103 protein-coding genes (1 of these 103 cut by a window edge) are annotated in these 113,229 nt (G+C 66.3%); 54 read left to right on the top strand and 49 right to left on the bottom strand.

Annotated elements, in window-relative coordinates; genetic code table 11:
- Positions 1–129 precede the first annotated feature (129 nt).
- Both BCEP18194_RS37265 and BCEP18194_RS37260 read left to right on the top strand, forming a co-directional pair.
- Positions 130–429 carry an ArsR/SmtB family transcription factor gene (locus BCEP18194_RS37265; RefSeq protein ID WP_011356502.1) on the top strand — a complete coding sequence of 100 codons (300 nt, stop codon included), beginning with the start codon at positions 130–132 and terminating at the stop codon, positions 427–429.
- A gap of 20 nt (positions 430–449) precedes the next feature.
- Positions 450–1,802: a pyridoxal phosphate-dependent decarboxylase family protein gene (locus tag BCEP18194_RS37260; protein WP_011356501.1), complete on the top strand. Its 1,353-nt coding sequence runs from the start codon at positions 450–452 to the stop codon at positions 1,800–1,802.
- A gap of 57 nt (positions 1,803–1,859) precedes the next feature.
- Here the strand turns inward: BCEP18194_RS37260 and BCEP18194_RS37255 are convergent, their stop codons facing one another.
- Positions 1,860–2,789, bottom strand: a complete 930-nt coding sequence (locus BCEP18194_RS37255) for a LysR family transcriptional regulator (RefSeq protein ID WP_011356500.1) — start codon at positions 2,787–2,789, stop codon at positions 1,860–1,862.
- A 144-nt stretch (positions 2,790–2,933) separates the two neighbouring features.
- Here BCEP18194_RS37255 and BCEP18194_RS37250 point away from each other — a divergent pair, with 144 nt between their 5' ends.
- From BCEP18194_RS37250 to BCEP18194_RS37235, 4 genes are all read left to right on the top strand, one after another.
- Positions 2,934–4,157, top strand: coding sequence for a Zn-dependent hydrolase (locus BCEP18194_RS37250; RefSeq protein ID WP_011356499.1), 1,224 nt, complete (start codon positions 2,934–2,936; stop codon positions 4,155–4,157).
- 119 nt (positions 4,158–4,276) lie between these two features.
- A complete protein-coding gene (locus BCEP18194_RS37245) occupies positions 4,277–4,744 on the top strand; it encodes a cupin domain-containing protein (RefSeq protein ID WP_011356498.1) in 468 nt (155 codons plus the stop codon).
- 327 nt (positions 4,745–5,071) lie between these two features.
- Positions 5,072–7,543: a GH92 family glycosyl hydrolase gene (locus BCEP18194_RS37240; protein ID WP_011356497.1), complete on the top strand. Its 2,472-nt coding sequence runs from the start codon at positions 5,072–5,074 to the stop codon at positions 7,541–7,543.
- Between the two features lie 67 nt (positions 7,544–7,610).
- Complete coding sequence (locus BCEP18194_RS37235; RefSeq protein WP_011356496.1) at positions 7,611–10,277, top strand: GH92 family glycosyl hydrolase; 2,667 nt, start codon at positions 7,611–7,613, stop codon at positions 10,275–10,277.
- 41 nt (positions 10,278–10,318) lie between these two features.
- Here BCEP18194_RS37235 and BCEP18194_RS37230 read toward each other — a convergent pair whose 3' ends face one another.
- Positions 10,319–10,993, bottom strand: coding sequence for an ArsR/SmtB family transcription factor (locus BCEP18194_RS37230; RefSeq protein ID WP_011356495.1), 675 nt, complete (start codon positions 10,991–10,993; stop codon positions 10,319–10,321).
- A gap of 72 nt (positions 10,994–11,065) precedes the next feature.
- Between BCEP18194_RS37230 and BCEP18194_RS42340 the strand changes: the two genes are divergently transcribed.
- Genes BCEP18194_RS42340 through BCEP18194_RS37220 form a run of 3 tightly spaced genes read left to right on the top strand, consistent with a single transcriptional unit; the run spans position 11,066 to position 13,282 of the window.
- Positions 11,066–11,200, top strand: coding sequence for a hypothetical protein (locus BCEP18194_RS42340; RefSeq protein WP_279626947.1), 135 nt, complete (start codon positions 11,066–11,068; stop codon positions 11,198–11,200).
- A gap of 19 nt (positions 11,201–11,219) precedes the next feature.
- Entirely contained in the window at positions 11,220–12,446 is a 1,227-nt protein-coding gene (locus tag BCEP18194_RS37225; RefSeq protein ID WP_085964664.1) for an MFS transporter, read from the top strand.
- 14 nt (positions 12,447–12,460) lie between these two features.
- The gene (locus tag BCEP18194_RS37220) at positions 12,461–13,282 is read left to right on the top strand and encodes an SDR family NAD(P)-dependent oxidoreductase (protein ID WP_011356493.1); all 822 of its coding nucleotides are present in this window, start codon (positions 12,461–12,463) and stop codon (positions 13,280–13,282) included.
- Between the two features lie 318 nt (positions 13,283–13,600).
- Here the strand turns inward: BCEP18194_RS37220 and surE are convergent, their stop codons facing one another.
- From surE to BCEP18194_RS37205, 3 genes are all read right to left on the bottom strand, one after another.
- Positions 13,601–14,380 (bottom strand): 5'/3'-nucleotidase SurE, encoded by a 780-nt coding sequence (gene surE / locus BCEP18194_RS37215; protein WP_011356492.1) that lies wholly within the window; start codon positions 14,378–14,380, stop codon positions 13,601–13,603.
- A 180-nt stretch (positions 14,381–14,560) separates the two neighbouring features.
- A complete protein-coding gene (locus BCEP18194_RS37210) occupies positions 14,561–14,869 on the bottom strand; it encodes an AzlD family protein (RefSeq protein WP_011356491.1) in 309 nt (102 codons plus the stop codon).
- Positions 14,862–15,596, bottom strand: coding sequence for an AzlC family ABC transporter permease (locus BCEP18194_RS37205; protein WP_011356490.1), 735 nt, complete (start codon positions 15,594–15,596; stop codon positions 14,862–14,864). The genes BCEP18194_RS37210 and BCEP18194_RS37205 overlap by 8 nt, the downstream gene beginning before the upstream one ends.
- A gap of 124 nt (positions 15,597–15,720) precedes the next feature.
- Here BCEP18194_RS37205 and BCEP18194_RS37200 point away from each other — a divergent pair, with 124 nt between their 5' ends.
- From BCEP18194_RS37200 to BCEP18194_RS37190, 3 genes are all read left to right on the top strand, one after another.
- On the top strand, positions 15,721–16,179 hold the full coding sequence (locus BCEP18194_RS37200) for an Lrp/AsnC family transcriptional regulator (protein WP_006486309.1): 459 nt from the start codon (positions 15,721–15,723) through the stop codon (positions 16,177–16,179).
- 229 nt (positions 16,180–16,408) lie between these two features.
- Positions 16,409–16,978, top strand: coding sequence for a hypothetical protein (locus BCEP18194_RS37195; protein ID WP_041493684.1), 570 nt, complete (start codon positions 16,409–16,411; stop codon positions 16,976–16,978).
- Positions 16,979–17,122: 144 nt separating this feature from the next.
- Complete coding sequence (locus BCEP18194_RS37190) at positions 17,123–17,824, top strand: YebB family permuted papain-like enzyme (RefSeq protein ID WP_011356487.1); 702 nt, start codon at positions 17,123–17,125, stop codon at positions 17,822–17,824.
- A gap of 349 nt (positions 17,825–18,173) precedes the next feature.
- Here BCEP18194_RS37190 and BCEP18194_RS37185 read toward each other — a convergent pair whose 3' ends face one another.
- The 5 genes from BCEP18194_RS37185 to BCEP18194_RS37165 all read right to left on the bottom strand — a co-directional run bounded on the left by BCEP18194_RS37185 (position 18,174) and on the right by BCEP18194_RS37165 (position 22,613).
- Entirely contained in the window at positions 18,174–18,806 is a 633-nt protein-coding gene (locus BCEP18194_RS37185) for a LysE family translocator (RefSeq protein ID WP_011356485.1), read from the bottom strand.
- 210 nt (positions 18,807–19,016) lie between these two features.
- Positions 19,017–19,886 (bottom strand): hypothetical protein, encoded by an 870-nt coding sequence (locus tag BCEP18194_RS37180; protein WP_011356484.1) that lies wholly within the window; start codon positions 19,884–19,886, stop codon positions 19,017–19,019.
- Between the two features lie 106 nt (positions 19,887–19,992).
- On the bottom strand, positions 19,993–20,325 hold the full coding sequence (locus BCEP18194_RS37175) for a DUF2322 family protein (protein WP_041493406.1): 333 nt from the start codon (positions 20,323–20,325) through the stop codon (positions 19,993–19,995).
- Between the two features lie 53 nt (positions 20,326–20,378).
- Positions 20,379–21,812 carry an MFS transporter gene (locus BCEP18194_RS37170; RefSeq protein WP_011356482.1) on the bottom strand — a complete coding sequence of 478 codons (1,434 nt, stop codon included), beginning with the start codon at positions 21,810–21,812 and terminating at the stop codon, positions 20,379–20,381.
- A 99-nt stretch (positions 21,813–21,911) separates the two neighbouring features.
- Positions 21,912–22,613 carry a flavin reductase family protein gene (locus BCEP18194_RS37165; protein ID WP_041493405.1) on the bottom strand — a complete coding sequence of 234 codons (702 nt, stop codon included), beginning with the start codon at positions 22,611–22,613 and terminating at the stop codon, positions 21,912–21,914.
- A 227-nt stretch (positions 22,614–22,840) separates the two neighbouring features.
- Here BCEP18194_RS37165 and BCEP18194_RS37160 point away from each other — a divergent pair, with 227 nt between their 5' ends.
- Together BCEP18194_RS37160 and BCEP18194_RS37155 are read left to right on the top strand one after the other, a co-directional pair.
- Positions 22,841–23,167 (top strand): thioredoxin family protein, encoded by a 327-nt coding sequence (locus BCEP18194_RS37160; RefSeq protein ID WP_021160574.1) that lies wholly within the window; start codon positions 22,841–22,843, stop codon positions 23,165–23,167.
- 10 nt (positions 23,168–23,177) lie between these two features.
- Entirely contained in the window at positions 23,178–23,597 is a 420-nt protein-coding gene (locus BCEP18194_RS37155) for a secondary thiamine-phosphate synthase enzyme YjbQ (protein ID WP_011356479.1), read from the top strand.
- A gap of 74 nt (positions 23,598–23,671) precedes the next feature.
- On the opposite strand, the gene atsR is transcribed toward BCEP18194_RS37155, so the two are convergent.
- The 3 genes from atsR to BCEP18194_RS37140 are packed head-to-tail and all read right to left on the bottom strand — an operon-like array spanning position 23,672 to position 26,907.
- Entirely contained in the window at positions 23,672–25,492 is a 1,821-nt protein-coding gene (gene atsR / locus BCEP18194_RS37150) for a hybrid sensor histidine kinase/response regulator AtsR (RefSeq protein WP_011356478.1), read from the bottom strand.
- Entirely contained in the window at positions 25,489–25,992 is a 504-nt protein-coding gene (locus tag BCEP18194_RS37145; RefSeq protein ID WP_011356477.1) for a molybdopterin-dependent oxidoreductase, read from the bottom strand. The genes atsR and BCEP18194_RS37145 overlap by 4 nt, the downstream gene beginning before the upstream one ends.
- A 42-nt stretch (positions 25,993–26,034) precedes the next feature.
- Positions 26,035–26,907, bottom strand: coding sequence for a response regulator (locus BCEP18194_RS37140; RefSeq protein WP_011356476.1), 873 nt, complete (start codon positions 26,905–26,907; stop codon positions 26,035–26,037).
- Between the two features lie 360 nt (positions 26,908–27,267).
- On the opposite strand from BCEP18194_RS37140, the gene BCEP18194_RS37135 reads away from it, so the two are divergent.
- The 14 genes from BCEP18194_RS37135 (at position 27,268) to BCEP18194_RS37070 (ending at position 45,157) form a co-directional block, all read left to right on the top strand.
- Positions 27,268–27,855, top strand: coding sequence for a tetratricopeptide repeat protein (locus BCEP18194_RS37135; protein ID WP_011356475.1), 588 nt, complete (start codon positions 27,268–27,270; stop codon positions 27,853–27,855).
- A 120-nt stretch (positions 27,856–27,975) separates the two neighbouring features.
- Entirely contained in the window at positions 27,976–28,803 is an 828-nt protein-coding gene (locus tag BCEP18194_RS37130; RefSeq protein WP_011356474.1) for a hypothetical protein, read from the top strand.
- Between the two features lie 117 nt (positions 28,804–28,920).
- Positions 28,921–29,949 (top strand): hypothetical protein, encoded by a 1,029-nt coding sequence (locus BCEP18194_RS37125; RefSeq protein ID WP_011356473.1) that lies wholly within the window; start codon positions 28,921–28,923, stop codon positions 29,947–29,949.
- A 338-nt stretch (positions 29,950–30,287) separates the two neighbouring features.
- Complete coding sequence (locus tag BCEP18194_RS37120; RefSeq protein WP_041493683.1) at positions 30,288–33,344, top strand: ATP-binding protein; 3,057 nt, start codon at positions 30,288–30,290, stop codon at positions 33,342–33,344.
- A gap of 118 nt (positions 33,345–33,462) precedes the next feature.
- Complete coding sequence (locus BCEP18194_RS37115; RefSeq protein ID WP_241025001.1) at positions 33,463–33,648, top strand: hypothetical protein; 186 nt, start codon at positions 33,463–33,465, stop codon at positions 33,646–33,648.
- Positions 33,649–34,107: 459 nt separating this feature from the next.
- Entirely contained in the window at positions 34,108–34,782 is a 675-nt protein-coding gene (locus BCEP18194_RS37110) for a response regulator (RefSeq protein WP_011356470.1), read from the top strand.
- 135 nt (positions 34,783–34,917) lie between these two features.
- Entirely contained in the window at positions 34,918–37,929 is a 3,012-nt protein-coding gene (locus BCEP18194_RS37105; RefSeq protein WP_011356469.1) for a hybrid sensor histidine kinase/response regulator, read from the top strand.
- A gap of 482 nt (positions 37,930–38,411) precedes the next feature.
- On the top strand, positions 38,412–38,975 hold the full coding sequence (locus tag BCEP18194_RS37100) for a CS1 type fimbrial major subunit (protein ID WP_011356468.1): 564 nt from the start codon (positions 38,412–38,414) through the stop codon (positions 38,973–38,975).
- A 103-nt stretch (positions 38,976–39,078) separates the two neighbouring features.
- The gene (locus BCEP18194_RS37095; protein ID WP_011356467.1) at positions 39,079–41,334 is read left to right on the top strand and encodes a TcfC E-set like domain-containing protein; all 2,256 of its coding nucleotides are present in this window, start codon (positions 39,079–39,081) and stop codon (positions 41,332–41,334) included.
- A 33-nt stretch (positions 41,335–41,367) separates the two neighbouring features.
- Positions 41,368–42,054 (top strand): pilus assembly protein, encoded by a 687-nt coding sequence (locus BCEP18194_RS37090; protein ID WP_011356466.1) that lies wholly within the window; start codon positions 41,368–41,370, stop codon positions 42,052–42,054.
- Positions 42,054–42,530: a hypothetical protein gene (locus BCEP18194_RS37085; RefSeq protein WP_011356465.1), complete on the top strand. Its 477-nt coding sequence runs from the start codon at positions 42,054–42,056 to the stop codon at positions 42,528–42,530. The genes BCEP18194_RS37090 and BCEP18194_RS37085 overlap by 1 nt, the downstream gene beginning before the upstream one ends.
- Before the next feature lie 150 nt (positions 42,531–42,680).
- Entirely contained in the window at positions 42,681–43,700 is a 1,020-nt protein-coding gene (locus BCEP18194_RS37080; protein ID WP_157687419.1) for a hypothetical protein, read from the top strand.
- A gap of 8 nt (positions 43,701–43,708) precedes the next feature.
- Positions 43,709–44,272, top strand: coding sequence for a hypothetical protein (locus BCEP18194_RS37075; protein WP_011356463.1), 564 nt, complete (start codon positions 43,709–43,711; stop codon positions 44,270–44,272).
- 186 nt (positions 44,273–44,458) lie between these two features.
- The gene (locus BCEP18194_RS37070) at positions 44,459–45,157 is read left to right on the top strand and encodes a hypothetical protein (RefSeq protein WP_011356462.1); all 699 of its coding nucleotides are present in this window, start codon (positions 44,459–44,461) and stop codon (positions 45,155–45,157) included.
- Positions 45,158–45,441: 284 nt separating this feature from the next.
- On the opposite strand, the gene BCEP18194_RS37065 is transcribed toward BCEP18194_RS37070, so the two are convergent.
- The 12 genes from BCEP18194_RS37065 to BCEP18194_RS37010 form a co-directional block, all read right to left on the bottom strand.
- Positions 45,442–46,623, bottom strand: coding sequence for an acyltransferase family protein (locus BCEP18194_RS37065; protein WP_244273038.1), 1,182 nt, complete (start codon positions 46,621–46,623; stop codon positions 45,442–45,444).
- Positions 46,505–47,632: a hypothetical protein gene (locus tag BCEP18194_RS37060; protein WP_011356460.1), complete on the bottom strand. Its 1,128-nt coding sequence runs from the start codon at positions 47,630–47,632 to the stop codon at positions 46,505–46,507. Before BCEP18194_RS37060 ends, BCEP18194_RS37065 begins: the two co-directional genes overlap by 119 nt.
- Positions 47,622–48,914: a hypothetical protein gene (locus tag BCEP18194_RS37055; RefSeq protein WP_011356459.1), complete on the bottom strand. Its 1,293-nt coding sequence runs from the start codon at positions 48,912–48,914 to the stop codon at positions 47,622–47,624. Before BCEP18194_RS37055 ends, BCEP18194_RS37060 begins: the two co-directional genes overlap by 11 nt.
- Positions 48,908–50,140: a polysaccharide pyruvyl transferase family protein gene (locus tag BCEP18194_RS37050; protein WP_011356458.1), complete on the bottom strand. Its 1,233-nt coding sequence runs from the start codon at positions 50,138–50,140 to the stop codon at positions 48,908–48,910. Before BCEP18194_RS37050 ends, BCEP18194_RS37055 begins: the two co-directional genes overlap by 7 nt.
- Positions 50,137–51,384, bottom strand: a complete 1,248-nt coding sequence (locus BCEP18194_RS37045) for a glycosyltransferase family 4 protein (protein ID WP_011356457.1) — start codon at positions 51,382–51,384, stop codon at positions 50,137–50,139. Before BCEP18194_RS37045 ends, BCEP18194_RS37050 begins: the two co-directional genes overlap by 4 nt.
- A complete protein-coding gene (locus BCEP18194_RS37040; RefSeq protein ID WP_011356456.1) occupies positions 51,381–53,675 on the bottom strand; it encodes a polysaccharide biosynthesis tyrosine autokinase in 2,295 nt (764 codons plus the stop codon). The genes BCEP18194_RS37045 and BCEP18194_RS37040 overlap by 4 nt, the downstream gene beginning before the upstream one ends.
- Positions 53,672–54,151, bottom strand: a complete 480-nt coding sequence (locus tag BCEP18194_RS37035) for a low molecular weight protein-tyrosine-phosphatase (protein WP_011356455.1) — start codon at positions 54,149–54,151, stop codon at positions 53,672–53,674. The genes BCEP18194_RS37040 and BCEP18194_RS37035 overlap by 4 nt, the downstream gene beginning before the upstream one ends.
- Positions 54,148–55,317: a polysaccharide biosynthesis/export family protein gene (locus tag BCEP18194_RS37030; protein ID WP_011356454.1), complete on the bottom strand. Its 1,170-nt coding sequence runs from the start codon at positions 55,315–55,317 to the stop codon at positions 54,148–54,150. The genes BCEP18194_RS37035 and BCEP18194_RS37030 overlap by 4 nt, the downstream gene beginning before the upstream one ends.
- Before the next feature lie 52 nt (positions 55,318–55,369).
- Positions 55,370–56,782 (bottom strand): undecaprenyl-phosphate glucose phosphotransferase, encoded by a 1,413-nt coding sequence (locus BCEP18194_RS37025; RefSeq protein ID WP_011356453.1) that lies wholly within the window; start codon positions 56,780–56,782, stop codon positions 55,370–55,372.
- Positions 56,783–57,746: 964 nt separating this feature from the next.
- Positions 57,747–60,758 carry a GLUG motif-containing protein gene (locus BCEP18194_RS37020; RefSeq protein ID WP_011356452.1) on the bottom strand — a complete coding sequence of 1,004 codons (3,012 nt, stop codon included), beginning with the start codon at positions 60,756–60,758 and terminating at the stop codon, positions 57,747–57,749.
- Between the two features lie 170 nt (positions 60,759–60,928).
- Entirely contained in the window at positions 60,929–62,752 is a 1,824-nt protein-coding gene (locus tag BCEP18194_RS37015; RefSeq protein WP_011356451.1) for a ShlB/FhaC/HecB family hemolysin secretion/activation protein, read from the bottom strand.
- Positions 62,753–63,049: 297 nt separating this feature from the next.
- Positions 63,050–64,066 carry a 1-aminocyclopropane-1-carboxylate deaminase gene (locus tag BCEP18194_RS37010; protein WP_011356450.1) on the bottom strand — a complete coding sequence of 339 codons (1,017 nt, stop codon included), beginning with the start codon at positions 64,064–64,066 and terminating at the stop codon, positions 63,050–63,052.
- A gap of 197 nt (positions 64,067–64,263) precedes the next feature.
- On the opposite strand from BCEP18194_RS37010, the gene BCEP18194_RS37005 reads away from it, so the two are divergent.
- The 3 genes from BCEP18194_RS37005 to BCEP18194_RS36995 all read left to right on the top strand — a co-directional run bounded on the left by BCEP18194_RS37005 (position 64,264) and on the right by BCEP18194_RS36995 (position 67,275).
- Positions 64,264–64,764, top strand: a complete 501-nt coding sequence (locus BCEP18194_RS37005; protein ID WP_011356449.1) for an Lrp/AsnC family transcriptional regulator — start codon at positions 64,264–64,266, stop codon at positions 64,762–64,764.
- A 243-nt stretch (positions 64,765–65,007) separates the two neighbouring features.
- Complete coding sequence (gene poxB / locus BCEP18194_RS37000) at positions 65,008–66,729, top strand: ubiquinone-dependent pyruvate dehydrogenase (RefSeq protein ID WP_011356448.1); 1,722 nt, start codon at positions 65,008–65,010, stop codon at positions 66,727–66,729.
- A gap of 105 nt (positions 66,730–66,834) precedes the next feature.
- On the top strand, positions 66,835–67,275 hold the full coding sequence (locus tag BCEP18194_RS36995) for a GNAT family N-acetyltransferase (RefSeq protein WP_011356447.1): 441 nt from the start codon (positions 66,835–66,837) through the stop codon (positions 67,273–67,275).
- A gap of 84 nt (positions 67,276–67,359) precedes the next feature.
- Here the strand turns inward: BCEP18194_RS36995 and BCEP18194_RS36990 are convergent, their stop codons facing one another.
- Positions 67,360–68,277 (bottom strand): LysR family transcriptional regulator, encoded by a 918-nt coding sequence (locus BCEP18194_RS36990; RefSeq protein ID WP_011356446.1) that lies wholly within the window; start codon positions 68,275–68,277, stop codon positions 67,360–67,362.
- A gap of 119 nt (positions 68,278–68,396) precedes the next feature.
- On the opposite strand from BCEP18194_RS36990, the gene BCEP18194_RS36985 reads away from it, so the two are divergent.
- The 5 genes from BCEP18194_RS36985 to BCEP18194_RS36965 all read left to right on the top strand — a co-directional run bounded on the left by BCEP18194_RS36985 (position 68,397) and on the right by BCEP18194_RS36965 (position 73,981).
- Positions 68,397–69,380 carry an aldo/keto reductase gene (locus BCEP18194_RS36985; RefSeq protein ID WP_011356445.1) on the top strand — a complete coding sequence of 328 codons (984 nt, stop codon included), beginning with the start codon at positions 68,397–68,399 and terminating at the stop codon, positions 69,378–69,380.
- Between the two features lie 227 nt (positions 69,381–69,607).
- Positions 69,608–70,198, top strand: coding sequence for a class I SAM-dependent methyltransferase (locus BCEP18194_RS36980; protein ID WP_011356444.1), 591 nt, complete (start codon positions 69,608–69,610; stop codon positions 70,196–70,198).
- Between the two features lie 154 nt (positions 70,199–70,352).
- Complete coding sequence (locus BCEP18194_RS36975) at positions 70,353–71,789, top strand: alkaline phosphatase (RefSeq protein ID WP_011356443.1); 1,437 nt, start codon at positions 70,353–70,355, stop codon at positions 71,787–71,789.
- 32 nt (positions 71,790–71,821) lie between these two features.
- Positions 71,822–73,213, top strand: coding sequence for an alkaline phosphatase (locus BCEP18194_RS36970; RefSeq protein ID WP_011356442.1), 1,392 nt, complete (start codon positions 71,822–71,824; stop codon positions 73,211–73,213).
- Between the two features lie 33 nt (positions 73,214–73,246).
- Positions 73,247–73,981, top strand: a complete 735-nt coding sequence (locus BCEP18194_RS36965; protein ID WP_011356441.1) for a hypothetical protein — start codon at positions 73,247–73,249, stop codon at positions 73,979–73,981.
- 120 nt (positions 73,982–74,101) lie between these two features.
- Here BCEP18194_RS36965 and BCEP18194_RS36960 read toward each other — a convergent pair whose 3' ends face one another.
- From BCEP18194_RS36960 to BCEP18194_RS36940, 5 genes are all read right to left on the bottom strand, one after another.
- Positions 74,102–75,241, bottom strand: coding sequence for an acyltransferase family protein (locus BCEP18194_RS36960; protein WP_011356440.1), 1,140 nt, complete (start codon positions 75,239–75,241; stop codon positions 74,102–74,104).
- Entirely contained in the window at positions 75,238–76,047 is an 810-nt protein-coding gene (gene blaOXA, locus BCEP18194_RS36955; RefSeq protein ID WP_011356439.1) for an OXA-1043 family class D beta-lactamase, read from the bottom strand. The genes BCEP18194_RS36960 and blaOXA overlap by 4 nt, the downstream gene beginning before the upstream one ends.
- Positions 76,048–76,210: 163 nt before the next feature.
- Positions 76,211–76,423 carry a hypothetical protein gene (locus tag BCEP18194_RS36950; RefSeq protein WP_011356438.1) on the bottom strand — a complete coding sequence of 71 codons (213 nt, stop codon included), beginning with the start codon at positions 76,421–76,423 and terminating at the stop codon, positions 76,211–76,213.
- Positions 76,424–76,433: 10 nt separating this feature from the next.
- A complete protein-coding gene (locus BCEP18194_RS36945; RefSeq protein ID WP_011356437.1) occupies positions 76,434–77,423 on the bottom strand; it encodes an RDD family protein in 990 nt (329 codons plus the stop codon).
- Between the two features lie 503 nt (positions 77,424–77,926).
- Positions 77,927–79,078: a porin gene (locus BCEP18194_RS36940; RefSeq protein WP_011356436.1), complete on the bottom strand. Its 1,152-nt coding sequence runs from the start codon at positions 79,076–79,078 to the stop codon at positions 77,927–77,929.
- 571 nt (positions 79,079–79,649) lie between these two features.
- Between BCEP18194_RS36940 and BCEP18194_RS36935 the strand changes: the two genes are divergently transcribed.
- From BCEP18194_RS36935 to BCEP18194_RS36925, 3 genes are all read left to right on the top strand, one after another.
- Complete coding sequence (locus BCEP18194_RS36935; RefSeq protein ID WP_011356435.1) at positions 79,650–80,687, top strand: ABC transporter substrate-binding protein; 1,038 nt, start codon at positions 79,650–79,652, stop codon at positions 80,685–80,687.
- A gap of 70 nt (positions 80,688–80,757) precedes the next feature.
- Positions 80,758–81,723, top strand: a complete 966-nt coding sequence (locus tag BCEP18194_RS36930) for an ABC transporter permease (protein ID WP_011356434.1) — start codon at positions 80,758–80,760, stop codon at positions 81,721–81,723.
- Positions 81,724–81,737: 14 nt separating this feature from the next.
- The gene (locus BCEP18194_RS36925; protein ID WP_011356433.1) at positions 81,738–82,559 is read left to right on the top strand and encodes a quaternary amine ABC transporter ATP-binding protein; all 822 of its coding nucleotides are present in this window, start codon (positions 81,738–81,740) and stop codon (positions 82,557–82,559) included.
- A 179-nt stretch (positions 82,560–82,738) separates the two neighbouring features.
- Here BCEP18194_RS36925 and BCEP18194_RS36920 read toward each other — a convergent pair whose 3' ends face one another.
- Positions 82,739–83,671 carry an MBL fold metallo-hydrolase gene (locus BCEP18194_RS36920; RefSeq protein ID WP_041493676.1) on the bottom strand — a complete coding sequence of 311 codons (933 nt, stop codon included), beginning with the start codon at positions 83,669–83,671 and terminating at the stop codon, positions 82,739–82,741.
- 455 nt (positions 83,672–84,126) lie between these two features.
- Positions 84,127–84,804: a hypothetical protein gene (locus tag BCEP18194_RS36915; protein WP_157687417.1), complete on the bottom strand. Its 678-nt coding sequence runs from the start codon at positions 84,802–84,804 to the stop codon at positions 84,127–84,129.
- Positions 84,805–84,943: 139 nt separating this feature from the next.
- Between BCEP18194_RS36915 and BCEP18194_RS36910 the strand changes: the two genes are divergently transcribed.
- Positions 84,944–85,846, top strand: coding sequence for a LysR substrate-binding domain-containing protein (locus BCEP18194_RS36910; RefSeq protein ID WP_011356429.1), 903 nt, complete (start codon positions 84,944–84,946; stop codon positions 85,844–85,846).
- A gap of 39 nt (positions 85,847–85,885) precedes the next feature.
- Here BCEP18194_RS36910 and BCEP18194_RS36905 read toward each other — a convergent pair whose 3' ends face one another.
- The 5 genes from BCEP18194_RS36905 to BCEP18194_RS36885 form a co-directional block, all read right to left on the bottom strand.
- A complete protein-coding gene (locus tag BCEP18194_RS36905; RefSeq protein WP_011356428.1) occupies positions 85,886–87,553 on the bottom strand; it encodes a GMC family oxidoreductase in 1,668 nt (555 codons plus the stop codon).
- A 15-nt stretch (positions 87,554–87,568) separates the two neighbouring features.
- Positions 87,569–88,786, bottom strand: a complete 1,218-nt coding sequence (locus BCEP18194_RS36900) for a mandelate racemase/muconate lactonizing enzyme family protein (protein WP_011356427.1) — start codon at positions 88,784–88,786, stop codon at positions 87,569–87,571.
- Positions 88,783–90,114 (bottom strand): MFS transporter, encoded by a 1,332-nt coding sequence (locus BCEP18194_RS36895; RefSeq protein ID WP_041493675.1) that lies wholly within the window; start codon positions 90,112–90,114, stop codon positions 88,783–88,785. The genes BCEP18194_RS36900 and BCEP18194_RS36895 overlap by 4 nt, the downstream gene beginning before the upstream one ends.
- A 132-nt stretch (positions 90,115–90,246) precedes the next feature.
- Positions 90,247–91,671: an aldehyde dehydrogenase gene (gene aldA / locus BCEP18194_RS36890; protein WP_011356425.1), complete on the bottom strand. Its 1,425-nt coding sequence runs from the start codon at positions 91,669–91,671 to the stop codon at positions 90,247–90,249.
- Positions 91,672–91,986: 315 nt separating this feature from the next.
- Positions 91,987–92,925 (bottom strand): LysR substrate-binding domain-containing protein, encoded by a 939-nt coding sequence (locus BCEP18194_RS36885; protein WP_011356424.1) that lies wholly within the window; start codon positions 92,923–92,925, stop codon positions 91,987–91,989.
- A gap of 231 nt (positions 92,926–93,156) precedes the next feature.
- Here BCEP18194_RS36885 and BCEP18194_RS36880 point away from each other — a divergent pair, with 231 nt between their 5' ends.
- The gene (locus BCEP18194_RS36880; RefSeq protein ID WP_011356423.1) at positions 93,157–94,032 is read left to right on the top strand and encodes a LysR family transcriptional regulator; all 876 of its coding nucleotides are present in this window, start codon (positions 93,157–93,159) and stop codon (positions 94,030–94,032) included.
- A 175-nt stretch (positions 94,033–94,207) separates the two neighbouring features.
- On the opposite strand, the gene BCEP18194_RS41535 is transcribed toward BCEP18194_RS36880, so the two are convergent.
- Genes BCEP18194_RS41535 through BCEP18194_RS36865 form a run of 3 tightly spaced genes read right to left on the bottom strand, consistent with a single transcriptional unit; the run spans position 94,208 to position 96,104 of the window.
- Complete coding sequence (locus BCEP18194_RS41535; protein WP_157687414.1) at positions 94,208–94,549, bottom strand: hypothetical protein; 342 nt, start codon at positions 94,547–94,549, stop codon at positions 94,208–94,210.
- Complete coding sequence (locus BCEP18194_RS36870) at positions 94,546–95,337, bottom strand: hypothetical protein (RefSeq protein WP_244273033.1); 792 nt, start codon at positions 95,335–95,337, stop codon at positions 94,546–94,548. Before BCEP18194_RS36870 ends, BCEP18194_RS41535 begins: the two co-directional genes overlap by 4 nt.
- A gap of 47 nt (positions 95,338–95,384) precedes the next feature.
- On the bottom strand, positions 95,385–96,104 hold the full coding sequence (locus tag BCEP18194_RS36865; protein WP_011356421.1) for a hypothetical protein: 720 nt from the start codon (positions 96,102–96,104) through the stop codon (positions 95,385–95,387).
- A 228-nt stretch (positions 96,105–96,332) separates the two neighbouring features.
- On the opposite strand from BCEP18194_RS36865, the gene BCEP18194_RS36860 reads away from it, so the two are divergent.
- Both BCEP18194_RS36860 and BCEP18194_RS36855 read left to right on the top strand, forming a co-directional pair.
- Positions 96,333–96,590, top strand: a complete 258-nt coding sequence (locus tag BCEP18194_RS36860) for a type II toxin-antitoxin system ParD family antitoxin (RefSeq protein ID WP_011356420.1) — start codon at positions 96,333–96,335, stop codon at positions 96,588–96,590.
- 2 nt (positions 96,591–96,592) lie between these two features.
- Positions 96,593–96,886, top strand: coding sequence for a type II toxin-antitoxin system RelE/ParE family toxin (locus BCEP18194_RS36855; protein WP_011356419.1), 294 nt, complete (start codon positions 96,593–96,595; stop codon positions 96,884–96,886).
- Between the two features lie 161 nt (positions 96,887–97,047).
- Here BCEP18194_RS36855 and BCEP18194_RS36850 read toward each other — a convergent pair whose 3' ends face one another.
- The 4 genes from BCEP18194_RS36850 to fae all read right to left on the bottom strand — a co-directional run bounded on the left by BCEP18194_RS36850 (position 97,048) and on the right by fae (position 101,644).
- Positions 97,048–98,382 (bottom strand): MFS transporter, encoded by a 1,335-nt coding sequence (locus BCEP18194_RS36850; protein ID WP_085964662.1) that lies wholly within the window; start codon positions 98,380–98,382, stop codon positions 97,048–97,050.
- 167 nt (positions 98,383–98,549) lie between these two features.
- Entirely contained in the window at positions 98,550–100,001 is a 1,452-nt protein-coding gene (locus BCEP18194_RS36845; protein WP_011356417.1) for an NAD-dependent succinate-semialdehyde dehydrogenase, read from the bottom strand.
- 54 nt (positions 100,002–100,055) lie between these two features.
- Entirely contained in the window at positions 100,056–101,078 is a 1,023-nt protein-coding gene (locus BCEP18194_RS36840; protein ID WP_011356416.1) for an aldo/keto reductase, read from the bottom strand.
- Between the two features lie 41 nt (positions 101,079–101,119).
- Positions 101,120–101,644: a formaldehyde-activating enzyme gene (gene fae, locus BCEP18194_RS36835; RefSeq protein WP_011356415.1), complete on the bottom strand. Its 525-nt coding sequence runs from the start codon at positions 101,642–101,644 to the stop codon at positions 101,120–101,122.
- Positions 101,645–101,968: 324 nt separating this feature from the next.
- Between fae and BCEP18194_RS36830 the strand changes: the two genes are divergently transcribed.
- The 3 genes from BCEP18194_RS36830 to BCEP18194_RS36820 all read left to right on the top strand — a co-directional run bounded on the left by BCEP18194_RS36830 (position 101,969) and on the right by BCEP18194_RS36820 (position 104,561).
- Positions 101,969–102,889 carry a LysR family transcriptional regulator gene (locus BCEP18194_RS36830; RefSeq protein ID WP_011356414.1) on the top strand — a complete coding sequence of 307 codons (921 nt, stop codon included), beginning with the start codon at positions 101,969–101,971 and terminating at the stop codon, positions 102,887–102,889.
- Between the two features lie 619 nt (positions 102,890–103,508).
- The gene (locus BCEP18194_RS36825; protein ID WP_011356413.1) at positions 103,509–103,859 is read left to right on the top strand and encodes a hypothetical protein; all 351 of its coding nucleotides are present in this window, start codon (positions 103,509–103,511) and stop codon (positions 103,857–103,859) included.
- 141 nt (positions 103,860–104,000) lie between these two features.
- On the top strand, positions 104,001–104,561 hold the full coding sequence (locus BCEP18194_RS36820) for a hypothetical protein (RefSeq protein ID WP_011356412.1): 561 nt from the start codon (positions 104,001–104,003) through the stop codon (positions 104,559–104,561).
- On the opposite strand, the gene BCEP18194_RS36815 is transcribed toward BCEP18194_RS36820, so the two are convergent.
- Complete coding sequence (locus BCEP18194_RS36815; protein WP_011356411.1) at positions 104,562–105,437, bottom strand: LysR family transcriptional regulator; 876 nt, start codon at positions 105,435–105,437, stop codon at positions 104,562–104,564.
- 161 nt (positions 105,438–105,598) lie between these two features.
- Here BCEP18194_RS36815 and BCEP18194_RS36810 point away from each other — a divergent pair, with 161 nt between their 5' ends.
- Both BCEP18194_RS36810 and BCEP18194_RS36805 read left to right on the top strand, forming a co-directional pair.
- Positions 105,599–106,918, top strand: a complete 1,320-nt coding sequence (locus BCEP18194_RS36810; RefSeq protein ID WP_011356410.1) for a DUF3422 family protein — start codon at positions 105,599–105,601, stop codon at positions 106,916–106,918.
- Between the two features lie 34 nt (positions 106,919–106,952).
- Complete coding sequence (locus tag BCEP18194_RS36805) at positions 106,953–107,156, top strand: hypothetical protein (RefSeq protein ID WP_011356409.1); 204 nt, start codon at positions 106,953–106,955, stop codon at positions 107,154–107,156.
- Between the two features lie 61 nt (positions 107,157–107,217).
- On the opposite strand, the gene BCEP18194_RS36800 is transcribed toward BCEP18194_RS36805, so the two are convergent.
- Together BCEP18194_RS36800 and cynR are read right to left on the bottom strand one after the other, a co-directional pair.
- Positions 107,218–107,673, bottom strand: a complete 456-nt coding sequence (locus BCEP18194_RS36800) for a DUF3304 domain-containing protein (protein WP_011356408.1) — start codon at positions 107,671–107,673, stop codon at positions 107,218–107,220.
- Between the two features lie 85 nt (positions 107,674–107,758).
- The gene (gene cynR, locus BCEP18194_RS36795; RefSeq protein ID WP_011356407.1) at positions 107,759–108,655 is read right to left on the bottom strand and encodes a transcriptional regulator CynR; all 897 of its coding nucleotides are present in this window, start codon (positions 108,653–108,655) and stop codon (positions 107,759–107,761) included.
- Between the two features lie 113 nt (positions 108,656–108,768).
- Between cynR and BCEP18194_RS36790 the strand changes: the two genes are divergently transcribed.
- From BCEP18194_RS36790 to BCEP18194_RS36780, 3 genes are all read left to right on the top strand, one after another.
- Positions 108,769–109,428 carry a carbonic anhydrase gene (locus BCEP18194_RS36790; protein WP_011356406.1) on the top strand — a complete coding sequence of 220 codons (660 nt, stop codon included), beginning with the start codon at positions 108,769–108,771 and terminating at the stop codon, positions 109,426–109,428.
- A gap of 30 nt (positions 109,429–109,458) precedes the next feature.
- Entirely contained in the window at positions 109,459–109,929 is a 471-nt protein-coding gene (gene cynS / locus BCEP18194_RS36785; protein WP_011356405.1) for a cyanase, read from the top strand.
- A gap of 107 nt (positions 109,930–110,036) precedes the next feature.
- Complete coding sequence (locus BCEP18194_RS36780; protein ID WP_011356404.1) at positions 110,037–110,504, top strand: nucleoside deaminase; 468 nt, start codon at positions 110,037–110,039, stop codon at positions 110,502–110,504.
- Positions 110,505–110,665: 161 nt separating this feature from the next.
- On the opposite strand, the gene BCEP18194_RS41820 is transcribed toward BCEP18194_RS36780, so the two are convergent.
- Complete coding sequence (locus BCEP18194_RS41820; protein ID WP_167316031.1) at positions 110,666–111,058, bottom strand: hypothetical protein; 393 nt, start codon at positions 111,056–111,058, stop codon at positions 110,666–110,668.
- On the opposite strand from BCEP18194_RS41820, the gene BCEP18194_RS36775 reads away from it, so the two are divergent.
- The 3 genes in view from BCEP18194_RS36775 to BCEP18194_RS36765 are tightly spaced (at most 10 nt apart) and all read left to right on the top strand, a layout consistent with a single transcriptional unit that may run on beyond the window.
- Positions 111,006–112,127 carry an ABC transporter ATP-binding protein gene (locus BCEP18194_RS36775; RefSeq protein ID WP_041493402.1) on the top strand — a complete coding sequence of 374 codons (1,122 nt, stop codon included), beginning with the start codon at positions 111,006–111,008 and terminating at the stop codon, positions 112,125–112,127. The genes BCEP18194_RS41820 and BCEP18194_RS36775 overlap by 53 nt on opposite strands.
- A gap of 10 nt (positions 112,128–112,137) precedes the next feature.
- The gene (locus BCEP18194_RS36770; protein WP_011356402.1) at positions 112,138–113,124 is read left to right on the top strand and encodes an ABC transporter permease subunit; all 987 of its coding nucleotides are present in this window, start codon (positions 112,138–112,140) and stop codon (positions 113,122–113,124) included.
- Positions 113,121–113,229 carry the beginning of an ABC transporter permease subunit gene (locus BCEP18194_RS36765; RefSeq protein ID WP_011353448.1) on the top strand. Its footprint extends 731 nt past the window's final position, so only the first 109 of its 840 coding nucleotides appear in the window; the start codon lies at positions 113,121–113,123; the stop codon falls past the right edge of the window. The genes BCEP18194_RS36770 and BCEP18194_RS36765 overlap by 4 nt, the downstream gene beginning before the upstream one ends.

Here is a 113,229-nt window from a genome sequence, read left to right as displayed (position 1 = left end):
GTGATCGCATCGAAGGCAGGCGTGACGATTGCGAGTACGACAGTCGCAGGCTGAAACCGGCGCTCGATCGATTGCACACATTTCGTCATTTAGCTAATATTCGAAACGTTAATCGAACTCCGCATTCCCATGGACGACGTCACCCGCATCAGCGCACTGGCCAACGAAAGCCGCCTGGCCGTGATGCGCTGGCTCAAGCAGCCGCGCAAGCATTTCCCGCCGCAGCCGCACGGCGATTTCGACGAACTCGGCGTGTGCTGCACGTACATCACCGAGAAGCTCGGCATCGCGCCGGCCACGACCACGCGCCACATGCGCATCCTCGCGGATGCCGGGCTCGTGCAGGCGACCCGCGCCGGCAAGTTCACGTACTACAAGCGGATCGATGGCGCGCTTGAGCAGCTCGGCCGCGATCTTTTGCAACTCTGACTCCCACTGAGGCAACCGACATGGACGAACTTGCATTGCTGGCCGACGCCGACCGGCGCGCGCACGCGTATCTGGCCGCGACGAACGAGCGGCGTGCGTTTCCCGACGCGGCCGCACTGGCCGGCCTTGCGGCGTTCGACGAGCCGCTGCCCGACACGGGCCGCCCGGCCGACGACGTGCTGCGCCTGCTCGACGAGCACGGCACGCCCGCGACCGTCGCGTCGAACGGACCGAACTACTTCGGCTTCGTGATCGGCGCCGCGTTGCCGGCGGCGGCGGCGGCCGAGCGGCTGATGCTCGCGTGGGACCAGTGCGCGTCGTCGTATGCGAATTCACCGGTGGCCGCGACGATCGAGCGCCAGGCCGCGCGCTGGGTCGTCGACGTGCTCGGGTTGCCTGAAGGCAGCGCGGTCGGTTTCGGCACGAGCGCGACGGCCTGCACGCTCGTCGCGCTGGTGGCCGCGCGGCGCGCGCTGCTCGCCCGCAAGGGCTGGGACGTCGACGCGGACGGCCTGATCGGCGCACCTGAAGTGAAGGTCGTGATCTCCGAGCTTGCGCACATCACGGTGAAGAAGGCGCTGCGCGTGCTCGGTTTCGGGATGAAGCGCCTCATCATCGCGCCGGTCGACACGCACGGCCGCATCGACCCGGCGCAATTGCCGCCGCTCGACGACATGACGATCCTTTGCGTGCAGGCGGGCGAAGTGAACACCGGCGAGTTCGATCCGTTCGCGGCGCTGATTCCGCCCGCGAAGGCGGCCGGTGCGTGGGTGCACGTCGACGGCGCGTTCGGCCTGTGGGCCCGCGCGTCGTCGAAGCGCGTGCTGACGGACGGCATCGACGGCGCAGACAGCTGGACGACCGACGGCCACAAGTGGCTCAACACGCCGTACGACGGCGCGATGGTGATCTGCCGCGACGCGGCCGCGCTCGCGACCGCGATGAACAGCGATGCCGTCTACCTGAGCGGCGCACAGGACGCGCAGAAGAACCTGAACCTCGAGTTCTCGCGGCGCGCGCGCGGCATCCCCGTGTGGGCCGCGCTGCGTTCGCTCGGCCGCGCCGGCGTCGCCACGATGGTCGAGCAGCATTGCGCGCAGGCGGCGCGAGTCGCGGACGGGCTGCGTGCCGCCGGCTACGACGTGCTGAACCGCGTCGTGCTGAACCAGGTGCTCGTGCGCGCCGGCACCGACGATGAAACGGCGGCGATCCTCGCGGCCGCGCAGGCGTCGGGCGACGTGTGGTTCGGCGCGACGGTGTGGCAAGGGCGGCCGGCGTTCCGGATCAGCGTGTCGTCGTGGCGCACCGAAGACGCGCACATCGATCGTCTCGTGGCCTTGCTGACGAAACTGCGCGGCGTGCACGTGCGTTGAGTGGCGGCAGCGCGCGCGGAGGTTCACACAATCACGCGCACCGCATACCCCGAATCGTCAGCCCACCGAGTCGGGAAACGCGTTCCCCGCAACCGCCTCGGCCGCAACCTTCAGGCACTCGATGAAATGCAGCGCGGCCGGCGTCAGCAACGCATGCCGCCGCATCACGATCGCGACCGTCAACGCGGGCATCGGCTCGGCGAGATCCAGCACGACGATGCCGCGTGACTTGCGTTCGACGTCGGCGAGCGGCCGCGCGAACACACCGAGCGCGTCCGTTTGCGACACGAGCCCGAGCGTCGCGGCAAACGACGGGCAATGGACCACCCGCTTCGGCACATCGATGCCGAACGGCATGAAGATCGAGCGCACCAGATCGTCTCCCCCGTCGCCGTAGCGCGGCACGCACCATTGCGCATCGACGAGCTCGCGCAGCGAGCGGGCGCGCGCGAGCCGATGCCGGTTTCGCGCGACGACCGCGAACGCCGTCCGGAACAACGGAATGCTCGCGAATTCGTCGGGGTCCGGCATCGCGTTCGACAACTGATGCGTGACGATGAAGTCGAGCGAGCCGTCGCGCAGCCGCGCGAGATCCGTCGCGGTCAGCGCATCGTCGACGTTCAGCGTTGCGCCGGGCAGGTCGCGAGAGAACGCGGCGAACGCGCGCGGCAGGAGCGTCAGCGCGACCGTTGGGCTGACCGCGATCGATACCGAGCCGGTCGTGCCCAGCCGCAACTGCTCGATTTCGTCGCGCGTGCGCTGGATCTCCTCGACGATCAGCCGCGCGCGAATCGCAAACGCGCTGCCATAGTCGGTCAGCGCAATCCCCTTCACGCTGCGCACGACGAGCGGTACGCCGAGTTCCTGTTCGAGCTCGCGCACGATGCTGCTGATCGCCGGTTGCGTGACGCCGAGCGCGCGTGCCGCGCCGCGGATAGTGCGATGCTCGGCGACCGCGAGAAACGCATCGAGCTGCTTGAGCTTCATGAATGATCGGTCCGAATGCGAAGCATGCGCGGGGTTCCGGGCGGAACGCCGGGTGACAAGAAAAAGTTATCGTCCACAACGAAATCTTGGATTTTTCTTATTGGGTCGAGTGTATATGCTCGGTGCTTTTCAGGAGCGGTCACGATGATTCTCGTTAACCAGCAACGGCTGTGGGATTCGCTGATGGAGATGGCGACGATCGGCGCGACCGCGCACGGCGGCAGTTGCCGGCTCGCACTGAGCGACGACGAAGCGCTCGGCCGGCGCCGCTTCATCGCGTGGTGCGAAGCAGCCGGTTGCAAGATCCGCATCGATCCGATCGGCAACGTGTTCGCGCGCCGGCCGGGCACGGAACCCGGCTTGCCGGCCGTGACGTGCGGCAGCCATCTCGACACGCAGCCGCTCGGCGGGCGTTTCGACGGCGTCTATGGCGTGCTCGCGGGCCTCGAAGCGATTCGTACGCTGAACGAGCACGGCATCGCGACGCGGCATCCGATCGACGTCGTCGCGTGGACCAATGAAGAGGGTTCGCGCTTCACGCCCGGCATGATGGGCTCGGCCGTCTATGCCGGCGCGCTGGATCTCGACTACGCACTGGATCGCCCGTGCATGCAGACAGGCGCGCTGCTGCGCGACGAACTCGAACGCACGGGCTTCGCCGGTCCCGCGCGCGAGCGGCAGATGCCGAAAGCGTATTTCGAAGCGCATATCGAGCAAGGGCCGGTGCTGGAGCAGGCCGGTTTGCCGATCGGCGTCGTGACGGGCGTGCAGGGTATCTACGAACTCGACGTCACGGTGACCGGCTTCGAGTCGCATGCGGGCACGACGCCGATGAGCGTGCGCCGCGACGCGATGGGCGTGGCGGCCGCGATGATCGCGGCGATCGTCGAGCACGGCCACGCGTTCGACGACGATGCGCGCGTGACGGTCGGCCATGTCGCGTGCCAGCCGAACTCACCGAGCACGATTCCGGGCAAGGTTCGCTTCAGCGTCGACGTGCGCCACCCGTCGCGGCCGGCGTTGCAGCAACTGGTCGCCGACATCGAAGCGATCTGCGTTGAGCGCACCGCGCTGCGCGGCACCAGCGTGCAGGTGCAGACGATCGCCGAATACGAGCCGGTGGTGTTCGATGCGGAATGCGTCGAGCGCGTGCGGCAGGCAACGGCTGCCGCCGGCTATCCGTACAAGGAGATGTGCAGCGGCGCGGGACACGACGCGGTGAACCTGTCGTACGTCGCGCCTTCCGCGATGGTGTTCGTGCCGTGCAAGGCCGGCTTGAGCCACAACGAAGCGGAAGATGCCGATCCGGTGCACCTCGCGCAAGGCGCGTCGGTACTGGCGAACCTGCTGGCCGATTGCGCGCGCTAGCCACGCGCGATGGCGCGGTTCGCGACATCTCTGCAAGCGTGAAAATGTCGGACAATGGCCGCTGAGCGCGCCACGCGGGCGCAGCGTTCAACCGAACCATTCACGCTTGTGAGATCCCCATGTCGACTCCCTTTCCCCGGGAACTGCTGAAGGCCGCCGATATCGCGAAGATGGAACCGGCGCGTGCGGTGCATTCGCTGAATCCCAATGCCGTTCGTCTCAAACGACAACTCAGCGACCTGACCGGCCTGACGCAATTCGGTATTCACCTGCTCACGCTGATGCCCGGTCACGAATCGGCCGAGTATCACCGTCACCTGTACGAAGAAGAGTTCGTGTACGTGCTGTCCGGTACGGGCGCGGTCACGATCGGCGAGCGCACCGAGGCAATCGGGCCCGGCGATTTTCTGGGCTTTCCGCGCGGCGGTGAAGCGCATACGGTGCAGAACACCGGCGATACGCCGCTGGAGTTGCTCGTCGGCGGGCAACGGCTCGAACACGATGTCTGCGAATACCCGCGAGTCGGCAAGCGGCTTTATATCGCGGGCGAACTCGAAGACTATGTCGATCTGCCGAAGCAGCCTTGATCGCCAATCGTGCATTCAAACCCCCATTCCGCATAAAAACTGAATCAATTGCCGCTCGTTTAGATAAACAAAATAAAAATTCGTAAAAACACGGGGTAGAGAAAACACGTTTATTTGGGCACGCTTGTGCCCATTGTCCGTTCCTGGGCGCCGGCATTTCGACATGCCGGCGCATTGTTTTCCAGGTGTGCGAATTCGGAAATAACGACACGCACCCGGGATTTTCGACCGATCGGCCGGGCAAGCGGAATTCATCAAAAGCATCCTGATTCAAAGCTCAGTAGTTCGAATCAACATCCTGATTCAAGAACGATACGGAGACAGGCGATGTCGAGGAACTGGGGGTGGGGAACGGCGCTGTTGGCGCTGTGTGTTGCGTTGGCTTCTTGCGGCGGCGATGGCGATTCGCCGTCGGTGGCGGCTGCAAACATGTCGGCTGCCGCGCAATCGCAAGGCAATGAAAACGGCAACGGCGGCAACGACAACAGCAACGAAAACGACAACAGCAACGGCAACGAAGCGTCGGAGAAAAACGCCGACCTCCGCGTCGCGCAGTACGTCAATCCGCTGATCGGCACCGACTACGCAACCGACCAGCCGGCCGACCCGGTTGGCTCGGGCCTCGGCGGCGGCACGTTCCCCGGGCCCACCGTCCCGTTCGGGATGATGCAATGGAGCCCGATGACGCCGACTGCCCAATACGACAGCAGCAAGGGCGACGGCTCCGGCTTTTCCGGTGGCTACTGGTACGGCGATACGTCGATCAATGCGTTCAGCATCCTGCATCTGAGCGGCACCGGCTGCTGGGCCAACGGCGGCTACCTGAACGTGATGCCGCAACTCGCGCCCGGCGACGCCGGCACGCCGGCCAGCTTCACTCACGCGAACGAAACCGCGCAGGCCGGCTACTACGGCGTCACGCTCGGCAACCGCATCAAGGCCGAGCTGACGACGACGGTGCGCACCGGCTTCGCGCGCTTCACGTATCCAGCGCTCGCGCAGGGCCAGCAAGCGACGATCGCGATCGATCCGACAGTGCTGAACAATCGCGCGCAAGGCACGACGCGCGACACGATCAGCCAGGTCGGCGACCGCGCGCTGTCGGGCACGATCGCGGGCGGCGGATTCTGCTGGGCCGGACATGCGGTGCCTGTCTACTACTACGCGGAATTCAGCCAGCCGTTCGCGGCGAAGCCGGCGCTGTCGAACAACAGCCCCGTGACCGTCACCTTCAATGTCGACCGCAAGCATCCCGACGTGATGATGAAGCTCGGCGTCTCGTTCGTCAGCGAAGCGAACGCGAAGGCGAACCTGCGCGCGGAGAATCCGGAAACGGATGCGCAAGGCAGCCGGAACTGGCGCTTCGACAAAGTGCGCAGCGCGGCAAGCGCCGCTTGGAATGCGCGCCTGAACGCGATCCAGGTCACGGGCGGCAGCGACGCCGACAAGACGAAGTTCTACACCGCGCTGTATCACGCGTCGCTGCACCCGAACGTGTTCAACGACGTGAACGGCCAGTATCCGGATTTCTACGCGTCGAACAGTGCGTCGACCGCACCGACGCGTCAGGTGGAGAAAGGCCGCACGATGTACGCGAACTTCTCCGGCTGGGACATCGACCGCTCGTTCATCCAGTTGCAGGCGCTGCTTGACCCGGTGCGGACCAGCGACATCGTGCAGTCGCTCGTGCTCGATGCGAAGGCGTGCGGCGCGTTCCCGCGCTGGGCGTACTTCAATACCGAGACGGCCGTGATGCCGGGCGACGCGGGTTCGATCATCGTCGCGAACGCGCATGCGTTCGGCGCGACGAACTTCGACACGCAGGCCGCGCTGTCGATCATGAAGAGCAGCACCGCGCCGGGCGCCGCGTGCGCCGGTACGCCGGTGATGGGCAGCCGCGCGGACTACGACCGGCTCGGCTACGTGCCGTCGTCGGGCTCGGGCGACAACCAGACCGCATCGAACACGCTCGAATATGCGGTGCGCGATTTCGCGGTGTCGCGCTTCGCGACGGCGCTTGGCGATACGGCGACGGCCGGCACGCTGCTGAAGTCGAGCGGCAACTGGCAAAACCTGGTCGATCAGGGTGCGATCCAGCCGAAGACGTCGGCCGGCGCGTGGGTCACCGACGGCACGGGCTTCATGGAAGGCAATTCCGAGCAGTACACGTGGTACGTGCCGCACGATCTCGCCGGCGTGGTCGCGCGGGCTGGCGGTGCCGCACCGGTCGTCAAGCGGCTCGACACGTTCTTCACGCACCTGAACATCGGCACCGTGCAGCCGTATTTCTACGTCGGCAACGAAGTGACGATGGCCGTGCCGTGGGTCTACGCGTGGGCCGGTGCGCCGTCGCATACGCAGCGCGTGCTGCACGCGTCGCTCGCGAACGAGTTCGGCACCGGTGCGGCCGGGCTGCCGGGCAACGACGATCTCGGCGCGATCTCGGGCTGGTACGTGTGGGCCGCGCTCGGTCTCTACCCGGTCGTGCCGGGCGTGAGCGGCGTCGCCGTGTCGAGCCCGCAGTTCGAGAAGATCACGGTGCGCGTCGGGCAGAAGGACGGCAGCTACCGCCTGCTGCACATCGTCGCGCCGGGAGCGGGCTCCAGCGATAGCGCGTCGTTCTATGTGAAGTCGCTGAAGCTGAACGGTGCGCCTTACTCGACCGCGTGGCTGCCGTTCGAGCAGATCGCGAAGGGCGGGAAGCTGTCGTATTCGATGACGGCCGATGCGAGCGCCACGACCTGGGGCACCGACGCATCGGCGATGCCGTCGTTCCCGCAGGCGGCGAGCGCGCCGTAACGGTCGTGGAGATCAACGAGCGGTTCTGGCCAACAGGATCGACGCAGAGAGAGGGAGGGACGAACGGATGAAGCTACGTCATGTGGTGGGTATCGGGTGCCTTGCCGTACTGTCGGGGTGCGGGGGCGATCAGTCGCCGACGGATGCGAGCGTGCTCGCGCAGATGTCGAACGCGCAGGGCAATCAGAACGATCAAGGCAACCAGAACGACCAGGGCGATCAGAACGATCAAGGCGAAAACAGTGGCGCGGCCAAGCGATCGGTGCTGCACAGCGTCGACCCGATGATCGGCACCGCGAATCTCGACATCAACGCGGACTGGAGCAGCGGCGTGCGCGGTCACGGCCACGTGTACCCGGGCGCGACTGTGCCGTTCGGGATGGTGCAGCTCGGGCCGGACACGACCGGCGGCGCACACACGTTGCCGTGGAACTGGGATCGCACGTCGGGCTACCAGTACGACGATCCGCTCATCACCGGCTTCACGCATACGCACCTGTCGGGTACCGGCATCGGCTCGGGCGGCGAAGTGCGGTTCCTGCCGACGCTGGCGCCGGTCGACACCGCGACGCTGGCGAAAGTCGCTGCCGATTCATCGATCACCTACAACGCGTCGTTCAGCCACGACGACGAAACCGCGAGCCCCGGCTACTACCGCGTGAAGATGGCGCCGGTCGGCAGCGGCAACACGCCGTGGAACGTGCAGGGCGCGAAGATCCTCGCGGAGATGACGGCCACCTCGCATGCGGGCGTGCATCGCTACACGTATTTCCCGAGCGCGGCCGCGCAGAAGCGCAGCATGATCGTCAGCATCGACAACCCGATCGGCGGCTCGACCGCGAGCGGCAAGATCCAGGTCATCGACGCGCAGACGATCGCCGGCTGGGAGATCACGAACAACTGGGCGAACAACAAGCCGACGTACTTCGTCGCGCGTTTCTCGAAGCCGTTCGATACGAAGAACGTCGCGTTCAGCGCCGACGGCTTCAAGGCCTACCTGACGTTCGCCGACGGCAACGACAGCAGCGGCGCGGTCACGGTGAAGGTGGGCATCTCGCCGTCGAGCATCGCGGATGCGCAGGCCAATCTCGCAGCGGAAGTCGGCGCGAAGTCGTTCGATCAGGTGCGCGGCGCGGCCGAACGCGTGTGGAGCGCCGCGCTCGACCGGATCCGGATCAAGGGCGGCAGCGCCGACCAGCGCACGATGTTCTACACGTCGCTGTACCGCACGATGCTTGCGCCGACCGTCTACAACAACGCGGACGGCAGCTACGTCGGCACCGATTCGACCAACGACGGCACGACGACACCGCCGACCACGAGCAAGCATGCGAATCCGGGATTCGACTATTCGTCGACGTTCTCGCTGTGGGACACCTTCCGCGCCGAGTCGCCGCTGATGACGCTGGTGCAGCCCGAACGCGTCGACGGCTGGGTGAAGTCGCTGCTCACGCAATTCAAGCAGAACGGCAAGGGCGAATTGCCGGTGTGGCCGCTCGCGCAGACGGAAACCTTCACGATGGCCGGCCACCCGTCGATCCCGCTGATCGCGGATGCGTACCTGAAGCACCTGACGAGCGCGGGCATCGACGACATCTGGACCGCGCTGACGACCACGCAGAGCGCAAGCGCGCACGGCTTCGACCAGTACCGCCAGAGCGGTTACGTGTACGCGGGCGACAACGCGTCGGTGTCGACGACGCAGGATTACTCGTTCGACGACTGGGCGACGGCCGCGGTCGGCAAGGCGGCGGGCAAGAGCACGGCCGACTACCGGCCCTATCTGCAACGCAGCCAGAACTACCGGAACGTGTTCAACCCGGTGCTGAACAACGGCTGGAAGTTCTCGCAGCCGAAGGATTCGCAAGGCAACTGGGTGGCGGGCTTCGACCCGACGGCGGCGGAGAAGACGGACTTCTCCGAATCGAATTCGTGGGTCGATACGTGGAACATCTTCCACGACTTCCCGGGCCTTGTTGCGCTGCTCGGCGGCAAGAGCCAGTTCATCGCGCAGCTCGATCGTACGTTCGATCCGGCCAACCCGCTGACCTTCCTCTACAACCAGGGCTTTCCGGACCTGACCGGCCGCAGCGGCCAGTTCTTCGCGGGCAACGAGCCGGCGAACCACCTGCCGTACCTGTACGACGTCGCGGGCGTGCCGTCGAAGACGCAGGATCGCGTGCGCACGGTGATGGACGACATGTACTCGCTGACGCTGACGGCCGGCGATCGCGCGCTGTTGAGCGGCGACAGCCTGAAGGCCGCGCTGGCCGATCCGCGCCGCGTGCGCGATTCGGCGATTCCCGGCAACGACGATTGCGGGCAGCTGTCCGCGTGGTACGTGCTGTCCGCGCTCGGCATCTATTCGCTGAATCCGGTGGGCGGCGTGTTCTACCTCGGCACGCCGCTGTTCGAGGAAGCGACGATCGACATTCCGGTTGCATCGGGAGGCGGGGACGGCAAGGGCCTGAAGTTCGGCGCGACGCGGCGCTTCAAGGTGACCGCGCATACGGCCGGCGGCGGCGCACCGTCATCGGTGAATCGCTACGTCCAGTCGGTGCGCCTGAACGGCACGCCGCTGCATCGGCCGTACATCACGTACGACGAGATGAAGGCCGGCGGCACGCTCGACTTCGTGATGGGTTCGACGCCGAACGACGCCTGGGTCAGCACCTGGAACGGGCAGGATCCGAACAGCGCGCTCGCGCCGTCGCTGGCACTGGCCGGCAAGTAAGCGATCGGCAAACGGCCCGCTTCGACGCGGGCTGTGTTCCTTCATCCAGCGGCGCCGGTCTCGACCGCGAAGCCGGCCGCCTTCCACTCCGGAAAACCGTCTTCCAGCCGTGCGGCCTTGAAGCCGCGCGCGCGCAATGCGGCGACGGCTTCGACCGCAAACACACAGTACGGGCCGCGGCAGTAGGCGACGATCTCCGTCCCGGCCGGCAATTCGCTCACGCGTGCATCGAGCTCGGACAGCGGAATGTTCAACGCGCCCGGCAGGTGGCCCTCCGTGAATTCGTCGCGCGGACGTACGTCCAGCAGCGTGACGAGGCCGTCCGCGAGCCGTGCGGTCAGTTCGTCGCGCGACACGGGCTCCAGCGCATCGCGCGCGTGGAAGTAGTCGCCCATCACCTTGTTGACCTCGGCGACATTGCGCTCGCCCACGCGGCCGAGCGCCTTCATCAGCACGACAACCTCGCTGTCGCCGGCGAGGCGATACACGATGTGCTTGCCGCGCCGCTCGGTATCGACGAGGCGCGCGCGCCGCAGGATCTGCAGGTGCCGGGATGTGTTCGCGAACGTCATCCCCGACAGCGCCGTCAGTGCCTCGACCGACCGCTCGCGCTGCGCGAGGTGCTCCAGCAGTTCGAGCCGGTTCGGATGGCCGATTGCCTGCGCGACCTCGGCGAGGCTTGCATAAATCGCTTGCTTGGGTCCCGTGCTTGACACGTGGCCTCCCCTCGATTAATCATTCATCAAATTGATTGAATGTTACCGCGTTCGCGGGATGGAGGCAATCCGATGATTCTCAGACTCTTCCTGCATCCCGATACGGGAGGCATTTCATCCCTGTTCGGTTGCGGCGGCAAGGCGACCGGCGCGGTGGTCGGTCCGGTCGCCGATCGGGCGGCTTGCCCGCGCGTCGCGGCGGGCTAGCGCGATGGCAAACGTAGCGATGACGCGCGGCGGACGCGCAGTGGCGCTCGGCCTGCGCGAGAACTGGCGGCAATTCGCGTTGCTCGTGCTGGTCAACGCGTTCGTCGGCGGGATGGTCGGCATCGAGCGCACCGTCGTGCCGCTGATCGGCGCCGAGCAGTTTCATCTCGAGTCGACTGCGCTGATCACGTCGTTCATCGTCAGCTTCGGGCTGGTCAAGGCGTTCGCGAACCTGGTGTCGGGCCAGCTCGCCGATACGTGGGGGCGCAAGCGCGTGCTGATCGCCGGCTGGCTGCTCGGGCTGCCGGTGCCGTTCATGATCATCGCGGCGCCGAACTGGGAATGGGTGATCGCCGCGAACGTGCTGCTCGGGCTGAGCCAAGGGTTCGCGTGGTCGATGACGGTGATCATGAAGGTCGACCTCGTCGGCCCGAAGAGCCGTGGCCTCGCGGTCGGCCTGAACGAATTCGCCGGCTATTTCGCGGTGGGCGCGACTGCGTTCGCGACCGGCTATCTCGCGAGCCGCTACGGGCTGCGGCCGACGCCGATCTATCTCGGCGTGTTCTATGCGATCGCGGGCCTGCTGCTGTCGATCCTCGTCGTGCGCGACACGCGTGACCATGTGCGGCTGGAAAGCGGCCAGCCGGCCGGCGCGCCAGCGCTGTCGTTCCGCGAAGTCTTCATGCTGACGTCGTTCCGCAACCGCAACCTGTTCGCGGCGTCGCAGGCCGGCATGATCAACAACCTCAACGACGGGATGAGCTGGGGCATCTTCCCGCTGTTCTTCACGACGCTCGGGCTCGGCATCGAGCGGATCGGCATCCTGAAGGCCGTCTATCCGGTCGTGTGGGGCAGTTGCCAGATCGTCACCGGGCCGCTGAGCGACCGGTGGGGGCGCAAGGGGCTGATCGTCGCCGGGATGTGGGTGCAGGCGGGCGGGCTCGCGCTGACCGCCCTGACGGGGCAGTTCCGCTGGTGGCTCGTCGCGAGCGTGCTGCTCGGCCTCGGCACCGCGATGGTCTATCCGAGCCTGATCGCGGCCGTGTCCGATGCGTCCGAGCCCGGCTGGCGGGCGCGCTCGCTGAGCGTGTACCGGTTCTGGCGCGATCTCGGCTATGCGATCGGCGCGCTGTCGGCCGGCCTGATGGCCGACCGCTTCGGCTTCGCCGCCGCGATCCTCGTGGTGGCGGCGGTGACGTTCGCGTCAGGGGGCGTCGTCGCGATTATGATGCGGGAACGCCACTGACAGGGTTCCCCGATATGGACGCGCCGCTTCCGCCGATCTCCGCTCCGATTCCCGAAACGGAACCTGAAACCGAAACCGTCGCCGAGCCGCGCGCGTCGCGCCTGCATCGGCCGGTTGCGCTCGTCACCGGTTCGACGTCGGGGATCGGCGCGGCGATCGCGCGCCGCCTGGCGGCGGACGGCTATGCGGTCATCCTGCATTCGCGCAGCTCGGCCGACGTGGGGCGAGCGATGGCGCGCGAACTCGGTGCGGCCTACGTGCAGGCCGACCTCGCCGACGATGCCGAACGCGTGCGGCTGATCCGCGAAGCCGTTGCCGTGCACGGGCGGCTCGACGTGCTCGTCAACAATGCGGGCGTCAGTCGCGTGATTCCGCACGACGATCTTGCTGCGGCGACGCCCGAGGTGTGGCGCGAGATGCATGAGATCAACGTGATCGCACCGTTCCGGCTCGTCGCCGAGGCGGAAGCCGCATTGCGCGAGGCGGCGTCGCATGGGCGGGCCGGGTGCGTGGTGAACGTCAGTTCGCATGCGGGCGTGCGGCCGAAAGGCGCGTCGATTCCGTATGCGGCGGCGAAGGCCGCGCTCAATCACACGACGCGGCTGCTCGCGCGCACGCTTGCACCGGCGATTCGCGTCAATGCGGTCGCGCCGGGGCTCGTCGATACGCCGCTGACTGCCGACTGGACGGACGCGCAGCAGCTCTGGCGCGAGCGCGCGCCGATGCGCCGCGCGGCGACGCCGGACGACATCGCGCAGACGGTCGCGATGCTCGTCGCGTCCGACTACGTGACGGGCGAGATCGTGATGCTCGACGGGGGAATGAACCTGACGTGACGCGGTGGCTCGGTCGTTCGGTGAAGTGGTGAAGTGGTGAAGTGGTGAAGTGGTGAAGCGGTAAGGCGGTAAGGCGGTAAGGCGGTAAGGCGGTAAGGCGGTAAAGCGGTAAAGCGGTAAAGCGGTAAAGCGGTAAAGCGGTAAAGCGGTAAAGCGGTAAAGCGGTAAAGCGGTAAAGCGGTAAGACGGTAAGACGGTAAGACGGTAAGACGGTAAGACGGTAAGGCAGTGATGCGGTAAGGCCGTGATGCAGCCGGGCAACCGCGCGCAGGTACCACGCGCAATCGCCGCGACCGCTGCCTCGCCGACCCGCGCGGATCAGCCGAGGCTCGTCCGCAACCGTGCAAGCGCCTGATCGTGCGTGCGCTCGAACTTCAGCGGCGTGACGGCGACATACCCTTCACCCAACGCAACCGTTTCCGAATCCGCATCGTCGTCGCGCGGCGCGCGGGCGAGCTTCAGCCAGTGATACTCGATGTCGCGCGGGTCGCGCCCCGACACGATCTCGACACCCTGCAGCGTACCGGCGCCCTGGTTCGTTACCTTGAGGCCACGCACGTCCTGCGCGGGCCGCGGCGGGAAATTCACGTTCAGGCACGCGTCGCTGTCCCAGCCGGCCGCAACGAGCCGGCGAATCACGTCCGGCGCGAGCGCGAGCGCCGTGTCCCACGGCACCGCGTTGCGATCGGTGAACGCCTGGCTCAGCGCGATGGCCGGCACGCCGACCAGCATGCTCGTCATCGCGGCACCGACCGTGCCGGAAAACACCGTTTCGGTACCGAGGTTCCCGCCGCGATTCACGCCGGACAGCACGATGTCGGGCCGTGCATCCTTCATCAGGTGGCTGATCGCGATCGCGACGCAATCGCCGGGCGTGCCGCGCACCGCGAAACGGCGGTCGCCCTTGCGATGCACGCGCAGCGGTTCGTGCAGGCTCAGCGAATGCGACGTGCCGCTCTGGTCTTCCGCCGGCGCGACGATCCACACTTCGCGCGCCAGTTGCGTGGCGACCTGTTCGAGCACGTCAAGGCCGGGGGCGTCGATTCCGTCGTCGTTGGTGAGCAGGACACGATCGAACAGCGGGCGGGTTTCTTGCATCGGGACGATCCTCGCGGAGATGGGGATTGAGAGGGAAGTGCAGCGTGGCGCAAGCCACAAGGCTAGCATTCCCGCGTGAGAATCGTCGTGTCGCGCGGTGGGCGCGGATGTGAAAACGGGCGCATCGCGCGCCCGTTGGTCGGTGTTCGTGCCGCGACGTGCGCGGCGGGTCGGAACCGCTCAGCCGAGCAGGTGCCGCAGCAGGCCGGCCGACACGACGCCGACGATGACGGTCGGCAGGATCGACAGGCGCGTCGCCGCGATCAGCGTAATGGCCAGCGCGAGCAGGTCGGCCGGGCGCGTCGACACGAAGGCCGGCGCGATCACCGAGATCAGCACGCAGCCGGGCACGTTCTCCATCACCGACGCCATCCGCGGGCTCAGCGTGCGGTTGCGCAACAGCACGTAGCCGAGGATGCGCGACAGATACGTGGTCGACGCCATCAGCACGATCGTCGCGACCGTGCTGAAATCCGGGAAATCAGGCATCGCGCGGCTCCCACAGCAGCGCGGCGATCAGCCCCGCGCAGGCGCCGGCCGCGACGTACCACGCGCCGGGCACGGCCAGGTGCGTGGCTGCCGCGACGACGAGGCTCACGAACCACGGGCGGCTCGCGCGCATCCCTTTCCACATCCCGCGCAGCAGCACCAGAAACACGGCCGTGAACGCCATGTCGAAGCCGTACTGCTCGACGTTGCCGATCGTCGGGCCGACCGCCGCGCCGAGCGTGGTCATCGAGATCCACGTCAGGTAGAGCCCCACGCAGATGCCCGCGTAATAGGGCACGCTGATGTGCGTGGCCGAGCGGGCCCTTGCGTCGGCGAGCGACATCGCCCAGCTTTCGTCGCACATGAAGAACAGTGCGAAGAACGCGCGGCGGCGCGGCAGGCGGCGGATATACGGCTCGAATGCAGCGCCCATCAGGATGTGGCGCGAATTCACGAGGAACGACATCGCGACGATCAGCGCGATGTGCGGTGGCGAACTCCACAGATGGATCGCCGCGAATTCGGAGCCGCCGCCGAAGTTCATGCCGGTCATCATCGGCACTTCGAACAGGCTCAGCCCTTTTTGCGCGGCCTGCGCGCCCAGCACGAGCGCGAACGGCACGAAACCCAGCATGACGGGCAGCGCCGCGCGCAAACCGCGACCCATCTCGGCGACATAAGCGGGCTTGTCGCGAAGCCCTGACGACGTTGAAACGCTACTGCTCATTACTCCTCCTTCGGGGAAGGAATTGTCTGCTTTTTTGACTCGAATCGGGTTGCGTTGTGGCCAGATTTTTCTCAGAATTTGGCATTGAACGCGTGATACGCGAATTTTTTGGAATCGAATGCCAATGAAACTTGATGCCATCGACCGCCGGATCCTGAGCGCGCTCCAGCGCGACGGCCGCATGCAGAACGTGGAGCTCGCACACGAGGTCGGCCTGTCGCCGTCGCCGTGCCTGCGGCGCGTGCGGCTCCTCGAGGAAGCCGGCGTGATCGAGAAATACGTGGCCGTGCTGAATCCCGCGAAAGTCGGCAAGGGGCTGACGATCTTCACGCGCGTGTGGCTGAAGGGGCAGGACGCGGAATCGGTCAACCGCTTCGCCGAGGCCGTCCAGCAGATGCCGGAAGTCGTCGAGTGCCACCTGATGGCCGGCGATTGCGATTTCCTGCTGCGCGTCGTCGCGGCCGATATCGACGACTACCGGCGCTTCCAGATGGAATACCTCACGCGCATTCCGGGCGTGCTGAGCGTGAAGACCGACATTCCGATGCAGAAGGTCAAGCTCACGTCGGCGCTACCGACCTAGCGCGACGCGCGGGGCATGGCTACGCGACGACGGGTCGACGAACGGTCACGGCTCGGTGACAATCGCTCGATAGACTGACGAATCACGCCGCGTCGAACCGGTTGCCTGAGTGGTTGCGCGACGTTCGATGCGCAAGCAACTAACGGTCAATGTCGACGCGATCGGGCAGGCGGCGCTGCGCGCCGGGTCGTGTGCTGATGCAGATGCGTTTCTTCTTGTCGGGCCATTCATGCAGCCAATCAACACGCCGTGGAATTCGCTGGAAATCGTCAAGCTTGTGCTGGGCGTGCTGACGCCGTTGTCGGTCGCGTGTCTTGGCTGGCTCGTCGCGCGCCGCCTGAAGCGGCTCGAACTCGTGCAGTGGACCAACCAGCGATTGATCGAAAAGCGGCTCGCGCTGTACGACGCGGTCGCGCCGCAGCTCAATGCGTTGCTGTGCTTCTACACGTGGATCGGCTACTGGAAGGACATCTCGCCGGACGACGTGATCCGCGCGAAGCGCGACCTCGACCGCACGTTCCACATCTACCGTTACCTGTTCGACGACGACGTGTACGACGCGTATCACACGTACATCCATGCGCTGTTCGACATGCATACGGGCCCGGGCCGCGATGCGCGGATCCGCTCGCTGATCCAGGCGCCAGACGGCGACCGCAGCGTGCACGGCTCGTATGAATGGAAACCGGTGTGGTCGGACCGCTTCGCGACCGCGAATGTCGTGCCGAAGGACGACGTGCTGCGGCACTACACGGAGTTGATGGAGCGGCTGCGCGTGGCGCTGGGCGCGACGCGCTGAAGGCGTCGGCACCTGCGCACCGCTTCACGCCGGTATCGAAATCCGTCACCGGGCGGCGCGAATACCCGCTCCCGCACATGAAGCGGATGCGGAGCCAGGCTGCTGCTGACATGCTCGCGCCATCTCCACTCGCGCGAGGTCCGTATGGTTGTCGATACCGGCTGCCGGCCGCTTATGATCCGCCCGCCCGAAGCGGGCAGGCGGCGTCTCTTCTCCATTGGTTCTTCTCATCCGCATGACGTGCCGTTGCCGATCGAGCCGGAGGTCGGCGACATCGTCTTCATCCGCGTGACCGTGCGGCCATTTCTCGAAGTGGCGAGCGCGACGCGCTCATGGACGAATCACGTCGGGATCGTCGTCGGCGAGCGCGGCGGTGAACCGCTGATCGCGGAGAGCACGTTTCCGCTGTCGCGCGTCACGACGATGTCGCGGTTTCTTGCGCGCTCCGATCGCGGCGCGTGCGTGATCGCGCGGCTGAAGCAACCGCTCGATGCCGTGCAGCGGCGCCGGCTCGTGGAGGCGGCGATGCGCCGGATCGGCGTGGTCTACGACACGGGGTTCAATCTCGCGTCGCGCCGGCAGTTCTGTTCGCGGTTCGTGCGCGAAGTGGTGCGCGATGCGACGCGGATCGTGCTCGGCGACGTCGAGACCTTCGACATGCTGCTGCGCCGGAATCCCGACCATCCGCTCGGCTTCTGGAAGATCTGGTACTTCGGCCGGATTCCGTGGCACCGCCGCACAGTGACGCCGGCGAGCTTGCTAGGGAGCGGGGCGTTGCGAGTGGTGGCGGACACGCGAGAGCACGTTGAAAACGTGTCCGAAGGTGACGACCCGGACAGCGTCTGACTCAAGCGAGCGCGGTCACGAATCTTTTGTCACCGGCGGACGCCTGCTTGGGCGGCGCATCGGGTGATCGCGCACGCTGGCTCGCCACGAACGCGAGCCAGCACTACTCCACAATGGGCTCGCTCGTTTCCATGCCTTTCGCGATATCGGTCGACGCTACGCTGGCCGCTGGCCGCTTGCCGTGCAGCAAGCATTGCGTCGAGCGCTGCAAATTCCTCGCTGTTCAGTCGTTCGTATTCAGCGCGCAACTCGGGGTCAGACAGTGCGCGTTTGCGCAGATCCTCGTACGTTCCCATACCCAACCTCATTAATTTGATTGCGCCCGTTTGATTCACCGACAGGCTCACGACTATTGCCGCCCCGCCACCGCCAACCGCGCCGCCAGCCCCACGAACACCGACCCGAGCAGATACTGCGGCAGCTTCGACGGGCGGCGGCGCGCGCCGATCCGCTGGCTCAACCGGCTCGCGGACAGGATGACCGCGCCGTTCACGATGAGGCCGATCAGGTTCAGCACCGTCGCGAGCACGAGAATCTGCACGGCGATCGAACCGTGTTCGGGCCGCACGAATTGCGGAAACAGGGCGAGCACGAACAGCGCCATCTTCGGGTTCAGCAGGTTCGTCGTCAGCCCCTGGCGGAAGATCGCCGCGGTCGAGTGGCGACGCTGCGACGCGACGGGCGACAGCGCGGTCGCATCCGAACGAAACGTCTTCCACGCGAGATACAGCAGATAGGCCGCGCCCGCGAAGCGCACGACGTCATAGGCGAGCGGCACCGCGACGAACAGCTGCGACAGCCCGAGCGCGGCCGCCAGCGCGTGGCAGTAGGTGCCGGCCTGGATGCCCGCGAGTGTCGCGAAGCCGGCGCGGCGGCCCTGGCTCACGCTGCGGGACGCGATCAACAGCATGTCGGGGCCCGGCGTGGCGGTCAGCGCGAGACACGCGCCGGAGAACAGCGCGAGCGTGGAGAGGTCGATCATGGGAGTCCCTTTCGTGGATGCAGCGTAAAAGGGAGGTCAGTTTAGGAGCACGCGCGAGGTCGGTCAATCGAACGAACGGACGATGGTCCGGCCGGAAAGCGAGGCCGGTCGTCAACTCATGTGCGCGGACCAAGGCACACCGATAGTCCCCGACACTGCATCAACGGCGCACACCAATGCTGCGCCTTGCGTGAACGATCGTCGCACCGCTCAACGCTTGCGGCAGGCCACCTGGTAATCGATCACGGTGTTCTTCGACGGCTCGTCCGGCTCGCCGCCGACCGTCGTCACGCCGAGCACCCCGGCCGCGCTCCGGTAGCGCAGCGCGCAATAGCCCATGCCGGTGCCCGAACACGCTTCGGCTTCGATGACGCCGTGTTTCGCGAGCGTCGCCGCACCGTCCATCGCATCCGGCTTCTCGCGCGGGCGCAGCGGTTGCCAGCCTTTCGCGATCAGGATCCGGCGCGCGACGTCGAGCGGCTTGCCGTACACGTTGGGCACGACCGCGCGGCCTTCGCAGTAAGTGCTTTCAGCCGCGACCCGCGTCAGTCGCAGGCCGCCGTTCTCTTCGTGCAACTCGCCGACGGGCGGTGCCGGGCCATCGCCGCCCCAGATCAGCAGCGCGCCGTTTTCCAGCCGGTCGGCCGTGCCGAGCTGCCAGCCCGCCTTGCGTGCCGTGTAGCCGAGTGCGACGAGCGTCGTGCCGTCGAACACGCCGATGTTGCCGTTGCGCGCGAAGCAGATCGCGCTCGTGCCGGCGCTGAATCCGCTCGCGAACGTGACGACCGTGTAGCGGCCGAGCGGTGCTTCTGACGTCACGATCCAGTCGCGCTTCGCGACTTCACGGCCGGCCGCGGTGGTCGTCTTTGCGCGATATTGCGTGCAGAACGAGTCGAGCGAGCCATTCTCCGGCGAGTGCGGCAGTACGCTTAGCGGCACCAGCGACGCACCGGCGATGTCGGAGGCCGTCCGCAGTGGATCGGCCGATGCCGTGCCGCCGAGCGCGGCATACGCAACGGCTGCGATCGACACGATCGAAGCAAGACGGCGGGCAAACGGCAACGCAACGAAACGGGACACTTGGGCTGTCTCCGGAGAAAGGGGGACGGGCGCGATGATCGCGGGTTTTCTCCCGCGTGTCACGGCCGCGAGCCGTCCGGCTGCACGCTTGCGTGACGTTGGCGACTCAGCCCTTCGCGACGACGTCGATCCGCAGCGCTTCGCCGCCGTCGACGATGGCCAGCAGACGATCGACGTTCGGATGCGCGCCCGGGCGGTTGCGTGCGTCGGCCGTATGTTCGGCGAACACCGCGAGGCCGTGCTCGGCGGCTTTCGCGTCGAGCGTGCCGAATGCCTGCTTCAGGTAGTGGTACACCGCGAGCGAGCCTTGCTTGCCCGGCTGGTTCTCGATGGTCGCGACCACGTCGCCGTTCGCGCCGACGAGATCGATGCGCGCGACGCCGTCGATGGCCGGCAGTTGCGCGAGGTTGTCCTTGAATACTTGGGTCGGTTGAATCACTGAAAACACTCCGTCGGTTCGGTCAGGGGCCAATGAGCATGGCCGGCCGTATCTTATCCGATCGGCCTCCGCGCACCGGCCGGCACGCGGGTGCCGGCCGTGCGCCACGCCAGCGCCGCGCCCGCGAGCTGCACGGCGCTGCCGGCCAGCATCGCGACCCGCAGCCCGACCGTGCCGCCGCCGCACGCGTCGTACAGCGCGCCCAGCATCGCCACGCCGAACACGGCGCCGATCATCCGTGTGACGTTCATCAGCGAAGCAGCGGTGCCCGCCCGTGCGGCCTCGACCGCGCCGACCGCCGTCGCGGCCAGCGACCCGACGGCGAGGCCGAGCCCGGTGCCCGTCAGCGCGAGCCCCGCTTCGGCCCACCAGAGCATCGGCGCATGCGGATCGGTCGACCCTGCCGCGCCGATGCCGATCGCGGCGAGCCCGAGCCCCATCAGCGCGACGCCGCCCGCGCCGGCCGTGCGCCCGCCGAAGCGGGCCGCGAATGCGCCTGAGCCGAACGACACGAGCGCGAACGGCACCGACATCGGCAACAGCGCGATGCCCGCGCCGGTGGCGTCGAGCACGTGGTGGCTCTGCCACGCGAGCGGCAGCACGAACAGCATCCCGTAGCCGCCGAACGTCATCGTGCCGTTGCCGACGAGCATTCCGCGGAACGCGCGGTTCGCGAACAGGTCGAGCGGCACGAGCGCGGCTGTACCGAGGCGGCGTTCGATCCGCACGAACAGCGCGATGGCAGCCACGCCGGTCGCGACCAGCAGCGCCGCGCGCAGCGCGCCGTGACGCGCATCGATCGTCGCGAATACGACGCAGCCGATCGCGATTGCGCCGAGCGCCTGCGCGGCCGGATCGAAGCGCCGGCCCTGCGGATCGGCCGATTCCGGCACGACGGCGCGGGCCAGCGCGATCGCGGCCGCGCCGAACGGGATCACGACGGCGAAGATGCTGCGCCAGCCGAACGCGTGGATCAGCACGCCACCGAGCGTCGGCCCGACGATCATCGCGATGCCGCCGCACGCGGCCCAGATGCCGAGCGCGCGCGCTCGTTCGGCCGGGTCGCGCCAGATCACGCGGACGATCGCGAGCGAAGCGGGAATCAGCAGCGCGGCGCCCGCACCGGCAAGCGCGCGGCCCGCGATCAGCACGCCGAGCGTCGGCGCGAGCGCGCACACGATCGATGCGCCGCTCAGCACGGCCGCGCCGAGCACGAACGCACGGCGCCTGCCGTACAGGTCGCCGACGAGGCCGCCCGTGAGCAGCAGCACCGCATACGCGAGGTTGTACGCGTCGATGACCCATTGCAGCGCGCCGACGCGTGCGCCGAACGCGGTGCCGATCGGTTCGGTCGCGAGATTGACGATCGCGGTGTCGATCTGTGCGATCAGCACCGCGATGCACAGCGCCGGCAGCACGAGGCGGTGCCGGGTTGGCGCGGCGGGTTCGGCCGCGCCGGCGGAAGCATGACGAATCGTCGGGTTCATCGGTGTTCTCCTGGTCGTGCGTCGCGCCGGCGGCTGGCGGCAACGATGAGGTTCAGGTGATGCGTGGCCCTTGCCCATCGGGCCGACCGTTGTGCTCCATTACCGCCCCGCGCCAACCGGCACGCCCGCATCGCGCGAGCGCTCGATGTCCGGGCTGCGATACGCGCGCTCGGGAATCTCGGCGAGTCGCGACGCGTGCACCTGATGCGGCGTGAGGCCGTAGAACCGCTGAAAACTCATGATCAGCGGCGACCATTTGTCCGGATCGATGCGGTCCGGATGGCCGTCCATCAGCAGGTCGGGATGCACGTGCACACGCTGGATGCGCAACTCGAACAAGCGGATGTGGCCACGCACGTCGGGCGCGTCTTCTCCGATGCCATGCGTGGCCGCGACGACCGCTTCCATGTGCACCGGGCATTCGAGCGCACGCGGCGGCGCGACCGTTTGCGACGCCGCTTCGGTGAGCCCGGCCGTGCCGAACTTGTCGGGCTCGTACACATAGCCCTTCGCGCGCTTGCCGTCCGGCACCGGGTAGGTGCCCGTCGTGCGCGCGATCCGGTCGACCGCGTGCGCCTGGGCCGACGACGGCAGGTTCAGCACGCACTCGCCGGTGCGCAGCAGGTTGCGGGTGGTCTGCGAACTGGCGGCGATGCCGATCACGCCGCGCCAGCCGAGCCAGAACGCGGACGAGATCGGCGCGAGATTGGCCGTGCCGTCTTCGTTCAGCGTGCTGACCAGCACGACGGGCGTGCCGAAATAGAGGATGTTCGGTTCGGTGACGCAATGCGGAGCGTTCATGGTCGGAGCCTTCGTTGAGGGATCAGTCTGCATGCTGATCCTGTCTCGACGGCGCGGCGCTCCGAATCTTGTCGTGTCATTCCCGGCGGTGCGCCGCGACGGCATTTGCGCCGGGCAGGACCGCCCGGCATCGCGTGCGCTTTTCCGCTACAGTGGGAGATCGCAGGCCGCACCCGCCGCATCGCACGGGCGCGCGGCCCTGTTCCGCCAACGCACACGAGGGCCTGATGGATACCGAGCAACGCTACACCGCCAACGCGCCGACGCGCGCGGAAGTCGACGCACTGGGCGGCGCGACCGTCATCGAATTCGGCGCGAACTGGTGCGGGATCTGCGCGGGCGCGCAGCCGGCGATCGTGGCATCGTTTTCCGCGCATCCCGCCGTGCGGCACCTGAAGATCGAGGATGGCCCGGGCCGTCCGCTCGGCCGCTCGTTCGGCGTGAAGCTGTGGCCCACCCTGGTGTTCCTGCGCGATGGGGTCGAAGTCGCGCGCGTCGTGCGTCCGGCCGACGCGAAGCAGATCGAAGCCGACGGCTTCGCCGCGCTGGCCTGAGGTCAAGGCGATGCAACAGGCGATCACGCACATCGGCATCGACACGCGCGGCAGCGGCCTCGTCGAATTCACGCCGCAGGTGCGCGCATTCGTCGACCAGCAGGCGATCCGCACCGGCCTGCTCACCGTGTTCTGCCGCCATACGTCGGCATCGCTGCTGATCCAGGAGAATGCGGATGCGTCGGTGCAGCGCGACATCGAACGCTACTTCGCGACGCTCGCGCCCGAGGACGCCACGCGCTACGAGCACGACACCGAAGGTGCTGACGACATGCCGGCGCACCTGCGCACGGCGCTCACTCAGGTGCAATTGTCGATCCCGGTCGAGCAGGGGCGCATGGTGCTCGGCACGTGGCAGGGCATCTATCTGTTCGAGCATCGCCGCGCGGCGCACCGCCGCGATATCGTGCTGCACCTGATCGGCGAGTAAGCGGCCGCACGCGGCAACAAGCGGCAACAAGCGGCCACAAGCGGCCACAAGCGGCACTTCGCTGGCGCACCGGCTCAGGCGAGCAGCTTCTCGACGAGCGCGCCGAGTTCGCGCAGGTGGACGGGCTTCGGCAGGAATTCGTCGAACACCCGCTTGTTCTCGCGCAGCGCGGCCGATTCATAGGCGCTGACACCGAGGATCGCCGGATGCCGGCCGTCGTCGTCGGGCACCGCGACCGTGCGAATCCGCCGCGCAACCTCGAAGCCGCTCAAGTCCGGCAGCTCGAGATCGATCACGACAATGTCGTAATGGCACGTGCCGAAGCGCGCGACGCCTTCCTGCCCGGTGCTGCACAGATCGGCTTCGATGCCGAGCGCCGACAGCATCGCGCCGAGCGTTTCGCGCGCGTTGTCGTCGTCGTCGACCACCAGCGCGCGCCGGTCGCGGTGCGCGGCCGCGTGCGGCAGTGCGAGCGCGTCGCCGGCCGCGTTGCCGGCGGTGTCGATGCCGGGCACTTCGGCCGGCAGCGTCACGACGAACTCGCTGCCTTCGCCGACCACACTGCGCACGTCCACATGCCCGCGCAGCGTCGTCACGATTTCGCGCACGACGGCGAGCCCCATGCCGATCCCGTCCACATGCAGCCCGACCGCGTCGTTCGCGCGATAGAACGGCTCGAAGATCTTCGACAGGTGCGGCTTCGCGATGCCGGTGCCCGTGTCGCGCACGGCGATCTTCACTTGCTGGCCGGCGGGTGCATCGACGAGTGTGATCGACACGTCGATCGATCCGCCGAGCGTGTATTTGACCGAGTTCTCGATCAGGTTCGACAGCACCTGGCGCAGCAGCTTGCGATCGGAACGGATCTGGAGGCCGTGCGGCTCGACCTGCTGCGCGACCGCGATCCGCTTGGCGGCGATCTTCTCGCGCAGCGGGTCGAGCACTTCGGCGAGCAGCGACGCCATGCCGACGGTTTCCCGTTCGGCGAGGCGCTTCGTCGAGCGCAGCTTGATGTAGTCGGTCAGGTCCTTGACGAGCGCCTCGAGCGACAACGCGGAATTCTGCAGCCGCCGGATCGTTTTCAGGTTCGCGTCCGACTGCGGGCGCGCGAGCAGGATCTCGACCGATCCGCAGATCGCCTGCAGCGGCGTGCGCAACTCGTGGCTGACCATCCCGAGGAACGCGTTCTTCGCCTCGATCATTTCGAACGCGCGGTCGGACGCCTTGCGTTCCGCGTCGAGCGCCGCGTCCTGCCGTTCGAGCAGGTCGTCACGCGTGCGCATCGTATAGAACAGCAGCAGGAACAGCGCACACAGGATCACGCCGAGCACGATGCCGAGGATCAGGATCGCGCGCTGCTTTTCCTTCAGCTGATGGAACGTGAAGTCGCGCTGCGCCATCTCGATCGCGCGGAAATAGTTCGCGAGGGCGTTGACCTTCGGCCAGTACGCATTGACCTCGTCGATGACCTGCTGTGCGCCTTTCGGCGAGTCGCGCAGCAACGGCACGTTGCTTTTCAGGCGCGTCATGAATTCGCCGAGCGCGTCGATCTCGTTGCGCGCGCGCGGGATGCGCAGCCAGTATTCGGACACTTCCGACGGCCGCTGCAGAAAGCCGAACGACACCGACAGGCTGTCGAGCTGCATTTGCACGTGATCGAAGTCGTCGTCCTGGTGCGTCGCGTAGAGGATCAACTGCCGGTCGAATCGCGTATAGACGTTCCGGTATTGCGCGGCGGTCCAGAACACGCCTTCGCGCGGCCCTTCGAGCACGCCCTCGTTGACCGAGGTGGCGAGCAGGTCCCACAGCAGGAAGGCCCACGCGGCGAACCCCATGATCCACAGCGAGCCGAGGACCAGGATGATTTTTCTATTTTTCCATCGCCCGCGCTTCATTTCACCGTCAGGCCGATGATCTGCCACGCGAACTTGGCTTCGCCGAGCGGCGTCTTCAGTTCATCGGGATACTGGTCGCGCGGGTACATGATCCACAGCGGGCCGTAGTTGTCGTTGCCGAGCACCTTGCCGTTCATCGTCCGCGCGAGGATCACGCCGTAACGATCGGCGTCGGATACGGGAATCGTGAACGTGTACTCGTCGATGCAGCGGAATTCGATCTGCGTGCCGTGCGCGCCGACGGTCTTCAGGATGTCGGACAGGCGCGGGCCGGTGAAGGTCGCCTTCGGCGTCCAGCTCGTCGACGTGACGATCGTGTGCTGCGGCAGCGCCATCAGCGCCTGCTCGGAAAACACGTATGCCGTGTTGCCCTGCTGGTTGTGCTTGTCGATCTTGCCGTCGACGGTGAACGTGAACGACGAAGCGGCCCAGGTCGCGGCAGCCATGCCGAGCAGGCAGGCGGTCAGCAGGCTTTTGGTCCAGATGGTCGAAATTCGCATGTCTTGCCCTCGGTCGTGCGGTGGTGATTTGTCGTTGTGGTGTCAGTTCGCGGCGGCCGTGGCCGGCAGCGTGATCTTCAGTTCGCGCGCCACTTCGGCGAACAGGATCGGCAGGCGCACCGGCTTTTCCTCGCAGCGCGCGTTGTAGTGCGACACGATGTGCGCGATTTCGTCCTCGCTGGCTTCGCCGGTCGAGATCTTGCCGGTCAGCAGGAAGATCGGCGCGCCGCTGTTCTCGCTCGAGCGGATGCCGCGCACGAGTTCGGCGGCGGTCTGGTCGCCGAGCATCCAGTCGAGGATGTAGCCGTCGAAATCCTCGACCTCCAGTGCCTTGCGGAACGCCGCGCCGTCGAAATACGGGATCGCGTTCACGCCTTTCTCGATGAAATATTCACACACCGTTTCGGCGACATCCTGCGAATCGTCGACCACGGCGATTCGCGCCGCATACACGTTCGGCTGGGTCGAGCGCAGCTCGATGACGTCGACCGGATACGTGCGGCCCTCGCGCGCGTGCTCGCGTTCGGTGATGAGCCATTCGCCCTGCCACTGCAGCGCGACGAAATCCGTCTCGCTCTGGCTACTGGCCTTGGTCGAGATCGCCGCGCGGCAGCGAAAGCGCCGCGACTCGATCACGAGCGTCGCGTCGATCATTTCGGCGGCGGCCGGCTGCGTGCCCTTGTCGTCGAGCAGGATCGCGGGCGGCACGCCGAAGTGCGTCGCGATGTCCTGCAATTGCGACAGGTTCCACGGGATCAGGCCTTTCATCTTGCGCGTGACGACCGAGAAGCTCAGGCCGAGCACGTTCGCGATCGTCGTGTTGTGACTTCGCGGCGGAATGCCGTTCCGGTTCAATAGGTCGCGCACCTTGTTGGCGGTGATCAGATCGACGTTGGCCTGCTCGGTGGTGGACATCTCGATGGGGTCTCCAGGGGTTTTTGGCGAGGGTGAGCATATCAAAACTGACGTGTCACGCAAACTTCGAAAAAGCGAATGACCTTGACATGCCATTTTTCTTCATTATTATTGCTCACCACGTCACTATTGTTTGTCGCGTCATGTTTGGAGATCATTGACGACAACAGTCGGTACAGCGAAAAGCGACAACAATGAAACAGTGACTGAACGATTCGAAGAGAGAACCTGAGAGAGCCTTGGAGTGCGTGTCGGCGTCGGCGGATTGTATCCGCTGCGCCGCGCGCCGCCGGGTGCGAGCTCGCGGGGGTGGGATAGCTCGAAGAATTGCGGCGCCAATAAAACTTGAGGAAGGTAACAATGTACCGCCGTTTACTCGCACCGGGGCTGCTGTTGCTATTGGCCGCGTGCGCGCAGGATCCGTCCGTCACCAGCAACACGGTGCGGATCTGCGACGACACAGGTTGTTCCGACCGTCCTAAAGATCAGGTGTCCTATCAAAAAAGGGACGATTCGGAAGACCAGGAAAGCCCGCGCATCGCTGCGCTGAAGCAGACCGCGAAGACCCAGCCGAAGGCCGCCTACGACCTCGGCCTGCGTTATTTCCGCGGCGACGGCGTGCGCCAGGACAGCTACCAGGCACTCAAGTGGATGCGCGAGGCCGCCGAGCGTGGCGACCTGCAGGCGCAGAAGGCGCTCGGCAGTTTCTACCTGTTCGGCCTCGAGGAAATGGGCTCCGACGCGCGTGAAGCGGAGAAGTGGCTGTCGATCGCGGCCGGCCGTGGCGACAAGGAGTCGAAGAAGCTGCTCGACTTGGCGCGCAAGGCGAAGAAAGAAGACGAAGAAGACTGGAAATGGCGCACGGAATGGCGTGACCGCTATTACGGCTACTGGTACTCGGGCTATCCGTACTACGGCGTCTGGCAGCAGACGTACTGGTACTACTGACCGGGCCTGAAGCAACGGGGGCAGCAGCGGGGAGACCACCATCGCGCGCCAGCCGGGGGGCTTATCGAAGTTCGCACGAACACATAAGCCGAACAACGACTCTAATCGATCGACAACGACATGAAGACCATCCTTTCCCAACGTCTCACTCAAGGTGCGCTGGTGGCAGCGCTTTGCGCGTCCGTCACGGGCTGCGGCGGCGTGGTGACGCCCGGCGGCCAGAACGCGGGCGTGACCGGTGCCGCCGCGGGCGGCACGAGCGCCGGCGCCGATTCGGGGCTGCAGCGCTGCACGTCGCCGCTCGGCACGATCGCCGTCGATGACGGCCGCAACGCCGACTGGTGGGGCCCGTTCGGCAGCGCGACGAAGATGACGACGATCGACCCGCTGCTGCGCCTGGCCGTGCAGCAGTCGAACTGCTTCGTGATCACGTCGATCGGCAACCAGAAGAGCGACGCGCGCCTGTCGCGCATCACGCAGCTGCAGCGCAACTCGGGCGAATACCGCGCGGGCTCGAAGCAGCAGAAGGGCCAGCGCGTCGCGGCCGACTATTACATGGAACCGCAGATCGTCATCAACGATTCGCCGATCGGCGGCATCGGCAGCATGATCGGCGGGCTGATCGGCAACAGCGCGGTCGCGGCGGTGGCCGGCCACCTGCAGACGAAGGCATCGGTCGTCACGCTGACGCTGTTCGACGTGCGCTCGGCCGTGCAGATCGCGGCGTCGGAAGGCAGCTCGACAGCGACCAACTACGGCGCGGCGCTGGGCGGCTTCGGCGGCGGCGTGGGCGGTGCGCTCGCCGGCTTCTCGTCGACGCCGGAAGGCAAGGCGACGGTCGTCGCGTTCATCGACGCGTACAACAAGATGGTCGTTGCACTGCGAAGCTACAAGGCGCAGGACGTCAAGGGCGGCCTCGGCCGCGGTGGCCAGCTCCAGGTCAACTGACGTTCCCCCGGGCCGGCGGTGCGCCGCCGGCCGGTTCGTGATTCCTGATTGTCCGTGCGCGCGGCGTGATCCGCGCGTACCGGCTTCGTTCGTCCTTTTTGCATTGAGGTGATCCCGATGAAAGCCGTTGCTCTGATCGCATTGACCTGTCTGGCGCTGACCGCTTGCGGCGGCGACGATTCCTCGCCCGCGGCGTCCGGTGGATCGGGCTCGAGCAACAACGGCGGCACGGGTGGGACCGGCGGCACGGGGTCGGGCGGCACGGGAAGCGGCGGCAGCGGCGGTTCGGGCGGTTCCGGTGGCTCGGGCGGCGGAACGCTGACGTGGCGCTACGAGGCGCAGCCTGTCGCGGCCGACAAGGCGAGCTTCCTGACGCTGGTCAACAGCGAAGGCGCGAAGGGCTACCGCTATCTGGGCGACTACTACTACAGCGCGAGCAACGGCGGGACGCAGTCGATCTTCGTGAACGACGGCACCGTGCAGACCTATACGTACCAGTTGCAGAACGCCCCGGCCGACATGACGTCTTTCGTCAACACGGCCAATGCGCAAGGGGCGAGCGGCTACCGCTACGAAGGCCCGCTCACGTACGGCGATCTTTATCGCAAGGACGGTGGATCGTCGGCCACCTATACGTACGCGACGACGGGCCTGCCGGCCGATGCCAACGCGTTCCTCACGCAGGCGAACGGCCAGGGCCAGTCGGGCTACTGGTTCCTGGGGCCGATCGCGGTGGCGTCGGTGCAGGCGAACATCTACATGAAGAACAACGCGTCGAGCGCGACCTATACGTACGATGCGCTGGCACCGACGTCGACCGTCAGCGACTTCATCGCGCAGGCCAACAGCGAAGGGGCGAAGGGCTATCGCGCGAAGGGCGCGATGGCGTTCGGCATGGCGATCTCGTGGGTCTACGTGAAGGACCAGACGCAATCGCCGACCTTCACGTACCAGTCGGCCGCGATCCAGTCGACCGGCGCGAGCTTCGTCCAGCAGTCGAACACGTTCGGCGGGCAGGGCAGCGCGTACTTGAGCGACATCGCGCTCGGCACCACGCCGCCGCTCGCGATGGCATCGTTCTATTTCACACCAAAGAACTGCACGGGCTTCCTGTGCACGACGCTGAATCCGCTCACGCAGAACTGAGCGAACCAGGCGGCTGCGACAGCCGCCGGCCGGGCATTGTTTTGAAGCGGGGCGAGCGTCGGAGAACGGCGCTCCCCCGCTTTTTTGCATCCGGCGCAGATCCGGCAATCATGAACGTCGTCCTGACCCTCGTCGATCGAATCGGGACGCGGATTTCGTTCAAGTTCCAAATCCGAATCCAAGAATATTGGACTTGTACTAAACCGTTCATTCCGGACTGATTTTAGGAAAGTCGTTTGGCATGATCGTGGCATTCCAATCCCCTGGGCCACTTTCGTCCGCGATACCGGAGCCGGATGCAGAAGCGTCCCGGTGCCCCGGCGTCGTCGCATTGCGACATGCCATACAGTCCGCTCCAATCCATTCGCCGCTATCAGAACATCTCGGTGTTCGGCGGAGGGATCGTCGTCACGATCCTGATCCTGATCGCCTGCGCGCTCGGGATGGGTTCGATCGTGTATGGCTATCTCGATGGCGAGCGGCACAACTTCCTGACGGGCATGGTGCAGACGCTCAACGAGATCAAGGTGAGCGAGACGTCGTTCCGCAACGGCGTGACCAATGCACAGCTGATCTGGCGGGAAACCGGGCCGGTGCCCGACAGCGTCGTCGATGCGTTCTATGACGCGGGCGAGCGTACCGCGATCAAGCCTTATCCGTCCGTCGTGTTCGGCGTATCGAAGCAGCCCGCCGACCGCACCGAGGTGGCCCGCTACCTGTCGTTGTCGGTGCTGCTGGCGCGCATCTGCGCGGCGAGTTCGATCAATCGCGGGCAGACGCTCGTCGGCTATCACTACAGCACGCGCGCGAGCCTGCTCGGGCTCGTGCCGGATTCGGGCGCCGGCGGCGGCGCGCTCGCGACCCCGGAGGGCCGCGTGCAGGTGATGGAGGCGCTGCGGATCGATTTCGGCGCCAGCCCGGTGCAGGGGCGCAGCACCACCGGTCGCCCGCACGTGCACTGGTTGCCGCCGTTCATCGATCCGATATCGGGCGCCGCGCGCATCCGGCTTGCCGCGCAAGCGCAGGTCGACGGCGAACCGTTCGCGGTGATCGTCACCGAATACGCGCCCGAGCATCTGCTGTCGTGGCAGCCCGAGCATCCGGTCGACGGCGTGTTCTTCGTGACGACCGGCGACAACCAACTCGTCGCGGCGAGCCCCGGCGTGGCCGGCGATGAAGCGCGCACCGGCCGCCTGCTGGCGCTCGATCCGTCGCGCGACCGCACGAAGCCCGAGCAGGCCGCGTTCCGCGACGGCTTCGTGATCTTCCACGGCACACTCGATGCAACGGGCTGGACGCTGGCATATGCATTGCCGTGGACGGACGTCGTCGCGAACGTCGCGTGGCGTGCGAGCCTGCTGCTCGGCGCATCGCTGCTCACCATCGCGATCATGTGGATCCTGCTCGTGCGCTTCCATCGCCGGGTGTTCGCGTCCGTCTATGCACGCTCGCAGCGCGTGTTCGACAGCGAAGCGCTGTGCCGCAGCGTGATCGAGACGGCGCCGATCGGCCTCGGCCTGATCTCGCGCGCCGATGGCCATTTCATGCTCGTCAGCCCCGCGCTGGCCGAGATGATCGCGCGGCTCGGCAGCGACTACCGTGCGCTGTCCGCGCAGGCGGTGGCGCGCTACGACGCGTTCATCGCGGGCGGCGCGGCCGGCGGCACGCTGCAGACCGATTTCGTGCTGGCCGAGGCGGATGCCGGCGCCGCGCCGCTGCATCTCGAGGTGAGCGCGTGCGGCGCGCGTTACCAGGAGATCGATGTGCTGATCGTCGCGGTCGCCGACGTCACTGCACGGCGGCAACTCGTTCAGCAGCTCGAGGAAGCGGTGCGCGCGGCTGATTCGGCGAACGCGGCCAAGTCGTCGTTCCTGGCGGCGATCACGCATGAAATCCGCACGCCGCTGAACGTGATCCTCGGCAATCTCGAACTGCTCGACCGTTCCGCGCTGGATGCGTCGCAGCACGGCCGCGTGCAGACGCTGCGAGCGGCCGCGTCGGGGCTGCTCGGCCTCGTCAGCGACATCCTCGATTTCTCGAAGATCGAAGCGGGGGCGATGACGGTCGAGGCGATCGAGTTCGACGTGATCGGCGTGATCGAGCGCACGCTCGGCGCGTTCGCGCCGGTCGCGAAGGCGAAGGGGTTGTCGCTGTTCTGCGAAATCGATGCGAGCGACGCGCAGCGGATGCGCGGCGACCCGACCCGGCTCGGGCAGGTGCTCGGCAACCTGCTGAGCAACGCGATCAAGTTCACCGCCAGCGGGCACGTGCTGGTGCGCGTGTCGGTGGCGTCGGCCGGATGCGGCGACGCCGAGCTGTCGATCGCGGTCGAGGACACCGGCATCGGCATCGCGGGCGCCGATCGGCACAAGCTGTTCAAGGCGTTCTCGCAAGTTGATGCGTCGATCACGCGCCGCTATGGCGGCACCGGGCTCGGGCTTGCGCTGTGCGATCGCCTCGCGGCCGCGATGGGCGGACGGATCGACGTGGCGAGCGTGCCGGGCACCGGCAGCCGTTTCACGTTGACGGTGCCGCTCGGCGTGGCGGTCATGCCGCTCGGCGCGCAACCCGCGCGCGGCGCGCGTGTGCCGGTGATCGTCGTCGCGCGCACCGAATGGCAGCGCTTCGCGTTGCCACATTTGCGTGCCTGGGGCTTCGACGTCGACGTGTACGATCGCCCGGCGCGGATTCCGGCCGACCGTCGTGCGCGGGCCGCCGCGATCGTGCTGTTCGGCGATTCGGATGCGTGGTCGCGCGCGGAGCTCGACAGCCTGGGCGGCGACTGCCCTGTCGTGCTCGCTACGCCGGACGGCCCGCCGCAAGCGTACCGGGCGGGCAGGACGATACGTGTGTCGAGTTATGCGCTGGGCGGTTTCAAGGCTGCCCTGGCGAAAGCGATGACCGACACCGGCGTCCCTGCCACGCAACGGCCGGCGAGTACGCACGTGGAAGCCGTTCGTCCGGACGCATGGCGCGTGGTACTCGCCGGCATCGATTCCGTCAGCAGCACGTTGTTGCGGGAGCAACTGCACGTGCTGGGCTGCGAGGTGCAGGCGGCCCATTCGGCAGAAGCGGCGCTCGACCTGCTGGCCACCGGCGCGTGGCACGTGCTGCTGGTGGATGCCAGCCTGCCGGACATGCCGGTCTGCTCGCTGGCGAACGCCGTGCGCGCGCTCGGCATGGGCAGCGACGTGGTCGTCGTGACGTCGCATGTCGCGCCCGTCGACCGGCGGCGGTATGCGGACGCGGGAATCGACTGCGTGCTGACGAAACCGGTAACGCTCGCGCATCTGCGCGGCGCATTGGCAGACATCGCTCGACGGCGTGGTGCACCGGAGCAGGGAGTTGGAAAAGAACAGGACGTCGCGCGCTTCGCACACGGCGGCACGGTATGAACACGTGTCGACTGTCGTGGGGAGTGACGACGAGGTCCGAAGAAGGGAAGGCAGCGCGACGCATCGGCAACGGCGGCGCAGATCAATCAGGTGAGAAGAGGGGAAGACCGTGCGCTACATGGTGAAAGTCTTCGTGATGTTGCTCGATTTCGCCACGCTTCCCGAGAAGTCCAGAAGGGATTTCCTCGGCAGGATGAATGAATTCCTGATCATGTCGCCCCTGCAGAAGCGGCGCGCGATCACCGAATGGAAGCAGGCAATCGAGGAACGGGGCGAATCGGGCGAAGGCGTCCACAGACCATAACGACGATCCGGATGCCGGCAAGCAGTTGATGCGCGGCAGGCTAGCTGCTGCGCGAGTGATTGCGATGGCGAGGGTTCGGGTGGGGCGTGGCGTTGCGCGGTGCGGCATTCCGGCCCGGGCAGCCACAGCATGCGTCGGCGCGTGTCTCGCGCCCATGCGTGGGGCCGGCCCGGAAGGGCCTGCCGATCGGCCACGCCCGCTCACGTTCGGCCGGCGCACCCATGCCGGGCATGTCGCAGGGCGACGCGACAGGGAGCTTGCCTCAGCCTGTCGGCCAATGCTTACGGTCTTACCCGCGTTTTATCTTAAAATCGAGTCGCGCTTGCATTCTCCGATGGGTCGAATGCGACGGGTCGAATCGACGGCCTGTCGGCTGGATGGAACGGAACCGGAACGGTTGCCCGCATCCTGCGGCCGTCGGCGGATGCGCGATCAAAAGCCTCGGGGAGAAATGGGACGATGGATGAATTCTTTGTGCGTGTGATGGTGGCCGACGACCACCCGTCATCCGCGATCGGGATGTCGCAGGCGCTTGCCGATAGCAGCACGATCCGGCTCGTCGGCTCCGTGTCCAATTCGACCGATCTCGTGGCGGCACTCGACGAAAAACCGAGCGACGTGCTGGTGGTCGATTACGTGATGCCCGGCGGCAAGTTCGGCGACGGGCTCGTGCTGCTGTCGTTCCTGCAGCGCCGCTATCCTGCGCTGAAGCTCGTGACGATCACGATGATCGACAACCCCAGCGTGCTGCATGCGATCCGCAAGCAGGGCGTCGGCTGCATCCTGAGCAAGTCGGATGCGATTTCCCATCTCGTCGGCGCGGTGCACGCCGCGTACGTCGGCGCCAATTACCTGTCGCCGCATATCAAGCAACTGCTGGAATCGGCGGGCACGACCGATACGGCTCGCCCGCTGACGACGCGCGAGATCGAGGTGGTGCGGCTGTTCGGCGCCGGCTACACGGTCGGCGAGATTGCCGCGCAGCTCCACCGCAGCAAGCAGACGATCAGCTCGCAGAAAACGAGCGCGATGAAGAAGCTCGGTATCGTGCGCGACGCCGACCTGATCCGCTATGCGAGCGACGGCAACCTGGTCGACGCGGCGGCGCCCGACGCGCCGGCCGCAAGCGAATAGCCGGCATGCCGAACGTGGCGATGCCGGCCGCATCGACGATCTCACCACGCGCCGGCGGCCCGGGCAGCCGTCCTGCTCGCCGCATGTGCGCGTCCCGCGCGTGATCTCCTCGTCCGCCGCCGCCGATAACGATCCATGCCCGCAAAACTGAAGCGACTTCTCGCGCACGCGGCGGCGGTAGGCCGCAAGCCATTCGATCCGGGCCGCGTCCGGCGGCAGCAGCAGATGTTGCTGTACGGCGGCGGGAGCGCGGTCACGGCGTTCATCGTCGTCTGCGCGGCGCTGGTCATCCGGCTCGACGTGCAGGACAGCCTGGGTCAGGCGCGGGCGACGTTTCTGCAGCGCGGGGCCGAGTTGCACGCGAACCTGCAGACGGCGGACCGGGCACTGTCCGCTTTCGGCATTCGCACGGAGCAACTCTGGGACCAGGGTGTGCAACCGCCGCAGGATGCCGTTCAGTCCTTCTCGGCGGACCACGGCAGGTTGCTGGTCCGCGCTGCCGGCGGCTGGGAGCCGTTTCTCGCGATCGCCGAGGTAACGCCGGATCGGCCGGCCGAATCCTATGCACGGTATCTCGGCGCGACGCTCGCGCAAATCGATCGAAGCTCGCACTATCCGCCGAGTCCCGCGAGCGCAGATCTGATCGGCGGTTACCTGATCGGGCTCGATGGCGCGTTCCTCGGTATCGTGGGCTCCGGGAACGTCGCGCGTGCACGATCGCTGCCGCCCGATATTGACGTGCCGGCACTGATTGCTCGCCTGAGGCCGACCGGCGAGACGAAGCAGAAGTCGGACATGCTGGGCGGCACGTTCACGCTCGATCGCCGTTACGACCCGATCCTCGGCCGTACGATCGTGCGCTTCGCGCGCAGGCTCGACGATGCAGCCGGTCACCCGTTCGCTTGGCTCATCTTCAACGGCACATCCGATCTCGACGACATCATGATGCCGCGGTCCGACGATGAGGACGTGGCGGTTGTAGACGCGCGCGGCAGGATCGTGTTCGGGCGGCAGCGCGATCCGGCGATGATCGAACGCGCGATGAACGGCACGCGCGCTTCATCCGGCGGGCATGTCGTCGTGCGGCGGGTCGGCACGCGCTTCGTCATCAGCGACCGGTTGCCTGAATCCGGCCTGACCCTGATCACGACTTTTTCGTGGCGCAGCGTGGCGAGCGCCACCGCTGTCGGCGTGAGCGTGACGCTGGCCGCCGCACTGTTTGCAATTTCGATGTTGTGGATCGCGATCGTCACGTTCGATCTCCGTGCGCTGCGTCCCGCGAACCGGCGTGCGATCCGCCTGATCGAAAGCGAAGCGTTCAACCGTACGTTGATCCGCACGGCGCCGGCCGGCTTGTTGCTCCTGTCGGCGGCCGATGGTGAAACGATGGTGCGCAACGATGCGGTGCTCGCGTACGACGACGGCGTATCGGGGCTGCCGCTCGGCAAGCGCATCTGGCAGGCTTGCCGCGAACGACAGCGGGCCGGCGCGGATGAGCGGCGCTTCGTCATGCAGCAGGAGCTGGCCGTCGAGCGCGCCGGTCACGACACGACGTATCTCGCGGCGCACGTCGTGCGCACCAAGTTCCGGGGCGTCGACGTGCTGCTCTGCACGCTGACCGACGTCACGGCCCGCAAGCTGACCGAGGACAAGCTGCGCGAAGCGCGCGTGGCTGCGGACGACGCCAACAAGGCGAAATCGACGTTCCTCGCGACGATGAGCCACGAGATCCGCACGCCGCTCAATGCGATCATCGGCAACCTGGAGCTGATGGGGCGGGCCGAATTGCCGCCGACGGAGCAGCGCCGTCTGAAGACGATCGTGTCGTCGTCGGATGCGCTGCTGAACATCATCAACGACGTGCTCGACCTGTCGAAGGCGGAATCGAACCAGATGGCGCTGGAGCACATTCCGTTCGATCTGCGGCGTGTGCTGCAGGACGTCGCGTCGATCTTCCGGCCGCTTGCCGATGCGAAGGGGCTTTCGCTCGAATGCCATGTCGCGGCGGAACTGGCCGACGGATACGTCGGCGATCCGACGCGGTTGCGTCAGCTGGTGTCGAACCTCGTCGGCAACGCGATCAAGTTTACGGAGCATGGCGGCATCACGATCGACGCACGGCTGGCGCGTGGTGACGCGCGCGCCGGTTGCGTCGAGATTGCCGTGCGCGATACGGGCGTGGGCATTCCCGGGGAGGCGTTACCGACGCTGTTCGACGTGTACATGCAGGCCGATGCATCGATCTATCGCCGCTTCGGCGGCACCGGGCTCGGCTTGCCGCTGTGCCGCCGCATCGCGCGGTTGATGGACGGCGAACTGACGGTCGAGAGCCGGCTGGGTGAGGGCTCGACGTTCGTGGCAACGTTGCCGTTGACCGACGCGCCGGCCGGCTGTCTGGATGCGGCGTCCGAACCGGATGCGGCATCCGTCGCATCAACGTCTCCCCGCCGTGACGACGTACCGCCACTGCGGGTGCTCGTGGCCGAGGATCACCCGGCCAGCCGTGCGCTGCTGCGCGATCAGCTCGATGCGCTCGGCCACGATGCGACGATCGTCGAGAACGGCATGGAAGCGATGCGCGCATACTTCGCGCACCCGTTCGACATCGTGCTGACCGATCTGAGCATGCCGCAGCTCGACGGCTTCGCGCTGGCGAATTTCCTGCGCGAACAAGGGGCGAACGTGCCGGTGATCGCGATGACCGCGCACGCGACCGACGAAGATCGTGGCCGCTGCCGGCAAGTCGGCGTGGCCGAGGTGGTGCTCAAACCGTTGTCCATCGACAGTCTCGATGCGGCGCTGCGACGGCATGGCAGTCGCGATGGCGCGGTGGCCGGCGCGGTGGATTCCGGCGTACGCGAGGTCGCGCCGGTGATGACCGGCGAAATGCGACGGACTTTACGCGAGGCCACGCTGCGTTCGCTGGCTGCGATCGAAGCGGCGTTGTCCGGTGATGACGGAGAGGTGCTCCGGGTGGAACTCCATTCGATGCGTGGCGGCTTCGCGCTCGCCGGCGACAGGGCCGCGCGCGACGCATGTGCGCAGATGGAAGCGGCCGTGAACACGGGCGGCGCGGCGGCATTCGAATTGCACTGGGCGGCGTTCCGGCAGGAGATGGAGCATGCGCTGGAGCGGATCGACCGTTGAGGATGCGCGACAATCGCCAAGGCGAGTCGCATTTCTTGCCGGGCATGGCGTCATGAAGCAGGCTCTATCTCGAATTGATATTGTCTGAAGCGAAATCGGGCAGCGGCCGTTTCATTAAAGAAAATTAAAACATCGCCCGCGAGTGGGGGGCAGTCGCGCGCCCCCGCAGCGCACGACCGAGACCGAGCACCCAACGGCCGGGCCGGCCCCGGCGATGCGTCCTGCTGCCTGCCGCAGCCGTACCTGTACGGACGGAAAGTTAAAACGATCTGACAATCAACGATTTAAAACGGCCAATCTTCTAATTTCGTACTTGTACTAGCGGTTTTGACGCGACGGCGAAAAGTTGTCCTATCGCTCGCTTGCTGCTGCTCATCGAAAATAGCGTCAGTGGAATTGATCTTCCACGCGTTTGAATACTGATTGATTAATTAATCGGTATTCGATCTCCGTAAATCAATTTTTTCAATAGAGATCCATCGATGAAACTCAGCAAACTCGTTCTGGCAATGGGCGTCACCACGGCACTGTTCGGCATGGCACACACGGCACAAGCCGAAACGACGTCGAACACGGTGTCGAAAAAGATCACGCTGACCGCGCAGATCAACGACGCTCTGTTCGTGTCGAAGCCGGACGGCTCGACCTGGTACGGCACGGAAGAACTGCAAGCCACCGACTATACGCAAAAGCAATTCGAGAAGTCGCTGCCGGTTCGCATCTGGTCGTCGAACGCCGACGTCAACGTCTCGCTCGCGCAGCCGCTGAAGCTGACGAACGGCACGTACGAAATGAAGGAGGTGAAGGTGGCGCTGTCGAGCGGCGCGGGTGACAAGGAAGTCAAATTCGGCGACGGCCAGAAGATCACGCAAGTGAGCGGGGTTCCCGGCAACTTCGACGAAGTGCACAACCTGAAGATCAGCGCCACGGCGCCGCAAGCGGCGGAGGGCGGCATCAGCACGAACGGCAGCTACAGCGGCGATCTCGTGATGGTGTTCGAGCCGGTCCCGGCATCGGGCGGCGGCGAAACGGAGACGACGAAGTAACTATTCTGTACCGAGCCCCGATCTGATCGGGGCTCTTCCTCCGATGTAAATCCTGCCGAACTCTCGTGGCCGTTCATCTCATTCCTCCTTAGAAGAAAACAGCGTGTTCGCCTATCAAGCTCCCTTTCGATTCAACAAGCTGTGGCTGGGTGCGTTTCTTTTTGTTTCGTCGCACTCATTTGCAGAGCTAAAGGTTACGTACGGCGTACCCGAAGGGTTCAGTGCGGCCGAACTGGACGATAGCGCGAATTATGTTGCGACCTTCAACGGGCGCACGCTGCCGGGGTTCATCAGTTATTCGCAGAAGGACACGTCGCTGCAGTTCGATGCGGCGAAGTATGCGGCCAACGGCATTTCGCCGGACGACGTCGACACCATCCGGAACGTCATCTCCCAGCTCGATTACAAGCGTTGCAGCAAGGGTTGCGACGTTGTCATCGCGGGGTACTACGTTACCGTCGACAAGCTGAAGCGCTCGATCTCGATCCGCAATTCGAGCGCGGACTACATCGCACCTGAAACGGGTTTCGGCCTCGTCAACAACCAGTCGATCGACTTGCGGGCGTCGTCGGACGGCTACCGTGCGGTCAACGTCAACGGCAACACCTATGTCGGGCTCCCGTTCCAGAGCTTCGGCTATATGAGCTGGTACGCGAACCGTACCGAATCGAACAATTCCAGCAGCAGCCAGAAGGGGCTGTCGTCGTATTACCTGCAGAAGAATTTCTCCAGCACTTATGTGCGGGCAGGCAAGCAGAACAACATCGATTACGCGGCCGGAGCCGTCAGCACGCTGTTGTCGCCGAGCTTCGACCAGTTCGTGACGGTCGGCAGCCAGACCCACCTGCGGGTCGAGAGCAACGCAGGTTCGCTGGTGCTCTATGCATCGGCGGACGGCAACTACGAGTTCTACCGCAATGGCCGCCTGATCCTCAAGCGGCCCGCGGCAATCGGCCGTAACGAAATCAGCTTTGCCGATCTGCCGGGCGGTTACTACTCGGTCGAAGTCCGCCTGGTCGACCGCAACGGTAACGTCGTCAACCGGGAAACCCGGGAGGTCAACAACCTCAACTTCGGCGCGAACGGCGGCAATGCATGGCACGTGACGGCCGGCAAGGAGATGGGCACCGGCGGCTATTTGCTCGAAGCCGCGATGAGCCGGAACTTCAAGCAGTTCTATCTCAATGCGTCGATGCTCGCGGGCAAGGGCGGGCGCTGGGCGGCGGAAGTCAACGTCACGCGCCCGATGCAGCTCGGCGGCGTCGACATCACGCCCACGCTGGGCCTGTTGAGCGGTGAACGCAGCGCCGGTGGCTACGCGAACATCTCGATGGCGAGCGAGGCGCTCGGCAGCCTGACGGTCAGCCGTTACCAGAACACGGAGGTGTCGCGCTTCTACTACGGTCAGCCGAGCACCGCCTTGAGCTACAGCCGCAACATTCGCGGCGTGACGTTCGGCTACAACTACCAGCGCTCGCGGTACAGCGAGTCGCAGCAGGCCGAAGCGCGCTGGAACTATCGGCCGAACGGCCTGTGGGGCACGTTCGCGCTGGGCGTTCAGAAGGGCGGGTACCAGGGCAGCGGCGGTTATGGCGTGTATTTCAACATGACCATGATGCTGGAAAAGGTGCAGGCAAGCTTCAGCGCCGCGCATTCCGGTGGGCAGACGCAGCTCAGTGGTGACGTCCGCAAGGATTTCCAGGACGGGTTCGGTACGACCAGCGTTGGCCTCGCGGCGAACCGGATCGGCACCAACTACGGTGTGAACGTGTTTGGCACGCGTTCCGGCACGCGTGGCGACGCGTCGCTGAACCTGGGTACGAGCAGCGCGGGCAGCAACGTCGATTTCAACTACCGCGGCATGGTTGCGGCCAGCCGCCAGGGCGTGGCGTTCGGTCGCTACAGCTCGGGCGGCAGCGCGATGCTGTTGAAGACGCCGAACATCCCGGGCGTGAAGTACGGCTTCAACGTCGAAGGCAGCCCGGTAGCCGGCAACAGCACCTATGCAGTACCGCTCAATGCCTATCGTGACGTGTCGTTCGCTCGCGTGATGAGCACCAGCGAAAAGGTCGACATGAACGTCGAAGTGCCGGCGAACATCGTCCGGGCGCACCCGGGCCAGGTCTACGCGGCAACGGCGAAGGTCGACATCAACATGGTGTACAGCGGCTTCCTGAAAGATGCGAGCGGCAAGCCGGTGAGCGGCAAGGTGGTCGAAACCGGCGACACGGTGCACCCGAACGGTCTGTTCTCGATCGTCAGCAAGACGATGCTGTCGCAGATCACGCTCGACAACAACGGACATCAGTACACGTGCAGCCTGAAGGATGCCGACGGAAATGACTTCCGTTGCCAATGACGGCCCACTCAACCATTTACAGGGATTGACGACATGAATTTGAACTTGCGAACCGTGTTTCCGATCGTATGCGGTCTGCTGTTTGCCGTCGCTCAACCGGCGCAGGCCGAAGGCGAGCTGATGGTCATGCCCGCCTCGACCAGAGTATTCAGCAACCACGACCAGAACGTCACCGTGAAGAACATGGGCGATGCACCGCTCTACCTGTCGATCTCGGTGCAGAAAGTGATGAATCCGGGCAAGACGCCTGAAGAGAAGCAGGATCTGGGCGAACTGCAGCATCCCGGCATGCTGGCCAGCCCCGACAAGCTCACGCTCGGGCCGAACCAGACGCGCTCGATCACGCTCAAGTCTCTCGTGGAACCGGCAAACGAGGAGTTGTATCGGCTCTATATCGTGCCGGTCAGGTCGCTCAAGGTGGACGACGAGCCGCAGGACAAGATCAGCGCGCCGATGTCGGTGGCGGTCGGCTACGGCGTGCTGGTCAGGCACATGCCGCCGCCGGGCAAGCAGCGCGGTGGCTGGGCGCATCGTTGCGAGAGCGGCGGGCTGACGCTCGAGAGCACGGGCAACGTGCGCAAGGTCTTTACCGATGTGAAGGTTGACAAGGCGTCGCAGGCACAAACGATCGCCGTCTTTCCGGGTACCCCCCAGCACTTTGCGACGAAGCGAATGACGCTGAGTGTCGACGACAAGCCGCAAACGCTGGAGTGCCCCTGATGATGCGCACCGCGCGTGTCGCGCTCGGGTTGCTGGCAGCGGTGGCCTGCACGTGCAGCTCGGCTGCCGGCGTGCTGAAGCTGTCGCGCGTGGAGCTGTCGCTGGAGCCGGGGCAAGCAGCGGTGCGTGAGTTGTATGTCGAGAATGTGGGCGATACGCCGCTTTATCTGAATGTCGAGCAGCACCTGCTGACCAATCCGGGCGAATCGCCGGAGCATCTGGTACCGGTCGGCGAAGTCGCGCAACCGACCATGCTGGTGCTGCCCGGGCAATTGACGCTAGCACCGCGGCAGAAATATCGCATGGGGCTGAAAGAACTGGCCGTGCCCTTGGAAACACAGATCTGGCGCATTACGTTTCGGCCGAAGGAGCGGATCGTTGTCGATGCCGCTCAGGGTGAAGGCGCACCGGCCCCGTTGTTCGTCAATGTCGGGTATGGCGTGGTGATCTACCAGCGCGCGGCGCTGGCCCGCTAACGGTGCTTGCATCGACGCGAAACGTATCGATGCGTTGGAGTCGGCGAGGCTGTTTCGTCACGCTGCCGAACGTGAGGCGCCGGGCGCGGACGCCATGAGCATAGGCGATGGACTTGACGTATTGACCTAATCGGAATGAAGAGATCGATAATGAAATTCGCAATTTTCCGGCAATGGCGAGGGTGCGTGTTTGGCGCGTTTCTGGCAGTGCTTTCTTCCAATGCGGCTGCCGGCCTTCTCACTGCCAAAGTGATCGACAGCTATGGTTCGTGCTCGTGGAAAAACAATGGTGACGGAACCAGCACGATCGATCTAACCATCAATTTTAAAGCCGCTGTGGGTGGGAAGGGGGGTAACCTTGGGACCGGGGAGTTCTATTCCCGGGGTATCTTGGTCTATACGTACTCCGCCGGCGGGAAAATGAACCCAAGCGAAGCTGCGGCCAAGGTTGTCGAGATGAATGGCGTCAAAGCCACGTCCACGTGGCCGGGATCGGACTATGTGATGTATTTCAAAGCGCCGGCGGACGGCTATATACCTGAATGGCACAACACGAAGGCGCATTCGGCCAAGGTGACGATTGTGATCAACAATTCCGTCATCACGGACTATCCTGGTGTTGCCGTCCGTGCCGGCAATTTTACTAGCCACACCGACGTTGGCGAGAGCACTGGTGGAGCCTATCTCAGCAGCATGGGGCCAGTGTCAACCTGCGAGGTGGTCAATCCTGAGGTTCCGCCGCCGCCGCCGCCGGCAGCTATCCAGATCAACATGGCTGTGCCGGACTGGAATCTGGGTGAATTGCCTCCCGGCGATGATACGAAGGAGCTCGTTGGCCTGGCAAATCAACTTTGCTTCACGTACAGCGGCGACGACGACTACGGCAAAAGCTATCGCAATTTCGTGATCAACGCGACGAGCGAGAACAGCGTCGGAGGCACCCGGTACCTGCTCAAGAGCGCCGGCAAGACCCGCTCGATTCCGTATGACCTGACGCTGGACAGCGGCAGCGCGAAGTTCCAGCTACCGAATATGGCTGGAGACGACGTGAGGCTGGATAAGGGCAATCGAACCTGCTTCACTCCGACGTTCAGGACTTCGGTAGGCATAGGCACGGAACCTGGAGAATACAGCGACGTGCTGTCGTTCACGATCGTCACGAAGTCGTAGGAGGCAACATGCAGAAAATCATTCTGAACGGATTGCTGGCGGCGCTGGTGTGCGTGCCGATGTTCGCGTCGGCAAAAGAAAAAGAAGGCATCCTATTGGTCAATGGCAAGACTACAAGCAAGGTCACGGCCAAGGTCGTGCGCATGAACAACCTGATCGTCACCGATGAAAAGGGCACCTGGTTTCCGCAGGGCCTGACGATGCAGCAGTTGGGCGGCTGGGACACTGCCTATGAGGTCGAGGCGCGGTTGCTCGTGGCGGCGACGACCGGCTCGTTCCAGGTCCGCATGGATCAGCCGCTCGACATCCGGAATCAGGCCAAGCCGACGCTTGCGTTCCGTAAAACGGCGGTCAGCATCGGTGCCGAAGGTGGGGAGCCAAAGCCGATGGTCGTCGGGCAGCCGATCGAGTTCACGAACCCGGTGCCGCCGTCACAGGATATCGATTCCAAGGGCTTTTACAGTCTCGCGGTCGCTGCGTTTCCGCCGGAGGGTGATTTCAAGAGCACGGCGGGCACCTATACGGGCGAGCTGTCGCTGGTTTTCGAGCCGATCGTGCCGAAGCAAAAGTAGCGATGGCGGCCTCCGATGCAGGAGGCGATTCAGTGTCCGACCGCCCGCCATGTTGCGGGCGGTGTCTTTTCCGTTTCCCATTGTCGGCAACGTCCATTCGTGCGTGCCGTGCAGGCGCATGACTGCGCGTGCCAGGCGGCGGTCGCGGCTTGCTTTCCCAAAGGGCCGACTCACCAGGATCCGAACATGAGATTGCATTCATTCTTCCTTTCGATTGCGGTAGCGGCTGTCGGAGTCATTCCCGGTCTTGCCGCTGCGACGATCGATGTGCTTCCGAAGGAAACCGTGCTCGACTCGCGCACGACCACCGTACAGATCATCAACAACGGAGATCGTCCCGAATATGTGACCATTTCGTTGTCGCGCTTGCTCAACCCCGGCGTGCCGCTGAAGGACGAGAAGCTCGAACCGGTCGGCGAAGAGGCACAGCCGACGCTGGTTGCGTTTCCGTTCAAGCTGAGTCTCGCACCCGGGCAGACCAAGAACATCGTCGTGAAGTCGCTGAAGGCGGTTCAGAACGAGACGGTGTACCGGCTGGACGTCAAGCCCTCGATCAAGGCAATGATGCAGGGGAATCAGACGACCGCAGGGACGGTCGTCGTCAACTTCGGGTTCAGCACGCTGGTCCGGCAGATGCCGGAGAGCGAGAGTGCGAAGTTGTCCGTTGTGTGCGACGCGCAGGGGGCGCGGCTGACTGCGACGGGTACCGTGCGTTATCCGGTGAAGGGCGCCAAGGTGGATGGGGAGATCACGGAACCCTTCAATGTGTATCCGGGCGTGCCGCAAACGCTGCAAGGTGGTGTCGTCGAGGTTCCGGAGCAGAAGACTTGCCGGGGCGGTGCGGCTACGGTGAGTGCGGGCGCGAGTGAAGCCTATCGTCGGTGATCGAAGCGTCACGATATCCCGAGTAGTTCAAATACGGAGGCCGGTGTCGTTATGCGCGACGCCGGCCTTTTTGCATTCCTTCGTCGACTCAATCCCCCAAGGTTGCTGCCGACCCGCACACCTCAGCTTCCGCACACGCGATTGCATTCGGAGCCCGGGAGCCGACACGTGCAAGCGCCCCGTAATTCTGACGATAGCCGTTCGGGAGCGATTCGCTGACTCCGACGAATTCGCGCTAAATGGCGCGTTGGCGATGAAGCTGAGCGTAAGCAGCGAATGGTCGGTCACACCGTTGTTGATCCCGACGAGCCCGTCGATGCGCGGGGCTTCCGCGACATCCAAGGCTTCAAGCCGGCAAGCATCGGCCGTTCGATCCATACATGACAGGCATAGCCGCACGCACACACGGCGACAAGTGTGGCGAGTGCAGTCGCGCTGCCTGACCACGTGCCGGCATCGAGACGCACGCCGACGATCTTGTTCGCAGCACCGATCACATACGGATGCAGCAAATAGATCGAATAGCTCGCATCGCCGAGCCGGGCGAGTGTCGTGTTCCCGATTGACCAGCCCCGCAGGTCGAGCGCGACCAAAGCGACGATCAGCATGCAGGCCGGCATGCCCCACCAGAAAACACGTTCAAAGCCGGCCGGCGTGCCGGACAGAGCGGCAACGAGGGGGATCGCCACGAGCGCTGCTGCGATCGACGCGAGCCAGGCGAAGCGCGAAAGACGCGCGGCGATGCCGGTTTCCAGCAGGCGGCAGGCGAGCACGCCGAGCCCGAACTCGAGTACGAATGGCTGGCCGAGATGGGCGACAACCGCGCTCGCGGGGCCGCCGGCGGCTACGTACGCGCAGAACAGCGCAAGCGCGAGCGCCGCGAGCGTCGTCACATGACGCGCCCGGACGAACAGCATCAAGCCCGCGATGACAAGATAGAACAGCATCTCGTATTCGAGCGTCCAGCCATTGAGGTTCAGCGGCCCCCAATGGCCGTTCTCCTTCACGTAGGGCACGAACAGCAGCGACTTGACGAGATAGTCGACGCCGGCCGTCGTCGAATTCAGCCACTGGGGCTTCACGACCGCGATCGCGAACACGCCCAGCGTGGTCAGCCAGTAGAGCGGCACGATCCGGATCAGGCGTTTGCGCAGGAAAGAGCGCCCTTCGCGTGGCGCGACGACGGACATGATGAAGCCGCTGATGACAAAGAAGACATCGACGCCGGCTTGCCCGAACGGAAGCACGCCCATGTGATAGCCGACGACGGCGAGCGCCGCGAACGCGCGTGCGCATTGGAGGTTTCGGAAGATTCCGGAACGGAGGGGGAGAGTCTGCATGCAGTGTTCAGTTGAGGGTGTCCATGTGCCGCAGGCTGGCGAGCGCCGGCCCGGCGAGCGCGTTCGATTGCCGCGTGTCATTCTTCGCCGCATCGCGTTTCGACCAGCGTCGACCGACACGCGCATCGAATCCCGCGAATTGCAGCGCGCACAGCAACGCGACGCTCGACAGGTGGCGTGTATAGCTGCCGAGGTCGGGTTCGAACAGCATCGACACCGCGACGTGACCGATGACGACGCAGGCGAGCAGGTCACGGACCGGATGCGTGTCATGCCGCGCGCGACGCCACACGGCGGCCAGCGCGATCCACACGAATAGCTGCATCGCGAGTTCCTTGAGACCCACGTCGAACAGCAGCGGCAGATTCAGCCGCAGCACCGCATACGCATAGTTCGCGCAAAAGGCGAAGAACGAATCGGGCGCGACCGGGTTGTAGAAGCTCGTGCGCGCGCCGAACGGCGAACCGTATGCGAGATAGTCGGCTGCCATGTCACGGGGATGCTGGAGCAGGTAGTACACGTCCGGCGGCAGCAGGAACAGCACGATCGCGGCGGAGCCGATCAGCAACGTCTTGCCGCGCCACGACACGTGCCGGAACAGGAATGCGGCCAGCGCGATCGCGAGAATCAGCGCGAAGTAGCTGCGCACGACGGCCGCGTAACCGGCGTAGAGCGCAACGACGGCTATAAAGGTCCACGCGGTCGAGCGACGCCAGGCAGTGCCGGCCAGCACGAGCGCGATCAGCACGACGAGCGTGTCCTTACTCGCGACGAACAGGTTGAAGAACACGCACGGCGCCAGCAGCACGATGATCGCGGCCAGCGACCCGAGGCGGCGGCCCTCGCCGACGATCCGCCAGATGAACACCGTGCCGATCGCGGCAACGAACAGCGACGTGCCGGCCGGGCCGAGCAGCGCATAGAATTTCGCGACCGCATCGAACGACGTGCCCTCGTAGGTGCTGCCGCCGCCGATCTGGCTCTGGATCTTCTCCGCGTCGCGGAACACGAACTCGGGCAGGAACGTGCCGGCCTTTGCGTAGACGATCCAGTAGACGAACACGATCATCGCGCCGACCGCGCGCGTCACGCCGCGGCTCAGCGCCGGGCCACCGGCAATCAGGTTACGCAGCATGCGGGGCAGCCTCCATACGTGCGGCCGCGTCGTACCGGCCGGTGCGCGCGACGATCAGCGCCAGCGTGGCGACGATGCCGGCGCTGGCCACCAGATGCGCGATGGCGGCCCCCGTCGCGCCAGCGTGAACGATCAGGGTCCACGCAAGCGGCAGGTACGACAGCGCGAGCGCGATCATCGACACCGTCACGGCGAAGCCGGCACGCAGCGCGATCGCGGCCGTCCACAGCACGTCCGCCGCGCCGCGCAGCACGAACGACAGGAGCAGTGTCGCGAGCAATGCGAACTGGCCTGGGCCAGCAGGCTCGTGCGCGAGCGCGAATAGTTCGCGATGCAGCACGAGGACCGTGGCCGCCGCGATCGATGCGACGACCACGCTGGCCACCGTTGCGCGCATGGCGAGCCGGGAGAAGGTGTGCGGCGCTTCGGCGAGCACGCGCACGAAGCGCGGGCCGGCCGTTACGACGACGGTGGCGAACGCGAGTGCCTGGATCGCGTTGGCGATCGACCACGCGAACACGTACCGGCCAAGCGCATCGGCGCTCAGGTGGCCGCCGCCGATGAACCGCTCCGCATATTGCAACGAAGCGAGGACGATGCCGGCCACGTAGAACGGCAACCCTTGTCGCCAGACCGCCAGTACACCGCGTTCGCGCATGGCCGGTGCGCGTGCCGCCTGTGGGCTGCCGCGCGTCTGGCCTGCAACCGCGCCGATGCGCCACCACGCCAACACGACGACGCACGCATTGGCTGTGAACCACAGGGCGAACACCGACTCGATCGAACGTAGGGCACCGACGAGCAGCCCCGCGCCCGCGAGGCCGGCCCATGCACCGGTGCGGACGAACAGCAGCAGCGAGCCGGCGCGTGGTCGGTGCAGCGAGAACAGCCAGCCGTTCGCCTCGAATGCCGCATGCTCGGACAGCGTGACGAGCAGCACGCACCACGCGAGTTGCGTCGACAGGCCGACGCGGGCGAGCAGGCTGGCGTCGCCGTTGGCCGTTGCGATGGCGAGCGTTGCAATTAACAGCAAGTAAAGCCCGCCGTACGCGATGCAGAGGGTGCGCATGGCGCCGAACGCGGGCAGCGGACTGGGTTCGCTGAGCCGCCGGTTGAGTTCGGGGCTGAGCCCGAGGCCGAGCAGTTTCGAGGCGATCACGGCAGCGGCGACCGCGAACCCGTACGCGGCGACTGCGTCGAAGCCGAGCGTGCGCGCGACGATGATCGCGAGCGCGAATTTCAGGCCGAGCGCCAGGCCGCGCAGGAGCAGGCGCGTCAGCATGGCGCGACCTCGTCGATGGCTGCGGTTGCTTTTACGTCGGCTTCGGCATTCGTTTCGACGTCGGAGCCGGAATCGACACGATGGGCCGCACGCAGCGCGTCGATCACGCGTGCGCGTGCGGAACGGATACGCGCAAAACCGCCCTGTGCGGCATCCCAGAATGCCTGGGTCGCGCTGGGGGCGAGGATCGTCCGGCAAACGCGCGCCGGATCGAAATCCGCGCCGTTGACGACCCAGTCGCCGAGCTTCATGTCCGCATATGCACCGAAGCCCTTGCGCTCGTAGCTGACGTGGAACGCGGGTACGCCATGCAGGATCGATTCCATCGCGCCGTGCAGGCGAACCGATACCGTGACTTCCGGCCGGTCGGTTTCGAGGAGCGTCTTGAGCGGCGTCAGCGGCTCCTCGATGCCGAGGCTGCGGTAGTACGCGGGATCGTCGTTGCCGCGCCCCGTGCTTTGCACCGCAAAGCTGACCCGGCACGTCGCACGTACCTGCTTGACCAGCTGCGAGATCGACGCGTCATAGCGCGCGCGCCGTTTCGCGCTCCATGCGGGCGCGCGGCGCAGCACGAAGGCGACATGGCGGGCGGTGTCGCTTTTCGGTGATGCGTGCCGAAGGATGGTCTCGCCGCGATGCCCGAAGTCGAGCACCGCGAGATCGGGCGCACGCCGCGTGTTCGGATTCGCGGCGAGGAAGGCGGCGGAACGGTCGTCGCGCACGAACACCGTATCGAAGGTGCCGAGCAGCGACCGAAGATGCGTGCCGACGGCGCGCGAGGACAGCACCGGGCCGATACTTTGCGGCAGATAGACGGCGGGTTTGCCCGAAGCGAGCGCGGCGCGCATTTGCAACAGGTGGCCGGCTTCGAGCTTGAGCGCTTCGATCGCCGTGCGTGCGCGCAGATAGCCGCCACCGACGCCGACGATCAGGTCGACTTCGTCTAGCAGGCCGCGCAGTGCTTTCAGCCGGTCGTTGAGTCGAACCGGCAGCGCGGTAGCGGCGGCACCGAGCAGCCTGTCTGCGCCCCGTTCCGCGAGCACGGGCGCACCGCATACGTCGTCGTACGCCGGAAACGAAGCGGGATCGGCCGCGACGATCGACACCCGGACGGCATCGCCGAAGGCTTCACGGAGCAGGCCGACGGACAAGTCGACCAGCAGGCCGTCGCCGGCATTGCGGGCGCTGTAGGCATGCAGCAGTGCGACGTGAACAGGGGGAGTCATGCCGGGCCTCGTCGGGAAAGGGTGTGATAGAGGTCGAGCGTGTGCGTGACCATCGTTTCGGCCGAGAAGTGCTCGAAGGCCGCCGCGCAATTCGCACGCATCGCGTCGCGTGCGGCCGGATCGTTGGCGAGCGCGACGATCGCGCGGGCGAAGCGCGTCGTGTCGTCTTCGTTCTGCACCACGACACCGATGTCATGCGTGGCGATCAGCTCGGTCGCGCCGGACACTTGCGTGGCGACGATCGGCACGCAGGCCGCCATCGCTTCGAGGCACACGTAGGGAAACCCTTCGTAGCGGCTCGGCAACGCAAACAGGTCGAACGCGGAGAAATAGCGGCTCGCGTGGTTCACGCGGCCGACGACGTGGAGATTCGGCGGCAGATCGTCGGCCTCGTTGCCGGCCGCCGTGATGAAATCGCCGGAACCGATCGCGACGATCTGCACGGTGCGGCCGCATTGGCGATACACGCCGCGCGCGATCCGTACGAGACGGTCGATGCCCTTCTGATGATCGAAGCGCCCGACAAAGCCGACGACGCATGTATCGCGTGCGATGCCGAGCGCGCGCCTTGCCTCTTCGCGCGGTATCTGCGCGGGCGATCGGACGCCATTGACGATCGTCTTGATCCGCGCGGCCGGAATGCCGAGCGATTCGTTCAGATGTCGGGCCTCGTCGTACGACACGGCGACGATCCGGTGCGTGCACAGGCGGCCGAGCAGCCGCTCGATCGTTCCGTAAATACGGCGCTGGCGGTTACCCAGCGTCGGATTCAGCGTATAGACCGCGTGCGGCGTGTACACCTGCCGCCACGGCCCGGGGCACAGGCGCGCGATCGCGCCCGCTTTCGAGCTGTGGCTGTGCACGATGTCGGGACGGATGCGCAGCAGGTGGCGATACACATGGGCGACCGCGAGCGCGTCGCGCCAGCCGACCGCGCGCTGCATCGGCACCGTCTGCACGCTCGCGCAGCGTGACAGCACGCGTGCATCGAGGATCGTTGCGTCGAAACGCGGGCCGTGCGGCACGATCAGGTGCAGTTCGATGCCGTCGGTTGCGCTCAGTCCGTCGATCAGGTCGGCGAGATGGACGGCCACGCCGCCGCCCGCGGCTTCGACGACGAGCGCGATCCGCAGGCGCGCCGCACGGGCCGGTGTTTGACGGGCGCGCGATTCGATCGCGGCGGAAGCGCTCGCCGGCGCGGCATCGCGGATCGCGACGCGTTCGAGGTGACGGGTATCGTTCATCGCGGCTCTCCTCGACGGCGGGACACGAGCGCGCGCAACTTGCGGCCGACCGACGATGCCAGACCGCAACGCGACGGCGCGTAACGGTACTGCGTATAGCGATAGGCGCCGTAGCGCGACCCGTACCGGCCGACGTTCGGATCGACGCCGTTGAGCAGCACGCCGCTCGCGGCGACACCGTTGTGCGCGAGGCGGCGTACGGCTTCGTCCAGCTCGGCGACACGTGTCGACGCGGCGCGCGCCGTGAGCAGCACGGTACCGGCGTGACGGCCGAGCGTGACCGCGTCGGTCACGGCGAGAATCGGCGCCGCATCGATTACGACGACGTCGTAGCGGGCCGACAGCGCGTCGAGCAGCGCGGCGGCGCGTTCGTCGGCCAGCAGCTCGGACGGATGCGCGGGCACCGCGCCGGTCGGGATGAAATCGAGGCGCGGCACCACGTCGTGGTGGGTAACGTCGGCCGGCGCGGCCGTGCCGGACAGCAACTCGGCGAAGCCGAGCTCGCGCGGGACGCCGAGTGATTCGTGCAGATGCCCCTTGCGCAGATCGCCGTCGACGAGCAGCACGCGCTCGCCGTTGGCCGCGAGCAGCGTCGCAAAGTTGGCGGCGACGAACGACTTGCCCGCGCCCGGTGCGGGGCCGGTCAGCAGCAGCACGTTGTTGCGCGCGCCCTGCATCGCGAAGCGCAGCGCGGTGCGCAGGCTCCGCAGGCTTTCCACGGCCGGATCGTGCGGGTGCCGCGCGCTCAGCAGGTTCGGCCCCGGTGCGTGCTGCGCGACGCGTCGCGCGATCTGCCGCTGCGCCGCCGAATCGGGAATCGTCGCGTAGACGTCGATGTCGAGATGCCGCTCGATCTCGTCCGCGTGGCGGACGCCGCCGAACAGGAAATCGCGCACAAAGGCGAGCGCGATGCCGAGCGCGAGCCCGATCAGCGCGGCCGCCGCGATCACGACGGGCCGTCTCGGGCGCACGGGATCCTCGGGCACGATTGCCGTATCGACGAGCCGCACGCTGCCGGTCTTGCCGGCCTTGACCAGTTCGAGCTGCTGCGTGTTCGCGAGCAGCGCCGTGTAGAGATCGGTGTCGACCTTCACGTCGAGCATCAGCCGCACGGCGTTCTGCTGCAGGTCGGGCAGCCGTCGCACCTGATGTTCGAACCCGCGTTGCTCGCGGCCGAGCGTGGCGATCTGCGCGTCGAGCGCGACCATGTCGGGGTGGCCCGGTGCGAAGCGCGCGGCCATTTCGTCGCGCTTTTGCTGCAGTTCGAGGCGGCGCGTGGTCGCGTCGGCCGTCTGTTGCAGGATCAGTTTCGCTTCCTCGGTCAGGTCGATCGTGCCGTTCGCGTTGCGCATGTCGGTGTAGCGCTGTTCCGCGTCCTGCAGCTGGCGCTTGAGTACCGGCAACTGCGCGTTGAGGAACGCGAGCGATTGCGCTGCGTCGGCGGACTTGCGCTCGATGTGCTGGCGCACGTAGTGGTTCGCGACCGCCTGCAGCTGCGACTGGATCCGTTGCGGATCGGGACCGCGCAGCGTCGCGACGATCACGCCCGATTGCTTGATCTTTTCCTGGACGTCGAGGCCGCGACGCAGCGCGTCGATCGTCTCGGCACGCGATTCGCGCACGAGCGTGAAGCGGGTGGCCGGATTCGCGTCGATGTACGCGACGTCGAGGGCGATCGGGCCGCTCGCGGTCGCGAACATTTCCAGGCGCCCGATGCGGCCGGTGACGGCCGACGGCAGCGTCGGCCCGGTCAGCCGGTAGCGCTGGTCATCGAGCCGCGTCAGTTCGAAGCGCTCGCCTTCGAGCGGCCTCGGCACGTCGAAGCGCGTGACGCCGATCGCTTCCTCGCCCCATGCATAGCCGCCGAAGCCGAGGAGGCCGGGGTGCGCGAGGCCGGTGTTGAAGCGCGACACGACATTGCCGACCAGCGGAAAGCGCTTCGGCTGCACGACGATGTAGCTGCGCAGCTCGTCGACGGCACGCGTGACGACGAGCCGCGACGCGAGAATCTGTGCTTCGGCCGCGGCGCTCGACTTGATGTCGAACAGCGATGACACGTCGCCGAGCATGCTTTTCGCGGCGGACGTGTCGCCGCTGTCCTCGACCTGGAGCAGGATGTCGGCCTGATACTGCGGCGGAGCGAGGAACGCGTACAGCGTGCCGGCGCCGACGCAGGCGGCGGTGGTCAGCGCGATCAGCCAGCGTTGGGCGGCGAGCACGTCGACGACGCCGGCGAGGTCGAGCTCGGCGCCGCGATCGTGCGATCGCTCGCGGGAAACGGGAGAGGTCATCGATTCGATCCGGAAAGCGGGGTGGAGGGGAAGGCGGCCGGCGCGATGCGCGTGCACCACGCGTCGACGCCGCGCTCGATGAGCCGCAGGCTGTGTTCGAACGACGCGCGCGGGCCGAGATACGGATCGGGCACGTCGAAGCCATGAATGGCGGCGCCGAGGCGGAACACGCGGCCGCACAGGAACGGGTGGCGGCGCTCGAGCCAGCGTTTCTGCTCGAGGTCCATCGTCAGGATCAGGTCGGCGCGCGTGACATGCCGTGACGACACCTGGCGCGCGCGGTGCGCGGCGAGGTCGAGGCCGCGCTCGCGCAGCAGGTCGATCGCATGCGGGTCGGCCGGCTGGCCGTCGAGCGCGCCGATGCCGGCCGACTGCACGTCGACGCCGGGCAGGCGCGCGTCGAGCAGCGCCTGCGCCATCGGGCTGCGGCAGACGTTGCCGACACACACGACGAGCAGCGTGGCGATGGCGCTCATTTGACGGCGAGCGCCGCGGTGGCGCTGGTGTTCACGCCGGGCAGCAGCAGGCTCAGCACGCGGCTGAAGCGCACCAGGCCGTTGCCGTCGACGTAGACGATGTCCTTCGGCTGCAGCGCGAACTCGTTGGCGAGCACCATCGACACGGGCGAGCGCGCGTCGAGATGGAACACCTGCGGGTCGCCCGTCTGCGAGCCGCGGATCACGAACATCTGGGCAGCGTCGGCGGTATTCGCGTTCACGCTGCCGGCCTGCGACAGCGCGTCGGACAGCGTCAGCCGGCCGTCGCGCAGCGGCACCGCGAGCGACGGCTTGTTCACTTCGCCCATCACGTACACGCCGTAGTCGCTGCGTGCCGGTACGTGCAGCAGGTCGCCGGCAGACAGCACGACGTCGGCCGGATTGCGACCGTCGCGCAGCATGCGCGTCAGGTCGAGCGGATAGGACACGCCGTCGCGCACGAGCGTCATGCGGCTCTGGTCGGCGGCCGTGCCGAGCCCGCCCGCGCGGCCGAGCGCTTCGTAGAGCGTCATCGGCACGTCGTTGACGGGTTGCGCACCGGGCGTGCGGACTTCGCCGTCGATATAGACCTGCTGCGAGCGGAACGACGCGACGCGCAGCGTCACTTGCGGATTGCGATAGACGCGCGACAGCGCGGCGGCGATGCGTGCCTGCGCGGCGTCGGCCGTGAGCCCCGCGACCGGCACGCTGCCGGCAAACGGGAACGCCAGGTTGCCGTGCGGATCGACGACGAAGCCCGAGGCCGGGTCGGCCGTGCGCGGTGCGTTCTGCTGCGCGGCGCCTTGCGCGGCAGCGAGTTCGGGGTGATCCCAGACGGTGATCTGCAGCACGTCGCCGGGGCCGAGGCGGTAAGCGCCGGGCGCGGCCGCCAGCCGGTCGGATGGCAGGTCCTGCTGCTGCGCGGCCTGTGCGTTGAGCTGGCGAATCAGGCTGGCGTCGATCGTCGTGATCCGGAACGGAAGGGCGCTTCCGTTGGCGTTCGCGTGTCCGGCCGGCTGGCCGTCGGTGGTGGCGGGCGGTGCGCTCATCTGCATGCCGGGTGCGAACGCACAGGCCGACAGTGCGACGCTGACCGCTGCGGCGAGCAGCGTGCGCACGCGGTAGGGACGTGCGGATCCGGCCCGCTCGATCGTGGCGGAAGTCATCAGTCATCCTTATCGTGATGCGGCGACGCGCGTTGGCGGTGCCGCGTGCGTATCAGTACGCGTTGCGGTGGGACCAGCCGCGCAGGGCGGTGGCCAGGACGATGCGCATGTCGAGGGCGAACGACCAGTTGCGCAGGTAGTGAAGATCGGCTTCGACGCGGCGCTGCATTTTTTCGACGCGGTCGGTTTCGCCGCGCAGGCCGTTGATCTGCGCCCATCCGGTGATGCCGGGCTTGACGCGGTAGCGGTGGATATAGCCGTCGACGATCTTCCGGTAGAGGTCGTCGTGTTCGAGCGCGTGCGGGCGCGGGCCGACGACCGACATCTCGCCGCGCAGCACGTTGAGGAACTGCGGCAGCTCGTCGAGGCTCGTGCGGCGCAGGAACGCACCGACCCGCGTGATGCGCGGATCGTCGCGCGTCGCCTGGTGCACTTCGCTGCCCGCGTCGTGCAGCCGCATCGTGCGGAACTTGAAGATCATGAATGCCTGGCCGTCCGCGCCCTTGCGCTGCTGGCGGAACAGCACGGGGCCGTCCGACGACAGCCGGACTGCCGCCGCAATCGCGAGCAGCAGCGGCGCCAGGCCGACGAGCGCGGTGGCCGCGAACACGCGATCGAAGATCGCCTTGTGCAGCAGCGCGCGCGATGACAGTGGCGACGCGACCAGGTTGATCGCGGGTGCACCGACGAGGTCGATCATCTCGCCGTCGAACATCGCGAGCTTGCTGACGTCGGGCATGAAGCGGATGTTGACGAGATCGTCGCGGAACGCGTCGAGCACGGCCATCACGATGCGCGCCTCGCCGATCGGCAGCGCGAGCCAGACTTCGGGAATCGCGTGCGTGCGGACATGCCGTGCGAACGTATCGAGATCGCAAAAGCGTGGCACGCCATCGGGGCTCGTCGTGTTGGCGCTGGCGATATCGAACATCGCCGCTGCGCGGAATCCGGCCGACGGCACACTGGCAATGCGGTCGAGCACGGCGTCGCGATGGGCGCCGGTGCCGACGATCGCGACGAGGCGAGCGCTTTCCTGCGGGCGGCCGATCCGTTCGAGCGTCGTGCCGGCGACGACGCGCGATGCGACAAGTGCGATGCCGCTCGCCGCCGTCCAGAGCAGGTACCAGGGCAGCGGAATGGCGAGGGTCGGCGCGAGCACCCGCATCACGAGCGCTGCGCCGGCCTGCGCGGCCAGCCACGCGAACGCGGTCAGCAACACGGCGCGGTGCCTGGGGATGCAGGTCGGTGCGTGGTAGAGGTGGAATGCGGGAAACAGCATCAGCGCGAAGGTCGCCGCGCAGGCGACGGCGGCCAGTTCGGACAACCGTTCGACGTTCGGGCCGGGCAACACGAGTGCGGCGGCCAGCGCGCCGAGCGAGATCAGGGCGACGTCAGCAATGCGCGCGATCAGGCCGCCTGCGGCACGTGCGGCATGCGCGTGCCGTGGTTCGAATGAAATATCCATATACCCTTCTGCTGCCGTTCTGATTCAAAGGGACGTCCGTCGTTCCGATCGCGACGCGAAACCGCACGCTCGGCCGAAGCGGAGCGCGGCCGCTGTTTCCACTGCATGGGATATGCCATCGGGGAAGGAGACGCTGCCTGGGGTGCCGGTCGACCTGATCAGCTGCAACGGTGCTTTCCGTGCCTCGTACCGTGAAGGGCGAATGCTTGCGAAATGTTGCGGCCGACTCGACAGGGTCAATTTTCGGGAAGCAGGGGCCTGATTTAAATAGAACGCCTACTAAATGCCGTGGAAATGGATTAGTACGTGTACGAATCAGTGGGATTCGCGTCCGAATGGGCGATTGACAGAGTCGGACTTGTCTTTAGAAAGACGCGCGATGTGGGGGCGTCGAGGCGAACAATTCGCAACGAGCGGAGAGTGATTGGCGAAGAAGGGAGGGTTTGCGGCAGCCGAAGAAATGGCGTGCAGGACGGAAGGCGCGTAGAGGAACAGCAGCCACGGTGATCCGGGCGTAACGCGCAATATCGGCTGGCGTTTCGCGACGCGCCGCTTCATCGCGCATCCTCGATGCCGACGACAGGTGGCATCCTGACAAGATCTTGCACCACGGCGGCCGGATGAGTTGCTGCCCCCAAGTGGTGACACGGGCCATGCTGTGCAGCGCCTCCGGGAGGCGGTATCGCCGCGTATTCGCCCGTTTCATTCGTACCGTGACGGGATTGCACGGCTGACGATGCTTCGGGTTTCCCGAGTTCGGCGAAGATACGGTGCATCGCTGTCGGGCCGGCATCGTGGCGCCGGACGCTCCTCGCCCACCGGAACATCTCGAAATTCTGATCGATTCACCCGCCATAAAACGCACGAAGACGGGGTGAACGCTTCGACCCGGAATGAACACGGGCGGCAAGGATGGCCTGCCGGCCACCTCGCCGCCCGATGGGTTCAACCGATTACTGCTCGATTACCAGCCGGTCTTGCCGTCAACCGTACCCCAGTTATCGCCGACGAGCTGCATGCCCGCCGACGGACCTGACGCGGTGCTCGACTCGATGCTCCCGAAGTTCAGGGCGACCAGGCTGCCGCGGAGGATCGGTACCGGCAACGGACCGGTGCCGATCCGGGTGCTCGACTGCGACGACCGGATGGTGCCCATGTTCAGCGCTACCAGGCCACCGAGATCCGAGTTCACGCCGTCGATCGAACCCGATGACTGGCTGTTTTCGATCACGTTGACGTTGGTGCCGACCAAGCCGCCAACCCACGAAAGGTCCGCGGTGACGGTGCCGGACGACGACGACTGGCGGATCGCGCCGTTGAAGTCGTTCAGGCCGACGAGCCCGCCCGCGTTCGATTCCCTGCCGGCCGTGACGTTGCCGCTGGCCGACGCTTGCGCGATCGTACCCCCGTTGGTCCCGACCAGCCCCCCCGCGTTCGAGCGTGTGCCGGCGGTCACGTTGCCGCTGGCGGACGCATTCTCGATCGTGCCCGTATTGTGGCCGACCAGCCCGCCCACGGGTGCCGCGACGTAGGCTTGCACGTTGCCGGCTGCGCTCACATTTTCGATAGCGCCGCGGTCGTTGCGGCCGACGAGGCCGCCCACCGGGCCGCCGCCTAATGCATCGATCTCGACCTCGGACGATGCGTTGGCAATCCGGCCGCGTTCGTTCAGTCCGACGAGACCGCCCGTTGCCGCGGCATGCATCGTCTTGATCGAGCCGCTGGCCGACGCGTGCTCGATCGAGCCGCCGAGGGCCCGGCCGACCAGCCCGCCGACATTGCTGCCCTCGCCCGCCGAGATCGTCGTGACCGCCGACACGTTGCGCAGCGTGCCGCCGTCGTTCATGCCAACGAGCCCGCCGACGTTCAAGCCTTCGCCGGCTGCGATGCGGCCGCTGGCGGACGAATTTGCTATGGTCCCGGTGTTTCGGCCGACCAGCATGCCCGCGCCCTGGCCATACACGGGGAAGCGGTAGGTCCGTGCAATCTTGATGTCGGCGCTCGCGCTGCTGCGCTCGATCGTTGCACGCGTGCCTTCGTTTTGGCCGGCGATGCCGCCGATGCTGATCGTGTCGCGGGTGCCGTCAATCCGACCGCGGAAGTGGGCGTTGTCGATTGCACCGTCGTAGTTCACGCCGACGATCCCGCCGATCACGGCGATCCCCTTGCCGTTGTGGACGACGCTCATGTTCGTGGCCGCGACGTCGTGGATCCGGCCGCCGTAGTTGATGCCGACGAGCCCGCCCATGAATGCGTTGGGGGACGTCGACGCGCTGTTGACGTTGAGCGAATCGAGTTTCAGGTTGCCGATCGATCCAAAGTTCGCCGAGAACAGGCCGACCCTGGTGTTGCCGGGGTTGCTGACGGTCAGGCGACGGACGGTGTTGCCCAGGCCGTCGAACGTACCGTTGAACGTCTTGCTGCCGCCGATGCTGTTGAAGCCGGCGTTCGCACCGTCGATGCCGTTGCCGAGCACGTAGCGGCCGTTCAGGTCCGCGTCGACGTTGCGCAGGTCGGCAAGCGTGTGCAGCACCTTGTAGCCTTCGCCATTCGAGCTGTACGACGCGTTGTCGCCCGACAGCGTAACGACGCCCTTGTCGTTCGCAAGCGTGTGGCCATTGGTCGAATTCAGCTCGAGGTGCGCGTTACGGCCGGTGAGCGTCACGGCGTCGTTTACGCGGATCCGGTTCGCGGCGTTGAGGGCCAGGCTCGCATTCGCGCCGGTGGCCGACAGCGTTTGATTCAGGTCGACGTTGCCCTTCTGCGACGTGAGCGTCAGTGCGTTGTCGCTCGTCCACGCGACCGGGCCGCCGACCGTCAGGTCGCCCTTCGTGTTCGTCAGCGCGACGTTCGTCGTGCCGAGGTTGCGCGACAGCGTGTCGGCGTCGATTGCTTGACCGTTGACATTCGCCCCGTTCACGCCCGCGTTGGCGGCTTCGATCGTCCACGTGCCGGCCGTGTTGCCCGCACGCGTATCGACTTGCGCGTCGTTCGCGACTTTCACGCGTTCGCCGCGCGTCGTGACCGCGCCGGCCGGTGCGCCCGCGTCGGCCGTGCTCGCGTCGAGCTTGCCGCCGACGTTCACGGTGCCGCCATCGAGCGTGATCTTGCCGCCGCGCGAGCTGAGGCCGCGCGCTTCGATCGTGCCGGTGTTGTTGACCACGGCGCCGAGCAGGTTGTCAGCCGCGCGGGCAGTCATCAGCACCTCGCCGCCGTCGGCTTTCAGCAGGCCGCCGTTGGACGCCTGCGCATCGACTGCGCCGCCGTCGACCTGCAGGTTCAGCAGGCCGCTGCCGTCGAAATTCACCGTGAACGCGTTGCCGGCGGCGAGCGCGACGCTACCGAGTTTCGCCTGGATCGTGCCGTTGTTGGCGACGCGCGCGCCGAGCAGCGCAACGCTGCCGCCGTCGGCAGCGGTGATCGTGCCGTCGTTGGTGACGGCTTGCGTCGAGGAGCCGGAGAAGCGGTAGTTGCCGGCGAGGAAGTCTGCATCGGACAGGTTCTGCGTGGACGCGACGAGGCCGCCGACGTTGACCTGTGCGCCGGAGCCGAACAGCACGCCGTTCGGGTTGACGAGGAACACGCGGCCGTTGGCGGAAATCTGGCCGTCGATACGGCTACCGTTGGTGCCGATCACGCGGTTGAGTGCGAGGGACTGGCTGTTCGGCTGGTGGAAGTTGACGCGTTCGCCGCCGCCCACGCTGAAGTCCTGCCAGTTCGTGATGAGCTTGTCGGTGTGCTGGTTGATGTTCATCGTGCGGCCGCCGTCGGTGCGCACGATGTCGGCCTGGCCGGACATGATTGTCTCGCCGGTGGGCAGCGCAAAAGCGGGCAGCGCGGCGAAGCCGAGCAGCGAGACGGCGGTCACGGCGGCGCGCTTGCCGCCGGTTGCCTTGCCGCGGCGGCGCGCGGTTTCCCCGGCCGCGGTCCAGCATCGCTGGGCGCCGTTCCATACCAATGCATAGGTCTTGTTCATCGTTGTTGTTTCCTCAGGGTTGGTTCGCTTCGCCGGCACGACACTGGGTGCGCGACGAACCGAAGCAGGTGGGGCGGATGGATTCGCCCTTTCGGAATGCGGGCAGCGGGGCTGCCCGCCGGTGCGGTCCGGCCGATGCGAAGACGTGGCCGGACCGCTTTACCGGCCGCTCAGAAATACTGTGCGGCCTGCAACCAGACGCTCGGCGCACGCGTGACCGCCTGCGAGCGGTCCGCGTTGCCGAGCGGCCATGCGGCGGTGATGCTGATCTGCCGGTTGGCGCCGTACCAGCTTGCACCGACACCCGTGCCGGACAGTTGCAGCGTGTTGAGCTCGTTGCGCACCCACGGCTGCTTGTTGATCTGCATCCGGCCCGTGTCGACGAAAGTGCTGACCTGCCAGCCCGGCGTGGCGAGATAGCGCAGCTCGGCGCTGGCCTGCCAGCCCTGGTCGCCGCTGCCCGCGCCGAGCGCGTAGGCGCGCACGCCGTACGGGCCGCCGAGGCTGAATTTTTCCGACGAGTCGAGATTGCGCGACGCGAGCTGCGCGCTGAATTGCGTATGGAACTGCAGCCGCGAGCCCAGCGCCTGCAGGCGCATCGCACTCACGTTGAGCTTCGCGAAACTGCCGTGCGTGTGCGAGAACTGGTTCATGCCGAGCGGATCGTCGCCGCGCATCCGGCCGATGCCGAGCGTCGCCGAGAACACATTGCGGCCGCCGCCGAGCCGGTCGTCGTTGCTGTTGCCGGTGACGGCGAACGACCACAGGTCCACGCGCTTGTCGCTGACGCGCTCGAACACGCCGTAGTCGTCGCGCAGGTGCTTGTTCTCGTAGGTGACCTGCGCGCTGGCGCTCGCGCGCCGGCTGCGCAGCAGCGGCTGCGTGACGAACGCGCTGCGCACGCTCGCGCGACCGTGATAGCCGAGCGGACGCATCTGCTTGCCGAGCCGGTAGCCCATGTCGGAAAACGCGACGCCGATCCGTGTCGACGCGGGACCGATCGGCACCTGGTACATGGCGCGGTAGTACTGCTGGTTCGTATTGCTGGTGAGGCCGCGTAGCGAGAATTGATCGCCGAGCCGCAGTGGCGAGTTGACGGTTGCGGCCCCGGTGGCGCGGTAGCGGCCCGTGACCGGATCGCCGTAGTTGTCGAGTTCGAGCGAGCCCGTGGCGAACGGTGCGCGCGCCGCATCGACGATCAGGTCGGTGGTGCCGGGGGCCTCGCCCGCGCGCAGCGTGCCGCTGACCGCGACGCCCGGCAGTTCGTCGAGCAGTGTCAGGCTGCGTTCGAGATCGGCGCCGCGCACGACGGCGCCGGGCTGCAGCGCGCCGAGCGGCCGGCGCAACACGCCGTCGAGCACGCGCGAGTTGTTGCGGAGTTCGATCCTGCCGTAGCGGCCCTCGACGATCGCGATGCGCACGATGCCGTCCTCGATATCCTGTTGAGGCAGGTAGGCACGCGCGAATACGTAGCCACGTTCGCGGTAAGCGATGGTGATCCGGTCGGCCGCGGAACGAAGTTCGTCGAAGCCGAGCTCGCGGCCGACGAGATCGGTGAGCAGCACCTGCAGCCGCGCCGAGTCGAGTACCTGGTTGCCTTCGATGTGGAATGCGCGAACGGACACGCGCGCGCCGGCTTCAGCATCGGATGGTGTGGCGGGCGGGGACGCGTCGCTCGACGGCGGCATCGCGATTTCGGGCGATGCGGGCGCGGGAAGCGTCGGACGGACGGTTTCAACGTCGCGCAGCGACTGCCCGGCATTCGGCACCTGCGCTTGCGCGAGATCGGGTTGCGACAGCGCGACGCCGACTACGCACGCGCAACGCAGAACGGAGCGAAGCGTGCCGCCAGCGCCGGGCGCGGAGTGGGCACGGAGCGCGGCCACCTGATTGCGGCCGGGTGGAGGGATCGACTGTCGAGCCGGATCGCGGATGGCAGACAGGCAGGTGAAACAGCGAGCGGTGCGAATTTCTGACCTCGAGCGTGTGGGCATCTGCCCCGGCACGTCAATGGTCGAACCGGTTAATCAGGATGCCGGCCGATGGTACGAAACGCTTTCGCTGTTGAATATTGAACAAGTACGAGCGGTCATGGATTAATGCTCAGTCTTGTCGGATTTTTCTGATCAGGACGTACGTGTGCAAAAAAACCGGACGCCGGCGTCCTGCGTGGGGACGACCGGCGTGCTTACACGTCGGCGTGATCCGGCGTGCGGGCCGGATGTTTCGCACGCTTCCGACGGGCGGCGGACGATCAGCACCTGTCACGCCGGCAGTTCGTCACGACAGCGTCAACCGTTCCGGAAAGTCTCGTGGTACGCACTCAACGCCGGCACGCCGCCGAGATGCGCATACAGCACCTTCGACCCCGGTTCGAATTCCCCGAGCTGTACCTTGTCGATCATCCCGTGCATCGACTTCCCTTCGTACACCGGATCCGTCAGCATGCCTTCGAGCCGCGCACACAGGCGAATCGCTTCGAGCGTGCCGTCGTTCGGCAGCCCGTATTCGGGGCCGGCGTAGCGTGTGTCGAGCACGACGTCCGCCGTGGTGATCGGCCGGCCGAGATCGACGAGCTCGGCCGTGTGCCGCGCGATGCGCGTGATCTGCTCGTGCGTGCGCTCGGGGGTGGCCGACGCATCGATCCCGATCACGCGGTTGGCGCGGCCGTCGGCCGCGAAGCCGACGACCATCCCCGCCTGCGTGCTGCCCGTCACCGAGCACACGACGATGTAGTCGAACTTGAAGCCGAGTTGCGCCTCCTGCGCCCGCACTTCTTCCGCGAAACCGACGAATCCGAGCCCGCCGAGCGGATGCTCAGAACAGCCGGCCGGAATCGGGTAAGGCTTGCCGCCTGCCTGCCGCACGCTCTCCATCGCTTCTTCCCAGCTGCGGCGAATGCCGATGTCGAAGCCGTCCGACACGAGCCGCACGTCCGCGCCCATCATGCGCGACAGCTGGATGTTGCCGACGCGGTCGTACACCGGATCTTCGTAGTTGACCCAGTGCTCCTGTACGAGCACGCATTTCATCCCGAGATGCGCGGCGACGGCCGCGACCTGGCGTGTCTGGTTCGACTGCACGCCGCCGATCGACACGAGCGTATCCGCGCCCTGCTCGAGTGCGTCGGGGACGAGGTATTCGAGCTTGCGTGTCTTGTTGCCGCCGAACGCCAGGCCGCTGTTGCAGTCCTCGCGCTTCGCATACAGCTCGACCTTGCCGCCGAGGTGCTCGCTCAGGCGCTTGAGCGGCTGGATCGGCGTCGGGCCGAACGTGAGCGGATAACGGGGGAAACGTTGCAGGTTCATCGACGTGCTCCGGAAAGCGGTGGGCGGGGCGGGTCATCGGTTCGCTCGGTTGCGGCCGGCGGGCCGTGTTCCGACTGGAAAAATGAAAGGCAGAAGCGCGAGAAATGAGCTTGCGAAATAATTTGCGGAAGACTACGTTACCGACGATATGAGAACGTAATAAGCAATTTTGATTCGCTGAGAAGGAGGATGACGCAATGAAATTAGATCGAGGCAGCGCATCGCCGGCCGACGCCGCACCGGCGCTCGATCGCATCGACCGCGCGATCCTGCGGCAGTTGCAGCAGGACGCGTCGATCTCCAACGTGAGCCTCGCGGCGAAGGTGAAGCTGAGCGCGCCGGCGTGCCTGAGGCGCGTCGAGCGGCTGAAGGACATGGGGCTGATCCGCGGCATCGTGGCGCTGCTCGACCCGAAGCCGCTCGGCGCGGGGATGCTGGTCGTGATCGGCTTCGTGCTGGATCGCTCGACGCCCGAAGCGTTCGCCGCTTTCGAGAAGGCCGCGCAGAAAGTGTCGGGGTGCGTCGAATGCCACGTCGTGACCGGCGAATTCGACTACTTCATGCTGGTGCGCACGCGCGACAACGAGAGCTTCAACCGGCTGCACGCGGAACAACTGCTGTACCTGCCGGGCGTGCGGCAGGTGCGTTCGTTCATGGTGCTCAAGGAGATTCTGTCGACGCATGCGCTGCCGCTGTAAGCGCGCGTGATCGGCGAATGCACGCGGGACCGGCGCCGGGCATACCCGCCAAGCCGTCCGTTTGCCGACAAAACCGCGACAGTCTCCCGACGCAATCGAAAGGGTCCGAACGAAACACGCGCCAGCGCGTCGCACCTTCACGACGCCGCGCGAACCGATCGCGTATGCTCGTCCGGTCGCCGGCGCAGGCAGCCACCGGAGCCGGTTCATTCGTGTGACGACCCATCAACGAGCGAGGACAGCATGGCTAAACAGACGATGGCGGAATATCTGGCGAAGACGCTGGCGGCAGCGGGCGTCGAGCGCATCTGGGGCGTGACGGGCGACAGCCTGAACGGCCTGTCGTTCAGCCTGAGCCAGATCGGCTCGATCCGCTGGATGCATACGCGGCACGAGGAAAGCGCCGCGTTCGCGGCCGGCGCGGATGCCGCGTCGACCGGGCGGCTCGCGGTGTGCGCGGGCAGTTGCGGCCCCGGCAACCTGCACCTGATCAACGGACTCTACGATTGCCACCGCAATCACCAGCCGGTGCTCGCGATCGCCGCGCACATTCCGTCGACCGAGATCGGCCTCGGCTACTTCCAGGAAACCCATCCACAGGAGCTGTTCCGCGAATGCAGCCACTTCGCGGAGCTCGTGACCAACGCGTCGCAGTTCCCGCGCGTGCTCGCGCGCGCGATGCGCACCGCGATCGACGAGCGCGGCGTCGCGGTGATCGTGCTGCCGGGCGACATCGCGCTCGGCGACGGCCCGGACGAGCTGCCGGCGTGGAGCGACGCAGCACCGCCGTCGATCCTGCCGGCCGATGCCGATCTCGACCGGCTCGCGGCGCTGCTCAATGCGTCCGACGCGGTTACGCTGCTGTGCGGCAGCGGCACACAAGGCGCGCACGATGAAGTGGTCGCGCTGGCCGATACGCTCGGCGCGCCGGTCGTGCATGCGCTGCGCGGCAAGCAGTTCGTCGAATGGGACAACCCGTTCGACGTCGGGATGACGGGGCTGATCGGCTTCAGCTCGGGCTATCACGCGATGGAATCGTGCGACACGCTGCTGATGCTCGGCACGGATTTTCCGTACCGGCCGTTCTATCCGTCGAACGCGAAGGTTGCGCAGATCGACTGGAAGGGCTCGCAGCTCGGCCATCGTGCGCCGCTCGCGCTCGGCCTCGTCGGCACCGTGAAGGAAACGATCGCGGAATTGCTGCCGCGGCTCACGCGCAAGACACAGCGGCGCTTCCTCGAGAACGCGTTGAAGCACTATGCGGCCGCGCGCAAGGGGCTCGACGATCTCGCGGTAGCCGAGCCGCCGGGCCGCGCGATCCATCCGCAATACCTGACGAAGATCGTCGACGAAGTCGCGGCGGAAGACGCGATCTTCACGGCCGACGTCGGCACGCCGACGCTGTGGGCCGCGCGCTACCTGACGATGAACGGCAAGCGGCAGCTGCACGGCTCGTTCAATCATGGGTCGATGGCGAACGCGATGCCGCAGGCGCTTGGCGCGCAGGGGGCGCATCCGGGGCGGCAGGTGGTGTCGCTGTCGGGCGACGGCGGGCTGTCGATGCTGCTCGGCGATCTGCTGACCGCACGCCAGCTCAAGCTGCCGATCAAGATCGTCGTGTACAACAACAGCCTGCTCGGCTTCGTGTCGATGGAGCTGAAGGCGGCCGGCTATCTCGACACGAACGTCGACCTGAGCCCGACCGACTTCGCGGCGATCGCGAAGGGCGCGGGCATCTTCAGCGTGCGCGTCGAGCATTCGGAGAACGTCGAGGAAGCGCTGCGCATGGCGTTCGCGCATGACGGGCCGGCGGTCGTCGACGTCGTCACGTCGAAGTACGAGCTCGCGATGCCGCCGAAGATCGAGATCGCGCATGCGAAGGGCTTCAGCCTGTTCATGCTGCGCGCGATCCTCAGCGGGCGCGGCGACGAGATCGTCGAGTTGGCGAGAACCAACCTGCGGTAATGCGGTGCCGCGCGCGATGCTTCCGGCAGCGCGCGCGGTGTATTGCATCGACGAACGCGCCGGGGTGCGTTCTTCGTCGCAGGACGAATTGAACAACACAAAAATATGGCAATCGAGATTCGTGCCTACGAGGCATCCGACCTGCACACGCTGTCGGCCATCTGGTTCGATGCGTCGCGGCTCGCGCATCCGTTTCTCGGCGAGGCGCGGCTGCGCGAGCAGCGCGCGCTGATCGAAACGGTTTATCTACCCCAGGCGGAAACCTGGGTCGCGTGTCGGACCGGCGAGCCGGTCGGGTTTATCGGGCTGCTCGATGGTTCGATCGGGGGATTGTTTGTCGCGCCGGCAATGCAGGGCAACGGGATCGGCCGCGCGCTGGTCGAGCATGCGCTCGCGCTCAAGGGCGCACTCGATCTGGAGGTGTACGCCGACAATCGCGATGCCTGCGCGTTCTATGCGCGGCTCGGCTTCGAGGAAGTTTCGCGTCGCGATGAGGATGACGAAGGTTTGCCGTTCGCGAACATCCTGATGCGCGCCACGCGTTAAGGGGCGGGCAGGCAGGATTCGTGCGCCGAGCGGCACGGCATCAGCCCCGCGAGGATGTTCCGGTGTGTTTGCCTGCGCCTGCGCTCAGGCCGGCGTCGCTTCGCGCCCGGCCGCCACCCACTCGCGCACGGCCTCGACGAACAGCCGCAGCGCCGCCGGCGGATGCCGGTTCGCCGGATAGTAGAGGCACAGCGCGCCGAAATCCTGGCTCCATTCCGGCAACACACGCACGAGCCGCCCGGCGGCGACGTGCTCGGCTACGCGCGATTCCGTGACCCACGCAATGCCGATGCCGGCCAGCGCGGCATCGATCATCAGCCCCTGGTTGCCGAGCGTCATCGGCCCGTCGACATCCACGCTGACGCGCTTGCCCTTGCGGATCAGATCCCATCGATAGAGCGCACCGCTTTCGAACCGGTAGCGGATGCACCGGTGATCCACGAGATCCTGCGGCCGCGCCGGCAGCGCGTGTCGCGACAGGTAGTCGGGCGACGCCACCGCGACGAAGCGGATCGTATCGCCGAACTTCACCGCGATCATGTCGCGCGGCACGTCTTCATGAACGCGGATGCCGGCGTCGAAGCCATGCTCGACGATGTCGATCAGCCGCGAATCGGTGACGAACTCGACATGGATGTCCGGATAGCGTGCGACGAACGCGGGCAGCACATGCCGGATCAACGGGCGCGCAGCGGCTTCCGATGCACTGATCCGGATCTGGCCGGACGGACGGTTGCGGGCAGTGGCTGCGTCGTTCAGCGCATCTTCGAGATCGACCACCGCGGGCCGCACGCGCAGCAGCAGCTGCTCGCCGGCCTCGGTCAGCGCGACGGAGCGCGTGGTGCGGTTGAAGAGGCGCACGCCGAGCCGCGCTTCGAGGTGACGCACCGCATGGCTCAGCGCCGACGGCGATACACCCAGGATGCGCGCCGCACCGCTGAAGCTGCGCTGTTCCGCGATCGTGATGAAGGTCGTCAGTTCGCCGATGCCGGTGCGGAGCATTTGTGAATTTTCCTCAGGAACGCATGAAATGGTACGCCGATTGTTGAGCGCTATCCATCAACCTACACTGGCTTCCTCGGCATTCAGTCGAACCTTTTCATCTTCAGCAGGAGAGCGTCATGCAAAAACGCATGCTTGGTAAGAGCGGCCTCGAAGTCTCGGCAATCGGGCTCGGCTGCATGGGATTGAGTTACGGCTATGGCCCCGCGACCGACACCGCGAGCGGCATCGCATTGATCCGTGCCGCGTTCGAGCGCGGCGTGACGTTCTTCGACACGGCGGAAGCGTATGGCCCGTTCGTCAACGAGGAGCTGGTCGGCGAGGCGGTCGCGCCGTTTCGCGACGAGGTCGTGATCGCCACCAAGTTCGGCTTCGAGGACGGCCAGGCGATGAAGGGTGTCGACAGCCGGCCGTCGCATATCCGCGACGTGGCCGACGCGGCGCTGAAGCGGCTGAAGATCGATCGCATCGATCTGTTTTATCAGCATCGCGTCGATCCGAACGTGCCGATCGAGGACGTGGCCGGCACGGTCAAGGACCTGATCCGCGAAGGCAAGGTCGCGCATTTCGGGCTGTCGGAAGCCGGTGAGCAGACGATTCGTCGCGCGCACGCGGTGCAGCCGGTCGCCGCGCTGCAAAGCGAATATTCGCTGTGGTGGCGCGAGCCGGAGGCGCGGATCCTGCCGACGCTCGAGGAACTCGGGATCGGCTTCGTGCCGTTCAGCCCGCTCGGTAAAGGTTTCCTGACCGGCGCGATCGATGCGAACACGACGTTCGCGGAGAACGATTTCCGCAATGTCGTGCCGCGCTTCTCGGAGGAAAACCGCAACGCGAACGCGGGCCTCGTCGATCTGCTCGGCCGGATCGCGACCGACAAGGGCGTGACGCGCGCGCAGATCGCGCTGGCCTGGCTGCTGGCCCGCAAGCCGTGGATCGTGCCGATTCCGGGCACGACGAAGCTGCACCGGCTCGACGAGAACGTGGGCGCGGCGGAAGTCGTGCTGACGGCCGACGATCTCGCTGCGATCGAGACCGCGCTGCAGCAGATCAGGATCGTCGGCGAGCGCTATCCCGCGCACTTCCAGCAGCGTATCGATCGCTGACCGGGCATCCGGCGGCCGATCGGGCACGAATTGATCAGCGGAATCAGGGACAATCTTCACGTCGCCTTAAGTTTGCGTTTCCTAGAATCGATTTGAACGTCGCTCTTCCTGCGACGGACCGATTCGTCCAGGAGGATGCGCATGCCGAAACCCCGTGTCGCCGTAGCCCTGTTTCACGAAGCCGCCGACGCATCGAGGCCGACGGCGCAACTGCTCGAGGGCTGCCCATGATGTGGCCGAACGCGTGGCGTGTCTCGGCACTGTTCGTGCGCGAGTGGGTCGGCCGTCCGGCCGCGGTGGGCGCGTTGTGCCCGAGTTCGCGGCAGCTGGCGCGCGAGATGGCCGATGCGGTGCCGGACGGCGACGGGCTGGTCGTCGAGCTCGGCGGCGGCACCGGCGCGATCACCGCGGCGTTGCTCGAACGCGGCGTCGCGCCACGGCGGCTCGTCGTGGTCGAGCGTTCGCCGGCGTTCGTCCAGCATCTGCGGCGACGCTTTCCGGGCATCTCGATCGTGTCGGGCGACGCGCGACAGCTCGAGCGGCTGCTGCCGCCCGAGGCGCGCGTCGACGCGATCGTGTCGTGCCTGCCGCTGCGCACGCTGCCGCGTCAGGATGTGGCGGCGATCGTCGATCAATGCCATCGCGTGCTGTCGGCCGACGGCGTGATGATCCAGTTCACGTACGACCTGCGGCCGCCTGGCCGTCATCCGCTCGGCGATTCGGCATTTGTTGCCTGCGGCAGCCGGATCGTGTGGGCAAACATACCGCCTGCGCGCATCGTGACCGTGCGCAGCGTCACCGCCGAACACGCGGAATGATGCCGCTGCGCGCGGGGCGCCCGATCGCGGCGCCTCGCTTGCGCCTTTCATAAATCCTTCTATACCTTCCAATTACCATTCATATTGTCGTCACATCAGGTTCCTACCATCGCCTTTCATTTCGAAAGCATCAATGGCGGGGGGAACCGGCAACATGAATCGAATCAAACTGGCGGCGCTGCTGTGTGCGGGCGCCTTTGCACTTGCCGGATGCGGCAGCGACGACGGCCCGACCAGCACGGCGCCCGGCCCCACGAAGCCGCTGGCCGCGCGCAACGTGATCTTCTTCCTCGGCGACGGCATGGGGATCACGACGCTGACGGCCGCGCGCATCTTTGCGGTCGGTGAAGACGGCGCGCTGACGATCGACACGCTGCCGGAAACCGCGTTCGTGAAGACCTATTCCAACGATGCGCAGGTGACGGACAGCGCACCGTCGATGTCGGCGTACATGACCGGCGTCAAGACCAACAACGAAGTGATCTCGATGTCGCCCGACACGAAGGCGATCGAGCCGACCGCGAGCCTCACCGGCAACTGCGGCGCGAACAACGGCAAATCGGCGACGACGCTGCTCGAGATCGCGAAGGCGCAGGGGCTGGCCACCGGGGTCGTGACGACCACGCGCGTCACGCACGCGACGCCCGCGGCGACGTATGCACACGTGTGCCATCGCGACGCCGAGAACGACATCGCCGCGCAGCTCGTGCCGGGCGGTGCGGGCTACAACGGCGCGCTGGGCGACGGCGTCGACGTCGTGCTCGGCGGCGGCACGCAATTCTTCGTGCCGAAGGACGGCGGCGGCAAGCGTACCGACGGGCGCAACCTGGTCAACGAGCTGAAGGCGAAGGGCTATGCGGTCGCGCAGAACCGCGACGACCTGCTGGCTGCCGACGCGACGAAGGGCGGCAAGCTGGTCGGCCTGTTCTCGTCGAGCCACATGAGCTACGACCTCGATCGCGGCGCGACCAAGGAGCCGAGCCTCACCGACATGGCGACGCGCGCGCTCGACGTGCTGCAGAAGAACCCGAACGGCTATTTCCTGATGGTCGAGGGCGGCCGGATCGACCACGCGCTGCACGACACCAATGCGAAGCGCGCGCTGCAGGACACGGTCGCGTTCGACAACGCGATCAAGGCCACGATCGACAAGGTGCGCAAGACCGATCCCGACCTGAAGAACACGCTGATCGTCGTCACGGCCGACCACGATCACACGCTGGTGCTGAACGGCTATGCGGCGCGCACCGGCAAGACCGAGGCGGGCAAGCCCGGCGTGCTGGGCGTGCTGCGCAGCTACCAGACGGGTGCGGTCGCGAAGGACGCGGACGGCGCGCCGTACACGATCATCGGCTTCGGCAACGGCGAGAACCGCGTGCAGGGCAGCCGTGCGGGCACGGCACTCACCGATGCGGTGACGGGCGCCGACGACTATCGCCAGGAGGCGGTCGTGCGCATGGACAAGGGCAACGAGACGCACGGCGGCACCGATGTGTTCCTCGGTGCGATCGGCCGCGGCGCGGATGCATTCCACGGCGTGATCGAGAACAACAAGGTGTTCGAGCTGGTGCGCAACGCGGTGCAGCTGTGAGCGCCGACCATACGGGTACAGGGGAATACAGGATGTCGACCATCAAGTGCATCGCGGCGGCGCTGGCCGTCGCGGGTTTCGCATGCGGCGCGGCGCAGGCCGCCGGCCAGGCGAAGAACGTGATTTTCTTTCTCGGCGACGGCATGGGGCCGACGACCGTGACGGCGAGCCGGATCTACAAGGTCGGTGAGTCGGGACAACTGACGATGGAGAAGCTGGCTCGCACCGCGCGCGTCAAGACCTTCTCGAACGACGCGCAGACGACCGACAGCGCGCCGTCGATGGCCGCGTACATGACCGGCGTGAAGATGAACAACGAAGTGCTGTCGATGTCGTCCGACACGCGCGCGGTCGCGCCGGGCAACGACGCCAACGGCAACAAGACCGTCAACAACTGCGTGACGGGCAACGGCCAGCCGGTCGCGACGCTGCTGGAGCTCGCGAAAGCGCGCGGCAAGGCGGTGGGTGCGATCACGACGACCGAGCTCACGCACGCGACGCCTGCCGCGACCTATTCGCACATCTGCCATCGCGATGCGCAGTACGACATCGCCGCGCAGGCGTCGCCGGGCGGCGCAGGCTACAACGCGGCGCTCGGCGACGGCGTCGACGTGTTGATGGGCGGCGGCCGCAACCACTGGACGCCGTTCGATCCGGTGGCCAACAAGCGCGGGCGTGCGGACGGCCGCAACCTGCTCAACGAGATGAAGGCGAAGGGCTACACGGTCGTCGCGAACAAGGATCAGCTCGCGCAGGCCGGCAACGGCAAGCTGGTTGGCCTCTTCAGTTCGACGAGCCATCTGGAGTATGAACTCGACCGCGTCGCGGGCAAGGGCGAAGGTCCGACGCAGCCGAGCCTCGCGGAGATGACGTCGAAGGCGATCGACGTGCTGTCGAAGAATTCGAACGGCTATTTCCTGATGGTCGAAGGCGGCCGGATCGATCACGCGCTGCACGGCACCAACGCGAAGCGCGCGCTGGAAGACACGGCGGCGTTCGACGAAGCGATCCGCGTCGCGCTGTCGAAGGTCGACCTGTCGAACACGCTGATCGTCGTGACGGCCGACCACGACCACACGATGACGATCAACGGCTATTCGAAGCGCGGCAACCCGATTCTCGACATCAGCCGCAACTATCGCGACGGCCAGCCGAGCAAGGACGCCGACGGCAACACCTACACGACGCTCGTGTTCGGCAACGGCGCGAACCGGCCGAACGTGCGCGCGTCGGTCGATTCGGCCACCGCGACGAACGAGGCGTATCTGCAGGAAGTGGGCGTGCGGATGGGCAGCGCGGGCTCGGAGACGCACGGCGGCGGCGACGTGATGCTGTTCGCCGACGGCGCGGACGCGAAGGCGTTCAAGGGCACGATCGACAACACGAAGGTGTTCGGTCTCGTGCGCTCGGCGTTCGGTTTCTGAATCCGTTGACTGCTTGAGGAACGGGAACGCCCGATGAAACGTCAGCTTCTCTGCGCGCTCGCTTCCGGGTGGGTTGCGCTGCCGGCCCTTGCAGCGGCCGATCTCGACGCCGTGCTGCTGCACGAAAGCCGTACGGTGTCGGCCGACGGCGTGACGCGCACGACGATGTATCGCGAACGGATGGTGCGGCGCGACGCTCACGTGTGGGTCGAACGCGTGCTGCCCGTCGCGGCGGCAGGTGGTCATGGTGACGATCATGACCATGATCACGACGCGGGCGCTCGCACCGGCGTGCAGCCGGCCGCCGCCCACGCGGGCCACAAGCACTTCAACTTCCAGGCAGCCGCGCGGCACGTGACCTACGACGGCAAGACGGCGCGCATCGAGTACGTCGATACGGCGAACCGGACGGTCGTCAGCGTGCCGCCGGCCGAGTACGAAACCACGGGCTTCGACGGATCGTGGGACAACGCGTACTACGTCACACCGCCGTCGCAGTTGAAGCGGCTCGCGGTCGCGAAGCGCGGCGACACGCCCGGTACCCGCTGGTACGAGCAGGCGGTCGACACACCCGGCGCGCGCGGCGTGAACCGGATCCTGTGGAACGAGACGCTGCAGGCGCCGCTGTCGGTCGAATACCGGAGCGCCGACGGCCGTGTCGTGCGCAAGCTGACATTGACGCCGGCGCCGGCCGCGCGGCGCGAGACGTTGCCGTGGCAGACGCTCGCCAGCTATACGCGCAAGGAATACGCGGACTATCTCGACTGATCGGCGATTTTGACCGTCTGTACGCGGGGCTTGCGGTCAGGCCGGCCGGTATCGTCAAGCGATACGGCCGGGCCCTGGCCGATTTTTTATGGCTGACCGGCAGCCATTGCCGATGACATGCTAGAAGCGCGCGCCGTCCGGCACGCGCGCGGAAGGCCGCGACGCGATCCGCTTGATGTAGCGGTCGAGCGGTGTCGCGTAGCCGCGCGCGATCGCCGCGCTCAGAGCGGCCGACAACGCCAGATACGCAATCAGCAACAGCAGCTTCGTGTCGCCGTGCGTGGCCGACGGCGGCCAGATCGTACGCAGCCCGCCGAGCACGATCAGGTGGAACAGGTACAGCTCATAGCTGAGCTTGCCGGCCCGGTGCAGCGGCGCGAGCAGGCGGCCCTGCACGCGCTCGCCGTTGACGTGCGCGCCGATCAGCAGCACGGCCGTGCCGAGCGCCATCGCGGTGACGCCGGCGACATGGCTTTCCGCGATCGGCCAGGCCAGATAAAGCGCGGCCATCGCTGACGCGACGAGCCACTGCACGAGCGGCGCGGCCAGCCGCTGCCCGTTCATGCGTTCGGCCAGCAGCGCGGTGCAGCAGCCAATCGCAATCCCGTCGAACGACGCGAAGTACGCATAGAGGAACCCGCCTTCGTCGCCGGCGTGCGTGAAGCGGTACACGGGCCCGATCGCGGCGATGACCACCCAGAACGCGGCCAGCCGCGCATCGCGGCGCAATGCGATGCACAGCAGCGGAAACGACAGGTAGAACACCTCTTCGACCGACAGCGACCACAGCACGCCGAGCGCGTAGTTGACCCATCCGTACGCGCCGATCAGCACGTTCATCCAGAACGTCAGCGACGCGAGATTCACGAGCCAGAACGACACGGCGATGCCTTCCGGCGCATGGTTCTGGAAGATCGGCACGCCGGCTGCCGCGAGGCCGTTGACGAGCGCGAGCAGCAGAAGCAGGCACGGGACGATGCGTGCGACGCGCGACACGTAGAACGCGCGCACGTCGACCGCGCCGAGGCTGCCCCAGCGGCGGCGCGCATTCGACGTGATCAGGTAGCCGGAAATCACGAAGAACATCGTTACGCCGTAGTTGCCGTTGCGCGCCACAGCATGCACCGCATCCCAGCCGATCAGGCGCGCGAGCGACGTGTCGCGCAGCGAGTAGGGGATGTTGAAGTGATGCAGCAGGACGAGCACGATCGACACGCCGCGCAGCAGGTCGATCCGCGCGTTGCGCGGCCCGGTGCTCATTGCGGCCTGCCCGGTTCGGCGAGGGCCGGTAGCGTCGCCAGGAACGTATCGCGTGCGCGCAGGCCGGCATTCGGCGTCTGCCGCTTGTCGTCCTGCATCAGGTACGCGAACACCAGCTTGCGCGGCCCCTTGGCCGCCCACCCCACGAACCAGCCGTATGCGTGCGACGCATCGTACTTGCGCCCCGGCGACCCGGTCCCCGTCTTGCCGTGCACGACCCAGCCGTCGGGCTGCGTGTCGATCAGCGTGATGCGCTCGGTCATGTCGAATGCGTGCGCGCTGACGGGCAGCGTCCGGTTCGCGATCTTGCGCATGAAGCCGACCTGTTCGAGCGGCGAGATACGCAGCGACGCGTTGACCCATGCGCCCATCACGCCGTTCAGTTCGCCCTGCTGGCTGGTCACGTCCGCATTGCCGTAGCCGAATGCGTTCGTGTACCGCTGGAAGCGCGCCTGCCCGAGCGCCTGCGTGACCTGCTGCGAGTACCAGAACACCGACAGCTTCATCCAGCGCGCCGGGTCGGTCGGCTCGCGCCACGGCGCGCCGCCCCAGTCGGGGTAGCCGGCGTGGAAGTCGAGCGTCGGCGTGTGCGCGTCTTTCAGGACGCCCGCATCGAAGCCCATCAGGCTGATCGCGACCTTGAACGTCGACGCCGGCGTCACGCGGGTCGCGCAGTCGCCTTGCTGCACGAGTACCTGGCCGGTGGCGGCGTCGGCGACGACGGTGCAGATCGGGCGGGCATGGGACGTCGAGGCGGCCAGCAGGCCGGCGGCGAAGGTGAACAGCGCGCGGCGCCAGTGCTTCAAGTGACACTCCTTCGGGTGGGGTGGCGCACAGTGTATCGACGTATCGCCGTCTGTCGACCTGTCACGGTTGACGGGGCGGGCTGGCGCATCACGAGCCGCGATGACGGGATCGCGCCCGGATCTTCGCGGATATCGTGCGATCACGCATGCAATGCGCCGCTGCTCAATATCCGGCGATCGCGTAGTAGATCCCGAGGCACGCTACGGCGATGAGCGGGAGTGCGATGACGGTGAAGGCGATTCGGCCGATGCCGCGCAGGCGCGTCACGCCGACATACAGGCAGAGGGCCCCGAAAAATAGCGTCAATGGCCAGTAGATGGCGCCGTAAATGACCGGGACGATCCAGAGCGGCAGGTCGATGCCGATGTCACTCATTTTTGCTTCCTCACGTCGACCCGGTGCCGGCCATCGCGGTCCATTCCGCAGGCGAGCGACCCATGAAAAACTGGGTTCGCCATGTCGCAATGCCGAGATTGACCGCGCGGACGCTCACCACGTTGACGAGATCCTGTTGTCGCAGCCAGGCCGATGAGGCCAGCGCTGCGTGCGCGACAGCGGTCGCCCCGACCTTGTTCATCAGCGCCGGCGTGCTCGTGAGCACGGTGAGGGTGGCGATCGCTTGCGGTGGCTGGCCCGCCGGGCCGACGACGCGCCTGTTGCCGATCCAGACACCGCTCTGGATCACGCCCGGAACGGTGGATGTCGCACGCTGGATCTGGTGGATATCGGCCATGCGATCGTCATCGATCAGCCGCGTTGTGGCAAAACGACTGCCGACGAACAGAAGCAGGCCAAGGACGGCCAGGATCGCCCAGTGTTTCCGGCCAACCGGAGCGGTATCCTCGACGGGCGCCGCGACATGCACGACCCTGCTGGCGGTGAGCAGATCCTGTACGGACTGGCGGCTCGGCCTGTTGAAAACGAACAGATACAGCAATGCCAGGCCCCAGAAGAAGACGATCGTGCCGTTTGCCGTGGCGAGCCATGCCATGCCCGGATCGTGAAGCGCGGGCAGGTCGATAAAGCTGATGCCGCCGAGTGTCAGCGGAACGGCGATCAGCGCGTACCGTGCCCAGGCGCGAACGTACCCGGGACCGGAGCCGTCGGGGGTGGCGCTATCGGCAACACGGATATTCATGACCCGCTTGCCGAGCGACTGGTGCCGATGCCCGCCCTCGAGCAGGCCAAAGTAGATGGACCCGATCAGGAAGCCGATCAGCCTTCCCCATTCGCCAATCGTCGACAGGGCATCGAAGAACAGGATCGCGATTGCCAGCCCGATCAAGCCGAGCAGGATTGAATCGATCGCAAACGCGGCGGTGCGTCGCCAGAAGCCGGCGGCGCCGTGTGATTCTTGGTCTGTATTGCGCTCCATTGCCGTGGCCCCCGATGCGTTATGTTCGTCGAGCCGTTCAGGCTCTTTGCGGCGCGCGGCCGCAGGATTGCATGGGCCGGCACCGATTCGATCGTGACAGTCGGATCATATCGACCGGCTTGACGCAAAACTGCAAACTATTGTGAGTAATGCGCAAGCGCGAACGGCCTTCATGCCGCTTGCGCTGATCGTCGATCGATCCGGGCGCGGCGCGGATTGCGACGCCGGACGGACAGCGCAGGCCTCGCGAGCGTATCGGCCGGGCGTGGGATCGAGACGGGCACCCGCAGACATGAAAGGCTGAAAGCGATTGTCGTGGATTCTCGCGAGGCCGTCGAACGTGTGGGTCCGGTTCGACGGGGCAGCCGCTGTCGCGCACGCGCGCTGCAAAGCGGCGAGGCGCCATGAAAAAGCCCGCCGGCAGGCTTGCGCCTGCGGGCGGGCAAAGACACCTCGGGCAGACCCGCGCGGGTGTCGCGTGAAGAACGGAGAACCGGGTTGCGTCAGAACTTGTGGCGCAGCGCGAGGCGCACGGCCACCTGGTTCGACGTCGACGACGGTGCGTCGGTGCCGGGGATGAACGCGTTGTCGAGGATCGAGTTCGTCTTGTCGCCGGCGATGTGCTGGTACGCGGCCTGCACGTACACGTCGGTGCGCTTCGACAGGTTGTAGTCGGCCATCAGCCCGACCGAGTGGATCTTCGGCTTCGCGTCGCCGGTCGATGCGTCGTACTTCTCGAGCGACAGCACGTACTGCGCGCCCACCATGAACGCCGGCGTGATCTGGTACGAACCGTTCACCTCGAAGTTCTGGTACTTGATCGCGCTGACCGTCGCGCCCGGGGCGATGATCGCGCCCGGCGTGCCGAGGTAGCCGTTGCCGGTCGGGTTCTTGTAGTTCGAGTTCGTGTACGCGAAGCCGACCGTTGCCGGGCCGAACGTGTAGTTGATGCCCGCGCCGAACACGCGCATGCGCTCGGCGATATAGCTCGCGTCGTTCGCGGTGATCGCGCCCGCCGAGCCGTCGCCCGGGTGGTTCGCCTGCAGGTACGCAGCGCCGATCAGCAGGCCGTTGTTCTGGTACTGCGCGCCGAAGCTGTACGCGCGGTTGTCCGAGAAGTTCGTGCTGTTGCTGAAGCTGTAGGCGCCGCCGAACTGGAAGCCGCCGAAGTTCGGGCTCGCGTACTTCACCGTGTTGTCGAGACGGAACGAGTTGTCGGTGTTGTCGTTGTCGAACGGGTGCGCGAGCAGGTAGCCGCCCCAGTTGCCGTTGGCCGTGGTCGGCGCGAGATAGTCGACGACGGAGTCGTACTGGCGGCCGAACGTCAGCGTGCCGTACTGGGTCTGGCTCAGGCCGACGTAGGCCTGGCGGCCGAACATGCGGCCGCCCTGGTTGAGCCGGCCCGTGTTCACGTCGAAGCCGTTTTCGAGCTGGAAGATCGCCTTCATGCCGCCGCCGAGATCCTCGCTGCCCTTCAGGCCCCAGCGGCTGCCCTGCGCGTAGCCGCTCGCCATTTCGTAGACGTGGCCGGTGCCGACGTTGTTCGTGTAGTTCAGGCCTTCGTCGATCACGCCGTACAGCGTGACGCTGCTTTGCGCGAACACGGGGGCTGCGAAGGTTGCCGTTACGGCGAGCGCCGTCAGGGTCTTTTTCATTGAGAGATCTCCGGGATATCCAGCTTGTATCGGTTGTCGTGGGCGCGTCCGGCGAGGTGCGCCCCGTCATCCGGGGCGACCCTGCGCAGCGCGTGCGGCGCCGGATCGCGCAAGGCGCGGCGGCGCGGCAACCGGCAGCGTCGGGTCGTGTCTCCTCCGATGACACCGCGCATTCTTCCCAAGCCGAAAAGGAATCGAAAGCGAGTAATTTCGATGGATGGGATCGGGTTCGCCAATGGGGGCGCGACAGGCCGTTTCGACAGTCGAAACGGGGTGGGCGGCGTCGTGGCTCGCGGCGAGCCGGGCAGGCGCCGCGCGAGGTCGCGTCGCTGCGCGCGCAGGGGCCTGCGCAAGCTCGGAAAATCGGCCGTGAAGCCCGTCTGGCGGGCCTGGCCGGATGCCCGGAGATCGATTGACGCTGCCGATAGCAATGATCGGAATTACTCGTTTCCCTAAACAAATTGGCGGCGGAAACATGCAGGCTGACCGGACGTGGATGCATTCACGATTCGCCGGTCGCCGCGCATGCCGCGACGCACAAACAACAGATTCGATTTGGAGACGACCCACCATGCAGATTCGACGACTGAAAACGGTCCTTCTCGCCGCCGCGGCGATCCTGTCCGCGCCTGCCGCCCACGCGGCCGGCGGCGCGTGCGCCGACGGCAAGACGGTCCATTTCGCGGGCATCACGTGGGAGAGCGGGTCGTTCGCGACCGAAGTGCTGCGGCAGATCATGGAGAAGGGCTACGGCTGCAAGACGGACGTCGTGCCGGGCAGCACGGCCGCCACCGAAACGGCGCTCGCGCGCAACGACCTGCAGATCTGGGCCGAGCAGTGGACGGGCCGCAGCGAGATCACCGCGAAGGCCGTCTCGTCGGGCGCCGTGAAGCTGATCGGCGACACGCTGCCGGGCGGCACGACCGAAGGCTGGTTCGTGCCCGACTACGTGGTGAAGGGCGATCCGGCGCGCAACATCAAGCCGGTCGCGCCGGGGCTCGTGTCGGTCGACGATCTGCCGAAGTACAAGCAGGTGTTCGCGGACGAAGAGGAGCCGGACAAAGGCCGCTTCCTGAACTGCCCGACGGGCTGGGACTGCGAGCGCGTGAACACGCGCCTCTTGCGCGTATTGAAGCTCGACCAGTCGTACACGAACTTCCACCCGGGCACCGGTGCGGCGCTCGACGCGGCGATCGCGTCCGCGTACCAGCGCGGCGCGCCGATCGTGTTCTATTACTGGGGCCCGGCCGCGCTGATGGCGAAATACAAGTTCACCGCGCTGAAGATGCCGGCCTATAACGAAGCATGCTGGAAGACGTTGCGCGACGAGAGCAGCACGCACCAGTGCGCGTCGTCATACATGGTGTCGCGGCTGACGGTCGGCGTGTCGAAGCCGTTCGCGGATGCGAACCCCGATCTCGTCGGCGTCTTCGGCAAGGTGCGTTTCCCGATGGACTTCCTGAACCAGACGATCCTCGAGATGACCACGAAGAAGATCGACGGCGCGGCGATGGCCACGCAGTTCCTGAAGACCCGCCAGGACATGTGGAAGCAGTGGGTGCCGGCCGACGTCGCGCAGAAGATCGCCGGCAGCCTGAAGGGCGCGTAACCTGCGCGCGGCGGCGGGCCCGCGCCTGCCGCCGCCGTCACGCGCCTTCGCGGCGCGACGGAGAACCAAGATGAACGGCTTCTTTCTGCACCTGTCGATCGCCGACTGGGTGAACAGCGCGCTCGAGACGTTCGTCGCGCAATACGGCGACGGCTTCCATCACTTCAGCGTGCTGGTGCTGCGCTACCTGCTCGTGCCGCTCGAAGGCGCGCTGCGCGTGGCGCCGCCGTGGCTCGTGCTGCTGGTCGTCGGCGCGATCGCGTGGAATGCGACGCGCCGCATCGGCCTCGGCGTGCTCTTCATGCTGCTGCTGTACGCGATCGGCTGTTTCGGCCTGTGGGACAAGCTGATGCAGACGCTCGCGCTGATGCTCGTCTCGACGGTGCTGTCGGTCGCGATCGGCGTGCCGGTCGGCATCCTCGCGTCGCGCAGCGCCTGGCTGCGCCGGATGCTGCTGCCCGTGCTCGACGTGATGCAGACATTGCCGAGCTTCGTGTACCTGATTCCGGTGCTGATGCTGTTCGGCCTCGGCAAGGTGCCCGCGATCCTCGCGACGATCATCTACGCGCTGCCGCCGCTGATCCGCCTGACCGATCTCGGCATCCGCCAGGTCGATCCGGACGTGACGGAAGCCGCGCGTGCGTTCGGCACGACGCGCTGGCAACTGCTCGTCAACGTGCAGTTGCCGCTCGCGCGGCCGAGCATCATGGCCGGCATCAACCAGACGACGATGATGGCGCTGTCGATGGTCGTGATTGCGTCGATGATCGGCTCGCGCGGGCTCGGCGAGGATGTGCTCGCGGGCATCCAGACGCTCGACGTCGGCAAGGGCACGCAGGCCGGCCTCGCGATCGTGATTCTCGCGATCGTGATTGACCGGATCAGCCAGGGCTTCGGCCAGGAGCGTCGCGCCCGGCGGCGGCTCGCGCAGCAGCGCCGGCAGAAGGGCGCGTCGCGCGTGCCGTACCGGCTGCCGCGCAAGGCGCAGTCGGCGGGCGTCGATTCGAATCAGGCGACGCAGTCGTCGCGTGCATAGGAACGGAGACAGACATGGCGACCATCGACGTCAAACACGTGTACAAGCTGTTCGGGCCGCCCGCCGCGCATGCGCGCGTGCTCGACCTGCTGCGCTCGGGCAAGCGCAAGGCCGAGGTGCTGGCCGAAACAGGCTGCAACGTCGGGCTCAACGACGTGAGCCTCGGCATCGAGTCGGGCGAGATCTTCGTGATCATGGGGTTGTCGGGCTCCGGGAAATCGACGCTCGTGCGGCACTTCAACCGGCTGATCGAGCCGACGGCCGGCGAGATCGTGATCGACGGCAGCGACGTGATCAAGCTCGATGCGCACGGGCTGCGCGAACTGCGCCGCTTCAAGGTCAGCATGGTGTTCCAGAACTTCGGGCTGCTGCCGCACCAGACCGTGCTCGACAACGCCGCGTATGCGCTGCGCACGCGCGGCGAGAAGCGGCACGATGCGGCCGAGGCGGCGCGCAACTGGCTGACGAAGGTCGGGCTCGACGGCTATGGCGATCACTATCCGGACGAGCTGTCGGGCGGGATGCGGCAGCGTGTCGGGCTGGCGCGCGCGCTGGCGGCCGATACGGACGTGCTGCTGATGGACGAGGCGTTCTCCGCGCTCGATCCGCTGATTCGTACCGAGATGCAGGATCAGTTGCTCGAACTGCAGACGACGCTGTCGAAGACGATCGTGTTCATCACGCACGATCTCGACGAAGCGCTGCGGATCGGCGACCGGATCGCGATTCTGCGTGACGGTACGCTCGTGCAGGTCGGGACGCCGGACGATATCCTGTCGCGGCCGGCGGATGACTATGTGAGAAGGTTCGTGGAGAAGCGTTCGAGCGTGAATTGAACGACGGCCGTTCCCTGCGGGAAGCCGGGGCGGGGGCATGAAGAACGGCACGCCGCGATATGCGGCGTGCTTTTTTTTGCCGGTGCCACGGCGACGACTCGTGATCGTCTGCAAGAAGCCGTCTCAAGTCTCGTGGACATGCGCCGGTCCCGTCACGATCGCCGAGAGCCTTTCAGTGATCAGTAATCCCACAGAACCGGCACGAACCGGAATCCGTCGCCGTTCCTTGCGATATGACCGATGGACGGAAACGCGACATGCGCGGCGGCCAGCAGCGCGCCAGTCTCGGCGGCTTCATTGAACAGCGCGATACGCACGGCGGCCGCCGTTTCAGGATCGTGCTCGAAGCCGTTTTGCCACTCGGGATGATCGAAGTTGACTTCGAAGATCGCATCGCCCGCGAACGTCAGCTTCTCGCCATTCGATGCGATGTCCACGACGCAGTGCCCGGGCGTGTGCCCGCCCGTCACGCGCGCCGACACGCCTGCGGCGACTTCCACGGTCTGATCGAACTGGACGATGTTTTCGCCGTAGAGCGCCACGAACTTCTCGGCCGCCTTGCGGAGTGCCGGCGGCACCGTTTCCGGCATCACCGTCTTGCTGAAGTCCGGATTTTTCCAGAACGCCACTTCCGCGGCCGATACGTGAATGCGCACGTCCGGGCGCAGCCTGGCCCTGACGCCGTCGACGTTCAGTCCGCCGACGTGATCCATGTGCATATGGGTAATCACGATATCGGTGATCGCGGACAAGTCGATGCCGGCCGATTCCAGACGCATCACCGACTTCCCGGCGCGCGTGAAGTATTCGAAGCCGTCGCCCACGCCGGAGTCGATCAGGATCAGGCGGTCGCCGCTGCGCACGAGCGCGACGTTCAGCGCCCAGTCGAACATGTCGCGTTGCAGGAAACGGCCATCGAACCAGGCATTGCGGTCCGCTTCGCTCACGTTGGTGGACATGGTGGAGGTCGGCAGCGGCAGAATGCCGTCGCTGATCAGCACGACGTCGACGTCACCCACGCGGACGGCGTAGCGGGACGGCACGAGTTCGCCTGAACCTTCCTTGCCGAGGTCGGAGATAACCGGCTGAACATTGCGGGTGGTTTCGCTCATCATCAAGAGTCCTCTTTATCAAGTGGGGTAAGTCGCATTGCAGAGTGCGGTTCACGAGCACGACCACGAATTTCGCGCGTTCCGCTTCGCTCGCCTTTCAACCGGGCGTGAGACGGATTGTAGTCAGGGGGATGAAAGGCGGAAGCACCGCGAATGCACACATCGTGTTGTTCGACCGACAACAATCGAAGATGGGCGGGAGGCGAGAGGCAATGCGAGAGGCGGATGGATCGGCCCGCAGTTCAACGACCGCGGCGCCTCATATTCGAAGACGGTTGATGGCGGCTGCGCGCCGCGTCTGCATGACTGAGACGCCGCACGCCGCAGGGGCAGACCGGATAGTTGGCGAGGGCGATGTCCCACACGTTGCAGTCGGGACGATCCAGGTCACGATTGCGGATTAGCTCAACCCGCCAGCGCACGGCGCTGCGTTCCGGCCCGTGCGCCGTTTGCGCTTACGGCTCGATCGACCCATATCGCGGATAGCGCCCGCTTCTGTAATTCTCAGGCATCCGGCATTTCTGGTAACTCTGCATCAGCCGAAACGCGGACTTCTCCCGGTCCGTCTCGTCGCCTTCCTGAAGCCAGAGCGCATGGCTTTTCTCCGCGAGCACGATGAGCAGGCGCCGTCTGGCGGCCGACAACGCCGAACGATCCAGCAGGTCGCACACGAGATTGGCCGTCACCACGCCGAACAGCCGGCGGTACGCATGGCAGTCGTTCGACGCGAGCAGTTGCATCGCTTCGGCGAAGGCCGTTTCTGCTTCCTCCACCGATCGCTGCAGCGTGATCGCGGGAAGTGCGAGCGCCGTGATGTAGACGCGATCGTCGGCGTCGAACCTGTCGAGCGACGCATTCACGTCCTCCAGTCGTTCGAGCACCGCATGCTGGCGGTCGATGCGCCGGAGCGAATCGGCCGGGACGTCGTCATGCGCGTCCATGAGTTGGTCGAGATAGCCCATTCCCGCCTGCCAGTCGCCGAGATGCTCGCCGAATACATGCGTCGCGAGCGCCGCCAGTTCGACGAGATCCTGTTCCCCCATCGGGAACGCAAGCCGCTCCCGCAAGCGGGCCGCGACCGTGGTCGGCTGCTTCGTGTGGTCCTGCCAGTCCCGTAGCAGCGACTCGCGCAATGGCTCGTCGTGCGCCTGTGTCGTCTCCATGCGTTCCTCCGTTCGATTGCCCGAATGGTAGGAGCGAGGAGGGTGTGTGTACAGTGCAGGTTTGGCAGATATATGATGCATCCGATGCAAATCTGCGAGGAGCGCGGCATTGAACCGGATCGACCTGAACCTGCTGCTGGCGCTGAAAGCGCTGATCGATGAGGAAAGCGTGTCGGGTGCGGCACGCAGTCTCGATCTGAGTCCGTCCGCGATGAGCCGGACCCTCGCCCGTGTCCAGGACGCGATCGGCGACAAGGTGCTGGTGCGCGCGGGAAAGGGCATGGTGGCGACCGAAACGGCGCGGCGGCTGAAGGAGCCGCTCGACCGCATCCTGCAGGATGTGGAACTGCTGCTCGGCGCGCAGCACCGGTCGATCGACGCGCAGCGCGTGTTCAACATCAGCGCGAACGACGGTTTCATCGATTCGTTTGCGGTGCCCATCATCGCGCAGGCGCACGATGCGTGGCCGCATGCGAGGCTGCGCTTCCTGCCGAAGCACGAGAAGACCGTGGCGCGCCTTCGCAGCGGGGAAGTCGATATCGAAATCGGCGTGGTCGGCGAGACGGGGCCGGAGATCATGATCCGCAAGCTGTTCGACGACCGCATGGTCGGCGTGCTGCGAAAGGGGCATCGGCTGGCGCGGCGCCGGATGACGCTCGATGCTTACCTGTCCGTGCCGCACATCAGCGTGTCGCGCAAGGGACGCTTTCACGGGCCGATCGACGATGCGCTGAGCGAGCAGGGGCGCGAGCGCAACGTCATCGCGGTGGTGCCGAACTTCAAGTCGGGCATCGAGCTCGCCCAGCGCTCGGACTGGATCGCCCACGTGCCCGAGAAGCACACCGCACAGGCCCGGCACGACGTCGTGACGTTCGACCTGCCGGTCGCGACCCCGGCGCTCGCGATCTCGATCATGTGGCATCCGCGCTTCGAACGCGATGCGGTGCATGCGGGGCTGCGGGACCTGATCGTGAACGTGTGCCGGCAGGTCGTCGACGCTACGAACCGATGACGCTCGGCGGCGGCGGCCGTCGAACCTGCCGGCACCGTGTTATTGCACGACCGTCTCACGTCGCGTCGATTGCACGCCGGCCATTTCCGCCCGCACCGCATCCGCCAGAATCAGATCCGCGCCTTTCTCCGCGACCATCATCGTCGGCGCGTTGATGTTGCCCGACGTGATGTTCGGGAACACCGACGCATCGACGATCCGCAGCGCCTGCAGCCCGTGCACGCGCAGCGCCGCATCGACCACCGACGTTGCCGCGTCCGGCCCCATCGCGCACGAGCCGCACAGGTGGTAGATCGAACCCGACTGCTCGCGGAAATACTGCAGCATCGCTTCGTCTGAATCGACCTGCGGCCCCGGCGAGATTTCCTCGACGGTCATCGACTTCAGCGCCGGCGCGCGCATCAGCGCCCGGATCACCTTGCTGCCCTGCACGGCCTCGTCGAGATCCTTCTGCGTAGTGAGCGCGTTGATGTGGATCTTCGCGGCATCTTCCGCGCGGTTCGACGCGATCTCGATCGTGCCGCGGCTCGTCGGCCGGCACGGGTTGAACGCGATCAGGAAACCCGAATACGGCTCGGGCTTGATGCTCGCGCGGTCGCTCTTCGGGATCCGGTACGACAGCGGGTTGAAGTAGAGCTGGATGTTCGGTTCCTGCGCACCATCCGTGCCGCGGAAGAAGCCGCCCGCCTGGTTCACGCTCATCGCGAGCGGGCCGCGCTTCGTCAGCAGGTAGCGCAGCCCGATCTTCATCTTGCCGATGAGCGTACCCATTTCGTCGTTCAGCGTCGGGCGGTTCGCCTTGAAGTAGAAGCTCACGCACAGGTGGTCCTGCAGGTTGCGGCCGACGGCCGGCAGCGCATGCACGAGCGGCACGCGCTGGCGCGCGAGCAGCGACGGATCGCCGACGCCCGACAGTTGCAGCAGCTTCGGCGTATCGACCGCACCGGCCGCGAGAATGACCTCGCGCGTGGCCACGAGCGTTTCGTCGCCGTGCTCACCCGCGACGACTACGCCGGTCGCACGCGTGCCGTCGAACGTCACGCGCCGCACGAGCACGCCCGAGCGCAGCGTGAGGTTCGCGCGGCCCAGCGCGGGACGCAGGTACGCGAAGCTGCTGGAGCAGCGTTCGCCGTGCTTCGTGTTCAGGTCGTAGATACCCGCGCCTTCGAACTGCGCACCGTTGAAATCCTCGGTGCGCGGCAGGTTCAGCTGGCTGCAACCCTTCAGGAACTCGTGGACGATCGGATGCACGTCGGCCTTCATCGACGTGATGTGGATCGGCCCGGTCGAGCCATGATGCTGCGGATCGGTCGTGCCGGCCGCGTGGGTTTCGAGCTTGCGGAAGTACGGCAGCACGTCGTCGTACGCCCAGCCCGGATTGCCGGCGTTCGCCCAGTCGTCGTAGTCGCTGCGCTGGCCGCGCACGTAGACCATCGCGTTGATCGAGCCCGATCCGCCGACCACCTTGCCGCGCGGGCAGTACAGCTTGCGATCGGCGAGCTGCGCCTCGGGCTCGCTGTAGTACATCCAGTTGTAGCGGCGGTTGTAGTAGGTCTTCGTGAAGCCGACCGGCACCTTGAACCAGAACGACGCGTCGCGTTCGCCCGCTTCGAGCAGCAGCACCGAGTGCCGGCCCGATTCGCTCAGGCGGTTCGCGAGGATGCAGCCGGCCGAGCCCGCGCCGACGATGATGTAGTCGTAGCTCATGTCTGTCCTTTGCGCTCAGCCCTTCGCGGGGGCGAGATCCTTCACGTCGACGGGGTGCTCGCCCATCTGCAGGTGAAGGCGTTCGCCGGTGTACGGCGTGTGACGGCGCACGACGTCCATGTCGAGCTCGATGCCGAGACCCGGCTCGTTCGACGGGATGATGTAGCCGTCTTCCCAGCGGATCGGCGTCTTCACGACTTCCGCGTGGAAACCGCCCCACGTCATGATGCTTTCCTGGATCAGGAAGTTCGGCGTGCAGGTCGCGAGCTGGATGCTGGCTGCTGCACCCACCGGGCCGTTGTACAGGTGCGGCGCGATCTGCGCGTAGTGCACTTCGGCGAGCGTCGCGATCTTCTTCGCTTCGAGCAGGCCGCCCACGCGCGCGACGTTCAGCTGCAGGATCGATGCACCGCCCGCCTGCAGCAGCTTGTGGAATTCGTACTTGGTCGTCAGGCGCTCGCCGGTCGCGATCGGAATCGACGTGTGCTTCGCGACTTGTGCGATCGCTTCTTCCTGGCCGGGGGGAACCGGCTCCTCGAACCACAGCGGGTCGTACTTCTCGAGCCGCTTCGCGAGCCGGATCGCCGACGACGGCACCATCTGCCCGTGCGTGCCGAACAGCAGGTCGGCCTTGCTGCCGACGGCTTCGCGCACCTTGCGGCAGAACAGCTCGCAGCGGTCGAGCACTTCGAGCGACAGCTGATGGCCCGAGAAGGCCGTGTACGGGCCGGCCGGGTCGAACTTGACGGCCGTGAAGCCGAGCTTCACGTTCTCGGCCGCGCATTCGGCCGCGAGGTCGGGATCGTCGTAGTCGTATTCGCCCTTCGCGTTCTTTGGGTACAGGTACGTGTACGAGCGCAGCCGCTCGTGGATCTTCCCGCCGAGCAGTTCATACACCGGCTTGCCGGCCGCCTTGCCGATGATGTCCCAGCAGGCCATCTCGAGGCCGCTGACGACGCCCATCATCGTGAGATCGGGGCGCTGCGTGAAGCCGCTCGAATAGGCCTGGCGGAACAGCCGTTCGACGTGATGCGGATCTCGGTTCAGCAGATGGCGTTCGAACACGTCGTCGATGATCGGGGCCATTGCCTTCGGGCCGAACGTCGCCGAGTAGATCTCGCCGACGCCTTCGATGCCGTCGTCCGTCTTCAGCTTCACGAAGATCCAGTACATCCCGCCGACATGCGGCGGCGGCACGGCGACGATATGGGTTTCGAGCGAAACGATCTTCATGCGGACTCCTGGATGCGGTTGAGGCGATATTTGAGGAACGCGGCGGCGCCCGCGCCGCAGAGCGCGATGGCCGCGATATAGCCGAAATAGAGCTGGTAGCCGTGCGCGCCCGGGTAGGTCTGCGTCACGTAGCCGTTGATCAGCGGCACGAACACGTCCGGCGAATAGCCGAGCACCGAGATCAGGCCGATCGCGAGGCCCGCGCAATGCGTCGGCACCTTGCAGTCGTCGAGCAGCGACCAGTACAGGCCGCGGATCGCGTAGGTGAGGATGCCGATGAACAGCACCAGCACGACGAGCATGGCCTGCGGGCTGTGCGCGGGCGCGGCGATCAGCCCGACGAGCGACAGGGCGGCGAGCACCAGCGCCCAGAACAGCACGGACACCTTCGACACGCGGTCGCCGAGGAAGCCGCCGCCGATGCCGCCGACGGGGCGCATCCACAGCTTGAGCGTCGTGATGAAGCCGGCCGCTGTCGCGCTCAGCCCGAAATTGCCTTCGTGCAGGTACGCCGAGAAGCTGTAGGTTGCCCAGAACACCTGGTAGCCGCAGAACACGATCGCCGCGACGAGCCACAGCTCGGGGATCGCCGCGAGCGTCTTCAGGTCGTTCAGCACGTTGCCCTTGGTGCGCTTCTCGGACGCTGCACGGTCGCGCGTGCTCGCCTGGTCCTTCACCAGCGCGAGCAGCACGCCGAGCGCGATGCAGAAGAACGCGTACAGGTGGACGACGAGCTTGAAGCCGGCTGCATCGGTGCCGCCGCGCGCCTGCGTCACGTACGCGAACAGCGTGATCGCGATCGTCGCAAGCAGCGCCTCGACGAGGCCGCGCCCGCCGTCGAGCAGGCCGAAGAAACGGCCCTGTTCGTCGGGGCCCGCGATCATGTTCACGCGCTTGATCACGGCGGCCCAGAACGTGAGGCCGGTGGTCAGCCCCCAGCCGCCGAAGATCAGCACCAGCATGTCGAACGACGGCCCGGTCGCGTAGACGAGTCCGAGCGCGCCGGTGGCGAGCAGCGAGAAGCAGATCAGCCAGCGCGGCGACAGGCGGTCGGCAAGCCAGCCGCTCGGCAAATAGCTGATCAGGAAGATCGTGCCGAGCGACGAATACAGGTAGCCGAGCTGCACGTCGTCGATATGGAAGAACTGCAGCATCGTCGGCTGGTACACCTGCCGCAGATACAGCATCGGGTAGATCGCGCCCGCGGCAATCACGAGCAGCAGCAGTTGCAGGTAGCGTTGCGCGCGGGAATGCGGCGACGCGTGGGCGTCGAGCGCTTTGTCGTGCAACGCGAGCGATGCGGCGGGTGTCGACGGTTGAGTCGGCATGATGTCTTCCTCCATCAGGCGTCCTAGATACGGAGGCCTGCAGATTTCTTATGTTCTGGTTGGGTCAGGGGCGGCGCGCGCGGCGTGGTGTTCTAGTGCGCGCGCCGGAAACGGGGCGTCGGCGTGACGGCGTCAGTACTTCATGACGACGAGGCGCGTCTGCGTGAATTCGAGCATCCCGTGCTTGCCGTCGTCGCCGCCGAGGCCCGAGCGCTTCCAGCCGGCGTGGAAGCCTTGGTACGGATCGGCCGGCGTGCGGTTCACGTACAACTCGCCGGCTTCGATCGCGTTCGCGACGGTCATCGCGGTGCGGTAGTGCTCGGTGTAGAGCACCGACGACAGGCCGAACTGGTGGTCGTTCGCCTGCGCGATCGCCTCGTCGATCGTCGAGTAGCGCAGCACGGGCATGATCGGGCCGAAGGTTTCCTCCTGCACGATCTCCATGTCCTGTCGCACGCCGGTGAGCAGCGTGGCCGGGTAGAAGAAGCCGGGGCCGGCGGGGATTGCGCCGCCGGTTTCGAGCGTCGCGCCGGCCGCGATCGCGCGTTCGACCATCCCGTGGATGTGCGCGCGTGCCGATGCGCTGACGAGCGGGCCCATCCGCGTGGCGTCTTCCGCACGGTCGCCGATGCGCACGGCCGCCATCTTCTCCTTCAGCAGCGCGACGAAGCGGTCATGCACGCTGTCGTGCACGTACACGCGCTCGATCGCCGTGCAGAGCTGGCCGCAGTGGGTCGTCTTCGATGCGACGAGCGCAGCGGCCGCGCGTTCGAGGTCGGCGTCGGGCTCGATGATCGCGGGCGTCTTGCCGCCGAGTTCGAGCGACGGCTTCGCGATGTTCGCCTTGCAGTAGTCGAGCACCTTGCGGCCCGCGTTCACGCTGCCGGTCAGCGTGATCATGCCGACTGCCGGATGCGTGCACAGCGCTTCGGCCGTCGCGTGGTCCATCGTAAGGATGTTGATGACGCCCGGCGGGAAGCCGGCATCGCCGGCCGCCTTCGCGATCTCGAACGCGGACACCGGCGTGTGGTTGCTCGGCCGCACGACCACGGTGTTGCCGGCGATCAGCGCGGGCGCGACCTTGCGCAGCAGCGTGTAGACGGGGTAGTTGAACGGGATCAGGCACGCGACGACGCCGATCGGCTCGCGCTGCAGGAACAGGTTCTCGTCGGGGGTGTCGCTCGGGATGATCTCGCCCTCGATCCGGCGCGCCCACTCGGCGTGGTAGCGCGTGATCTGGCCCGCGTAGACGGCTTCGTTCGACGCGTCCTCGACGCTCTTGCCGGACTCCTGCGCGAGCGCCGCGCCGATTTCGGATGCGCGTGCGGTCAGTGCGTCGGCGAAGCGGTGCAGATACGTGGCGCGCTCGGCGCTCGGCAGCTTGCGCCATGCCTTCTGCGCGGCGGCCGCGGCGTCGACGGCGGCGAGCGCGTCGGCCGGCGTGGCGGCCGGCACGCGCGCGAACGGCGCTTCGGTGGCGGGATTGTGGACGACGATGAACGTGTCGCTTTCCGGGGCGACGAAACGGCCGTTCACGTAGTTGCGTTCGGTGCGCATGAAGTGACTCCTCCGATGAATGCAGGCGGATCGCTTCGAGTGGCGAACACGCGTGGCAAGGGATAGAGGCCATTCTGTTCATGCGTTTAGCGCACGACAAACGACTTATTTTCGCGCCGAGCATGAGAAAAACGCACGTTACTCGGCAAGTCGGCCGGAGTCGCCCGTCCGGCAAGGCTGCCGTGGCGCGGGGCCTGGGCGGGGCGAGCGGAGGGCTGTCGTATTTTCCGACGGGTCCGAATGCGGACGGGCGTGGAAGCCGGTAAGGTGTCGCCCGCGGCGGGTGGTCGAGGGCGATCGGGGACGGATCGCGCGCTAGGCGAGCGGCACTTGCGGCAGCGGCGACGATGGTTCGAGATGGCGCTTCGCGAGCCACACTTCCTGCTGGAGCCAGTCGCGGAACTGGACGATGTGCGGCAGGTTCGTCTGCTCGGGCCGCGTGACGAACCAGTACGACTGGTGGCCGTCGACATGCACGTTGAGCACCTGCATCAGCTGCCCGGTCGCGAGTTCGCGCGCGACCATGTGGCGGTCGGCGATCGTGATGCCGAGACCGTCGATCGCGGCGCGGATCGCATGGTCGAGCAGGTCGAATTCGTAGCCGCCGCGCGTGTCGACGTCGGCGATGCCGGCCGCCTTCAGCCAGTGCTGCCAGGTCAGGTAGCGCTGGTCGTCGGTGGCGAGCACGTGCAGCAGCGTGAAGCGGTTCAGGTCGATCGGCGCGCCGTCCTGTCGCAGCCGCGCATACAGCGCGGGCGCGCAGACGGCGATATGCTGCTCCTGCATCAGCAGCGCGTTGTCGAAGCCGTCCCATTCGCCGTCGCCGAACCGGATCGCACAGTCGAGCACGCGCGATTCGCCGAGGCTGTCGTGGATGCGGGTCGTGAGGCTCAGCTCGAATTCGGGATGCGCGTCGCGCAGCCGGCCGAGGCGCGGCATCAGCCAGCGCGCGGCGAAGGTGGGCGGCACGTTCGCGCGCAGGCGGTTCAGGTGGGTTTTTTCCTGCAGGCTGCGCACGGTCAGCTCGATCTTGTCGAACGATTGCTGCAGTGCGCGCAGCAGCACGCGGCCGGCCGCGGTCAGCTCGAGCTGGTGATGGCGGCGTTCGAGCAGGGTTTCGCCGAGTTGGCCCTCGAGCTGGCGAACCTGGCGGCTCACCGCGCTTTGCGTCACGTTGAGCAGCTCGGCCGCGCGCGTGAAGCTGCCGGTGCGGCCGGCCATCTCGAAGGCTTTCAGCGCGTTCAGCGCCGGCATCTTGCGTCTCACGGGGCGGTGTCGTGTTTGGTGCGGGATGCTTATTGTAGGCGGGTGGCCGCGGGCGCGGGGACGATGAATGGAGGCGACGGGGGGCGCGGGCCCTCGGGGTTTTGACGGCGCGGCGGCTGGCGCGCCGGGTGGCGACAAGGCTGCCTGCAGGAGGGCCGGCGATGCCGGCCGGCAACGACACGAACGATACGAACGATACGAACGAAAGGGACACACATCATGCGACGCCTGCCATCGTTGATCGCACTGCGATTTTTCGAGGAGACCGCGCGTCACCTGAGCTTCAACCGTGCGGCGGTTTCGCTGTGCGTGACGCAGGGGGCGGTGAGCCGGCAGATCCGGCTGCTCGAGGAAGCGCTCGGCGCGCGGCTGTTCGAGCGCGATCACAAGGGCGTGCGCCTGACCGATGCCGGCGAGCGGTTGCTGCCGTTCATCGGGCAGGCGTTCGACACGATCGAGCGCGGCGTCGGCGAAATCGCCGCCGCCCGGCCGGGTGCGAAGCGGAGGCTGACGGTGTCGCTGCCGCCGACGTTCGCGACGCAGTGGTTTTCGCCGCGGCTCGGCACGCTCGCGGAGGCGCTGCCCGACGTCGAGCTGTCGATCCGCACGGAGCCGGCTGACGATTGCCATTGCCACATCCGCTTCGGGCGCGCGGCGCGGGCCGGGATGCAGTCGGAGCTGCTGATGATGGAGCGGCATGCGCTCGTCGGCGCGCCGCGTTATCGCGGCGATGCGCTCGATGTGCTGCTCGGCCGGCTGCCGTCGCTGCATGTGCTGCATGAGGGCAAGCGTCTCGCGCTGTGGGCCGACTGGTGCGAGCAGGCGGGCGTGCCGCTGGCGCGGATCGGTGACGGTATCGAGTTTTCCACGCTGGAGCAGGCGATCCGCGCGGCGCGCAAGGGCGCGGGGCTCGCGGTAGTCGATCTCAACATGATCGAGGAGGAGATCGGCGAGGGCAGCCTCGTGCGGTTGTCGCCGGTGCAGCCGATCGGGCCGTTCGGGTATTGGCTCGATGTCGAGCCGGAGAGTGTGGCGGTCGAGCCGGTGGTCGCGTTTGCTGAATGGTTGCGGGGGCAGGCGGGGAGGAGGGGGTAGGGCGGGTGCGTCGATGCTGAGACGCGGCTGATCTTTCGGTGGAAGCAATCGGATCAGTCCGCGCGTGTCCTGCTCTTCTCGCGGTGTTGGCGTGTGTCAACGATCGTTACCGGGAACAGCGATAGCCACGATCATTGACGGCCTGGACCATGCGGATTCCCTCCGTCGCGGCTGGTTACGAGTCGGGATCCAGGCCGAAGTGCATGAGTGTTTCTCTGCGCGCCATGGCTTCTGCTTCGGCATCCGAGATGCTCGGCAACTGGCACTTCGAAGGATCGATGCGTCCCACGTTGAAGACGGCTCGTTTCGGCGGGGAGGTGGATGTGACGGTGGCCCGTGCGTCGTGCTCGATGGCAGATTTGCGCATGACCCGAGCCAGGCTGTGATGGAGTTCGCGCGTGACGACTGCATCAAGGAGGCGGCGGGCTTCCGAGAGTCGAACGGGACGATGTTCGCTCGTCGGGCGACCACGGCGCGTGATCCGGAACCCTGCGATCGGAGTGTGCTTTGCGTTCATTCGTAAATCCCCTTTTCGATCAAGTAATTCTGCAACGTCCGCACGGATTTTCCGTGCGGCGTAACATCGAAAGTCATCCAGCGATGCGATCCCGCGACGCGCCAGAAATCTCGCCCGAATCGCGTCGCATAGAGTGCGAGCAGTGATCGCAGCGACCCGTCGGCCAGACCGACCGGGTCGCTCTGGAAATACTGGAACAGGGCTGCTTCGTCGCTTTGCTGGTCGGGAATGGGCGCATCGAAACCGAGCCGAGGCCAGGCGTAGTACCCAAACAGTCGACGCCCGCCGGGTTTTGGCGCGGCCTTGCGGCCACCCGCTGCCAATGCGTTGATGCGGGTGATTCCCAGCGTATCGCACGCTCTTGCGATCCGCCATAGCATGGCCGCTCCGAGGCCGGCGATAGCGCTATCAGCCAGATCGATTGTTTTGAGTTCGAGTGCGAATGTGTCCGATTCTCGGAAGACGGCGATGCGGTTTTCGGATCGGATCAACGCGGAATGGGTGACGCTGAAAGTCAACCTGTCTGCGCTGTCGAGATAGGCTTGAATGTCCGATCCGGCGGGTGCTCCGCACAACGCAACGAGTAGTGCATCGGGAATGTCATCGGCGACCCCAAGCAACGCGGAAATATCCAGGTCGTTTCGATCGACCTCGAGCCGATCGTCGAAGTACGACGTTTCGTATGGCAGAACATGGCCGAGATCGACAGGTGGCGCGGGCATGGCTTCCGGCGATGAATGGAAAGCCCCCAGCATATCGACGCGAATCCCACTGGCAGAGTCCGCCAAACGGCCAATCCAATCACGAGACGGAGCGACCGTCCGTCGCGCCCGCGTTACGACCAGTCGAACGTCAGCAGCGCTACGCGGCTGATCGGCTCGTAGAACAACAGAATCGAGTCAGCGCCCATCGCGCGGTATTCCCAGCCGGTGACCCGGGCGACGAAGCGAAAGCGCGCACCGTTGGGGCCGATCGGCCGGATGTTGTCGGGATCGCTGTCGTCGACCGGAAAGTCGGAGGTGCCCGACCAGTTGCCCCAGCCGACCGATCCACCGAGCTGGTCGATCAGGTTGCACGGCTTTTCCTGGCTGAAATCGCGCTCGTCCGGCGCGTACTGGTTGGACGAGTAGAGCACGCCGTATTCGGCGAACCGCTTGCGCGCGGTGTCGATGCTGGCCTGTTGCTCGGCGTAGTGCGCCTCCAGCTCCTCGCGATAGCCCGCGTCATGTGTACCGGGCGGGTTTTCCAGATAGAAGTAACGCGGGTCGCCGAGCAACGTGTAGCGGTTGTCGTCGTCGAGCCGGAATCCGATCCAGTTCGCGCGGAGATAGTCGTTGTGATACGCGGCCGTGTCCTGCCCGACGAGCCCGTCGTACGGTTCGATGGGGCTGAGCAGGTGGATCCAACCCTCCCACGACGGATTGACCGCCGACAGGTCGATCGACACGAGCGGATGCAGGTGGCGCGCGAGTGCGGCGTTGGACTCGGCAAAGACGTCGGCGTCGGGCGGATAGACCTTCAGGCTAGGTTGTGGCGTGACGATGTCTTCAATCATGATCGGTGTCCGCACGGTGAGGGTCCGGTAAGGCTACACGAGTGAAGGCGAAAACCGGATGAATGCCGGCGCCGCAGCGGCCTGCCGGAAGCGCCTCCCGTTCCTTCCATCCGCCCGATCGGCACTTCGAAAACATTCGCGCTGATCCTTCGGAGATCGTCTTCTTGATAATAGTTGATAGGCACGATACGCTTGGTGAATCGAATTCAATCCGGCCGGGAGGTCGACATGATCAGTGCGGAACTGGGCCAGCAGCTGGAGACTTACGTCGCGAAGCTGGTCGAATCGGGGCGCTACGGATCCAAGAGCGAAGTGCTTCGCGAAGGCGTGCGCCTGATCCAGGATCGCGAGGCGCAACTGAATGCGCTGGACGCGGTGATCGCACGCAGCCTGTCCGATGCGGAAGCCGGACGCGGCGCCGACGCAGCGGAAGTCTTCGATCGTCTCGAGGCGAAGTATCGGGCCCAGGCGGATCGTCAGGCCTGACCGTGCACCTGTCCGATTTTGCGATTGCCGAACTCGAGGCAATCGCGGATTACATCGCACGCGACAACCCGCAACGCGCCGTGACGTTTGTGCGGGAGATTCGCGAAAAATGCCTGAGTCTTGCCGCGATGCCACTGGCGTTTCCGCTGGTGCCGCGCTTCGAGCGTCACGGCGTACGGCATCGTGTGTACGGCAACTACCAGATTTTCTATCGGGTCGTCGGCGACCCACCGACGCGCATCGACATTCTTCACGTCCTTCACGGCGCGCGAGACTACGCGTCGATCCTGTTCTGAGCGAACGCGCGCATCGCATCGCGTCCGGAATGAACGAACCCGGCCACCGCCGGGTTCGTCCGAATCGAGCGCAACATCGCCGCGGCGCATCTGCGTCGCGTCGATGCGAAAGCCTTGATCGAGCGCGATAAAGCCGGCGGTCACACAACCCGCCGCCCTCATCAATGCCCCGACGCCTCCTCCAGCGTCAGATGCTTCGTCTCCGGCGCCCACGCGATCGACACGATCATCCCCACCAGCAGCACGCCCGCGAGCGCGAACATCGTCGCGTGGAAGCCGAGCGTCGCGATGCCGACCGGCAGCAGGAACGTGCCGATCGCCGAACCGAGCCGGCTGCACGCGATCGCGAGCCCCACGCCACTTGCACGCACTTCGGTCGGGAAGCACTCGGGCGGGAACACGCCGACGAGATTGCTGAACGCCGACATCGTCAGCGTGAAGATCGCGAATGCGACGATCATCGCGATGGCCGCCGACGACGGCAGCACCGCCAGCGCGACGAGCGACGCGCACGTCACCGCGAACGAGCCGATCAGGAAGCCGCGCCGCGACAGCCGGATCGTCAGCCAGATGCCGATCAGCGCGCCCAGCACGAGGAAGCCGTTCAGCAGCAGGTCCGCGCCGAAGCCTTCGGCGAGGCCGATCGTCTTCAGGATCGTCGGCAGGAACGTGTAGATCGCGAAATACGGAATCACCAGGCACACGAAGAACGCACAGTTGAACACCGTGCGGCGGATCAGGTCACGCTGGAACAGCCGCGAGAAGCCGCCATGCGCATGCGGCTCGGTCGAACCGTCGAGCATCACGTGCGGCCCGAAATGCTTCGCGACGATCGCGCGCGCTTCTTTCTCCCGGCCCTTGCCAAGCAGCCAGCGCGGCGATTCTGGCGTGCCGATTCGCAGCACCAGCACGATCAGCGCAGGCAGCGCCGCCGACGCGAGCAGCCAGCGCCAGGCATCGGGCGCGGCGTCGCTGTACGCGAGGCCGAGCACGTTCGCGGCGACATAGCCGATCGTCCAGATCACGCTGAACGAGCCGAGCAGCGCGCCGCGATGCTTGCGCGGCGAGAATTCGGCGAGGATCGCATGGCCGACCGTGAAGTCGCCGCCCATTCCGAAGCCGATCAGCACGCGCAGCATGCACAGTTCGAGCGGCGACGTGACGAAGAGCTGCGCGAACGCGGCCGCCGTGATGATCACGAAGCTCGTCAGGAAGATCTTCTGCCGGCCCATCCGGTCGGACAACCAGCCGAACACGAGACTGCCGAAGAAGATGCCGATCAGCGCCGAGCTGCCGATCATCCCCATCCAGAACGCGTCGATCGGCATCTGCTTGCCGAGCGCGGCGAGTGCGTAGCCGATCGTGCCGAGCGTGTAGCCCTCGGTGAAATGCGCGCCGAACGTCAGGCCGGCGATCTTCACGTGGAAACGGTTGAGCGGCACGTCGTCGAGCGCGACGGGGCGGTGCGGCGCATCGGCGCCACGCGACAGCGGCAACGCGCGTGCGGTGCCGGATTGAACGTTGGCTTGAGTCAAGCTGCCTCCTGGATTGTTTTCGGGCGCGCAGCGGCGCGCGCGGGCGGAACACCGCCGCGCGTGCCGTGCGAAGCGCCGCGCGGCCGGGCGGCGCGCGGCGCGGGTCGACCGCGGGGAGCGGCCGGTGGTCAGCGGCCGAGGCCGGCCATCAGCGTGTACTTGAGTTCCACGTATTCATCGAGGCCGTACTTCGAACCTTCGCGGCCGAGCCCCGATTGCTTGACGCCGCCGAACGGCGCGACTTCGGTCGAGATGATCCCGTCGTTGACGCCGACCATCCCGCTCTCCAGCGCACCCGAGACGCGCCACGCACGGCCGAGGTCGCGCGTGTAGAAGTACGCGGACAGCCCGAACGGCGTGTCGTTGGCCGCGGCCACGGCTTCTTCCTCGGTCGCGAAGCGGAAGCAGCCGGCCACGGGGCCGAAGGTTTCCTCTTCGGCGATCAGCATGTCGGCCGTCATGCCGGTCAGCACGGTCGGCTCGTAGAACGTGCCGCCGAGCGCGTGACGCTTGCCGCCGGTGAGCGCGTGCGCGCCCTTCGCGGTGGCATCGGCCACGTGCCGTTCGACCTTGCCGAGTGCCGCTTCGTTGATCAGCGGCCCCTGGTCGACTTCACCCGCGAGCGCGTTGCCGACGCGCAGCTTGCGCACGGCGTCCGCGAGCTTGCGCGTGAACGCGTCGTACACGCCGTCCTGCACGAGAAAGCGGTTCACGCACACGCAGGTTTGCCCGGTATTGCGGAACTTCGATGCAATCGCGCCTTCGACCGCCGCATCGAGATCGGCATCGTCGAACACGATGAACGGCGCGTTGCCGCCGAGTTCGAGCGACAGCTTCTTCAGCGTGTCGGCCGACTGCTTCGCGAGCAGCTTGCCGACGCGCGTCGAGCCCGTGAACGACAGCTTGCGCACGACGGACGAACTCGTCAGCGTCTCGCCGATCGCGACCGCGTCGCCCGACACGACATTGAACACGCCGGCCGGCACGCCCGCGCGCTCGGCGAGCACTGCGAGCGCGAACGCCGACAGCGGCGTTTCCTCGGACGGCTTCAGCACCATCGTGCAGCCGGCCGCGAGCGCGGGGCCGGCCTTGCGCGTGATCATCGCGAGCGGGAAATTCCACGGCGTGATCGCCGCGACCACACCGACCGGCTCGCGCGTGACGACGATCTGCGAATTGGGCTTCGGGCTCGGGATCACGTCGCCGTACATGCGCTTCGCTTCTTCCGCGAACCATTCGAGAAAGCTCGCCGCGTACACGACTTCGCCGCGCGCTTCCGCGAGCGGCTTGCCTTGCTCGCGCGTCAGCAGCTCGGCAAGCGCGTCGCGATTCTCGAGCATCAGCTCGCCCCAGCGCTTCACGCGGGCGCCGCGTTCCTTCGCGGTCAGTGCGCGCCACGCGGGAAACGCGTGCGCGGCGGCATCGATTGCGCGTTGCGTGTCGTCGGCGCCGCCTTTCGCGACCTTCGCGATCGTCTCGCCGGTTGCCGGGTTCAGCACCGGATAGGTTGCATCGCTCGCGCCGTGCGATTCGTGCCATTCGCCGCCGATGTAATGGCCGGTCCTCAGAAATTCGTTCATTGTGTGTCGTTCCTTCAGTGCCTCGGAGCCTCAGTGCTTCAGTGCCTCGGTCCTTCAGTCCGTCGCGAAACTGCCCTGCGCCGGACGCGACTCGCGCGCGATGCGCTTGCCGGCCGTGTAGTCGTTGATCAGGTCGCACGGCGTGTAGTTGCGCTCCAGCTCGTGCAGTTCTTCTTCGGTGAGCTGCGTTTCGAGCGCGCCGAGCGCACTGTCGAACTGCGCGACGGAATCCGCGCCGACCAGCATGCTCGCGATGCCGGGGCGGCTCAGCACCCATGCCTGCGCGATCTGCGCGGGCGGCACGCCGCGCCGCTTCGCGACCTTCGCGACCGATTCCGCGATCGCGAGGGACGATGCGTCGCCATACATCTGTGCGGTGAAGAAGTCGGTTTGATTGCGCGTCGATTGCGGCTCGCAGGTGAGCAGGCCGCGCGCGAGCGGGCTGAACACCGATACGCCGACGCCCTGGTCGATGCAGTACGGCACCATCTCGCGCTCTTCCTCGCGATACGCGAGATTCAGCTGCAGCTGCATGTTGATCGGCTTGTCCCAGCCGTTTCGTTCGCAGGCCTGCATGATCTTCGCGAACTGCCACGTGTACATCGTCGACACGCCGATATAGCGCGCCTTGCCTGCACGCACGATGTCGTGCAGCGTGCTCATCGTTTCTTCGACGGGCGTGTTCACGTCGAAGAAGTGCAGCATGAAGATGTCGATGTAATCCATCCCGAGGCGCTTCAGCGACCCGTCGATGCCGTCGAGCACGTGCTTGCGCGAATGGCCGCCCGCGTTCGGGTAGCTGCCCATGTCGTAGCCGACCTTGGTCGTCACGACGAGCTCCTCGCGGCGCGCGTTGCGCTTCAGGATGCGGCCGACCACTTCCTCGCCGACGCCCGTCGAATAGAAATCCGCGAGATCGATGAAGTTGACGCCGGCGTCGAGCGCGCGGCGCACGATCGGCTCGCTCTGCGCTTCGTCGAAGATCCAGGGCTTCCATTCGGGGGTGCCCATGTTCATCGTGCCGAGACACAGGCGGGACACCTTCAGGCCGGACTGGCCGAGGCGGACGTATTCCATGTTTCCTCCAGGTGCGGCCTTGTGTCGGCCGCTTGTCGTCGTCAGTTTTTCTTCGGGGTGTAGAACGGGTTCGACACGTCGCGTGCGGCGGCGAACACCGCGTCGCGATGCGGCAGCCCTTCCATCGCGGCGACGATCGCGTTGCGGCACGCGCGGTAGTTGTTCTCGAACACGGCGTCGAGATCGTCGGTCTGCGGGTTCACCCAGTTCGCCGACACGACGACCCAGTCGTTCTCCGCTTCGGGCGGCAGCGTGCCGTTCTCGAGCGCTTCGGCCACGGCCTTCGCGATGCCGGCCTGCGACGCGCCCCACGTGGCATTGCCGTGGAAATCGCTGGCGATCTGCGCCTTGTTCACGTACAGCGTGAGCGGCTTGGTCGGCACGCCCGGCTGTGCGATCACGACGAACGGCGCATGGCCGGCCGACGGCGTCGCGAGTGCGGTGGCGAACGCCTGGCCCGCCGGGCCGTTGCGCGGGCCGACCAGCACGTTGATGTGCGCGAGGTTGACGCCGGGGCCTTCGAAGCCTTCGCCGATGTAAAGCTGCCTGGGTTGGGATGCGGTCATTGCAGTGTCTCGTCGATGAGTGGGTGTGAGGCGATTGTGGTGGGCCGTGGCGCGGCCGGTGAATCGATGTTTTCTGATCGGGCTATGAGTTTTCGTCGTCTCCGGGAAAGCCCTGAATCCGGCACGCGAATGCCCGCCGGGCGGGCCTCGGCCGTTGTCGTGACGGCCGGCGGGGCGGGATCGGCGGGTGGGCATGCGCGTACCGGCTCCGGGTTTGTCATACCCGGGCAGGGGTTGGAGGGCCGAGCGCATCTGGACAACAATCGGCGTACTCCGAGCCCTATCTTTCGTCTTCCCTTCTTTTTTCGAAAGCGAGTAATTTCGATGGCTGCCATTCAAAAGCCCGATTGGTCGAAGCTCAGTTCGCTCGATCCGGAGCTGATCCGGGCATTCGTCGCCGTGGTCGAGAGCGGCGGCTTCACCGCGGCGGCCCGGCAACTGCATCGCACGCAATCGACGATCAGCCTGCGCATCCGCACGCTCGAGGAGCGGCTCGACACGCACCTGTTCATGCGCAACAGCCGGCGCCTCGAGCTGTCGCGCGACGGCGAGAATTTCCTGATCCACGCGCGCCGGATCATCCAGGTGCAGAACGACGCGATCCTCGCGCTGAAGCAGGCGAGCAGCGACCGCGGCGTCGTGCGCTTCGGGCTGCCCGAGGACTATGCGGAGTTGTGGCTGCCCGACCTGCTGAAGTCGTTCTATGCGATGCGGCCGGGTGCGCGCCTGCACGTGCATTGCCGGATGTCGCTCGAACTGCTCGAACGGCTGCAGGCCGGCGAGCTCGATGTCGCGCTCGTTGTCCGGCACGGGCCCGGCGCGGGCGGGCGGGTGCTCGGCCGGCACGACGTCGTGTGGGCCGCGCACCGCGATTTCGCGCTGGACAGCCATGCGTCGGTGCCGCTCGCGCTGTTCCCGGAAACGTGCTGTTACCGGCAGCGCGGGCTGCAGGCGCTCGCGACGGCCGACCGGTCGTTTCATGTCGTCTACACGAGCCAGAGCCCGACCGGCATCAAGATCGCGGTGAACCACGGCGCGGCTGTGACGATGATCGACCGCTGTACGCTGCCCGAGAACTGGCGCGTGCTCGACGAGGCGGACGGCTTTCCGTCGCTGCCGGCGGCCGATCTCGAACTGCATCGCTCGCCGGGCATCTGCGATCCGCTGACCGACGATCTGGTGTCGATGATCGAATCGATGGTCGACGAGCGGCGGCGCGCATCGCTAGAGGCGTTCGCCGCATAGCGGGGCGAACGCGGGGGCGAACGCAGCGCAGGCGAGGTTGATGCGAGCCGTGGCGCGCGACCGCCGTGCGCGCATGACGACTGCACGACTGCACGACTGCACGACTGCATGACCGAACGACCGAACGACCGACCGACCGACCGACCGACCGACCGACCGACCGACCGAACGACCGAACGACCGAACGACCGAACGACCGAACGACCGAACGACCGAACGACCGAACGACCGAACGACCGAACGACCGACCGAACGACCGAACGACCGACCGACCGAACGAACGAACGAACGAACGAACGAACGAACGAACGAACGAACGAACGAACGAACGAACGACCTTACGATCAGCCGCCAGCCACCAGCCACCAGCCACCAGCCGCCTGCCACCAGCCGCCTGCCACCAGCCACCAGCCACCAGCCACCAGCCGCCAGCCACCAGCCACCAGCCGCCAGCCACCAGCCGCCAGCCACCAGCCACCAGCCACCAGCCGGTGCCGGTGACCTGTTATGTCCCCCATGCCGTTTTTTGCACCGCCACCGCGTTTTTTTGCACGACGTTTATGCCGTCTCTTCTAAGCTGAGGACGTGTCGAACAGCCGAGACGGCTTCCGTCCGCTCCATGACCTTCATTCATCCCGTTCCCGCCTTCAATGTCGCCGGCCGCCAGTTGCGCGCCGGCACTCACAACAACGTCATTCCTTTCCCGCCGCCGCGCCCGCGCCTGCAGTTGCCCGTCACGCTGACGGCCGATTCCGGCGAACACGCGCACGCCCGGCTCGCGGCGCTGCTGCATTCCCCGCTCGGTGTGTATGTCGTCAGCGCGCGCGCCGTGCGCGACGTGGTTCACGTGCACTTCGACATTGCGCCGGAAGACCTGGATTTCACGCTGCACATGCTGATCGCGCAGCAGGCCGATGCGGTGATCGGGCCGGTCGCGCGTCGTTTGCGCATCGGGCCGAAGGCGCGGTGAAGCGGGGAACGGTTGTTGCTCGTTCCTCGATGGCTTGTTCGATCCGCCGCCCGATTCCCGGTCGCCATGCCGTCCGCCTGCAAGCGTCGGACCGGCGTGCGACACCGCGTGCGCGGCGTCGATCCTGAATACGGAGGGGTCATGGACCTCATGGAAGCAGTGCATGTCGCGCGGCCGGAAAGCCGCCGCGTACGGACGGTGTCGCTGCCGTCGGGCCAGCAGCTCGCGCGTCAGCTCGTGACGACGGTGCGGGTGGCCGAAGTGCTGCTGCATCAGGCGATCGTCGTGCCCGACCGGCATCAGTGGTCGGTCGACACCGAACGGGTCGACGCGGCCGGCGGGCCGCTCGCGGCGTGGGAAACCTGCGTGACCTGGCGGATCGGCAAGGTGTTCGCGGCGACGGTCACCCCGGCCGCGCGCGTCAACGATTGCGATCAGGTCGCCGTCGAGATCCGGCTCTGTCTGCCCGAACAGGACTATGTGGCCGGGCGGCGCGTGAGCACCTTCGGCCTCCGCCACGGCAATCGCTTCGGCGCGACGCTGTCGGTCGCGTCGGGTGCGCAGTGGGGCTGGCAACGCAAGGAGCTCCTCGCACCGGAACACGCGCAGGTGCGCGGCGATACGCTCGAGGCACTCGTCGATGCGGTGGCCGCGAACGTCAACGCGGCGCTGGGCGCGGCCGGGTTCGGCGCGACGCGCTGATCACGCGTCGCCGGTCTGCCCGGTCTGCCGCTGCAGGTCTTCCATCAACTGTTCCGCGAGAAAGTCGCACGGCGGCCGTTTCGATTTCGTGCTGCGCGCGAGGATCAGCTCGAGCGGCGGCAGGTCGGGCAGCCCGTGCGAGCGGCCGAGCATCGACAGTTGCGCGGGAATCGCGCAGCGCGCGAGCGGCGCGACCGCGAGGCCGGCCTCGACCATGCTGAGCAGCCCGAGCAGGCTCGGGCTTTCATAGGAGGTGCGGTACGGCACCTTCGCGCGCTCCAGGCTGCGGATCGCGTTCTCGCGCGCGACGCTGCCCGGCATGAACACCGCGATCGGCAGCGGCCGCTCTTCCCACACGCGCGGCCCGTTCGTCATCGCGGCCCACGCCATCGGCTCATGGCGGATGAAGTCGCCCGACAGCCCCTTGATGCGCGTGCCGCACACGAGATCGACGGTGCCGTCCTTGATCAGTGGTGCGAGCGCGCTGCTCGGCAGCCCCATCACCTGGATCTCGACCTTCGGGTAGGTCGCCGAGAATTTCTTCAGGACGGACGGCAGCAGCGACGACGCATAGTCGTCCGGCACGCCGATCACGACCTTGCCGGTCACTTCCGGCCGCACCACGGCCGCCCAGGCCTCGTCGCGCAGCGCCAGCATTCGTCTGGCGAATCCCAGCAGCACTTCACCTTCGCGCGTCAGCACGATGCTGCGCGGCTTGCGCACGAACAGCGGCCGCCCGATCGCGTCTTCCAGGCTCTTGATCTGCATGCTCACGGCCGACTGCGAGCGGTTCACGGCCTCGGCGGCGCGGGTCATGTTGCCGGTCTCCGCGACGGCGACGACGGTGGCCAACACGTCGTGATCGAGCATCTTCATAGGTATCAGGAAAACTGAACGTAACGATCAGCATTATGCGTTTTTATTGTTGCTGTGTGTCTGCCATAGTGCGATCACGCTGACGTTTCACCCGAGGGTGGCGCGGCGTTCGGGCCGGTCGAACCGGCGTGCGGGACTGATCAGGAAAGCGTGGTGTATCGATGATGGACCATCCGTTGCGCGCCGCACTGGCCGCGGAATTGCATGCGCGGCCGTTCCTGCGGCTCGCCGAAGCCGTGTCGCTCACGCATTACGCGATCTACGCGGACGGCCAGCCCGACATCCACGAAACGCTGCTGCACACACTGTGCCGCGAGACCGGCATCGCCGCGCCGCACGAAGGCGCGACGCACTACGCGGTGCAGTCGCCGAGCGGCTGGCACCTGAAGTGGGAACGCCACACCGAATTCTCGACCTTCACGTTCGTCGCGCCGCGTCGCGACACCGGCTATTTCGACGATCTCGCGATCGAAGGCATTCCGGCCGCGTGGTTCGCGCGGCTCGCCGGCATCCGCTTCGTCGCGGTGCGGATGGAACTGCTGTCGGGCGACGCCGCGCGGCTCGTGTGCGGCGACCTGCGCCGCTGGATCGACGGCCCCGCGCTCGTCGGCAGCAACGTGCTCGGCGGCGGCAAGGTGTTCTGCGACTGGCACGTGCGCGACGACGGCTTCATGCGCTTTCTCGTGATCGACGAGGATTTCCGCGAGGAGCAGGGCGGCCGGCTGCTGCAACGCCTGTATGAAATCGAAACCTACCGGATGATGGCGCTGCTCGCGCTGCCCGTCGCGCGCCGGATGAGCCGCGAGCTCGACGAGATCCACGCGGCGCTGCATGCGCTGATGCAGCGGATGGATGCAAGCGGAGCCGACGGCGACGACACGGCGCTGCTCGTCAAGCTCACGCATCTCGCGGTGCGGGTCGAAGCGCTGTCGGGATCGGGCGCGCGTTTCAGCGCGTCGCGTGCGTACGAAAAGCTCGTGCTGGCACGCATCCACGAGCTGCGCGAGGAGCGCATCGAAGGGATGCCGACGATCGCAGAATTCATGGAGCGCCGCTTTGCGCCGGCGATGGAAACCTGCCGCAGCGTATGGGCGCGCCACGAGCAGATCGCCGCGCGGATCGCGCGGGCGGTCGACCTGCTGCGCACACGCGTGAATCTCGCGCAGGAAAAGGACGTGACGCGCCTGTTGGCGGGCATGGAGCGCACCGCACGCAATCAGCTTCATCTGCAGCACGCGGTTGAAGGGCTGTCGGTAGCGGCCATTTCGTACTACGTGCTTTCGCTCGCGACGGCGGCGTTCAAGGCGCTGCACGTGATGAACCTGCCGGTCGATCCCGAACTGGCGGAAGGCCTGCTGATCGCGCCGGTCGTGTTCGCGGTGATTCACATCACGCGGCGCACGCGCGCGCAGCTGGCGCGATCGGAGGCCGTGCATGACGGCTCACCGGTGCCTGCGGCGGCGTTGAAGCAGGTCGGTTAGAACATCGAAAACACAATCAATGAAAGGAATGGAGATGACTTTTTCGCAGACACAAGCGGGTTTTTACAGCGGTTTCGATGCCGCGTTCGACGAACCGGCGATGGATGAGGCCGGTGCGCCGGAAGAGCCGCGCGTGACCTCGTATCAGGCCGTGCTGCAGGAGCCGATGACGTCGCTCGTCGGGAATACGATTGACCGGCCGGACGTCGCGTCGGTGGCGATTCTCGGGTACAACTGACGCAACACCGCACACGTATCTTGCCCGGCCGCGTGGCGTCCGCACGCTGCGCGCTGCGCGATCAACCGCCGGCGCGCATGCGCGGCATCGTCGGGTATGCGACCCATCGAGCATCGATCTTGCGGCCAGCCAGGAAATGAAACTCGATATAGCCGTCGTGCCGGTTCGGCAATGCCGGCACGGCGACATCGGTTTCGACGACTTCAGGCGCCTGGTTCCGGGCGTCTTCTTCGGGCGTCAGATCGTATGTGATCTTCACGTGCCAGGCTTTCTTGCCACGCGGCACGCTCATGCAGCACACGGTGCCGCCCCCGCCGCCAAACTGGCGCGCGTGCACGCTGCCGGCGCCGAAGCCATCGACCACGAAGCTGTAGACGCCACGATCGGTGTAGTTGAATCCCACGACCCGATATGGGCCGTCGGCGCGCGTCTGTGCGTGGACCCACCAGGCTGCGCCCACCAGCAGCGCTGCGATGGCAAGCGGGTTGAGCATCATGCGGCGTATCAGGTTCGACATGGTGTTGTTCCCGTGAGTCGGTTCGCTTGCGACGAGCGGTTGCTGGCGGTGCCCGCGCGCATGACGCGCGCCCCGGCGGCCGGGGTCATCGCGCGCGCCTGACCGGCCCCGCCTGCTGCGCCAGTGCCAGTTCGACGAACGCGCGCGCGGCTGCACTCCGGTACGCCCCCTTGCGTTGCAGCAGCACGGCGGTGCGCCGCAGGACGGCCGGATCGAGCGCGATGGCGACGAGATCGCCGTGCCCGGCGGCGATCGTCGCCGGCAGCAGCGTCGCGAGGTTCGTGCGGCGCACGATCTCGATCACCGCCCCCAGCGAATTCGCTTCCATCAATACGCGCGGCCGCACGTCGTGCTCGCGGAAATAGCGGTCGATCTGCACGCGTGTCGCGAACTCGGCCGTGAGCAGCACGAGCGGCGCATCGTGCAGCGCGCGCAGGCCCGCCTTGCGCTTGCCGGCGAACGCATGCTCGCGATTCACGACGAGCGCGAGCGTTTCGACCAGCAGCGTTTGCGCTTCGATGTCCGCTGTCTGCACGTCCTCGAACGCGATACCGACATCGAGCTCGTCGTCGACGAGCAGCGCCTCGATGCGTTCCTGCGACATCTCGCGCACCGACAGCGTCACATCCGGATAGCGGCCGTGAAACGCCTCGACGAGCGGCCCGACGAGATAGCTCGTGAAGGTCGGCGTGACCGCGATCCGCAGCGAGCCGCGGCTGAGATCCTGCACGTCGTGAATCGCGCGCCGGCCTTCCGCGAGATCGTGCAGCGCCTGCCGCGCATAGCGGAAATACACGTCGCCAGCGTCGGTCAGCCGCGTCACGCGCCCGGTGCGGTCGAACAGTTGCGCGCCGAGCGTCTCCTCGAGCTGGCGGATCTGCTGGGACAGCGCGGGCTGCGACACATGCAGCGCGGCGGCCGCGCGCGTGAAGCTGCGGTGCTCGGCGACGGCGAGGAAGTAGTGGATATGGCGCAGCAGCATGGCGGTTCCTATAAGTCCTGCTTATCGGGCAGATCATAAATCAGTCTTTTACGTTATTGGAAGTCCGGCGTAACCTGCCCTTCATCGATTCCACCCACACCGGAGAACACGCGATGAAGGACATCATCGAAGGCTTCCTGAAGTTCCAGCGCGACGCCTATCCGGAACGCGCCGCGCTGTTCCGCGACCTCGCGCGCAGCCAGAACCCGCGGGCGCTGTTCATTTCGTGCTCGGACAGCCGGCTCGTGCCCGAACTCGTCACGCAGCGCGAGCCGGGCGACCTGTTCGTGATCCGCAACGCCGGCAACATCGTGCCGTCATACGGCCCCGAGCCGGGCGGCGTGTCGGCGTCGGTCGAATACGCGGTGGCCGCACTGCGCGTGACCGACGTCGTGATCTGCGGCCATTCCGATTGCGGCGCAATGACCGCGATCGCCACCTGCCAGTGCATGGACCACATGCCGGCCGTCGGCCACTGGCTGCGCTATGCCGATTCGGCGCGCGTCGTGAACGAGGCACGCACGCATCGCAGCGAACGCGAACGGATCGACTCGATGGTGCGCGAGAACGTCGTCGCGCAGCTGGCGAACCTGAAGACGCATCCTGCCGTGCGCCTCGCGCTCGAAGAAGGGCGGCTCGCGCTGCACGGCTGGGTTTACGACATCGAATCGGGCTGCATCGACGCCTACGACGGCGCGACCGGCCGGTTCGTCTCCCTGGCGGACCATCCCGCGGTCCGCGCCACGCCCGCGACGCTCCCCGTCGCGGCCTGAATCGCTCCTACCCCACCACGAGGAATTGCCATGATCCAGTCCCAGCACAGTCAGACCGCCCGCCACGCGCTTGCCGAGACCGTCGTGCTCGCGAAGGCGCGCAAGAACCTGTCGTTCGCGCAGCTCACCGAAGGCACGGGCCTGAGCGAAGCGTTCGTGACGGCCGCACTGCTTGGCCAGCACGCGCTGCCGGTGGACGCTGCGCGCAACGTCGCCGACAAGCTCGGCCTCGACGACGACGCAGTGCTGCTGCTGCAGTCGATCCCGCTGCGCGGCAGCATCGACGATCGCGTGCCGACCGATCCGACCATTTACCGCTTCTACGAAATGCTGCAGGTGTACGGCACGACGCTGAAGGCGCTCGTTCACGAGAAGTTCGGCGACGGCATCATCAGCGCGATCAATTTCCGGCTCGACGTGAAGAAGGTCGACGATCCCGAAGGCGGTTCGCGCGCGGTGATCACGCTCGACGGCAAGTACCTGCCGACCAAGCCGTTCTGACGCCGGTGCGGCGCCGCGACAGCGGTGCCGCGCAGGCTTCCGCCCGACGTGCGTCGGCCGCCGGCCGACGCACGTTCCCGCTATTCCGTTTCAACGAGGACGCAGCCATGGATTTTGTGAAACGCACGATCGATCTTGCGATGAAGAACGTGGAAGAGGGCGGCCGCCCGTTCGCGACGGTGATCGTCCGCGACGGCGAGATCGTCGCGGAAAGCCCGAACCTCGTCGCGCAGACGAGCGACCCGACCGCGCATGCCGAGATTCTTGCGGTGCGCGATGCGTGCCGCAAGCTCGGCACCGAGCACCTGACCGACTGCGAGATCTACATTCTCGCGAGCCCGTGCCCGATGTGTCTCGGCTCGCTGTACTACTGCAGCCCGAAGCGCGTGGTCTACATCACGACGCGCGAGGACTACGCGCCGTTCTACCGCGACGACCGCAAGTATTTCGAGCTCGACACGTTCTATGCCGAATATGCGAAGCCGATCGACGAACGCCGGTTGCCGATGGTGCAGCAGAAGCACGGTGACGCGATCAACGTCTACCGGCGCTGGAAGGAACTGAACGCGAAGTGACGTGATCCGCGCGGCGCACCGGCCGCGCGTGGCAGCCGCCCGGCTGCTCGTTTTCCCCACCCTCCGTTTCACCCGGCGGCACCCGTGCCGCCGGGCGCCCGCGCTGCTGCACGGGCCGGCTCGTGCCCCCGTTTTCCCGCCTCGCCAAACATCGATCCCGTTCAATGTCCGGAACGGAAATCCGCGATCCAAAAGGTTTTTGACGGGTTTAAAAATTCGCACTGGAGACGACAGAAACGTGCGGAAAGCCCGATGAAAACCGATGAAATCTTCATGACAGCCAGCGCGACGCCCCCGGTCGGTCGCCACTGATGGCCACCGATCGCCGTGCGTTCAACCCGACCTGTTTCATTGCGCCATTCGTTCCGGACGAGGAATCGCTCGATCCCTCTCCGCCAGCACCGCGCGACCGCCCGACCGGTCGCGCCTGACGCCTGAGATTCGCTTACCTGCTTAAAACGGACCATCATGAAACGGGATTCATTCAGTACACCTGATGCGATGCATCGACCGCCGACGACCATGCTCAAGCCGAACGACACGTTCGTGCGCATCGAAAACGTCGTGAAGAAATTCGGCGACAGCACCGCCGTCGACAACGTGAACCTGACGATCGCAAAGAACGAGCTGTTCGCGCTGCTCGGCAGCTCCGGCTGCGGCAAGTCGACGTTGCTGCGCATGCTCGCCGGGCTCGAGACGGCTACGTCCGGCAAGATCTTCGTCGACGGCGAAGATCTCGCGTCGCTGCCGCCGTACCGCCGCCCGGTGAACATGATGTTCCAGTCGTACGCGCTGTTCCCGCACATGACGGTCGAATCGAACGTCGCATTCGGCCTGAAGCAGGAAGGCACGCCGAAGAATGAGATCAAGGAGCGCGTGGCCGATGCGCTCGCACTCGTGCAGATGAGCAAGTACGCGCAGCGCAAGCCGCACCAGCTCTCCGGCGGCCAGCAGCAGCGCGTCGCGTTGGCCCGCTCGCTGGTGAAACGCCCGAAGCTGCTGCTGCTTGACGAGCCGATGTCCGCGCTCGACAAGAAGATCCGCCAGAAGACCCAGCTCGAACTCGTGAACATCATCGAGAAGGTCGACGTGACCTGCGTGATGGTCACGCACGACCAGGAAGAGGCGATGACGATGGCCAGCCGCCTCGCGGTGATGAGCGAAGGCAAGATCGTGCAGATCGGTGCGCCGGGCGAAGTCTACGAATTCCCGAACAGCCGCTTCTCGGCCGAATTCATCGGCTCGACCAACCTGTTCGAAGGGCGTGTGGTCGAGGACGAGCCCGATCACATCTTCGTCGAAAGCGACGACCTCGAAGCGCGCATGTACGTGAGCCACGGTATCACGGGCCCGCTCGGGATGCCGGTCGGCATCTCGGTGCGCCCGGAACGCATTCACGTGTCGCGCGAAAAACCGGGTTCGAAACACAACTGGGCGCGCGGCGTCGTGACCGACATCGCGTACATGGGCAGCTACTCGCTGTATCACGTGCGCTTGCCGAGCGGCAAGACGGTGGTGTCGAACCTGTCGAGCTCGCACCTGATGACCGACAACGCACCGGCGTGGAACGACGACGTGTTCGTGTCGTGGTCGCCGGCCAGCGGCGTCGTGCTGACGCAGTGAGGACACCACGATGAGAACCTCCGCCTCCAATCCGTCCGCGCCGGTGCCGACCGGCGCCGCGAGCGCCGGCTCCGGTCGCGCCCGCCCGGGCCGCTTCTCGATGCTGCAGCGCTTCCTGCCGTCGGGCCGCAGCGTCGCGATCGGCGTGCCGTTCATTTGGCTCGCCGTGTTCTTCGCGCTGCCGTTCGTGCTGGTGCTGAAGATCAGCTTCGCCGACCAGGTGATGGGCATCCCGCCGTACACGTCGCTCGTCGAGTTCAAGGACGGCGTCGTGCACTTCGCGCTGCAGCTGTCGCACTACGCGTTCCTGCTGCAGGACGACCTGTACATCGCGACCTACCTCAGCTCGCTGAAGATGGCCGCCGTATCGACGGTGCTGTGTCTGCTGATCGGGTACCCGATGGCGTACTACATCGCACGCTCGGAACCGAACCGCCGCAACGTGCTGATGATGGCCGTGATGCTGCCGTTCTGGACGTCGTTCCTGATCCGCGTGTACGCCTGGATCGGCATCCTGAAGGATGACGGCCTGCTGAACCACACGCTGATCGCGCTCGGCATCATCCACACGCCGCTGCGGCTCTACCACAGCGACGCGGGCGTCTACATCGGGATGGTCTATTCGTACCTGCCGTTCATGGTGATGCCGCTGTATGCGCACCTCGTGAAGATGGACCTCACGCTGCTCGAAGCCGCGTACGACCTCGGTGCGAAGCCGTGGGTCGCGTTCACGCGGATCACGCTGCCGCTGTCGAAGAACGGGATCATCGCCGGCAGCCTGCTGGTGTTCATCCCGGCGGTGGGCGAGTACGTGATTCCGGAACTGCTCGGCGGTGCCGACACGCTGATGATCGGCCGCGTGATGTGGGATGAATTCTTCAACAACATGGACTGGCCGATGGCGTCCGCGGTGACGGTCGCGATGGTGATGCTGCTGCTGGTGCCGATGGCGCTGTTCCAGTACTACCAGGTCAAGGAACTGGAGGACGCGAAATGATCAAGCCGAGCAAACCGCTGTCGACGGGCGTCCTCGCCTTCGGCTTCCTGTTCCTGTACATCCCGATCATCAGCCTGGTCGTGTACTCGTTCAACGAGTCGAAGC

It is taken from the genome of Burkholderia lata (assembly GCF_000012945.1).
Taxonomy (GTDB): domain Bacteria; phylum Pseudomonadota; class Gammaproteobacteria; order Burkholderiales; family Burkholderiaceae; genus Burkholderia; species Burkholderia lata.
The sequence above is the reverse complement of the archived record's forward strand: the minus strand, read 5'-3'. Positions and strand labels throughout refer to the sequence as shown.

Bases quoted from the DNA above. Each gene is read 5' to 3' on its own strand.
- BCEP18194_RS37025 (WP_011356453.1), bottom strand. From the start codon at position 56,782: ATGGATATTTCATTCGAACCACGGCACGCGCATGCCGCACGTGCCGCA.
- BCEP18194_RS37085 (WP_011356465.1), top strand. From the start codon at position 42,054: ATGATGCGCACCGCGCGTGTCGCGCTCGGGTTGCTGGCAGCGGTGGCC.
- BCEP18194_RS36995 (WP_011356447.1), top strand. From the start codon at position 66,835: ATGGCAATCGAGATTCGTGCCTACGAGGCATCCGACCTGCACACGCTG.
- BCEP18194_RS37125 (WP_011356473.1), top strand. From the start codon at position 28,921: ATGAAAGCCGTTGCTCTGATCGCATTGACCTGTCTGGCGCTGACCGCT.
- BCEP18194_RS37070 (WP_011356462.1), top strand. From the start codon at position 44,459: ATGAGATTGCATTCATTCTTCCTTTCGATTGCGGTAGCGGCTGTCGGA.
- surE (WP_011356492.1), bottom strand. From the start codon at position 14,380: ATGCAAGAAACCCGCCCGCTGTTCGATCGTGTCCTGCTCACCAACGAC.
- BCEP18194_RS37090 (WP_011356466.1), top strand. From the start codon at position 41,368: ATGAATTTGAACTTGCGAACCGTGTTTCCGATCGTATGCGGTCTGCTG.
- BCEP18194_RS42340 (WP_279626947.1), top strand. From the start codon at position 11,066: ATGATTCTCAGACTCTTCCTGCATCCCGATACGGGAGGCATTTCATCC.
- BCEP18194_RS37055 (WP_011356459.1), bottom strand. From the start codon at position 48,914: ATGCTGACGCGCCTGCTCCTGCGCGGCCTGGCGCTCGGCCTGAAATTC.
- poxB (WP_011356448.1), top strand. From the start codon at position 65,008: ATGGCTAAACAGACGATGGCGGAATATCTGGCGAAGACGCTGGCGGCA.
- BCEP18194_RS37040 (WP_011356456.1), bottom strand. From the start codon at position 53,675: ATGACCTCTCCCGTTTCCCGCGAGCGATCGCACGATCGCGGCGCCGAG.
- BCEP18194_RS36845 (WP_011356417.1), bottom strand. From the start codon at position 100,001: ATGAACGAATTTCTGAGGACCGGCCATTACATCGGCGGCGAATGGCAC.
- BCEP18194_RS37010 (WP_011356450.1), bottom strand. From the start codon at position 64,066: ATGAACCTGCAACGTTTCCCCCGTTATCCGCTCACGTTCGGCCCGACG.
- BCEP18194_RS36975 (WP_011356443.1), top strand. From the start codon at position 70,353: ATGAATCGAATCAAACTGGCGGCGCTGCTGTGTGCGGGCGCCTTTGCA.
- BCEP18194_RS36905 (WP_011356428.1), bottom strand. From the start codon at position 87,553: ATGAGCTACGACTACATCATCGTCGGCGCGGGCTCGGCCGGCTGCATC.
- BCEP18194_RS36820 (WP_011356412.1), top strand. From the start codon at position 104,001: ATGGACCTCATGGAAGCAGTGCATGTCGCGCGGCCGGAAAGCCGCCGC.
- BCEP18194_RS37225 (WP_085964664.1), top strand. From the start codon at position 11,220: ATGACGCGCGGCGGACGCGCAGTGGCGCTCGGCCTGCGCGAGAACTGG.
- BCEP18194_RS37020 (WP_011356452.1), bottom strand. From the start codon at position 60,758: ATGAACAAGACCTATGCATTGGTATGGAACGGCGCCCAGCGATGCTGG.
- BCEP18194_RS36860 (WP_011356420.1), top strand. From the start codon at position 96,333: ATGATCAGTGCGGAACTGGGCCAGCAGCTGGAGACTTACGTCGCGAAG.
- BCEP18194_RS37060 (WP_011356460.1), bottom strand. From the start codon at position 47,632: ATGCTGCGTAACCTGATTGCCGGTGGCCCGGCGCTGAGCCGCGGCGTG.
- BCEP18194_RS36805 (WP_011356409.1), top strand. From the start codon at position 106,953: ATGACTTTTTCGCAGACACAAGCGGGTTTTTACAGCGGTTTCGATGCC.
- BCEP18194_RS36800 (WP_011356408.1), bottom strand. From the start codon at position 107,673: ATGTCGAACCTGATACGCCGCATGATGCTCAACCCGCTTGCCATCGCA.
- BCEP18194_RS37080 (WP_157687419.1), top strand. From the start codon at position 42,681: ATGAAATTCGCAATTTTCCGGCAATGGCGAGGGTGCGTGTTTGGCGCG.
- BCEP18194_RS36810 (WP_011356410.1), top strand. From the start codon at position 105,599: ATGATGGACCATCCGTTGCGCGCCGCACTGGCCGCGGAATTGCATGCG.
- BCEP18194_RS36960 (WP_011356440.1), bottom strand. From the start codon at position 75,241: ATGAGCACCGGGCCGCGCAACGCGCGGATCGACCTGCTGCGCGGCGTG.
- BCEP18194_RS37200 (WP_006486309.1), top strand. From the start codon at position 15,721: ATGAAACTTGATGCCATCGACCGCCGGATCCTGAGCGCGCTCCAGCGC.
- BCEP18194_RS37030 (WP_011356454.1), bottom strand. From the start codon at position 55,317: ATGACTTCCGCCACGATCGAGCGGGCCGGATCCGCACGTCCCTACCGC.
- BCEP18194_RS36830 (WP_011356414.1), top strand. From the start codon at position 101,969: ATGGCTGCCATTCAAAAGCCCGATTGGTCGAAGCTCAGTTCGCTCGAT.
- BCEP18194_RS37185 (WP_011356485.1), bottom strand. From the start codon at position 18,806: ATGATCGACCTCTCCACGCTCGCGCTGTTCTCCGGCGCGTGTCTCGCG.
- BCEP18194_RS36895 (WP_041493675.1), bottom strand. From the start codon at position 90,114: ATGCCGACTCAACCGTCGACACCCGCCGCATCGCTCGCGTTGCACGAC.
- BCEP18194_RS37105 (WP_011356469.1), top strand. From the start codon at position 34,918: ATGCCCGCAAAACTGAAGCGACTTCTCGCGCACGCGGCGGCGGTAGGC.
- BCEP18194_RS37050 (WP_011356458.1), bottom strand. From the start codon at position 50,140: ATGACTCCCCCTGTTCACGTCGCACTGCTGCATGCCTACAGCGCCCGC.
- BCEP18194_RS37135 (WP_011356475.1), top strand. From the start codon at position 27,268: ATGTACCGCCGTTTACTCGCACCGGGGCTGCTGTTGCTATTGGCCGCG.
- fae (WP_011356415.1), bottom strand. From the start codon at position 101,644: ATGACCGCATCCCAACCCAGGCAGCTTTACATCGGCGAAGGCTTCGAA.
- BCEP18194_RS37210 (WP_011356491.1), bottom strand. From the start codon at position 14,869: ATGCCTGATTTCCCGGATTTCAGCACGGTCGCGACGATCGTGCTGATG.
- BCEP18194_RS37065 (WP_244273038.1), bottom strand. From the start codon at position 46,623: ATGCGCGTGTCGGTCGACGCTGGTCGAAACGCGATGCGGCGAAGAATG.
- BCEP18194_RS36970 (WP_011356442.1), top strand. From the start codon at position 71,822: ATGTCGACCATCAAGTGCATCGCGGCGGCGCTGGCCGTCGCGGGTTTC.
- BCEP18194_RS36770 (WP_011356402.1), top strand. From the start codon at position 112,138: ATGAGAACCTCCGCCTCCAATCCGTCCGCGCCGGTGCCGACCGGCGCC.
- BCEP18194_RS37035 (WP_011356455.1), bottom strand. From the start codon at position 54,151: ATGAGCGCCATCGCCACGCTGCTCGTCGTGTGTGTCGGCAACGTCTGC.
- BCEP18194_RS36940 (WP_011356436.1), bottom strand. From the start codon at position 79,078: ATGAAAAAGACCCTGACGGCGCTCGCCGTAACGGCAACCTTCGCAGCC.
- BCEP18194_RS36775 (WP_041493402.1), top strand. From the start codon at position 111,006: ATGCATCGACCGCCGACGACCATGCTCAAGCCGAACGACACGTTCGTG.
- BCEP18194_RS41535 (WP_157687414.1), bottom strand. From the start codon at position 94,549: ATGAACGCAAAGCACACTCCGATCGCAGGGTTCCGGATCACGCGCCGT.
- BCEP18194_RS36840 (WP_011356416.1), bottom strand. From the start codon at position 101,078: ATGGAATACGTCCGCCTCGGCCAGTCCGGCCTGAAGGTGTCCCGCCTG.
- BCEP18194_RS37165 (WP_041493405.1), bottom strand. From the start codon at position 22,613: ATGAACGCTCCGCATTGCGTCACCGAACCGAACATCCTCTATTTCGGC.
- BCEP18194_RS37195 (WP_041493684.1), top strand. From the start codon at position 16,409: ATGCAGCCAATCAACACGCCGTGGAATTCGCTGGAAATCGTCAAGCTT.
- BCEP18194_RS36880 (WP_011356423.1), top strand. From the start codon at position 93,157: ATGCGACGCCTGCCATCGTTGATCGCACTGCGATTTTTCGAGGAGACC.
- BCEP18194_RS37075 (WP_011356463.1), top strand. From the start codon at position 43,709: ATGCAGAAAATCATTCTGAACGGATTGCTGGCGGCGCTGGTGTGCGTG.
- BCEP18194_RS37220 (WP_011356493.1), top strand. From the start codon at position 12,461: ATGGACGCGCCGCTTCCGCCGATCTCCGCTCCGATTCCCGAAACGGAA.
- BCEP18194_RS36925 (WP_011356433.1), top strand. From the start codon at position 81,738: ATGGCGACCATCGACGTCAAACACGTGTACAAGCTGTTCGGGCCGCCC.
- BCEP18194_RS41820 (WP_167316031.1), bottom strand. From the start codon at position 111,058: ATGCGCACGAACGTGTCGTTCGGCTTGAGCATGGTCGTCGGCGGTCGA.
- BCEP18194_RS37155 (WP_011356479.1), top strand. From the start codon at position 23,178: ATGCAACAGGCGATCACGCACATCGGCATCGACACGCGCGGCAGCGGC.
- BCEP18194_RS37045 (WP_011356457.1), bottom strand. From the start codon at position 51,384: ATGAACGATACCCGTCACCTCGAACGCGTCGCGATCCGCGATGCCGCG.
- BCEP18194_RS37110 (WP_011356470.1), top strand. From the start codon at position 34,108: ATGGATGAATTCTTTGTGCGTGTGATGGTGGCCGACGACCACCCGTCA.
- aldA (WP_011356425.1), bottom strand. From the start codon at position 91,671: ATGCGCACCGAACGCAACTACGTGAACGGCCGTTTCGTCGCCCCGGAA.
- BCEP18194_RS37145 (WP_011356477.1), bottom strand. From the start codon at position 25,992: ATGCGAATTTCGACCATCTGGACCAAAAGCCTGCTGACCGCCTGCCTG.
- BCEP18194_RS37265 (WP_011356502.1), top strand. From the start codon at position 130: ATGGACGACGTCACCCGCATCAGCGCACTGGCCAACGAAAGCCGCCTG.
- BCEP18194_RS36950 (WP_011356438.1), bottom strand. From the start codon at position 76,423: ATGAGTGACATCGGCATCGACCTGCCGCTCTGGATCGTCCCGGTCATT.
- BCEP18194_RS37205 (WP_011356490.1), bottom strand. From the start codon at position 15,596: ATGAGCAGTAGCGTTTCAACGTCGTCAGGGCTTCGCGACAAGCCCGCT.
- BCEP18194_RS37140 (WP_011356476.1), bottom strand. From the start codon at position 26,907: ATGTCCACCACCGAGCAGGCCAACGTCGATCTGATCACCGCCAACAAG.
- BCEP18194_RS37100 (WP_011356468.1), top strand. From the start codon at position 38,412: ATGAAACTCAGCAAACTCGTTCTGGCAATGGGCGTCACCACGGCACTG.
- BCEP18194_RS37245 (WP_011356498.1), top strand. From the start codon at position 4,277: ATGTCGACTCCCTTTCCCCGGGAACTGCTGAAGGCCGCCGATATCGCG.
- BCEP18194_RS36885 (WP_011356424.1), bottom strand. From the start codon at position 92,925: ATGCCGGCGCTGAACGCGCTGAAAGCCTTCGAGATGGCCGGCCGCACC.
- BCEP18194_RS36865 (WP_011356421.1), bottom strand. From the start codon at position 96,104: ATGATTGAAGACATCGTCACGCCACAACCTAGCCTGAAGGTCTATCCG.
- BCEP18194_RS37115 (WP_241025001.1), top strand. From the start codon at position 33,463: ATGGTGAAAGTCTTCGTGATGTTGCTCGATTTCGCCACGCTTCCCGAG.
- BCEP18194_RS37240 (WP_011356497.1), top strand. From the start codon at position 5,072: ATGTCGAGGAACTGGGGGTGGGGAACGGCGCTGTTGGCGCTGTGTGTT.
- BCEP18194_RS37160 (WP_021160574.1), top strand. From the start codon at position 22,841: ATGGATACCGAGCAACGCTACACCGCCAACGCGCCGACGCGCGCGGAA.
- BCEP18194_RS37250 (WP_011356499.1), top strand. From the start codon at position 2,934: ATGATTCTCGTTAACCAGCAACGGCTGTGGGATTCGCTGATGGAGATG.
- BCEP18194_RS36780 (WP_011356404.1), top strand. From the start codon at position 110,037: ATGGATTTTGTGAAACGCACGATCGATCTTGCGATGAAGAACGTGGAA.
- BCEP18194_RS36920 (WP_041493676.1), bottom strand. From the start codon at position 83,671: ATGAGCGAAACCACCCGCAATGTTCAGCCGGTTATCTCCGACCTCGGC.
- cynR (WP_011356407.1), bottom strand. From the start codon at position 108,655: ATGCTGCTGCGCCATATCCACTACTTCCTCGCCGTCGCCGAGCACCGC.
- BCEP18194_RS36900 (WP_011356427.1), bottom strand. From the start codon at position 88,786: ATGAAGATCGTTTCGCTCGAAACCCATATCGTCGCCGTGCCGCCGCCG.
- BCEP18194_RS36990 (WP_011356446.1), bottom strand. From the start codon at position 68,277: ATGCTCCGCACCGGCATCGGCGAACTGACGACCTTCATCACGATCGCG.
- BCEP18194_RS37130 (WP_011356474.1), top strand. From the start codon at position 27,976: ATGAAGACCATCCTTTCCCAACGTCTCACTCAAGGTGCGCTGGTGGCA.
- BCEP18194_RS37260 (WP_011356501.1), top strand. From the start codon at position 450: ATGGACGAACTTGCATTGCTGGCCGACGCCGACCGGCGCGCGCACGCG.
- BCEP18194_RS36980 (WP_011356444.1), top strand. From the start codon at position 69,608: ATGATGTGGCCGAACGCGTGGCGTGTCTCGGCACTGTTCGTGCGCGAG.
- BCEP18194_RS36965 (WP_011356441.1), top strand. From the start codon at position 73,247: ATGAAACGTCAGCTTCTCTGCGCGCTCGCTTCCGGGTGGGTTGCGCTG.
- BCEP18194_RS37235 (WP_011356496.1), top strand. From the start codon at position 7,611: ATGAAGCTACGTCATGTGGTGGGTATCGGGTGCCTTGCCGTACTGTCG.
- BCEP18194_RS36815 (WP_011356411.1), bottom strand. From the start codon at position 105,437: ATGAAGATGCTCGATCACGACGTGTTGGCCACCGTCGTCGCCGTCGCG.
- BCEP18194_RS36790 (WP_011356406.1), top strand. From the start codon at position 108,769: ATGAAGGACATCATCGAAGGCTTCCTGAAGTTCCAGCGCGACGCCTAT.
- BCEP18194_RS37255 (WP_011356500.1), bottom strand. From the start codon at position 2,789: ATGAAGCTCAAGCAGCTCGATGCGTTTCTCGCGGTCGCCGAGCATCGC.
- BCEP18194_RS36935 (WP_011356435.1), top strand. From the start codon at position 79,650: ATGCAGATTCGACGACTGAAAACGGTCCTTCTCGCCGCCGCGGCGATC.
- BCEP18194_RS37170 (WP_011356482.1), bottom strand. From the start codon at position 21,812: ATGAACCCGACGATTCGTCATGCTTCCGCCGGCGCGGCCGAACCCGCC.
- BCEP18194_RS37120 (WP_041493683.1), top strand. From the start codon at position 30,288: ATGCCATACAGTCCGCTCCAATCCATTCGCCGCTATCAGAACATCTCG.
- BCEP18194_RS37005 (WP_011356449.1), top strand. From the start codon at position 64,264: ATGAAATTAGATCGAGGCAGCGCATCGCCGGCCGACGCCGCACCGGCG.
- cynS (WP_011356405.1), top strand. From the start codon at position 109,459: ATGATCCAGTCCCAGCACAGTCAGACCGCCCGCCACGCGCTTGCCGAG.
- BCEP18194_RS36930 (WP_011356434.1), top strand. From the start codon at position 80,758: ATGAACGGCTTCTTTCTGCACCTGTCGATCGCCGACTGGGTGAACAGC.
- BCEP18194_RS37190 (WP_011356487.1), top strand. From the start codon at position 17,123: ATGGTTGTCGATACCGGCTGCCGGCCGCTTATGATCCGCCCGCCCGAA.
- BCEP18194_RS36825 (WP_011356413.1), top strand. From the start codon at position 103,509: ATGACCTTCATTCATCCCGTTCCCGCCTTCAATGTCGCCGGCCGCCAG.
- BCEP18194_RS37015 (WP_011356451.1), bottom strand. From the start codon at position 62,752: ATGCCCACACGCTCGAGGTCAGAAATTCGCACCGCTCGCTGTTTCACC.
- BCEP18194_RS36985 (WP_011356445.1), top strand. From the start codon at position 68,397: ATGCAAAAACGCATGCTTGGTAAGAGCGGCCTCGAAGTCTCGGCAATC.
- atsR (WP_011356478.1), bottom strand. From the start codon at position 25,492: ATGAAGCGCGGGCGATGGAAAAATAGAAAAATCATCCTGGTCCTCGGC.
- BCEP18194_RS36945 (WP_011356437.1), bottom strand. From the start codon at position 77,423: ATGGAGCGCAATACAGACCAAGAATCACACGGCGCCGCCGGCTTCTGG.